At 67.1% G+C, this 109,680-nt stretch carries 88 protein-coding genes and 1 tRNA gene; 34 read left to right on the forward strand and 55 right to left on the reverse strand.

Features of this window, described 5'->3' with window-relative positions; all coding sequences use genetic code 11:
- Positions 1–28 precede the first annotated feature (28 nt).
- From FSZ13_RS04425 to FSZ13_RS04435, 3 genes are all read right to left on the reverse strand, one after another.
- Positions 29–430: an MAPEG family protein gene (locus FSZ13_RS04425; protein WP_145478183.1), complete on the reverse strand. Its 402-nt coding sequence runs from the start codon at positions 428–430 to the stop codon at positions 29–31.
- A gap of 21 nt (positions 431–451) precedes the next feature.
- Positions 452–982, reverse strand: a complete 531-nt coding sequence (locus tag FSZ13_RS04430) for a DUF4019 domain-containing protein (RefSeq protein ID WP_145478184.1) — start codon at positions 980–982, stop codon at positions 452–454.
- A 61-nt stretch (positions 983–1,043) separates the two neighbouring features.
- Entirely contained in the window at positions 1,044–2,144 is a 1,101-nt protein-coding gene (locus FSZ13_RS04435; protein ID WP_145478543.1) for a hypothetical protein, read from the reverse strand.
- 210 nt (positions 2,145–2,354) lie between these two features.
- On the opposite strand from FSZ13_RS04435, the gene FSZ13_RS04440 reads away from it, so the two are divergent.
- From FSZ13_RS04440 to FSZ13_RS04450, 3 genes are read left to right on the forward strand one after another with little or no spacing between them, the layout of a single operon-like run.
- Positions 2,355–3,812: a DNA-3-methyladenine glycosylase 2 gene (locus tag FSZ13_RS04440; protein ID WP_145478185.1), complete on the forward strand. Its 1,458-nt coding sequence runs from the start codon at positions 2,355–2,357 to the stop codon at positions 3,810–3,812.
- A 4-nt stretch (positions 3,813–3,816) separates the two neighbouring features.
- Entirely contained in the window at positions 3,817–4,308 is a 492-nt protein-coding gene (locus FSZ13_RS04445) for a methylated-DNA--[protein]-cysteine S-methyltransferase (RefSeq protein WP_145478186.1), read from the forward strand.
- Positions 4,309–4,360: 52 nt separating this feature from the next.
- Positions 4,361–5,620 carry an ectonucleotide pyrophosphatase/phosphodiesterase gene (locus FSZ13_RS04450; protein ID WP_145478187.1) on the forward strand — a complete coding sequence of 420 codons (1,260 nt, stop codon included), beginning with the start codon at positions 4,361–4,363 and terminating at the stop codon, positions 5,618–5,620.
- Positions 5,621–5,730: 110 nt separating this feature from the next.
- Here the strand turns inward: FSZ13_RS04450 and FSZ13_RS04455 are convergent, their stop codons facing one another.
- Positions 5,731–5,913: a 30S ribosomal protein THX gene (locus FSZ13_RS04455; protein WP_145478188.1), complete on the reverse strand. Its 183-nt coding sequence runs from the start codon at positions 5,911–5,913 to the stop codon at positions 5,731–5,733.
- 108 nt (positions 5,914–6,021) lie between these two features.
- Positions 6,022–6,435 carry a MerC domain-containing protein gene (locus FSZ13_RS04460; RefSeq protein ID WP_145478189.1) on the reverse strand — a complete coding sequence of 138 codons (414 nt, stop codon included), beginning with the start codon at positions 6,433–6,435 and terminating at the stop codon, positions 6,022–6,024.
- 160 nt (positions 6,436–6,595) lie between these two features.
- On the opposite strand from FSZ13_RS04460, the gene FSZ13_RS04465 reads away from it, so the two are divergent.
- From FSZ13_RS04465 to FSZ13_RS04480, 4 genes are all read left to right on the forward strand, one after another.
- On the forward strand, positions 6,596–8,794 hold the full coding sequence (locus FSZ13_RS04465) for a TonB-dependent receptor (protein WP_428999967.1): 2,199 nt from the start codon (positions 6,596–6,598) through the stop codon (positions 8,792–8,794).
- Between the two features lie 157 nt (positions 8,795–8,951).
- Entirely contained in the window at positions 8,952–9,518 is a 567-nt protein-coding gene (locus FSZ13_RS04470) for a TetR/AcrR family transcriptional regulator (RefSeq protein ID WP_145478191.1), read from the forward strand.
- Positions 9,515–11,194 carry an MFS transporter gene (locus FSZ13_RS04475; protein WP_145478544.1) on the forward strand — a complete coding sequence of 560 codons (1,680 nt, stop codon included), beginning with the start codon at positions 9,515–9,517 and terminating at the stop codon, positions 11,192–11,194. Before FSZ13_RS04470 ends, FSZ13_RS04475 begins: the two co-directional genes overlap by 4 nt.
- 8 nt (positions 11,195–11,202) lie before the next feature.
- Positions 11,203–12,366, forward strand: a complete 1,164-nt coding sequence (locus tag FSZ13_RS04480) for an HlyD family secretion protein (RefSeq protein WP_145478192.1) — start codon at positions 11,203–11,205, stop codon at positions 12,364–12,366.
- A 208-nt stretch (positions 12,367–12,574) separates the two neighbouring features.
- On the opposite strand, the gene FSZ13_RS04485 is transcribed toward FSZ13_RS04480, so the two are convergent.
- The 6 genes from FSZ13_RS04485 to creB all read right to left on the reverse strand — a co-directional run bounded on the left by FSZ13_RS04485 (position 12,575) and on the right by creB (position 23,795).
- The gene (locus tag FSZ13_RS04485) at positions 12,575–13,060 is read right to left on the reverse strand and encodes a Fur family transcriptional regulator (RefSeq protein ID WP_145478193.1); all 486 of its coding nucleotides are present in this window, start codon (positions 13,058–13,060) and stop codon (positions 12,575–12,577) included.
- A gap of 14 nt (positions 13,061–13,074) precedes the next feature.
- Positions 13,075–14,478, reverse strand: a complete 1,404-nt coding sequence (gltX, locus tag FSZ13_RS04490) for a glutamate--tRNA ligase (protein ID WP_145478194.1) — start codon at positions 14,476–14,478, stop codon at positions 13,075–13,077.
- Between the two features lie 68 nt (positions 14,479–14,546).
- Positions 14,547–20,117: a dermonecrotic toxin domain-containing protein gene (locus FSZ13_RS04495; protein ID WP_145478195.1), complete on the reverse strand. Its 5,571-nt coding sequence runs from the start codon at positions 20,115–20,117 to the stop codon at positions 14,547–14,549.
- A gap of 140 nt (positions 20,118–20,257) precedes the next feature.
- Positions 20,258–21,577: a cell envelope integrity protein CreD gene (creD, locus tag FSZ13_RS04500; protein WP_145478196.1), complete on the reverse strand. Its 1,320-nt coding sequence runs from the start codon at positions 21,575–21,577 to the stop codon at positions 20,258–20,260.
- A gap of 90 nt (positions 21,578–21,667) precedes the next feature.
- Complete coding sequence (gene creC / locus FSZ13_RS04505; RefSeq protein ID WP_145478197.1) at positions 21,668–23,098, reverse strand: two-component system sensor histidine kinase CreC; 1,431 nt, start codon at positions 23,096–23,098, stop codon at positions 21,668–21,670.
- Between the two features lies 1 nt (position 23,099).
- Positions 23,100–23,795, reverse strand: a complete 696-nt coding sequence (creB, locus tag FSZ13_RS04510) for a two-component system response regulator CreB (RefSeq protein ID WP_145478198.1) — start codon at positions 23,793–23,795, stop codon at positions 23,100–23,102.
- A 45-nt stretch (positions 23,796–23,840) separates the two neighbouring features.
- Between creB and FSZ13_RS04515 the strand changes: the two genes are divergently transcribed.
- The 3 genes from FSZ13_RS04515 to mfd all read left to right on the forward strand — a co-directional run bounded on the left by FSZ13_RS04515 (position 23,841) and on the right by mfd (position 28,825).
- Positions 23,841–24,698, forward strand: coding sequence for a 23S rRNA (adenine(2030)-N(6))-methyltransferase RlmJ (locus FSZ13_RS04515; RefSeq protein ID WP_145478199.1), 858 nt, complete (start codon positions 23,841–23,843; stop codon positions 24,696–24,698).
- A gap of 75 nt (positions 24,699–24,773) precedes the next feature.
- Entirely contained in the window at positions 24,774–25,319 is a 546-nt protein-coding gene (locus tag FSZ13_RS04520) for a GNAT family N-acetyltransferase (RefSeq protein ID WP_145478200.1), read from the forward strand.
- Positions 25,320–25,357: 38 nt separating this feature from the next.
- The gene (gene mfd / locus FSZ13_RS04525; protein ID WP_145478201.1) at positions 25,358–28,825 is read left to right on the forward strand and encodes a transcription-repair coupling factor; all 3,468 of its coding nucleotides are present in this window, start codon (positions 25,358–25,360) and stop codon (positions 28,823–28,825) included.
- A 163-nt stretch (positions 28,826–28,988) separates the two neighbouring features.
- Here mfd and FSZ13_RS04530 read toward each other — a convergent pair whose 3' ends face one another.
- The 3 genes from FSZ13_RS04530 to FSZ13_RS04540 all read right to left on the reverse strand — a co-directional run bounded on the left by FSZ13_RS04530 (position 28,989) and on the right by FSZ13_RS04540 (position 33,207).
- Positions 28,989–31,091, reverse strand: a complete 2,103-nt coding sequence (locus tag FSZ13_RS04530) for a M13 family metallopeptidase (protein WP_145478202.1) — start codon at positions 31,089–31,091, stop codon at positions 28,989–28,991.
- Positions 31,092–31,410: 319 nt separating this feature from the next.
- Entirely contained in the window at positions 31,411–32,160 is a 750-nt protein-coding gene (gene gpmA / locus FSZ13_RS04535) for a 2,3-diphosphoglycerate-dependent phosphoglycerate mutase (RefSeq protein ID WP_145478203.1), read from the reverse strand.
- A gap of 78 nt (positions 32,161–32,238) precedes the next feature.
- Entirely contained in the window at positions 32,239–33,207 is a 969-nt protein-coding gene (locus FSZ13_RS04540) for a cation diffusion facilitator family transporter (RefSeq protein ID WP_145478204.1), read from the reverse strand.
- 186 nt (positions 33,208–33,393) lie between these two features.
- Between FSZ13_RS04540 and FSZ13_RS04545 the strand changes: the two genes are divergently transcribed.
- From FSZ13_RS04545 to FSZ13_RS04565, 5 genes are all read left to right on the forward strand, one after another.
- Entirely contained in the window at positions 33,394–33,738 is a 345-nt protein-coding gene (locus tag FSZ13_RS04545) for a hypothetical protein (RefSeq protein WP_222116590.1), read from the forward strand.
- Positions 33,735–35,312, forward strand: coding sequence for a PepSY-associated TM helix domain-containing protein (locus FSZ13_RS04550; protein ID WP_145478205.1), 1,578 nt, complete (start codon positions 33,735–33,737; stop codon positions 35,310–35,312). The genes FSZ13_RS04545 and FSZ13_RS04550 overlap by 4 nt, the downstream gene beginning before the upstream one ends.
- A complete protein-coding gene (locus tag FSZ13_RS04555) occupies positions 35,309–35,620 on the forward strand; it encodes a DUF3325 domain-containing protein (protein ID WP_145478206.1) in 312 nt (103 codons plus the stop codon). Before FSZ13_RS04550 ends, FSZ13_RS04555 begins: the two co-directional genes overlap by 4 nt.
- Before the next feature lie 23 nt (positions 35,621–35,643).
- On the forward strand, positions 35,644–37,878 hold the full coding sequence (locus FSZ13_RS04560; protein ID WP_145478207.1) for a TonB-dependent siderophore receptor: 2,235 nt from the start codon (positions 35,644–35,646) through the stop codon (positions 37,876–37,878).
- An 88-nt stretch (positions 37,879–37,966) separates the two neighbouring features.
- A complete protein-coding gene (locus FSZ13_RS04565; protein ID WP_145478208.1) occupies positions 37,967–39,094 on the forward strand; it encodes a metallophosphoesterase in 1,128 nt (375 codons plus the stop codon).
- A gap of 32 nt (positions 39,095–39,126) precedes the next feature.
- Here the strand turns inward: FSZ13_RS04565 and FSZ13_RS04570 are convergent, their stop codons facing one another.
- On the reverse strand, positions 39,127–40,248 hold the full coding sequence (locus tag FSZ13_RS04570; RefSeq protein ID WP_145478209.1) for a fatty acid desaturase family protein: 1,122 nt from the start codon (positions 40,246–40,248) through the stop codon (positions 39,127–39,129).
- 2 nt (positions 40,249–40,250) lie between these two features.
- Positions 40,251–41,324: a ferredoxin reductase gene (locus FSZ13_RS04575; protein WP_145478210.1), complete on the reverse strand. Its 1,074-nt coding sequence runs from the start codon at positions 41,322–41,324 to the stop codon at positions 40,251–40,253.
- A gap of 93 nt (positions 41,325–41,417) precedes the next feature.
- On the opposite strand from FSZ13_RS04575, the gene fabR reads away from it, so the two are divergent.
- Positions 41,418–42,083, forward strand: a complete 666-nt coding sequence (gene fabR / locus FSZ13_RS04580) for an HTH-type transcriptional repressor FabR (RefSeq protein ID WP_145478211.1) — start codon at positions 41,418–41,420, stop codon at positions 42,081–42,083.
- A gap of 32 nt (positions 42,084–42,115) precedes the next feature.
- On the opposite strand, the gene FSZ13_RS04585 is transcribed toward fabR, so the two are convergent.
- From FSZ13_RS04585 to FSZ13_RS04610, 6 genes are all read right to left on the reverse strand, one after another.
- Positions 42,116–43,963 (reverse strand): metallophosphoesterase family protein, encoded by a 1,848-nt coding sequence (locus FSZ13_RS04585; protein WP_186308835.1) that lies wholly within the window; start codon positions 43,961–43,963, stop codon positions 42,116–42,118.
- Between the two features lie 192 nt (positions 43,964–44,155).
- Positions 44,156–44,515, reverse strand: a complete 360-nt coding sequence (locus FSZ13_RS04590) for a glycine zipper 2TM domain-containing protein (protein WP_145478213.1) — start codon at positions 44,513–44,515, stop codon at positions 44,156–44,158.
- A 134-nt stretch (positions 44,516–44,649) separates the two neighbouring features.
- On the reverse strand, positions 44,650–45,618 hold the full coding sequence (locus FSZ13_RS04595) for a DUF1684 domain-containing protein (protein WP_145478214.1): 969 nt from the start codon (positions 45,616–45,618) through the stop codon (positions 44,650–44,652).
- A gap of 5 nt (positions 45,619–45,623) precedes the next feature.
- A complete protein-coding gene (locus FSZ13_RS04600) occupies positions 45,624–48,665 on the reverse strand; it encodes a TonB-dependent receptor domain-containing protein (RefSeq protein WP_145478215.1) in 3,042 nt (1,013 codons plus the stop codon).
- Entirely contained in the window at positions 48,646–49,821 is a 1,176-nt protein-coding gene (locus FSZ13_RS04605) for an OsmC family protein (RefSeq protein WP_145478216.1), read from the reverse strand. The genes FSZ13_RS04600 and FSZ13_RS04605 overlap by 20 nt, the downstream gene beginning before the upstream one ends.
- 80 nt (positions 49,822–49,901) lie before the next feature.
- On the reverse strand, positions 49,902–50,438 hold the full coding sequence (locus FSZ13_RS04610) for a hypothetical protein (RefSeq protein ID WP_145478217.1): 537 nt from the start codon (positions 50,436–50,438) through the stop codon (positions 49,902–49,904).
- Positions 50,439–50,784: 346 nt separating this feature from the next.
- On the opposite strand from FSZ13_RS04610, the gene FSZ13_RS04615 reads away from it, so the two are divergent.
- The 5 genes from FSZ13_RS04615 (at position 50,785) to katG (ending at position 59,598) form a co-directional block, all read left to right on the forward strand.
- A complete protein-coding gene (locus tag FSZ13_RS04615) occupies positions 50,785–51,189 on the forward strand; it encodes a barstar family protein (RefSeq protein ID WP_145478218.1) in 405 nt (134 codons plus the stop codon).
- Positions 51,190–52,041: 852 nt separating this feature from the next.
- Entirely contained in the window at positions 52,042–53,505 is a 1,464-nt protein-coding gene (locus FSZ13_RS04620) for a DUF1254 domain-containing protein (RefSeq protein ID WP_145478219.1), read from the forward strand.
- A gap of 354 nt (positions 53,506–53,859) precedes the next feature.
- Positions 53,860–56,415 carry a DNA mismatch repair protein MutS gene (mutS, locus tag FSZ13_RS04625; protein ID WP_145478546.1) on the forward strand — a complete coding sequence of 852 codons (2,556 nt, stop codon included), beginning with the start codon at positions 53,860–53,862 and terminating at the stop codon, positions 56,413–56,415.
- A 158-nt stretch (positions 56,416–56,573) separates the two neighbouring features.
- Positions 56,574–57,185, forward strand: coding sequence for a DUF937 domain-containing protein (locus tag FSZ13_RS04630; RefSeq protein ID WP_222116601.1), 612 nt, complete (start codon positions 56,574–56,576; stop codon positions 57,183–57,185).
- Positions 57,186–57,360: 175 nt separating this feature from the next.
- Positions 57,361–59,598, forward strand: coding sequence for a catalase/peroxidase HPI (katG, locus tag FSZ13_RS04635; protein ID WP_145478220.1), 2,238 nt, complete (start codon positions 57,361–57,363; stop codon positions 59,596–59,598).
- A 172-nt stretch (positions 59,599–59,770) separates the two neighbouring features.
- Here the strand turns inward: katG and FSZ13_RS04640 are convergent, their stop codons facing one another.
- Together FSZ13_RS04640 and FSZ13_RS04645 are read right to left on the reverse strand one after the other, a co-directional pair.
- Positions 59,771–60,181, reverse strand: coding sequence for an RNA-binding S4 domain-containing protein (locus tag FSZ13_RS04640; RefSeq protein ID WP_145478221.1), 411 nt, complete (start codon positions 60,179–60,181; stop codon positions 59,771–59,773).
- Positions 60,182–60,190: 9 nt separating this feature from the next.
- Positions 60,191–60,511: a hypothetical protein gene (locus FSZ13_RS04645; RefSeq protein WP_260844082.1), complete on the reverse strand. Its 321-nt coding sequence runs from the start codon at positions 60,509–60,511 to the stop codon at positions 60,191–60,193.
- Positions 60,512–60,575: 64 nt separating this feature from the next.
- Here FSZ13_RS04645 and FSZ13_RS04650 point away from each other — a divergent pair, with 64 nt between their 5' ends.
- Positions 60,576–62,042, forward strand: coding sequence for an MATE family efflux transporter (locus FSZ13_RS04650; protein WP_145478222.1), 1,467 nt, complete (start codon positions 60,576–60,578; stop codon positions 62,040–62,042).
- 230 nt (positions 62,043–62,272) lie between these two features.
- On the opposite strand, the gene rplS is transcribed toward FSZ13_RS04650, so the two are convergent.
- The 7 genes from rplS to ffh all read right to left on the reverse strand — a co-directional run bounded on the left by rplS (position 62,273) and on the right by ffh (position 68,079).
- Positions 62,273–62,680, reverse strand: a complete 408-nt coding sequence (gene rplS, locus FSZ13_RS04655) for a 50S ribosomal protein L19 (RefSeq protein ID WP_145478223.1) — start codon at positions 62,678–62,680, stop codon at positions 62,273–62,275.
- A gap of 278 nt (positions 62,681–62,958) precedes the next feature.
- Positions 62,959–63,702, reverse strand: a complete 744-nt coding sequence (trmD, locus tag FSZ13_RS04660; RefSeq protein WP_145478224.1) for a tRNA (guanosine(37)-N1)-methyltransferase TrmD — start codon at positions 63,700–63,702, stop codon at positions 62,959–62,961.
- A gap of 3 nt (positions 63,703–63,705) precedes the next feature.
- Positions 63,706–64,218: a ribosome maturation factor RimM gene (rimM, locus tag FSZ13_RS04665; protein WP_145478225.1), complete on the reverse strand. Its 513-nt coding sequence runs from the start codon at positions 64,216–64,218 to the stop codon at positions 63,706–63,708.
- A 42-nt stretch (positions 64,219–64,260) separates the two neighbouring features.
- The gene (gene rpsP / locus FSZ13_RS04670) at positions 64,261–64,521 is read right to left on the reverse strand and encodes a 30S ribosomal protein S16 (RefSeq protein WP_145478226.1); all 261 of its coding nucleotides are present in this window, start codon (positions 64,519–64,521) and stop codon (positions 64,261–64,263) included.
- Positions 64,522–64,737: 216 nt separating this feature from the next.
- Complete coding sequence (locus FSZ13_RS04675; RefSeq protein WP_145478227.1) at positions 64,738–65,523, reverse strand: aminotransferase class IV family protein; 786 nt, start codon at positions 65,521–65,523, stop codon at positions 64,738–64,740.
- The gene (locus tag FSZ13_RS04680; protein WP_145478228.1) at positions 65,520–66,596 is read right to left on the reverse strand and encodes an NAD(P)H-dependent flavin oxidoreductase; all 1,077 of its coding nucleotides are present in this window, start codon (positions 66,594–66,596) and stop codon (positions 65,520–65,522) included. The genes FSZ13_RS04675 and FSZ13_RS04680 overlap by 4 nt, the downstream gene beginning before the upstream one ends.
- 103 nt (positions 66,597–66,699) lie before the next feature.
- Complete coding sequence (ffh, locus tag FSZ13_RS04685) at positions 66,700–68,079, reverse strand: signal recognition particle protein (protein WP_145478229.1); 1,380 nt, start codon at positions 68,077–68,079, stop codon at positions 66,700–66,702.
- 121 nt (positions 68,080–68,200) lie between these two features.
- Between ffh and FSZ13_RS04690 the strand changes: the two genes are divergently transcribed.
- The gene (locus tag FSZ13_RS04690) at positions 68,201–68,995 is read left to right on the forward strand and encodes a cytochrome C assembly family protein (protein ID WP_145478230.1); all 795 of its coding nucleotides are present in this window, start codon (positions 68,201–68,203) and stop codon (positions 68,993–68,995) included.
- Positions 68,996–69,025: 30 nt separating this feature from the next.
- On the opposite strand, the gene FSZ13_RS04695 is transcribed toward FSZ13_RS04690, so the two are convergent.
- The 3 genes from FSZ13_RS04695 to radA form a co-directional block, all read right to left on the reverse strand.
- Complete coding sequence (locus FSZ13_RS04695) at positions 69,026–71,332, reverse strand: hypothetical protein (protein WP_145478231.1); 2,307 nt, start codon at positions 71,330–71,332, stop codon at positions 69,026–69,028.
- 41 nt (positions 71,333–71,373) lie between these two features.
- Positions 71,374–73,230: an ATP-binding protein gene (locus FSZ13_RS04700; protein WP_145478232.1), complete on the reverse strand. Its 1,857-nt coding sequence runs from the start codon at positions 73,228–73,230 to the stop codon at positions 71,374–71,376.
- An 87-nt stretch (positions 73,231–73,317) separates the two neighbouring features.
- A complete protein-coding gene (radA, locus tag FSZ13_RS04705; protein ID WP_145478233.1) occupies positions 73,318–74,694 on the reverse strand; it encodes a DNA repair protein RadA in 1,377 nt (458 codons plus the stop codon).
- A 165-nt stretch (positions 74,695–74,859) separates the two neighbouring features.
- Here radA and FSZ13_RS04710 point away from each other — a divergent pair, with 165 nt between their 5' ends.
- Complete coding sequence (locus FSZ13_RS04710) at positions 74,860–76,917, forward strand: putative bifunctional diguanylate cyclase/phosphodiesterase (RefSeq protein WP_145478234.1); 2,058 nt, start codon at positions 74,860–74,862, stop codon at positions 76,915–76,917.
- A gap of 328 nt (positions 76,918–77,245) precedes the next feature.
- Here the strand turns inward: FSZ13_RS04710 and cyoD are convergent, their stop codons facing one another.
- Genes cyoD through cyoA form a run of 4 tightly spaced genes read right to left on the reverse strand, consistent with a single transcriptional unit; the run spans position 77,246 to position 81,280 of the window.
- Entirely contained in the window at positions 77,246–77,593 is a 348-nt protein-coding gene (gene cyoD, locus FSZ13_RS04715; RefSeq protein ID WP_068850260.1) for a cytochrome o ubiquinol oxidase subunit IV, read from the reverse strand.
- Entirely contained in the window at positions 77,593–78,234 is a 642-nt protein-coding gene (cyoC, locus tag FSZ13_RS04720; RefSeq protein WP_068850257.1) for a cytochrome o ubiquinol oxidase subunit III, read from the reverse strand. Before cyoC ends, cyoD begins: the two co-directional genes overlap by 1 nt.
- Positions 78,231–80,234, reverse strand: coding sequence for a cytochrome o ubiquinol oxidase subunit I (gene cyoB / locus FSZ13_RS04725; RefSeq protein ID WP_145478235.1), 2,004 nt, complete (start codon positions 80,232–80,234; stop codon positions 78,231–78,233). The genes cyoC and cyoB overlap by 4 nt, the downstream gene beginning before the upstream one ends.
- A gap of 2 nt (positions 80,235–80,236) precedes the next feature.
- A complete protein-coding gene (gene cyoA / locus FSZ13_RS04730; protein ID WP_145478236.1) occupies positions 80,237–81,280 on the reverse strand; it encodes a ubiquinol oxidase subunit II in 1,044 nt (347 codons plus the stop codon).
- 735 nt (positions 81,281–82,015) lie between these two features.
- On the opposite strand from cyoA, the gene FSZ13_RS04735 reads away from it, so the two are divergent.
- Positions 82,016–82,336, forward strand: a complete 321-nt coding sequence (locus FSZ13_RS04735; protein ID WP_145478237.1) for a SymE family type I addiction module toxin — start codon at positions 82,016–82,018, stop codon at positions 82,334–82,336.
- Between the two features lie 4 nt (positions 82,337–82,340).
- Here the strand turns inward: FSZ13_RS04735 and FSZ13_RS04740 are convergent, their stop codons facing one another.
- A complete protein-coding gene (locus tag FSZ13_RS04740; protein WP_145478238.1) occupies positions 82,341–83,345 on the reverse strand; it encodes a 2-hydroxyacid dehydrogenase in 1,005 nt (334 codons plus the stop codon).
- 287 nt (positions 83,346–83,632) lie between these two features.
- Positions 83,633–84,844, reverse strand: coding sequence for an MFS transporter (locus FSZ13_RS04745; protein ID WP_313955401.1), 1,212 nt, complete (start codon positions 84,842–84,844; stop codon positions 83,633–83,635).
- 186 nt (positions 84,845–85,030) lie between these two features.
- On the opposite strand from FSZ13_RS04745, the gene FSZ13_RS04750 reads away from it, so the two are divergent.
- From FSZ13_RS04750 to FSZ13_RS04765, 4 genes are all read left to right on the forward strand, one after another.
- Positions 85,031–85,636, forward strand: a complete 606-nt coding sequence (locus FSZ13_RS04750; RefSeq protein ID WP_145478239.1) for a TetR/AcrR family transcriptional regulator — start codon at positions 85,031–85,033, stop codon at positions 85,634–85,636.
- A 391-nt stretch (positions 85,637–86,027) separates the two neighbouring features.
- Entirely contained in the window at positions 86,028–86,792 is a 765-nt protein-coding gene (locus FSZ13_RS04755) for an EAL domain-containing protein (protein WP_145478240.1), read from the forward strand.
- A 139-nt stretch (positions 86,793–86,931) separates the two neighbouring features.
- Positions 86,932–87,738: an alpha/beta fold hydrolase gene (locus FSZ13_RS04760; protein ID WP_145478241.1), complete on the forward strand. Its 807-nt coding sequence runs from the start codon at positions 86,932–86,934 to the stop codon at positions 87,736–87,738.
- Positions 87,735–88,949, forward strand: coding sequence for a GGDEF domain-containing protein (locus FSZ13_RS04765; protein WP_222116591.1), 1,215 nt, complete (start codon positions 87,735–87,737; stop codon positions 88,947–88,949). The genes FSZ13_RS04760 and FSZ13_RS04765 overlap by 4 nt, the downstream gene beginning before the upstream one ends.
- Positions 88,950–89,131: 182 nt before the next feature.
- On the opposite strand, the gene FSZ13_RS04770 is transcribed toward FSZ13_RS04765, so the two are convergent.
- The 5 genes from FSZ13_RS04770 to FSZ13_RS04790 form a co-directional block, all read right to left on the reverse strand.
- Complete coding sequence (locus FSZ13_RS04770; RefSeq protein WP_145478242.1) at positions 89,132–89,458, reverse strand: hypothetical protein; 327 nt, start codon at positions 89,456–89,458, stop codon at positions 89,132–89,134.
- Positions 89,455–89,673 (reverse strand): hypothetical protein, encoded by a 219-nt coding sequence (locus FSZ13_RS04775; RefSeq protein ID WP_145478243.1) that lies wholly within the window; start codon positions 89,671–89,673, stop codon positions 89,455–89,457. The genes FSZ13_RS04770 and FSZ13_RS04775 overlap by 4 nt, the downstream gene beginning before the upstream one ends.
- Positions 89,674–89,853: 180 nt before the next feature.
- Entirely contained in the window at positions 89,854–90,366 is a 513-nt protein-coding gene (locus FSZ13_RS04780) for a hypothetical protein (RefSeq protein WP_145478244.1), read from the reverse strand.
- Positions 90,367–90,661: 295 nt separating this feature from the next.
- Positions 90,662–91,054, reverse strand: coding sequence for a hypothetical protein (locus tag FSZ13_RS04785; protein ID WP_145478245.1), 393 nt, complete (start codon positions 91,052–91,054; stop codon positions 90,662–90,664).
- Positions 91,055–91,534: 480 nt separating this feature from the next.
- A tRNA-Thr gene (locus tag FSZ13_RS04790) sits at positions 91,535–91,610 on the reverse strand.
- 145 nt (positions 91,611–91,755) lie between these two features.
- Between FSZ13_RS04790 and treA the strand changes: the two genes are divergently transcribed.
- Positions 91,756–93,372 carry an alpha,alpha-trehalase TreA gene (gene treA / locus FSZ13_RS04795; protein WP_145478550.1) on the forward strand — a complete coding sequence of 539 codons (1,617 nt, stop codon included), beginning with the start codon at positions 91,756–91,758 and terminating at the stop codon, positions 93,370–93,372.
- Positions 93,373–93,561: 189 nt separating this feature from the next.
- On the opposite strand, the gene FSZ13_RS04800 is transcribed toward treA, so the two are convergent.
- From FSZ13_RS04800 to murJ, 7 genes are all read right to left on the reverse strand, one after another.
- A complete protein-coding gene (locus FSZ13_RS04800; RefSeq protein ID WP_145478246.1) occupies positions 93,562–94,248 on the reverse strand; it encodes a lysoplasmalogenase in 687 nt (228 codons plus the stop codon).
- Positions 94,245–96,128 (reverse strand): M61 family metallopeptidase, encoded by a 1,884-nt coding sequence (locus FSZ13_RS04805; protein ID WP_145478247.1) that lies wholly within the window; start codon positions 96,126–96,128, stop codon positions 94,245–94,247. Before FSZ13_RS04805 ends, FSZ13_RS04800 begins: the two co-directional genes overlap by 4 nt.
- A 249-nt stretch (positions 96,129–96,377) precedes the next feature.
- Positions 96,378–97,328, reverse strand: coding sequence for a 4-hydroxy-3-methylbut-2-enyl diphosphate reductase (gene ispH / locus FSZ13_RS04810; RefSeq protein WP_145478248.1), 951 nt, complete (start codon positions 97,326–97,328; stop codon positions 96,378–96,380).
- 33 nt (positions 97,329–97,361) lie between these two features.
- On the reverse strand, positions 97,362–97,880 hold the full coding sequence (gene lspA, locus FSZ13_RS04815) for a signal peptidase II (protein ID WP_145478249.1): 519 nt from the start codon (positions 97,878–97,880) through the stop codon (positions 97,362–97,364).
- The gene (gene ileS / locus FSZ13_RS04820; RefSeq protein WP_145478250.1) at positions 97,880–100,711 is read right to left on the reverse strand and encodes an isoleucine--tRNA ligase; all 2,832 of its coding nucleotides are present in this window, start codon (positions 100,709–100,711) and stop codon (positions 97,880–97,882) included. Before ileS ends, lspA begins: the two co-directional genes overlap by 1 nt.
- Positions 100,708–101,655 carry a bifunctional riboflavin kinase/FAD synthetase gene (locus FSZ13_RS04825; RefSeq protein ID WP_145478251.1) on the reverse strand — a complete coding sequence of 316 codons (948 nt, stop codon included), beginning with the start codon at positions 101,653–101,655 and terminating at the stop codon, positions 100,708–100,710. Before FSZ13_RS04825 ends, ileS begins: the two co-directional genes overlap by 4 nt.
- 125 nt (positions 101,656–101,780) lie before the next feature.
- Positions 101,781–103,385 (reverse strand): murein biosynthesis integral membrane protein MurJ, encoded by a 1,605-nt coding sequence (gene murJ, locus FSZ13_RS04830; RefSeq protein ID WP_145478551.1) that lies wholly within the window; start codon positions 103,383–103,385, stop codon positions 101,781–101,783.
- A gap of 116 nt (positions 103,386–103,501) precedes the next feature.
- Here murJ and rpsT point away from each other — a divergent pair, with 116 nt between their 5' ends.
- A complete protein-coding gene (rpsT, locus tag FSZ13_RS04835; RefSeq protein WP_017354922.1) occupies positions 103,502–103,771 on the forward strand; it encodes a 30S ribosomal protein S20 in 270 nt (89 codons plus the stop codon).
- A gap of 130 nt (positions 103,772–103,901) precedes the next feature.
- Here the strand turns inward: rpsT and cgtA are convergent, their stop codons facing one another.
- From cgtA to rplU, 3 genes are all read right to left on the reverse strand, one after another.
- Positions 103,902–104,951, reverse strand: coding sequence for an Obg family GTPase CgtA (gene cgtA / locus FSZ13_RS04840; protein ID WP_145478252.1), 1,050 nt, complete (start codon positions 104,949–104,951; stop codon positions 103,902–103,904).
- Positions 104,952–105,094: 143 nt separating this feature from the next.
- Complete coding sequence (rpmA, locus tag FSZ13_RS04845; protein WP_070209175.1) at positions 105,095–105,355, reverse strand: 50S ribosomal protein L27; 261 nt, start codon at positions 105,353–105,355, stop codon at positions 105,095–105,097.
- 15 nt (positions 105,356–105,370) lie between these two features.
- On the reverse strand, positions 105,371–105,688 hold the full coding sequence (rplU, locus tag FSZ13_RS04850) for a 50S ribosomal protein L21 (RefSeq protein ID WP_145478253.1): 318 nt from the start codon (positions 105,686–105,688) through the stop codon (positions 105,371–105,373).
- A gap of 259 nt (positions 105,689–105,947) precedes the next feature.
- On the opposite strand from rplU, the gene uvrA reads away from it, so the two are divergent.
- The 3 genes from uvrA to FSZ13_RS18355 all read left to right on the forward strand — a co-directional run.
- Positions 105,948–108,953 (forward strand): excinuclease ABC subunit UvrA, encoded by a 3,006-nt coding sequence (gene uvrA, locus FSZ13_RS04855; RefSeq protein WP_145478254.1) that lies wholly within the window; start codon positions 105,948–105,950, stop codon positions 108,951–108,953.
- Positions 108,953–109,360: an acyl-CoA thioesterase gene (locus tag FSZ13_RS04860; protein WP_145478255.1), complete on the forward strand. Its 408-nt coding sequence runs from the start codon at positions 108,953–108,955 to the stop codon at positions 109,358–109,360. The genes uvrA and FSZ13_RS04860 overlap by 1 nt, the downstream gene beginning before the upstream one ends.
- Positions 109,361–109,476: 116 nt before the next feature.
- On the forward strand, positions 109,477–109,680 hold a 204-nt coding region (locus FSZ13_RS18355; protein ID WP_222116592.1), incomplete at its 3' end, for a hypothetical protein.

Below are 109,680 nucleotides of genomic sequence, written 5' to 3' on the forward strand. Positions count from 1 at the left end.
GATCTGGATCAGACGCGTCGGCAGCGGTTCACGCCAGCCCGTGCAGCAGGCGCCACAGCAGCAGCACGATGCCCACCATCGACACCACCCATACCAGGCTGCGGACGTAGGGAATGCCGGCGGCATACAACGGCACGTAGACCACGCGTGCCCAGAAGTACAGCTGCACCGCCAGCGCCGTGCTGCCGTCCTGGCGCTGGGTCAGCACCACCGCCAGCACGGCGGCGGCGAAGAACGGAAACGTTTCAAGGAAGTTGGCCTGTGCGCGCTGCAGGCGCGCAGCGAGCGGTCCCGGCGGCGGCGGCGTGCCATCGCGCGCCGATGCATTCCAGGCCGTCCCGCGCTCGCGGGTGACCGCGGCGGCGGCGAGCATCACCTGGACCAAGCCCAGCACGATCGCCCAGCCCAGCATCTTGATTTCGATACCCATGTGCTGCTCCTTCTTGTTGGGTCAGGGCGCGGCGGCGCGCACGCTGTAGCCGGCCAGGCGCCAGACCCTGTCTTCGTCCAGGCGGAACGAGACCAGCTCGCGCACCGGTTGCGCGCTGTTGGCGAAACGGGTGGGGAAGCTGACGTTGATGTACAGGCCTTCGGGAACCGTGGCACCGGGGGCGTATTTGACCCGGGTGACCACCGGCTGGCCGCGCGACTGCAGCGCACCGAGGCGTTTGCGGTCGGCGTCGAGCTGGGCGACGAAGGCCTGCTCGGTCACCGAGCGGCGGGCAATGGCCGATGCACCCTTCCAGGCTTCCGCCGCACGCTGGGTGTCGACCAGCTGCGCGACCTTCAGGCCAGCGGCAGCCATTTCGGCGTCCTGCTTCTGCACCTGCGCCTGCTGCTGCGGGGTCAGCGCGGGTCGTGCCGGTGCGGCCGGTGCGCTGGGGACCGGACGTGCCGGTGCCGGTGCAGGCGTGGCCGGCGGCGGAGTCTGGGCCAGGGCAACGGCGGGGAGCAACAGCGACAGCAGCAGCGGAACGCGCATCGGGACACCGTTAGCGGCAGAGGACTGCAGGCCAGTGTACGGGAACCCCGTGAGCGGTCCGTCAGTTGCGTTCGGCCGCCTCCGGCGGCGGCTGGTCGGCGTCGCTGGCGGTGCGCTCGGCGACCGCGTCGCGGGGTTTGTCGCTCGGCGGCAGCAGGATCGACACATCGATCTCCGACAACGGGCTTTCATCCGGGCAGGTCGCGTCCGGGAAGCCGAACCGCTGCTTGAGGGTCTGCCCGCAGCGGGTGATCGCCTCCAGCTCGCTGCCCTCGCGCTTGCACTCCTGGTCGAACGCGACCAGGAATGCGTCCTTGCGCCGCACGAAATCATCGCCGCACTTGCGCATCTGCTTGATCCGCTCCAGGTCGTCCTGCACCGCGTTGGTGCCGTCCAGCCCGAACTGGCGCAGCTCGTCGCTGCTGAGCAGGCGCAGGCTGCGGTTGGGCACGGTCATCATCAGGTCGGCCACGCCCACCGCCACCCCGTTGCGCTGCAGGTAGTCCTTGACGTTGGCATACACCTCGTGGAGCTCGCGGTTGAGCTCGGCACGCGAGGTGGCCTTGGAGCTGATCCGCATCATGCGGTGGATGCCGACCTTGCCCGACACCAGGCGGTTGTCGCCGGCCGCGAGCACGAACACGCAGGCGCTGTGGCAGACCGAGCCTTCGCGCACCCAGATGGTCCAATTCGTCTCGCCGATGCGGTCCCCGGCCACGATTGCTGCTTCCACCTGGCCGCCGCTGGAATCCAGGTCGAGGATGCGCCGCGATACCTGCTGGGCGTCGGCCACCAGGGCGACCCGGGCCACCAGTTCGGCGAAGCCGGGATTGATCTTGCCCGAGTAGCGCACGCGCAGCAGGCCGCGTTCAACGCACGGCCCGATCGCCGCTTCCAGGTGCGCGCGGTCGAGCCCTTCCAGCGGCACGCCGTCACCGGCAGCGTCGGCGTACTCGGTGTCGCAGCTGATCCAGGCCTTGCCGTTGTCCAGCGCCACCTCGGGCCAGCCCTGGTCGCCCCGCCGCGGCGGCGGCGGCGGCGCGGGCGGCGCATCGGCGGCGTTGATCGACACCATGTGGTCGCCGTCGGCTGTCTGTGCCCGCACCGCCTTGTCCGCCGCAGTGACGTTGCCGGGATTTTCCAGTTGGCTGCAGGCCACCATGGCCAGGCACGACAGCAACAACCCGCAGGACTTGAGCAGCTTGGACACCCGGCTTCCAGACAGAGGCGCGCCGAAAACGGCACATGAAGGCACAGTCTAGTGCGCGCGGCCGCCGGCGCGACAACCTGTCCTGAACCGCGCGGGCGGCGGCCTGCATAGCTGTCCGAAAATGGCGAGCCTGCCCCCGGCCAGGCGCATAGACTGGGCCCCATGGACACCGCCCTGCCCCTGGACTACGCCGCCTGCGAAAGCGCCCGCCTGGCCCGCGATGCGCGCTTCGACGGGGTGTTCTTCACCGCCGTGCGCAGCACCGGCATCTACTGCCGGCCGGTGTGCCCGGCGCCCGCGCCGAAGCCGTCCAACGTGGACTACTACCCCACCGCGGCCGCGGCCGCGGCCGCCGGCTTCCGCCCCTGCCTGCGCTGCCGCCCGGAGCTGGCCCCGGACGCGCAGGACGCGCTCAGCAACGAGACCCTGCAGCGCGCCCTGGCGTTGATCAACGATGGCTACCTGCAGGACGCGGCGGTCGGCACGCTGGCCGCGCGGCTGGGACTGAGCGCGCGCCAGTTGCAGCGCCTGTTCGTGGCCCGGCTGGGCGCCGCGCCGGCGCAGATCCACGCGACCCGCCGCCTGCTGCTGGCCAAGCAGCTGCTGACCGAAACCGCGCTGCCGGTGACCGACGTGGCGATGGCGGCCGGTTACAACAGCCTGCGCCGTTTCAACGCGGCGTTCGTGGACGGCTGCGGCATGCCGCCCACCGCGATCCGCCGCCAGCGTGGCGCGCTCGCCGAAGGCGCGCTGACCCTGCGCCTGGGCTACCGGCCGCCACTGGACTTCCCGGCGATGCTGGCGTTCCTGCGCCGTCGCTGCATTCCGGGCATCGAACAGATCGACGCCAGCAGCTACCAGCGCGTCATCGGCCCGGCCGATCGCCCATCGCTGATCCGGGTCAGCGCCGATCCGAAACGACCGGAGCTGCTGCTGCAGCTGGGCCAGGTCGATCCACGCGCGATTCCCGGGATCGTGCGCAACGTGCGACGCATCTTCGATCTCGACGCCGACCTGCGCATCGTGCACGCCACGCTCGCGCAGGACCCGGTGCTGGCACGCGGCATCGCCGCGCGACCGGGACTGCGCGTGCCCGGTGGCTGGGACGGCTTCGAGGTCGCGGTGCGCGCGGTGCTGGGCCAGCAGGTCAGCGTGGCCGCAGCGATCACCCTGGCCCGGCGCGTGGTAGACCGCTTCGGCACGTCGCTGGCAGGCATGCCCGAGGGCCTGGACCGGCAGTTCCCGAGCCCGGCGCAGCTGGCCGAGGCGCCGCTCGAAGGGATCGGATTGCCGCGCACGCGCGCGTCGACGGTGCGTGCGGTGGCCACGGCGGTGGCCGAAGGCCGGCTGGATTTCGCCGCCGGCCAGCGCCTGGACCATTTCATCGAACGCTGCGTGGCGCTGCCCGGGATCGGGCCGTGGACCGCACACTACATCGCGCTGCGCGCGCTTGCGCTGCCCGATGCCTTCCCCGCCGGCGACCTGGTGCTGCAGCAGGTGCTGGGCGGCGACACGCGGCTGGGCGAACGCGCCACCGAGGCCCGTTCGCAGGCCTGGCGGCCCTGGCGTGCCTACGCCGTGCTGCACCTGTGGCACCTGGCCACGTCCGCTTCGGAGTAACCGCATGAACCTGCTCTACGACACCTTCGACAGCCCCATCGGCGCACTGACCGTAGCCGGCGACAGCCAGGGCATCCACCACATCCTGTTCGAGAACAACCGCTACGACGCCAAGGGTCGCGACCGCTGGCAGCGCGACGCCGCTGCGCTGCGCGAGGCGCGCACGCAGCTGCTGCAGTTCCTGGCCGGCGAACGCAATGGGTTCGACCTGCCGTTGGCACCGCATGGCACGACGTTCCAGTTGCGGGTCTGGAAGGCGCTTGCCGACATTCCGTTCGGCGAGACCTGGAGCTACGTGCAGCTGGCGCGCCACATCGGCCACCCCACCGCGAGCCGCGCGGTAGGCGCGGCCAACGGGCGCAATCCGCTGCCGATCGTACTGCCCTGCCACCGGGTGATCGGCAGCGGCGGTGCGCTGACCGGTTTCGGCGGCGGGCTGGAAACCAAGGCGGCGCTGCTGGCACTGGAAGCGCGCACGCAGCCGTTGTTCGCCTGACCGTGCCATTGGTTGTCTTCGCTGCGTCACTGCGGCGAACTATCATGGACGGATGATTTCCGTCCGCCTTTCGCTGGCGCTTGCCGCCGCCCTCGCGTTGACCAGCTGTGCCAGCGCCCCGTCCACGCCGCCCGCCGTGGCCGCAGCACCGACCGCCCCCGCTGCGGCACGCACGCCGAAACTGCTGCTGGTGTCGATCGATGGCCTGCGCGCGGACATGCTCGACCGCGGCATCACGCCGAACCTGTCGCGCATCGCGCACGACGGCGTGCGTGCGCGCTGGATGACGCCGTCGTATCCGTCGCTCACCTTCCCCAACCACTACACGCTGGTCACCGGGCTTCGCCCGAACCATCACGGCATCATCCACAACAGCATGCAGGAAGAGCGCCTGGGCCGTTTCCAGGTCAACCTGCCCGAGGCCGTGACGGACTCGCGCTGGTGGGGCGGCGAGCCGATCTGGGTCGGCGCCGAGAAGGCAGGGGTGCGCAGCGCGACGTGGTCGTGGCCGGGCAGCGAGGCGGCCATCCAGGGCGTGCGCCCGAGCCAGTGGCGGGTGTACGACCCGAGCGTGCCGCTGTCGGCGCGGGTGGAGCAGGTGCTGGCCTGGGTGGCGCAGACCGATGCCGATGCACCGCGCCTGGTCACGCTGTACATGGAGCAGGTCGACAAGGCCGGGCACCACGACGGACCGGATTCGCCCGAGTACGCGGCGGCGATCGTGGCGGTGGACACGGCGATCGGGCAGCTGCTGGACGGGCTGGCCGCACGGGGTCTGGAGGAAGGCACGAATGTGATCGTGGTGTCCGATCACGGCATGGCCAGCGTGCCGGACGGCCAGTCCATCGCGGTGGAAGACATGATCGACCCGGCCATCGCCACCAACGTCTCGCAGGGCCAGTCGATCGGTTTCGCACCGCTGCCGGGCAAGCAGCGCGAGGCGGAAAAGATCCTGCTGGGTGCGCATGCGAACTACGACTGCTGGACGCGGCAGACGTTGCCGGCGCGCTGGGAATACGGCTCCAATCCGCGCATTCCGCCGATCATCTGCCAGATGCACGAAGGCTGGAACGCGCTGTATCGCTCGCGCCTGGCCAAGCGCGAGCCTGGCGACCGCGGCTCGCACGGTTACGACAACGCCCTGCCCTCGATGCGCGCGATCTTCATCGCGCGCGGCCCGTCGTTCAAACAGGGCGCCACGTTGCCGGGCTTCGACAATGTCGACGTCTACCCGTTGATGACCCGCCTGCTCGACATCCCCACCGCGCCGAACGACGGAAACCCGGAAACGCTGCTTCCTGCCCTGAGGTGAAGCAGCCACGCAGGGCGTGGCTCTACGGGATGCGATGCGGTTCGACGAAGCCAGGCGCAAAAAAAACGCGGCGCAAGCGCCGCGTTTTTTCGTCGGACCGGGCTGAGCGATCAGCTGGCCTTGGCGACGGCCTTCTTGGCCACTGCCTTCTTCGCCGGGGCCTTGGCCACGGTCTTCTTGGCGACCGGCGCAGCTGCGCCCACGGCCACCTTGCTCACCGCGTGCGAACGCGAATTGCCGTAGCTGGCGTTGTAGCGCTTGCCCTTGGCGGTCTTGCGGTCACCCTTACCCATGTCGTCAACTCCTTAGTCTGAAATCTGATTACCCCGTGCTGGCACGGGTTCGGCGGGCCCGTCCTTGCAGACGCCCCCGCGCACGATCGGAAAGCCTACCACAGCGCCTCAGTGCGCACAGCTCGCATCATGGACGTGGCCATGGTTCAGCCGCAGGTTGACCAGATGGGCAACGCCCACCAGCACACCGCCCAGCGTCATCACCACCGCATGCGGGACCGGCGCATGGTGCAGTGGCGCGTACAGCAGCCCCGCCCACAGCGCGCTCAGGCCCGGGATCAGGAACCCCAGCGCGCGCAGCGCACCGTGGCGGCGGTAGCCCCACACCAGGCTGAACAGACCCAGCAGGGTCACGAAGCTGACCAACGCCAGCTCCACCCCGTCGCCCAGCCACACCGACAGGCCCAGCGACGGCGCCGCCGCCAGCAGTATCGGCAACACAGCGCAGTGCACCGCACACAGCAGCGAACCGGTGGCGCCGAAGCGATCAAGCAGATGTCGAAGACGGGGGAACAGGGGCATGACTTCCAGCAGGGTCGGCGAAACGATATGGAATAATATAACATCAATCCCGACGCGCACTCCCTCCCCCCTGCCACACCCCGGCAATACCCACTCCCAAGGGATTGGCGCGCCCCACCATTGATACATTGTAACAATACGACCGACGGATCCCCTGCCCATGCGCTCTTCCCGCACCCTACAGCCGCACGCCCTGTCCCTGGCGCTCGCGGCCGCCCTGCTCCCGTCGCTGGCGTTCGCCGCCGACGACGCCGCCTCGCGTGACCGCCACCTGACCGAACTTTCCGAGGTCAAGGTCACCGCCACCCCGCTGCAGGGCGATGCCGAATCGCTGGCGCGCCCGGTCGACGTGCTTGCGGGCGAACGCTTGGACGAACAGAAGGCCGGCACCCTCGGCGACACCGTGGCCAAACTGCCCGGCGTGCAGAGCACCTTCTTCGGCCCCGGCGTCGGCCGCCCGATCATCCGTGGCCAGGAAGGCCCGCGCGTGGCCGTGCTCTCCAATGGCATGGGCAACATGGATGCCTCCACGGTGAGCGCCGACCATGCCACCAGCATCGAACCGTTCCTGGCCGACCAGATCGAAGTACTCAAGGGTCCGGCCACGCTGCTGTTCGGCAGCGGCGCCATCGGCGGCGCGGTGAATGTCGTCGACGGCCGCATCGCCCGCGACCTGCCCGACCGCCCGCTCAGCGGCCGCGCCGAACTGCGCGGCAACTCGGTCAATGACGAACGCAGCGGCATGTTCCGCCTCGACGGCGTCAACGGTAACTGGGTGCTGCACGTGGATGGCCTGGTGCGCAATGGCGATGACTACCGTATTCCCGGCTACGCCGTGATCGACGGCCTCGAAGACCACAGCGGCCACGACCACGAAGAAGGCGACACCGACGAACCGCGCCGCGGCACCCTGGACAACAGCTCCATCCGCACCCGTGCCGGCGGCGTCGGCGCCACCTGGCTCGGCGAGGGCGGCTATTTCGGTGCCTCGGCCAGCACCTACCGCACCAACTACGGCATCCCCAACGGCGCGCACGTGCATGCCGACGACGACCATGACCACGATCACGATCACGACCATGGCGACGAGGAAGAAGAAGGCGAAGAGCATGACGTGCGCATCGACATGGTGCAGAACCGCTTCGAAGCCAAGGGTGGCATCTACAACCCGGTCTCGTTCCTGAAGAACATCAACCTGCGCACCGCCTACACCGATTACGAGCACGTGGAGCTGGAAGGCGGCACGCCGTCCACCCGCTTCACCAACCGCGGCATCGAAGGCCGCCTGGAAGCGGTGCAGCAGCAGATCGGCGGCTGGGACGGCGCCTTCGGCCTGCAGTTCGGCAACAGCGATTTCGGTGCGCGCGGCGAAGAAGCCTTCGTGCCCGACACCAACACCCGCAACCTTGGCCTGTTCGTGCTGCAGGAAAAGCAGTTCGGTCCGTTCAAGCTCGAACTCGGCGGCCGCCACGACCAGGTCAAGCTCGACCCGACCGGCGAGTACCGCGCGCGCACCTTCGACGCCACCAACCTGTCCGCCGCCGGCATCTGGAAGCTCAACGACGCGGTCGACCTGCGCTTCGGCGTGGACGGCTCCGAGCGCGCGCCGACCAACGAAGAGCTGTATGCCGCCGGCGCGCACATCGCCACCCGTTCGCTGGAAATCGGCGACGCCAACCTGAAGACCGAACGCGGCCAGCGCGTGGAACTGGGCATCCACACCCACAGCGACCGCCTCGACTTCTCCGCGTCCATCTACCAGACCAGGTTCAAGGACTTCATCTACCTGGCCGACACCGGCGTGGTGGAAAGCCTGCCGGTTCGCCTCTGGACCCAGCAGGACGCCACCTTCAAGGGCGCCGAGGCCGAAGCCCTGGTGCACCTGTTCGAAGGCAACAGCGGCGACTGGGACCTGCGCGTGTTCGGCGACTACGTGAAGGCCGAACTGGACGGCAGCGGCAGCGGCAGCCGCAGCGTCGACATCGCCGTGCCGCATGGCGACCACGACCACAACTACACCGTGGACCTGGCCAACAGCGGGTACCTGCCGCGTATCTCCCCGGCACGCGTGGGCGCCGACCTGCGCTGGTCGCGCGATGGCTGGCGGGCCTCGGTGGGTGCGGTGCGTTACAGCAGCCAGAAGGACACCGCGCAGAACGAAGACCCCAGCGCCGGCTACACCCTGGTCGACGCGCACTTCGCCTACCGCTGGGACCGCAGCGACAGCAACAGCTACGAAGTCTTCCTGGACGGCAACAACCTGACCAACCGCGAGGCGCGTGCGCACACCTCGCTGCTGCGCGACTACTCGCCCTTGCCCGGCCGTGGCGTCGCGTTCGGCATCCGCGCGTATTTCTGATCCCCACTGGGGTGCAGGGTTTGATCTTCGGGGGCCGCAAGGCCCCCGTTTTTTTGCCGGGGCGCTGGCTTCACGCTTCGTTGACCAAGCACAGCGGCCTCATACCGGCATCGCCTGCCCGGCTTCCATTCCGGACATTCCTGTCCGAAACTAGCGCATGCAAAGTCAACGTGCCGATGCGGCTGCCCGCCGCGCCCTGATCCTGGATGCCGCGGACGCGGTGTTCGGGCAGCATGGCGTTACCGCGCCGCTGGACCTGGTGGTGGAAAAGGCCCAGGTCGGCCGCGCCACGCTGTACCGCAACTTCCCCGACCGCACCGCACTGATCGAAGCCCTGCTGGACCGTGCCGTGGCGCGGATTGCGCGCCAGCTCGAAAGCCTTGGCGATCGCGACGATGCCCTGTTCGAAGTGCTGCAGGGCATCGCCACGCGCATCGTGACGTCGCCGGCGCTGGCCGACTACTGGCGCGCGGTGGATGCCGACGACCCCAGCATCAAGGCCGCGCGGCAGACCGTGCAGGGGCTGCTCAAGGCGCCGATCCAGCGCGCCATCGACGCAGGGTTGTGCCGGCCGGACCTGCAGCCGGCCGACATCTCGCTCATGTCCAGCATGCTCGGCGCTGCCCTGCGCGGCAAGACCCGCGAAGAGCGTGCCCGCCTGGCCACGCGCGGCCTGCAACTGCTGCGCGCCGGACTGCAGGGACCCACCGACGGGGCCGGCTGATGGCCGACTACCTCAAGCCCGTTCCGGACTGGGAAGAGCACGAAAAGCCGACCCTGCCCGGTTCGGCCTCGATGCCCTGGCATCCGCCGCATCGCCGCGTTGCCTACGCCCTGGTGGCCCTGCTGGTCGGCATCACCGGCGGCCTCGGCAATGCGCTGGTCAGCGCCAACCTGCCCTACCTGCAGGGGCAGCTCGGGCTGACCCCGGCGCAGGGCAGCTGGCTGGTGGCGGCGTATGCGATGGTCAACGTCACCGCCAACCTGCTCGCCTTCAAGTTCCGCCAGCAGTACGGCATCCGCCTGTTCGCCGAAATCGGCCTGGGCCTGTACGCCGCGCTGGCGCTGCTGCACCTGGTGGTCGGCAGTTTCGAAACCACGGTCATGCTGCGGGCCGCCAGCGGCTTTGCCGGCGCCGCCTGCAGCACGCTGGGCACCCTGTACATGCTGCAGTCGCTGCCGCGCCGCTTTACCGGCAACCTGCTGGTGATCGGGGTGGGCATCTCGCAGATGGCCGTTCCGATCGCGTGGCTGGTCTCGGCGGGGCTGGTGGACACCGGCCAGTGGCACAACCTGTACCTGTTCGAGGCAGGGCTGGCGCTGTGCGCGTTCGCCGCGGTGGTGCTGCTGAAACTTCCGCCCGGCGTGCAGATCAAGGCCTTCGAGCCGATGGACTTCCTGACCTTCGCGCTGCTGGCGCCGGCGGTCGGGCTGCTGGTGGTGGTGCTGGCGCAGGGCTACGTGCGCTGGTGGTTGGACACCCCGTGGCTGGGCTGGGCGCTGGTAGCCTCGATCACCCTGGCCACCACCGGGTTCCTGATCGAGCACTACCGGCGCAACCCGTTGCTGCAGACCCGCTGGCTGACCAGCCTGCCGGTGCTGCATTTCATCGTCGGTGCGTTCCTGATCCGCTTCCTCACCACCGAACAGTCCTATGGGGTGGTCGGGCTGATGCGCCAGCTCGGCATGGGGCCGGACCAGATGCGCCCGTTGTTCGCGGTAATCCTGGCCGGGGTGATCTGCGGCATCGCGGCCAGCTCCCTTACCTTCGGCCCGAAGCGGATCATCCCGCAGCTGCTGATGGCGATCCTGCTGCTGGGCAGTGCGGCCCTGCTCGACCAGAGCCGCACCAGCCAGGACCGCCCGCACGACTTCTTCGTCAGCCAGTTCCTGGCCTCGATGGGCGCCGGCATGTTCATGGGTCCGCTGATCATGCTCGGCATCACCCAGGCGCTGAAGCAGGGCGTGGACCACATGATCACCTTCCTGGTCACCCTGTCGATCACCCAGACCCTGGGCGGGTTGGCCGGCTCGGCGGTACTGGGCACGTACCAGCTGCACCGCGAGCAGGTCTATTCCAGCGCGCTGGTCAGCCAGCTCGACCCGGCCGATGGCGTGGTCGCGCAGCGCATGAAACTGCAGCAGCAGCTCTACGCACCGCTGTTGACCGACCCGGTGCAGCGCAGCGCGCAGGGCGCCGCGCAGCTGGCGCAGATCACCCGCCGCGAAGCCAACGTGCGCGGTTTCAATGACGTGTTCTCGCTCAGCGGCCGGGTCGCGCTCGGCTTCCTGTGCTGGCTGCTGCTGTTGTCGGTGCGGACCGCCGTGCTCAAGCAATGGCGCAAGCGCCACCCGCCTGCCCCCTCCCCCATCACGCCCGCGGGCGTCGACCCTCGATGAGTCCCGATATGCCCACTCCACCGCCGCGTGACGACGCGCCCGAGAACGTCAATCCCGCGCCGCCCACCGATGCCGCGCCGGCAGCTACCGGTGCTGCGGCCGCCCCGGCTGCGCCCAGCGCGCCGAAGTACCTCAAGCCCAGCGCGCGCAGCGTGGTGGTGATGATCGTGCTGGCGCTGCTGGGCATCGCGCTGATCCTGCGCGCGTGGTCGCTGTGGCCGTTCAACACCACGTGGGTCAGCACCGACAACGCGTACGTGCGTGGCCAGATCACCGTGCTGGCGCCGCAGGTGAACGGCTACGTGACCGAGGTGCTGGTCAAGGACTTCCAGCACGTCAAACAGGGCGAGCCGCTGCTGCGCATCGACGACCGCATCTACAAGGAAAAAGTAGCGCAGGCGCAGGCGAACCTGGACAGCGCGGTAGCCGCACTGGCCAACTCCGACCAGGCGCAGGCGCAGAACCGCGCGCAGATCGGCGCGGCCCGGGCGGCGCTGTCGGCAGGCCAATCGGAGCTGGCGCGGTCGCGCAACGAGCTCAAGCGCTATGAAGAACTGGCCGACCAGCAGCTGGTGGCGCTCAACGACCGCGACAAGTTCCGCACCAGCGCGCAGGCCGCGCAGTCATCGGTGCAGCAGTCGCAGGCGCAGATCCGCATCGCCGAGGAAACCCTGACCTCCACCCAGGTGGCGCGCAAGGGCCTGGAAGCAGGCGTGGAAACGGCGAAAGCGCAGCTGGAGCTGGCACGGATCGACCTGGCCAACACGGTCATCCATGCCCCGCGCGACGGGCAGGTCAGTGAAGCGTCGGTGCGGCTGGGCCAATACGTCACCGCCGGCTCACAGCTGCTGTTCCTGGTGCCGGACGCGCTATGGGTAGTGGCCAATTTCAAGGAAGGCCAGACCTGGAAGATGCGCATCGGCCAGGAGGCCAGCTTCTCGGTGGACGCCTTCGACGGCGAGCGCTTGAGCGGGCGGGTCGAGCAGATCGCCCCGGCCACCGGCTCGGAGTTCAGCGTGCTGCGTCCTGACAATGCCAGCGGCAACTTTACCAAGGTGGTCCAGCGGCTGCCGGTGCGAATCGCAATCGACCCGGACCAGGAACTGGCGCCGCGCCTGCGCCCCGGCATGTCCGTGGTGGTGCGGGTAAACACTGCCCCGAAGGACCGGTAGGGTCGGTTCCCAAACGACCGCCGACCCGGTTGATCGGCACTTGGACGCATGACCCCGGCCGGAGCCGCGCCTTCGTTGCAGGTCATGCGTTACCGGACCCTGCACCTTTATCGGCGGTCGTTTGGGAACCGACCCTACCGTCAGCGCAGCATCTTCATCATTACCCGCGCGACCGGCGCCGTATTGCCGATCAACCCCGGCAGCTGCATCACCCCGCGCAGCGGGCGCAGAGTCCGTGCACTTCCAGCGTCTGCGCCTGCGGCTGGAAGCCCAGCTCCTTGGCGCGCTTTTCCAGCTGGCTGACGATGTCGCGGTCTTCCAGCTCCACCGCGCTGTGGCAGCTGTTGCAGATCAGGAACGGCACGGAGTGCTGCGCACTGCTGGGATGGTGGCAGGCCACGAAGGCATTCACCGATTCCAGCTTGTGCACAAAACCATTGGCCATCAGGAAATCCAGCGCGCGGTACACCGTGGGCGGGGCATCGGCGCCCACGCCCTTCCCGTTGCGCACCCATTCCAGCAGCTCGTAGGCCTTCACCGGCTTGCCGGCCTCGGCGATCAGGCGCAGCACGTTGGCGCGGATCGGCGTCAGCCGCAGTCCGCGCTCCGTGCACACGCGCTCCACCACCTTCACGAAGTCCGAAGCGTCGTGAACGTGATGGTGTGGAGCGGTACAAGCGGTCTTGGCGGACATGCGGTCTCCTGTGGTCAGGCCGTCGGTACTTTAGTAAGTGCGACGTCGATGCGTTTCAAGGCCTCTTCACGCCCAGCCAGAAACACGGTCTGGGAAATGTCCGGGCTGACCTGGGTGCCGGTGATGGCCACGCGCAGCGGCTGGGCGACCTTGCCCATGCCGATCTCCAGCGCGGTGGCCACGTCATGCAGGGCGACCGACACGCTTTCAGCAGTCCACTCGCTGGCCGCCGCCAGCAGCTCCCGGGCCTTGCCCAGCGCCAGTTCCGCGCCCGGCTTGAAGTGCTTGGCCACCGCCGCCTCGTCGTATTCGACCAGCGGCTGGTACCAGACCACCGCCTTCTCGGCCATTTCCTTCAGGGTCTGCACGCGGTCGCGCAGTGCCACCACCACGTCGGCCGGCGCCGGGCCGGCGCCCAGGTCCAGGCCCAGCTTGTTCAGCTGGTAGACCAGGTGCGGGGCGATGTCGGCCGGGCTTCCGGTCTTCAGGAAGTGCTGGTTGACCCAGCCCAGCTTGGCCATGTCCAGGCGCGACGCCTTGGAATTGCAGTTGGTCACGTCGAACAGGTCGATCAGCTCCTGGCGGCTGAACAGCTCCTGGTCGCCATGCGACCAGCCCAGCCGGGCCAGGTAGCTCAGCAGCGCGTCGGGCAGGTAGCCGGCGTCCTTGTACTGCATCACGTCGGCCGCACCGGTGCGCTTGGACAGCTTGGCGCCCTGCTCGTCCAGGATCATCGGCATATGGCCGAACTTCGGCACCGGCGCGCCGATGCCTTCGTACAGATTGATCTGGCGCGGGGTGTTGTTGATGTGGTCGTCGCCGCGGATGACATCGGAAATGCGCATGTCCCAGTCGTCCACCACCACCGCGAAGTTGTAGGTGGGGAAGCCGTCCGGGCGGAAGATCACCATGTCATCCAGCTCGCTGTTGGCGATCTCGATGCGGCCCTTGATCAGGTCGTCGAACACGACCGTGCCTTCCAGCGGATTCTTGAAGCGGATCACCCGGTTCGGATCGTCGCGGTAGGGCAGGTTCAGCTCGCGCGCGGCGCCGTTGTAGCGGGGCTTTTCCTGCTTCGCCATGGCCGCCTCACGCATCGCATCGAGCTCCTCGCGGGTCTCGTAGGCGTAATAGGCCTTGCCGTCGGCGATCAGCTGCTCGGCCACTTCCTTGTACCGGGCCACGCGCTGGGTCTGGTAGATCGGGCCTTCGTCGTAGTTCAGGCCCAGCCACTCCATCGCCTCCAGGATCGCGTCGATGGCGCCCTGGGTGCTGCGTTCACGGTCGGTATCCTCGATGCGCAGCACGAATTCCCCGCCACGGTGGCGCGCCTCCAGCCAGCAGTACAGCGCCGTGCGGGCGCCACCGATGTGCAGATAGCCGGTGGGACTGGGGGCGAAACGGGTGCGGCAGGTCATGGGGGGCTCGGGAGAACGGGAATCGGGACGATTTTACCTGCCCCGGCCGGCATTGGGGGCCGGGGCGTTCACGTTCCTCCACCCGCCGACCGGACGTGCTCGTACAGCGCGGTCCAGCCGCGCGCGGCGGCCTGTTCCTGCATCCGTTCCGGGTGGATCTGGCGCAGGTGGAACTGCATCCGCTGGCTGCCCGGGGTCGGGATCGCGCCGTACATTTCAGCCAGCGTCTCGGCGTTGGCGTCGCCCAGGGTCCGCGACGACAGCCGGCTGAAATAGCGCGACCCGAACAGGTTGTTCACCCACTGGTTGAAGCGCGAGAGCTTCTTGAACACCATCAGCCCGAAGTTGGGATCGTAGAGCAGGTATTCGCGCCGCCCGTTGTCCAGCACATTCACGCCGCAGGCCATGCTGTGCTGCGTGCCGCTGAACACGAAATGGCTGCTGCGCGCGGTGTTGGCAAGGAAATTGGCCAGTGCATCGACGTGGATCAACGATGCCGCCGACATCGAGCCAGGCTGCAGGGCCGCGCCCTGCGCGTCGCGGATGAGGGAGCGCACTGCAGCGGCAGCGGGGCTGTCAGGCTCCCGGATCGCCTGGCGCAGGTGCTCCAGTACATGGATTTCTTCACCCTGCCCCATCGCCGTGGCCACGATCCGCGACAACCCGGTGCACATGCCCGCTGCGGATAGACCGGTCCCTTCCGCAAGCAGGCCCTGGGAGGCCTGGAGGAACTGGCCACCGGCGATGTACACCGAGTCGTGCACCACCTCGTTGACCACCGTGTAGCGCTCGGCACGCAGGGTACTGTCCAGCCGCTCGATGATCACCGACAGTGCGCCCTGCTGCACCGGGTCGAGGTGGCCGGACACGAACAGCTCCTTCATCTGCTCCAGTGAGGCGCTGTCGCGCGCCTGCTCCGGCGTCATCACCCGCTCCCAGTGATTCACGCCCCACTGGAAATCCTGTGAGCTGCTGTCCACCGAATGGGAGTGGGTGCGTTCGACCAGGGAATTCAGGGAACCGCGATAGCTGCGTTCAACCGACTGGCTGCGCCGGCTGGATCGGCTGATCGGTGCGCCGCCGCGCAGCCCGACGTCGCTGTGGGGTTCCCACGCACCGTCGGCATTCAGTCGTACCGGTTGGTGGTAGAAGCTGCCCGGCTGCGGATTCTGCAGCCGCCAGGTGCCATGGGCCCGGTCGAAGGCCACCTCATATGAGTTCCCGCCCTGGTGGATGTATCGCTCGCCCAGGTAGTCGTGCACGCCATTGTCCGCGGCGCGCGATCCGGACAGCGCCACCGGCCGGGCGTAACGCTCGGCCAGGTGCGCCAGCGGATCATCCACCTGCTCCCATGCTGCCGTCTGTATCTCCGGTTGCAGTCGTGAACCATCGCGCGCGGCCACCGCCGCCAGTCGCGCGGTGCCCAGCGGAGCTGACAAGGCAAGGCCGACTGCACCGCCGACCGCCGTGCCGGCGCCAGCACGGCGTTGCTCAGGCGTATCGCCGTCGACCATCTGTTCCACACCTCCCCCCAGCTGCAGGGCCGACAGTACCGCCACAACCGGCAGCGTTTCGGGCACCAGCAGGGCGACCAGGCCCATCGCCTGCTCGCAGCGCTCCAGCCGCGGCATCCAGCGGCCCCGGAACGCTTCCCACTCCGAAGTCATCAGGGTCTGCGCATCGCGACGCGCGCGTTGCCGCAGCCGCGCCAGCAGGGCCTGCGACACCTCGCCGCTGATCGGCACCACCGCGCCACCGTGTCCGAAAATCGCCTGGGTGCCGGCACCCAGCGCGGTATGCACGCCGTTGGACATCCAGCCATCCTGCAGGTCCGCCAGGTCGAACGCGGTCTCCAGCCATTGCCGCCCGGCGTCGGTGCCCGCCGCGCGTTCGATCCAGCCCATCATGTCGGCCCCGCTGGCGAACTCATGGAAGCGGTTGCGGTCGTTGGGGAAGTACAGCAATACCTCCGGCCCCACCTCGTCGGCGACGTGCAGTACGGTCGAGGCGATGCCATGCACCTGCAGCCAGCCGGTGCGTACACCGGCACTCGCAGCCGGCTGGTAGGACGGATCCTGCGACTCGGCCGCGGTCATTGTGCCGAACACACCAAGGGCCAGCTGCATGCCGCGCGCGGACAGCGATCCGTCGGCATGCTGTTGCGCGCAGCCGTACAGGTAACCGCCGCGCAAGGTGGTGAGTACGGCCGGTGCATGCTGCTGCCAGAACCGGTCCAGCGCACGCAGGTAGTCGCCCTGCACATCCAGTTCGCGCGCCATCGACAACAGCTGTGATGCGTCCAGCCCCACCACCTCGCTATTCTCGTCGAACACCGCGCTGTCGCTGCTGGTGTACAGGCCCAGCAGGCGCCCGGGGGTATCGTCAAAGCCCGCCGCGCGGGTCATCGCACAGTCGGCGAAGCTGGCCGCCGCCTGCTTCTGCGCCCGGTTGTGGACCCACCCGCTGCGCGTCTGGTCGCTTGGGTACCCGTCCGTGAAGGACACGATGTAACAACAGCTGCTGTCGAACGCGGTGCGGTAACGGCGCATGATTTCGTCATCCAGTCGCTGTTGGACGAACGGTACCAGCAGGGGGTAGGCGTGCTCGACCAGGCTGCGGCCGGCGCTCAGCGCGTGCAGCCAGCGCGCACCGTCCATGCCGGCATTGCGCAGCGCGCCCGGCGTGCCCGGAGGAAAGCGCGCCGTCCAGTGCGCCGCGCTGCGCGCGTTCAGACCGTCCATGTCCAGCGCCGCCAGCTCGCCTGCCGCGGCGAGCACCGACACGGGCACCGGCAGGTACGGCAGGGCCAGCGCCGAATCGAGCGCATTGAAGGCCTCGCGGATTTGCCATGGCGATGACAGGCCGGCGGCGCGCAGCTGCGCATGCCGCAGCTCCAGCGCCTGCATGAACAAGGCCCAGCGGAAGTCGCCGTCGATCCCATAGGCCTTCACCACCGGCAGCGCGCCCTGTTGCCAGCGGGCGTGCCCGTTGACCGCCACGCGCACCGGCAACTGGTGACGCACCTCGTCGGCAAGCTGCTGCAGCGCGGCGTCGCTGCTGTTGAACGCCTCGATCAACGGAATCCGGGTGGTGCTGATCACCAGCGTGATCGGCGCCTGCGGCGACGCCGCCGCTTGCGCGGTGACCAACAGCACCCCGTGCAGCGGAACCGCATGGCCCCGGTCGTTGGCGGCCAGCGCGTGCACGTCGATCTGCCAGCCCGGCAGGGCCAGCGCGCGGCCGTTGGCCGCTTCGGCAAGATCGAAACGGGCCGGGAAGTCGGTCAGCACCTTGACCGCTGCGGCCGCTTCGTCACCGAGCTGGCCCGCTGCGTTCAACAGCACCGCCGTGCCCGCAAGACGCCGGCCGATGCCCGATACGAACCCTTCCGAACCCGGCGTCGGTCGACCATGCCAGGCCTGTTCAAGGCACGTGTCGTAGCGGCGACGGAAAGCGCCCAGGTAATCTCGTCCCTGCACTTTCCTGAATTCATCGAGGGTCAGCTCGCGGCACTCCTGCACCGGGAAGTAGGTTCCCGGTACGCAGCGGTAGTAGAGCCCGGCGTGACCCGTGTCGGCGTCGACCGGCAGCAGTGCCGCGCCCACCAGGGTGTGGGTCCTGACCAGCCCGCTGCGTACCCGCCGGTCGGGCGGGAGCAGCCGGTGCTGGTTGCGGAACAACGCGCCGGGCGGGCGCAGCTGGCCGGCTTCCCAGGCGCGCCACTGCTGGCTGACCTGGAAGGTATTGAGGTAGATCGTGGTGGGGTCGATAACCTGGCCGGTAACGTTGAGCAGCTCGGCTGCGACCTGCCGCGCGAGGTCGGTGTCGAGGTTCGGCAGCGCGGCGGCGGACAGGGTCAGCGCCCGCTCCGAGGCCACCACGTGGCGCCAGGCCGCGGTCAGGCGCTGGTGCTGCTCGCTGGCGTTGCGCCCCATCGACTGCACCCAGGTCAGCATGCGCGACCGCGTTACCGCCAGGTCCACGCCCGCCGGCGGCGCGAGCGCGGCTGCGCCCGGCGGCGGCGCCTGCTGCGCCACGTCGACCAGCAGGCGGGTGGCCGCGTCGAGCCGGTCGCGCTCGGTGGCATCCAGGCCTTCGCCGCCACCGCGTGGCATCGGGAGGGGGCGAAGCGCGCGGCGCACACGCACACTGCCCTCGGCGGGCGGAAGTCCGTCCAACGCGTCGATGACCTCGCGTGCGACCTCGTTGGACTCCAGCAGGGTGGCCACGGTGCCGCGCAACGACGTCGCATCGCCCCCTGCGTTGTGGTGCACGCGTTGCCAGAGCACGTCCCAGATTGATCCCTCGCCGTCGCGGTCGATCACGGCGTCCAGGAGCCGCACTACGTGCCGCGTCCGCTCGTGCACCCGCGCCGGGTCCGGTTCCGGCTCGGGCGCCCGGCACGGTTGCGCATCCCCCGTGGGCGCAATGACCTGCGTGTCGCCGGATGCCCAGCGCCAGCCCAGCGTCGCCACGCCCAGCCCGCCGCCGACGAGACCTGCGGCCATCGCAAGCATGCTGCGGCCGCCCTGCCGTGATGCGCCCGACGCCACCGCTGGCGGGGCATCGGCCATGGTCACGGTGTGCGCTTCACGTGGTGTCGGCAACGCAGTGCCCGCCTGCGCCCAACGCAGCGCCTTCAGTCCAGGCGCGAGCCCGGCAACGAACAGCACCGCATCGCCCAGTGCGCGGCGCAGGCTGGGGCGCGCCGTGGTGGCCATGGCTGTACGGTCGGCCACCGACAACAGCCACCGGCCCAGCCGGTCCCCGTGGCCGCCCTGGGTGGCCAGCAAGGGGTCTGGCGGACCGCCGGCCAGCTGGTCCAGCGTCGCCAGTATCCGGGCGCGCTGGCCATCGCCGATCAACGGCACGCCCACGTCATCGACGCCGTCGAACAGCGCCGGCAGCGCGCTGCGTGCATCGATGCAGGCGCCATTGAGCGCGGCGGCGGCAGCGGCCTGTGCCACCGCACGGTCGACCTGCGCCGGGAGCAGCGTCGGCATCCAGTCGCGCAGCTGCTGGCGCACCACGTCACGCTGACGCGATGGCGACAGGCTGCACATACGTTGCGCCACCTCGCGGGCGTCGGCCATGCCGAGGGAGCGCTCGGCATCAAGTGCCGCATTCCACTCGCGTCGGGGCTGGTCCAGCGGGCGGTAAAGGGCGTCGCGCATCGCCTGCAGCAGCGTATTGCGGCGAGCAACCGCGTCGGTGAGCAGTGCGCGCAACGGAGCGCACTGCACTTCCCAGTCCACCCGTGGCAGGGTCAGCAATGCCATCAGGCTGCTGCCCCAGGCGGCACGCTGCGCGGCGGGCAGCCCGGCGGGCAGCAACCGGTCCAGCGCATCGTCCACCAACCCCTGCGCCATCGGCGCGGCCAGCGCGGTGCGATGGAAGTGCGGCTGCAGGGTCAGGAAGAAATGGGCGTCCAGCGGCCCCTGTCGCAGGGCAGCGGCGAGCGCGTCCAGCTCGGCGCGCGGTATGCCGTCCAGCCACAGCCTGCGCGTCGGTGCGCACGGCGGCGTGTTGCGGATCGAGACCGGGGTGGCGGCAGGCCGACGGCGCGACGATGGCGGGGACGACGGACAGGCCGGTGCGCTGCCAGCACGGCCCACCGGGGACAACGTAAGGTTCGCCATGGTCGTGTGGTGAGGTGACGAGGGCTGGAACCTAGCGCGATCCAGCGCGGTTACCAGCCCTGTCCTTGTCCCAGCAGCGCCTGGGGGTCCCACACGAAGCCGGAAGCGTCGTGCGGGATGGCGAAATACGTCAGCGCCGCCTACTTGAGGCTCGCCCCAAGTTCGTACCAGTCGATCCGGCGGGTGACCCACATCGCCGTCGCCAGCACCGCGAACAACAGCAGCGAGCCCATCAGCAGCGCGTTGTTCTCCGACACCAGCAATCCGTACAGCGCGCCGTAGAGGACGGTCAGCATGCCGGCAAAGCCCAGGCCGCGCAGCCAGCTGCGCAGCACGCCGGACAGGTACACCGCCTGCAGTCCGATACAGGCCACGGCCGACACCACGTAGGCCACCCAGAACGGAATGTGCTCGGACAGGCTCAACAGCAGCAGGAAGAAGATCGCCAGCGCCAGGCCGACCATCAGGTACTGCAGCGGGTGGATGCGCAGGCGCTTGATCAGCTCGAACAGGATGAAGCCGACGAAGGTGAGCACGATGAAGAGGATGCCGTACTTGCTGGCGCGGTCGGCCTGGGTGTAGATGTCCACCGGATTGACCAGCTCCACGCTGACCGTTTCCGCTTCCACGTCAGCGCTGCCGCGCAGCTGGCGCTGCGCCTCCGACGCCAGCGACGACACCGCCCACTGTGCCTCGAAGCCGTTCTCGCCCACCTGGCGCTCATTGGGCAGGAAGCTGCCGCCGAACAGCGGGTGCGGCCACGGCGAGCGGATCGCGATGCGGCTGTCGTCGCCCACCGGCACCACCGCCAGCGACCGCGTGCCATCCAGCACCAGCGACAGCTCCACCCTGCTGGCCGCCAGCAGGCCACCGGCGGTGTCGGCGAAGCCCTGCAGCGGCACGTGCAGGCCCTTGCCGATGCCGCTGACCTCGCCGACGCCCGGCTGCAGGGTCAGTGCGTGGCCATCCACCTTGAGCTCCGGCGAGCCGACCAGGCCGCGGACGTCGGCGATGCCCACCGCCAGGTACGGCGTGCCGTACACCCGACCGGCCTTGACCGGATAGTCGTCATCGCTGAACTCGGCGCTGACCTTTGCCTTCCAGGTGTACACCGGCACCCGGAACAGGCCGATCCGGCGCTCGTCCGGCACCATGCCGCCATCGACCACCAGCTTGGACGGCATCTGCAGCCAATGACTCTGCTCGACCTGGGTTTCCACCTTCTTGGTCCCGGCCGCGTCGACGACTTCCACCTGGCGGGTTTCCGTCCAGGGCACGACCCGGATCGGGCCGGTGAGGGTCTGCGCGCCGGCACGGCCCTGCGCCACGCGCAGGTAGGCCTCGTCGCGATATGACTCGCGTTCGCTGATCACGCCGCGGATCATCATCAGCGGAATCAGCAGCAACAGGATCAGTCCGCCCACGATGGCGAACCGCAACAGCATCTGAAGGGATTTCATCACCCGTCCTCGGTTGGGAAGGGTGCCAGCATCCCGGGTGCCGGTGGGCGGACGATGTGCCGTGTTTGAAGCGAATGTGAAGTGGCGGGGTCACCCAAGCGTCAGCGTTGCGACTGCGCCGCCGCCCTCGCGATTGGCCAGCTCCGCCCGGCCGCCATGCAGCCGCGCCACTTCCTGCACGAATGACAAGCCCAGCCCCGAACTGCGTTGACCGGTGGCCGGGCGCGCCAGCGAATAGAAGCGCTCGAAGGCCCGCTCCAGCGCATAGTCCGGCACCCCGCTGCCGCGGTCGGCCACGCGCAGGACCACGCTGTCGCCCTCGCGCACGGCGCCCAGCGCAATGCGGCTGCCGGCAGCGGAAAACGCCAGCGCGTTCTCCAGCAGGTTGTTCAGCGCCTGGCGCAGTAGATAGGGGTCGCCCTGCACCTCCAAGGCCGCGTCGGATTCGACGTCCACCGCGACCCCGGCCGCCTGCGCACGCATCGCCACCGCATCGGCGGCCGCGTGCAGCAACGGCGTCACCGCCACGCGCTCGCGCTTCTGCAGCCAGCCATGTTGCTCCACTTCAGCCAACGCCAGCAGTTTGTCGATGGTTTCGGTCAGGCGCTGCGCCTGGCCCTGGATGCTGCGCGCGAAGTGCACGCGGTCGGCCTCCGGAAGCGGCTCCTGCAGCAGCTCGGACGCGCCACGGATCGCCGCCAGCGGACTCTTCATTTCATGGGTCAGCGACTGTACGTACTGCTCCACGTAGGCCTTGCCTTCCAGCTTGCGACGCATGGTTTCCAGCGCCCGCCCCAGGTCGCCGATCTCATCGCGGCGCGCCTTGGGCGGCGGTACCGGCTCGCCGGCACTGACCGCCTGGGCATAGCGGTTGAGCCGATTGACCCCATGCATCAACCAGCCGGTCATCAACAATCCGACCAGCGCCGACAACCCGATCAGCCACGCCCCGCGCTGCAGGATGGCGCGCTGGCTGGCGGCGATGAACGGGTCGATGCTGCGGTTGGGCTGGGCCAGGCTGAGCACGCCGATCAGACGGGTGGGATCGGCCGGGTCATGGATCGGCGCGGCCACGTGCATCACCGAATGCACCTCGTCGCCGGGCGTTTCCGGGCTGGAGCGCGCGCCGTACTCGCCGCGCAGGGTGCGGTAGACATCGTTCCAGCGCGAGTTGTCGCGGCCGATGTCGCGGCCGGTGGAGTCGTACACCACGATCCCGCGCGCGTCGGTGATGGTCACGCGATAGTCCAGGCTGCGCTTGGGGAAGCGCCACACCATCGCCTTGGGATCGCGGCGCTGCGCGCGGGCCAGGTTGGCGACGAACGCGCCGTTGCGGATGTGGCCGGCCTTCAGGTCGGCAGCGGCCATTTCCGCCAACACGTTGGCTGCATCGACCAGGGTCGCCTCCATGGCCTGGCGGACCCCGGGTTTCACTTCGTTGACGAACACGCGCATCACGAAGAACGCGGCGATGCCCACGATCAGGAAGAAGCCCAGGAACAGTTTCAGGCCCAGCCGCACCCTACACCTCCAGCGCGTAACCCACGCCGCGATGTGTGCGGATCGGGTCGGTGTCGGCGCCCGCCGCGCGCAGCTTGGCGCGCAGGGTCTTCACGTGGGTATCGATGGTGCGGTCGGCGCTGTCGGCCGCGCTGTCCCAGCCCCGGTCCATCAACTGCGCACGGCTCAGGATCGCGCCGGGCCGCTGCAACAATGCCGCCAGCAGCGCATATTCGTAGCGGGTCAGCTCCAGCGCCTGGCCGTCGAAGCGGATGCGGCGTCCTTCGCGGTCGATGGAGAAGCGCCCGTGCGCCTGCCAGCCTGCGGTTCCGTCCTCCACCGCCGGGCCGCTGCGGCGCAGGCGGGCCCGCACCCGAGCCACCAGCTCGCGCGGCGAGAACGGCTTGGCCATGTAGTCGTCGGCACCCAGCTCCAGGCCCAGGACCCGGTCGAACTCGTCATTGCGCGCGGTGAGGAAGATCACCGGCACCTGGCTGAAGGTGCGCAGGGTGCGGCACACGTCGAAGCCGCTCATGTCCGGCAGGCCGACGTCCAGCACCACCACGTCCACCGGTGCCTGGCGCAGCTGCTGCAGCGCCTGCGCGCCCAGCAGGCAGTGCTGGGCGCCGTAGCCCTCGCTGCGCAGCGCGTAGAGCACGGTGTCGGCGATGGCGGTTTCGTCTTCGACGACCAGGACGGTGTGCAGGGGGCGGTTCATGCGCGCAGCATAGCCGCTGGGGCCGCCGCCCCGTACACTGCGCCGATGAATTACCACCACGCCTTCCATGCCGGCAACCACGCCGATGTGCTCAAGCACATCGTCCAGCTTGCCCTGCTCGACAGCTTCAAGCGCAAGGACAGCCCGTTCTTCGTGCTGGACACCCATGGCGGCGCCGGCCGCTACCTGCTGGCCAGCGAAGAAAGCCGCAAGACCCTGGAAGCCGAAGACGGCGTGATGCGGCTGATGGCCCAGCCGACCCTGCCCGCCGTGGTGGAGCGCTACCTCAAGGCGGTGCAGGCCGACAACCCGGTCGGGGCGATGATCAGCTACCCCGGCTCGCCACTACTCAGCGCCCAAGCCATGCGCGAGCAGGACCGCATGGCGGTATGCGAGCTGCAGGACGCCGAGGCGGCGGCGCTGAAGGCGCTGTTCGCCCACGACACCCGGGTGGCGGTGCTGCACGCCGACGGCTACGCGCAGAACAAGGCGCTGCTGCCGCCCAAGGCCAACGGGGTGAAGATCGGTCGCGGCCTGGTCCTGATCGACCCTCCCTACGAAGGCCAGGATGCCGAGTACCAGCGCATCCTCGCCTCGGTCAGCGAGATCCTGGGCCGCTGGCCGCAGGCCAGCTTCGCGATCTGGTTCCCGATCAAGCAGCGCCGCACCATCCTGCACTTCCTGCGCAAGGCCTGCGCCCTGCCGGTGAAGTCGGTGCTTACAGTAGAACTACTGGTGCGGCCGGACGACTCTCCCCTCAGGCTGAACGGCAGCGGCATGCTGTTGCTCAATCCGCCGTGGCAATTCGACCAGGTGCTGGCTCCGGCCATGCCGGCACTGAAGCAGCACCTGGGCGAAGCCGGTGCCTCTACCCGCCTGCAGTGGCTCAAGCAGGCAGAATGACGGGCGTGAGCGTTCCGTTCACGGAACGCGACCCCGGGGATGCGAGAATCTGAAGACCACCAAGGAACCACCGGTATGGCTACCCGTAACCGCATGCCGCCCTGGCACGAAATCTTCAAGGCTCCCAGCGGCCATGAACTGCTGATCCGCCCGATCCGCCCCGAAGACGGCGAACCGCTGAAGGGCGCCTTCAGCCTGTTCGGGCCGGAAGAAATCCGCGATCGCATGCTGCACTCGGTCAGCGAACTGTCCGACGAGTCGGTGCAGCGCCTGACCCACCCCAACCTCAAGCTCGAGATCACCCTGGTCGCGGCCGAATCGCTGCCGGCCGGTGAAGCGGTCGTGGGCGCACTGGCCCGCGCGTCGATCGTGCCCGGCACCCGCGAGGCGGAATACGCCATCCTGATCAGTCGCTTCCTGATCGGCCAGGGCCTGGGCCGGCAGTTGATGCGCAAGCTGGTGAAGTGGGCGCGCGGCAAGTACCTCGATCGGCTCTACGGCGACGTGCTGGAAGAGAACGAGCCGATGAAGCAGCTGGCCGCATCGCTCGGCTTCAAGCAGGTGCCCCACCCGAAGGAAACCCCGGGCCTGGTGCGGATGGTGCTGGAGCTTGAGAACTAGGCAGCCATCACATGGCCGTCTGCTAAAATCGGCGGCTCATGTCACGCACTTCCTATCCCGCTCCGCCGCTGCCCCGTTCGGGCCAGCTCCGCGCCTGGTGGCGCGCTCCCGCATCGCCAACGGCACTGGCGTGGTACATCGCCCGTGCCGCTGATGTGCATGACGGGCCGCTGCTGGTCATCGCGCGCGACAACCATGGCGCCAACCAGATCGAGTCCGACCTGCGCACCCTGCTGGGCAGCGCGTCGGACCTGCCGGTGGTGGCCTTCCCGGATTGGGAAACGCTGCCCTACGACGCTTTCAGTCCGCACCCGGACATCATTTCGCAGCGCCTGGCCGCACTGCACCAGCTGCCCACGCTGCGCCGTGGCATCGTGGTGGTGCCGGTGCAGACCGTGCTGCAGCAGCTGGCCCCGCTCAAGTACATCATCGGCGGCAGTTTCGACCTGAAGGTCGGCCAGCGCCTGGACCTGGACGCTGAAAAGCGCCGGCTGGAAGCGGCGGCGTACCGCAACGTGCCGCAGGTGATGGACCCGGGCGATTTCGCCGTCCGCGGCGGCCTGCTCGATGTATTCCCGATGGGCGCCGACGCGCCGCTGCGGATCGAGCTGCTCGACGAAGACATCGATTCGATCCGCGCCTTCGACCCCGAAAGCCAGCGCTCGCTGGACAAGGTCGACGCCGTGCGCATGCTGCCCGGCCGCGAAGTGCCGCTGGACGAACTGAGCGTGTCGCGCGTGCTGGCCACCCTGCGCGAACGCTTCGACGTGGATACCCGGCGCAGCGCGCTGTACCAGGATCTCAAGTCCGGCCTCGCACCGGCGGGCGTGGAGTACTACCTGCCGCTGTTCTTCGACCAGACCGCAACCCTGTTCGACTACCTGCAGCCGAATGCGCTGCCGGTGATCGCCAACGGCGTGGGCGAAGCGGCGGCCTCGTTCTGGGCGCAGACCCAGAACCGCTACGAACAACGCCGGCACGACGTGGAGCGCCCGCTGCTGGCGCCCACCGAGCTGTATCTGAGCCCCGAGGCGCTCAACGCGCGCCTGAACACCCTGCCGCGCGTCGAAGTGTGGGGCGCCGACCACGCGCGCATCGACGAGGCCACGCCGCTCGGCGACCAGCCGCTGCCGCCGTTGCCGGTGGCCGCACGCGACGCGCCCGCCGGCGAAGCGCTGAAATCGTTCATCGGCCACTACCCCGGTCGCGTGCTGATCGCCGCCGACTCGCCGGGTCGCCGCGAAGCGCTGCTGGAAGTGCTGCAGGCGGCTGAGCTGAAGCCGCCGGTGGTGAGCGACCTGCCCACCTTCCTGGCCGACGACGCGCCGCGCTTTGCGATCACCGTGGCACCGCTGGAAGACGGCTTCGCGCTGGACACGCCCGCGCTGGCGGTACTGACCGAGCGCCAGCTGTTCCCCGAGCGTGCCGGTACCACCCGGCGCAGCCGACGGGTCGGGCGCGAGCCCGAAGCGATCATCCGTGACCTGGGTGAATTGACCGAAGGCGCACCCATCGTCCATGAAGACCATGGCGTGGGCCGTTACCGCGGGCTGATCGTGCTCGACGCCGGCGGCATGCCGGGCGAGTTCCTGGAAATCGAATACGCCAAGGGCGACCGGCTGTACGTGCCGGTGGCCCAGCTGCACCTGATCAGCCGCTATTCCGGTGCCTCGCCGGAAACCGCCCCGCTGCATTCGCTGGGCGGCGAGCAGTGGAGCAAGGCCAAACGCAAGGCCGCTGAAAAGGTCCGCGACGTGGCCGCCGAGCTGCTGGAAATCCAGGCCCGCCGACGCGCGCGCGCCGGCCTCGCGCTGCACGTGGACCGCGCGATGTACGAGCCGTTCGCGGCCGGCTTCCCGTTCGAGGAAACCCCGGACCAGATCGCCGCGATCGAAGCGACCCTGCGCGACCTGGCCAGCAGCCAGCCGATGGACCGCGTGGTCTGCGGCGACGTCGGCTTCGGCAAGACCGAAGTGGCGGTGCGCGCCGCGTTTGCCGCGGCCAGTGCCGGCAAGCAGGTGGCGGTGCTGGTACCGACCACTCTGCTGGCCGAACAGCACTACCGCAATTTCCGCGACCGCTTCGCCGACTGGCCGCTGCGGGTGGAAGTGCTGTCGCGCTTCAAGAGCACCAAAGAGATCAAGGCCGAGCTGGAGAAGGTCGCCGCCGGCACCATCGACGTGATCATCGGCACCCACCGCCTGCTGCAGCCGGACGTGAAGTTCAAGGACCTGGGCCTGGTGGTGGTGGACGAGGAGCAGCGTTTCGGCGTGCGCCAGAAGGAAGCGCTGAAGGCCATGCGCGCCAACGTGCACCTGCTGACCCTGACCGCCACCCCGATCCCGCGTACGCTCAACATGGCGATGGCGGGGCTGCGCGACCTGTCGATCATCGCCACCCCGCCGCCGAACCGGCTGGCGGTACAGACCTTCATCACCGCCTGGGACAACGCGCTGCTGCGCGAGGCGTTCCAGCGCGAACTGGCGCGCGGTGGCCAGCTGTATTTCCTGCACAACGACGTGGAAAGCATCGGCCGCATGCAGCGCGACCTGGCCGAGCTGGTGCCGGAGGCGCGCATCGGCATCGCCCATGGACAGATGCCCGAGCGCGAGCTGGAGCGGGTGATGCTGGACTTCCAGAAGCAGCGCTACAACGTGCTGCTGTCGACCACGATCATCGAATCGGGCATCGACATCCCCAACGCCAACACCATCATCATCAACCGCGCCGACCGCTTCGGCCTAGCCCAGCTGCACCAGCTGCGCGGCCGCGTCGGTCGTTCGCACCACCGCGCATACGCCTATCTGGTGGTGCCGGACAGGCGCGCGATGACGCCGGATGCGGAGAAGCGCCTGGAAGCGATCGCCTCCATGGACGAGCTCGGCGCCGGGTTCACCCTGGCCACCCACGACCTGGAAATCCGCGGTGCCGGCGAACTGCTGGGCGAGGACCAGAGCGGGCAGATGGCCGAGGTGGGCTTCAGCCTGTACACCGAACTGCTGGAACGTGCGGTGCGCAGCATCCGGCTGGGCAAGCTGCCCGACCTGGATGCCGGCGAAGAAATTCGCGGTGCCGAGGTGGAGCTGCATGTACCGGCGTTGATCCCGGACGACTACCTGCCCGACGTGCACACCCGCCTGACCCTGTACAAGCGCATCAGCAGCGCGCGCGACAGTGCCGAGCTGCGTGAGCTGCAGGTGGAGATGATCGACCGCTTCGGGCTGCTGCCGGATGCGGCCAAGCATCTGTTCGCGGTGGCCGAGCTGAAGCTGCAGTGCAATGCGCTGGGCATCCGCAAGCTGGAGCTGGGCGAGAGTGGTGGCCGCATCGTGTTCGAGGCGCAGCCGCGCATCGACCCGATGGCGGTGATCCAGATGATCCAGAAGCAGCCCAAGCTGTACATGATGGACGGCCCGGACAAGCTGCGCATCAAGGTGCCGCTGCCATTGCCCGAAGACCGCTTCAACGCGGCCAAGGCGTTGTTGACCACCTTGGCGCCGGGCTGACCGCCCCCGCGAAGGTAGAGCCGAAGGTAGAGCCGACTGTTAGTCGGCCACGCGGACCGGACCCGAGCGCGGACAGCAGCGGACTAACAGTCCGCTCTACCGTCCGCTCTACCTCGGACGCCGCTTGTACAAAAAAGGGCCCGGCATTGCCGGGCCCCTTCGATTACCAGATCACCACGCGCTTGTCGTCGGCGCGCACCATCGCGTCGCCCGGCTTGCACTCGAATGCCTGCGCGAACGCCGGCATGTTCGACGGCGCGCCGTTGGCACGGAAGTTCGCCGGTGCATGCGGGTCGGTGTTCAGGCGCACGCGCAGCTCGCCATCGGTGAAGTTGCGGCGCCACACCGTGGCCCAGTTCATGAAGAAGCGCTGGTCCTGGCTGTGGCCGTCGATGGCCACGTTGGCCTTCGGGTTTTCCTTCAACGCCATCTGCAGCGCGTCGTATGCCACGGTCAGGCCGCCGAGGTCACCGATGTTCTCGCCCAGGGTCAGCTTGCCCTTCACGTTGACGCCCGGCAGCGATTCGTAGCCGTCGAACTGCGCCACCAGCTGGTCGGTGCGGCCGGTGAAGGCCTTGCGGTCGGCGTCGGTCCACCAGTTGTCGAAGTTGCCGTTGGCGGCGAACTGGCTGCCCGAATCGTCGTAGCCGTGCATCATTTCGTGGCCGATGACCGCACCGATGCCGCCATAGTTCAGCGCCGGATCGGCCTTGGCGTCGAAGAACGGCGCCTGCAGGATCGCCGCCGGGAACACGATCTCGTTCTTGGTCGCGTTGTAGTAGGCGTTGACGGTCTGCGGGGTCATGCCCCACTCGGTCTTGTCGACCGGCTTGCCGATCTTGTTGAGCATGTAGCGGTAATTGAACGCGCGCGCGGCCTGCATGTTGCCCAGGTAGCTGTCGGCATTGGTTTCAAAGCCCGACCAGTCGCGCCACTTGTCCGGGTAGCCGATCTTCGGGGTGAAGCTGGCCCACTTCTCCAGTGCCTTCTTGCGGGTGTCTTCGCCCATCCATTCCAGCTTCTCCAGGCGCGCCTTCAGCGCCACCGAGAGATTCTCCACCAGGTGCTGCATCTGCTCCTTGGACTCGGCCGGGAACACCGCATCCACGTACAGCTGGCCGAGGCCTTCGCCGATCGAGGTGTTCACCGATTCCAGCACGCGCTTCCAGCGCGGCTGCATTTCCTTCTGCCCACGCAGCGTGGTGCCGTAGAAGTCGAAGTTGGCCTTTTCGAAGGCGCTGCTCAGGTACGGCGCAGCGTCATCGACGGTGTGGAAGCGCAGGTAGGCCTGCCAGGTGGAGGCCGGCACGTCGACCAGCATCTTGTCTACTTCGCTGAAGAAACCCGGCTGGGCCAGCGAGAACTTCTGCGCGGCCGGCACCTTCAGGGTGTCGAACAGCGCGGTCCAGCTGAAGTTCGGGGTCAGCTTGTCCGCTTCAGCGGCGCTGAGCGGGTTGTAGCGCTTGGCCGGGTCGCGCAGTTCGATGCGCGACAGCGAAGCCTTGGCCAGGCGGGTTTCGAAGTCCATCACGGCCTGGGCCTGGGTCTTGGCCTGGGCGGCATCGACGCCGGACAGGGTCAGCGCCTGCGCGATGTAGGCCACGTAGGCGTCGCGGATCTTGGCCTGCGATGCGTCGAAGTAGTAGCCCTTCTCCGGCAGGCCGAGGCCGCCCTGGCCGACGTAGGCGATGACGTTGCCCGAATCCTTGTAGTCGGCATTGGCGAACAGCGAGAACAGCACGCCCTGGCCCTGCGCCTGGCTGTCGCGCAGGTACTGGGTGATGGCGGCGGTGTCATTGAGCGCGGCGATCTTGTCCAGCTGCGGCTGCAGCGGGGCGATACCGGCCGCTTCGATCTTCGCTTCGTCCGAACCGGTCTTCCAGATGTCGCCGATCTTGGCTTCCACCGAGCCGGCCTTGGCCTGGCTGGCGGCCGCCTGCTGGACCAGTGCGTGCTGCACTTCCAGCGAGCGCTCGCGCAGGATCTCGAAGCTGCCCCAGGTGGTCTGGTCGTTCGGCACCGGGTTGGCCTTCAGCCACTTGCTGTTGACGAAGCCGTTGAGGTCGGTACACGCGGCGACGGCGGGATCCAGGTCAGCGCTGTTGAGCGAGATCAGCGGGGTCTTGATCTGCGACAGGTCGAACGCCGGCTTGGCGGCGTCGGCCTCGGCGGTGGCCGCCGCGGGGGTCTCGGTCTTGTTGCAGGCCGCCAGCGACATGGCGATGGCAACGGTCAGGCCCAGCGGGGCCAGCTTGGAAAACGTCATTCGACTCTCCGGCTACAGGGATGCATTGCCCGGATGGTGGGCAATCCACGAGCGTAGCGCGGTAGGAACGGTGACGGACCGGCCAAAGGTCACAGGCGTCGGCCAGGTGTACGTTGGACACGCGTGTCGTGTCCCTGCGCGGCATGCGGTGCGTCCCCACGCGGCACGGCAAGCCGGCCACGCGGGCGTTTCCCCGCGCGCTACGGTGCGGGTAGGGTCGGTTCCCGAACGACCGCCGTGGAAGGTTCCACGTCCGGTAACGCCTGACCCCCAAACGCAGCAAACGTACCGGCCAAAGGCCGGCACACCCGCGTTCGCCTCAGCGCGCCTTGCCCTGGTTCGCCACCGCTTCGGCGGCCTTGCGTGCCGCTTCCGGGTCGCCCAGGTAACGGAACGACTGCACGGTGAGGTCGTCGTTGAGCTCGAACAGCAGCGGAATGCCGGTCGGGATGTTGAGCTCCAGGATGGCTTCCTGCGAGACGTTGTTGAGGTACTTGTACAGCGCGCGCAGCGAGTTGCCGTGGGCGGTGACCAGCACGGTCTTGCCGTCCTTCAGCTGCGGGGCGATGGCATCGAACCAGTACGGCAGCACGCGCTCCAGCGTGGTCGCCAGCGATTCGGTGCCCGGCAGCGCGTTGCGGTCCAGGCCGGCATAACGGCGGTCGTGGATCGGGTGGCCCGGATCTTCGCGGTCCATCGCCGGCGGCGGAATGTCGTAGGAGCGGCGCCAGATCTTGACCTGGTCTTCGCCATGCTTCGCAGCGGTTTCAGCCTTGTCCAGGCCCTGCAGTCCACCGTAGTGGCGCTCGTTCAGGCGCCAGCTCTTGCTCACCGGCAGCCAGTCCTGGTCCAGCTCGGCCAGGGCCCCCTGGAGGGTGTGGATGGCGCGCTTGAGCACCGAGGTGTGCGCCACGTCGAACTGCAGCCCTTCCTCGCGCATCAGGCGGCCGGCGGCAGCGGCTTCGCGGCGGCCCTGCTCGGTCAGCTCCACGTCCACCCAACCGGTGAAGCGGTTGTCCAGGTTCCACTGGCTCTGGCCGTGGCGCAACAGTACGAGTTTCCGGGTCACTGCGGTTTCTCCGAGGGATGGCAAGGCAGGCTGCCATTGTAGCGGCAACCCCGTCGACCCTGCCCTGCCCCGGTCGGTTCAGGGATGCGGATGACCGTGGTGGCCCTGCGCATCATGGCCGTGCTCATGATGGGCGTGGCCCTGCGCAGCGGGCGTGCCGTCCCCGCAGTCATCGCCGCAGTGATCTGCCTCGATCTGCAGGGTCACATGGTCGATGCCGAATTCCTCGTGCAGCGCAGAACCCAGCCGGCGCCGCAGGGCATCCGCATCCACGCCCTCGTCGACCACCACGTGCGCGGTCAATGCCGGCGTGCTGGAGGCCAGCGCCCACACGTGCAGGTCGTGCACGTCCCGCACGCCCTCGTGCGCACACAGCCGCGCGCGCACCGCATCCACCTGGATGCCCTTGGGCACGCCTTCCAGCAGCACGTTGATCGCCTCGCGCATCAGCACCCAGGTGCGCGGCAGCACCCACAGCCCGATCAAGACCGCCAGGATCGGATCGATCAGTTTCCAGCCGGTCCAGCGGATCAGCAGCGCGCCGACGATCACCGCCACCGAACCCAGCATGTCCGCCCACACTTCCAGGTAGGCGCCTTTGACATTCAGGCTTTCACCGCTGCCGGCACGCAGCAGGCGCATCGAGACCAGGTTGATCAGCAGGCCGAAGGCCGCGATGACCAGCATGCCGGTGGACGCGATCTCCTGCGGCTGGCGGAACCGTGCCACCGCTTCCCACAGGATGTAGCCGGCCACCACGAACAGCAGGCCGCCGTTGACCATCGCGCCGAGCGCTTCCAGCCGCGCATAGCCGTACGTGCGGTGCGCATCGGGCGGGCGCCGGCTCAGGCGCACCGCCACCAGCGCGATCATCAGCGCCAGTGTGTCGGTGGCCATGTGCGCCGCGTCGGACAACAGCGCCAGGCTGTTGGTCCAGAACGCGCCCACCACCTCCACGAGGAGGAAGGTCGTGGTCAGGCCCAGCGCCCACCACAACGGTTTCTCGTGGCGGATCTCGCTGGGCAGGTGATCGTGGTCGTGGCCCATTCAACGGCTCCTGTGCAATGCGACACAGCCTACTGCGCGGCGTGCCGGGGAGACTATTACGTTGTTTATAACGTTGCACAGCACACGTGCGCCCCACCGCGCATCCCTCTAACGAGGGATTCGACACGCCGGCCCAGGTCAAATAATATTGATTCTCAATTACTTCACGCCCGCGTCGACGTCCCGATGCCCTCTTCGCCACCGCACTCCCCGACCGCGCCCACCGGGCGCCCTGCCCGCCGCGCGGCCCCCCGCGACCGTGGCAACGGCGTGCTGTGGGCACGCGGCGGACTCGCCCTGCTGGGCGGGTACGCAGTGGCCGCCAGCTGGGCGGCGGCCCTGGCGCGCCTGCTGCCGGGCAGCCTGGCGGACGCGGCGCTGGCCGCGACCATGGCGTCGTTCGTGATCTACACCCTGGCCGCGATCTGGTCCTACGCCGCGCGCAGCAGCGCACGCGCCGCCGTCGGCCTGGCCGTGGCGGCCACTCCGGCCGTGCTGCTGAGCCTGCTGCTGGGCGGGAGCGCGGCATGAGCCAGGGCTTCCGGCAGTCGCAGGCGGTACTGCACACCTGGTCCGGGCTGGTGGTCGGCTGGGTGCTGTACCTGATCTTCATCGCCGGTACCGCCAGCTACTGGCGGGTGGAACTGACCCGCTGGATGCAGCCGGAACTGGGCCTGCCGGCGAGCGCCGAGGTCGCGCTCGACCAGGCCCAGGCGTTCCTGGCCCGGACCGCGCCGGATGCCAGCCGCTGGTCGATCGAACTGCCCGGCAGCCGCGGCAACGCCACGTCGGTGCGCTGGCAGCCCAAGGACGCGCCGGAGCCGAAGCGCGGGCAGCCCAATCCATGGCAGGCCACCCTCGACGCCAGCGGCCAACCGGTGCAGGCGCGCGAAACGCGCGGCGGCGACTTCTTCTACCGCCTGCACTTCGACCTGCACTACGTGCCGGTGATCTGGGCGCGCTGGTTCGTGTGCTTCTGCACGATGTTCATGCTGGTGGCCATCGTCAGTGGCGTGATCACCCACAAGAAGATCTTCGCCGACTTCTTCACCCTGCGTCGTGGCAAGGGCCAGCGCAGCTGGCTGGACGGGCACAACGCGCTTGCGGTGCTGTCGCTGCCGTTCCACCTGATGATCACCTACACCGGTCTGATCACCCTGATGACCGTGTACATGCCGTGGGCGGTGAACGCCAACTACGGCGGGCGCGATGCCTTCTTCGCCGAGCTGTTCCCGCGCGAGGCCAAGGTCGAACCCAGCGGCCAGGCGGTGACGCCGCCGGCGCTGGCCGCGCTGCTGCCGGTGGCGGCGGCGCAGTGGGGCAACGGCCATGCCGCCTCGGTAGTGGTCGACCACCCCGGCGATGCCGCCATGCGCATCACCCTGCGTCGCGACAGCGGCGACCGCATTGCCGACAGCGGCGAACCGCTGCGCTTCGATGCGCAGGGCATGCTGCTGGGCGAGCCGCCGCTGCGATCGGCCACGGTGTACACCCGCGACGGCATGATCGGCATGCATGCCGGCCGCTTCGCGCCGGTGGTGATGCGTTGGCTGTTCTTCCTGTCCGGTGTCGCCGGCACCCTGATGGTGGCCAGCGGGCTGGTGCTGTGGACGGTGAAGCGCCGCGAGCAGCTGCCCGATCCATTGCAGCCGCCACGCGCCTTCCGCTTCGTTGAGCGCATGAACATCGCCTTCGTGGCCGGCCTGCCGGTGGCGATGCTGGCGTTCCTGTGGGGCAACCGATTGCTGCCGGAGGCACTGGCGCAGCGTTCCAAGGCGGAAATCAGCGTGTTCTTCGCGGCCTGGGCGCTGTGCGTGGTGCATGCCACGCTGCGCCAGCCGCGCCGCGCCTGGGTGGAGCAGCTGGCTACGGCTGCGGTACTGGCGCTGCTGCTGCCGGTCTTCAACATGCTGGCCTGGCACGGTGGGCTGTTCGCCGCGTTGGGCGCAGGCGACATGGCCAAGGGCGGTATCGACCTGGGCCTGCTGCTGATCGGCGCCGCACTGCTGTGGGTGGCGCGCCGGGTGCACCGGTACGTGCCCGCACAGCGCCGCGTGCGTGCGCCGCGCGGTGTCGCCGTGGTGACCACCGGGAGCGGCGCATGACCCTGCTCGCCCTGCTGCTGGCGCTGACCGGCTTCGCATGCCTGGCATTGGGCATGGACCGCCACCACCGCGATACGTTCGGCGCCCTGCCCGGCCCGCGCCAGAAGCGGCGCTTCAGGGCACTGGGATGGCTGGGTATCGCCGGCGCCGTGGCCTGCAGCCTGGCCGCGTGGGGCATCGCCTACGGCGTGGTGGCGGCCTTTGGCGTGCTGGCGGTCGGTGCGGCCGTTCCCCTGCTCTGGCTCAGCTACCGGACCGCGCCCAACGCGCGCCCATCGCCCCGCGCGCCGCGATCCCCCGATTCCTGATTCCCGCTCCTACCGAGGCCTGCATGTCCCGCTTTTCCCCCACTGGCGCCCCGCGCCGGAACCCCCTTGCGCTGTGCCTGGCGCTGGCCGCACTGCCGGCGCTGGCATCGGCCCAGGCCGTGACCACGCCCGACGGCGAAACGCCCAGGACCACCGAACTGGACAAGGTGCTGGTCACCCAGCGCACCGAGGGCTACCAGGTCTACGGCACCAACACCGCGACCAAGCTGCCGCTGACCCTGCGCGAAACCCCGCAGTCGCTGACCGTGTTCACCCGCCAGCGCATCGAGGACTTCAACCTCATCACCATCGCCGAAGTGCTGCAGCAGACGCCGGGCGTGACCGTGCAGTCCTACGACAGCAACCGCACCCTGTTCACCGCACGCGGCTTTGCGATCAACAACTTCATGTTCGACGGCGTACCGACCAACTACACCACCGGCGCGGGCGGCAACTCGATCCTGAGCGACACCTCGATCTACGAGCGCATCGAAATCGTGCGCGGCGCCAGTGGCCTGGTGACCGGCTCGGGCAATCCGTCGGCAACGGTCAACATGGTGCGCAAGCGCCCGACCGATACCTTCCAGGCCAGCACCAGCCTCAGTGCCGGCTCTTGGGATTACCGCCGCGCCGAAGTCGACGTGGGTGGCCCGTTGAGCGCCGGCGGCCGGGTCCGCGGCCGCTTCGTCGGCGCCTACACCGACAAGGAAAGCTGGGTGCGCTTCCAGCACGACACCTCGCCCAGCCTGTATGGCGTGATCGAAGCCGACCTGACCGACAGCACCCGCCTGCGCGGCGGCATCGACTACCTGGAGACCGAATCCGATGGCGGTGCCTGGAGCGCTTCCCCGCTGTACTTCCGCGACGGCAGCCGGGCGACGATGCCGCGCTCCTACAGCGCGGCGGCGCGCTGGAACGAATGGAACCGCGAGAGCACCAATTACTTCCTTACCCTGGAGCAGCAGTTCGGTGCGGGCTGGAGCGGTCGCCTGGCCTACAACCGCCGCAGCACCGACACCGACAGCCTGCTGCTGGCCGGTTCCAATACCGGCAACTGGGCCGACCCGGTCACCGGCCTGGGGCTGCGCATCGCCGATACCTACTCGGTCTCCGAAACCCGCGAAGATGCGTTCGACCTGTACGCCTCCGGCCCGTTCCAGCTGTTCGGCCGTTCGCATGAGCTGGTGGCCGGCATCAATCACTACGACCGCGACCTCGATACGATCCGCGCCGGCATCACCGCACGCCCGTACAACGTGGCCGCCTTCCCCAGCATCTTCAGCTGGGACGGCATCATCGGCAAACCGACCACGGTCAATTACGGCATCCCCTCCAGCACGGTCAACACCACTGAAACCGGCTACTACGCGGCGGTGCGCCTGAACCCGATGGATGACCTGAAGGTGATCGCGGGCGCGCGGTATTCCGACTACCGGACCACCACTGACAACTTCGACGTCAACGGCAACTTCACCAGCCGAAGCGCGCGCACCACCGCGCATGAGCCCACCCCCTACCTGGGGGTGATCTACGATCTCAACGCGAACGTCTCGGCATTCGCCAGCTATTCGGACGTGTTCCAGGCCACCGCGCTGCGCGACATCAACAACCAACTGCTCGACCCGGTGACCGGCGACAACTACGAATACGGGTTCAAGGGCGAGTTCTTCGGCGGCCGCCTGTACGGCGCGCTCAACGGCTTCTACATGAAGCAGGACAACGTGGCCACGCGCGACCCGGCCGGCGCCGACATCCTGCTGCCCGATGGCAGCGTGCCCTACATCGCCAGCAAGGGCGTTGAAACCAATGGCGCCGAGTTCGAGCTGTCCGGCTCGATCACCGACAACTGGAGCATGACCGGCGGCTACACCTATGCCTTCAGCACCAATCCGGACGGCAGCCGCTTCGCCAGCACCAGCCCGATGCACCTGGCCCGGTTCAACACCACTTACCGGCATGGCAACTGGATGGTGGGCGGCGGCTTCACCGTGCAGAGCGCGATCTACCAGCTGCAGCCGATTCCCACCGGTCGCTACACGGCGGCCGGCGCACCGATCACCGCCAACGGCCAGATGCGCCAGGGCGGTTACATGCTGTTCGACCTGATGGGCCGCTACCGGATCAACGACCACCTGAGCGTTGGCGTGACGGTGACCAACCTGTTCGACAAGGTGTATTACCGCAACGTCGGCTTCTTCAATTCGGGCTACTGGGGCGAGCCGCGGCGGGTGTTGTTCAACCTGCGCGCCGGTTTCTGACCGGCTCCCCCCACACCCATCGGGCATACCCGCCGGAGCGCCCGGCGGGTAGCATCTGGCAGGCGTGTCCCGTCCTGCTGGAGTTACGATGCTGCTTCCTGCCCGTTCCGCTGCCGTCCGCCTGATCCTGGCAGGGCTGGTCCTGCTTCCCCTTGTTGCCACTGCCCGCGAGGTACCGGCGCCGGCCGAACATGTGGAGGCCGATGGCCCCTACGTGTTCCTTACCCGCAACGGCCACCAGGCACAGTGGGTCTGCAACGACCACGTGGTGCAGCGCGACCTGCCCGCGCGCGGCGCCAGTACCGTGGTGCTGCCCGAATGCGGCTACCCGCACCCGGTGACCGTACTGCCGCCGCGCACGGCGCCGGTGGCGCGCCTGCCGGCCACCCCGCGCATCGTCGCGCTGTCGGACATCCACGGCCAGTACGGCCTGCTGGTGAAGCTGCTGCGCGCCCATCACGTGATCGACAACCAGGACCGCTGGGCGCTGGGCACTGCCAGCCTGGTGGTGGCCGGCGACGTGTTCGATCGTGGCCCGCAGGTCACCGAAGCGTTCTGGCTGCTGTACGGCCTGCAGCAGCAGGCGGCTGCCGCCGGCGGCGCGGTGCATTTCGTGCTCGGCAACCATGAAACCATGGTGCTGTACGACGACCTGCGCTACGTCAACCCGAAGTACCTCAAGAGCGCGCAGCTGCTTGGGCGCAGCTATCCGGCGCTGTATGGCGCCGATTCGGTGATCGGCCAATGGCTGCGCACCCGCCCGGTGCTGCTGCAGATCGGCGACACCCTGTTCCTGCATGGCGGCATCGCGCCGGAGAACCTGGACCTGGTGCGCGGGCTGGAGGCGACCAATGCGCTCTACCAGGCCTCGGTGGGCCTGCCCAAGGACGAGGTCAAGGCCGCGCCGGATACCGCGCGCCTGTTCGACGGCAAGACCAGCCCGATCTGGTACCGCGGCTATTTCGACGGGCGGATGGACACCGCGCAGGTCGACACCCTGCTGAAGCAGCTGGACCTCACGCGCATCGTGGTGGGCCACACCTCGATGCCGCACGTGAGCAGCTTCCATGGCGGGCGCGTCATCGCCATCGACAGCAGCATCAAGAACGGGGAGAACGGCGAGCTGCTGTTCATCGAGAACGGCGCGGTGAGCCGCGGGCTGCTGGATGGCTCGCGGGTGCCGTTGGCCGAGGGCGTCGCCGGCGAAAGCGACTGAACAACGGACGGGCAGCCACGCAGGGCGTGGCTCTACGCGTCCTGCGTGGCGGCCACCAGCGGACGGACGCGGGCCGGGCGGCTCGGGAAGGCGTGGCGCAGGATGCGCCACATCACCTGGCCGAACTGCTTCGGCAGCGAACCGGTGTTGTAGTGCTGGCCGTAGCGGGCGCAGATCTCCTTCACGTCCACGGCGATGGCCGCGTAGCGGTTGGCCGGCACGTCCGGGAAGAAATGGTGTTCGATCTGGTGGCTGAGGTTGCCGGTCATCAGGTTCATCACCTTGCCGCCGGCGATGTTCGACGAACCGCGCAGCTGGCGCAGGTACCAGTGGCCACGGCTTTCATCGCGCACGCATTCCTTCGGGAAGGTTTCCGCATCGGCAGTGAAATGCCCGCAGAAGATAACCACGTAGGTCCACACGTTGCGGATCACGTTGGCCACCACGTTGCCCAGCAGCACCGGCAGGAAGAACGGGCCGGCCAGCGCGGGGAACAGCAGGTAGTCCTTGAACATCTGCCTGCCCATCTTGCGGCCGACCGGGCGCGCCTGTGCCAGCAGCTGGCGGAAGGTGATCTTGCCGGCAAACCAGCGACCCAGGCGCAGGTCCTGTATCGCGATGCCCCACTCGAACAGCAGCGCGAACACCACCGCCACCACCGGCTGGGTCAGGTAGAACGGGCGCCAGCGCTGCTCCGGGAAGATCCGCAGCAGGCCGTAGCCGATATCGTCATCGAGGCCGCGCACGTTGGTATAGGTGTGATGGCGGAAGTTGTGGGTCTTGCGCCAGTTGTCGGCGGTACCAACGATGTCCCATTCGTAGCTGCTGCCCTGCAGCTGCGGATCGCCCATCCAGTCGTACTGGCCATGGATGACGTTGTGCGCCAGCTCCATGTTTTCCAGGATCTTGGACAGCGCCAGCAGCACCACGCCGGCAATCCACGCCGGGATCAGCACGCTGTGGACGAATGCACCCAGGAAAAGCAGCGCGCGGCCGGCCACGCCGGTCCAGCGCACGCCGGCCACCACGCGGCGGATGTAGCGCGCATCGGCCGCGCCCAGCGTGGCCAGGTGGCGCGCACGCAGCGCATCGAGCTCGGTACCGAACGCATCCAGTTCGGTGGCGGACAACACGCGGTTATGCACGGCAGGCATGCTCAGAGCTCCAGGATCAGGTCGGTGCTGGCGCTGTTCACGCACAGCTTCACTTGCGTGGCCGGTTCGGCCGCGTATTCGCCGGTCAGGGTGTGGCGGGTCACGCCACTGGCCTTGCCACAGACGCAGGTATTGCAGATGCCCATGCGGCAGCCACTGGCCGGGCGCAGCCCTTCGGCCTCCAGCGCCTGCAGCAGCGAGGTGCCGCGCGGCAGTTCCAGGGTGCGGCCGCTGCGGCGCAGCTCCACGCGCACGCTGCCGGTTTCTGCATCGGGCAGCACCGGCGGGGTGAAGGCTTCGGACTGCAGTTCAGCCACCTGGCCCTGCAGCCGCGCGCGGGCGGCGTCGACGAAACCGCCGGGGCCGCAGGCCATGACCTGCGCGCCGGATAGGTCGCCCAGCGCGCTGAAGTCATAGTCGCCCACCCGCGCGGCCGGCGCGGCGGGATCGCGGGTCAACGCCAGGTGCACGCGGAAACCGGGATGGCGGGCGGCAACATCTGCCAGTTCGTCGGCGAAGCACACCGCCTCGCGCTGCCGCGCCCAGTACACAAGGTCGAGCTGCACCGGCATGCCGGCGCTCTCCATCTGCCGCACCAGCGCGCGCATCGGGGTGATGCCGCTGCCGGCAGCCAGCAGCAGCACCCGCCCGGCAGGCACCGCCGGCAGGGTCATCCCGCCGAACGCCTGGCCCAGTTCGAACACGTCGCCCACCTGCGCATGCTGCGCCAGATGCTGGCTGACCCTGCCGCCGGCCACGGTCTTGACCGTGATCGCCAGGCAACCGTCATCCAGCACCGTCGGGCTGTAGCTGCGCGACAGGCGACGGCCATCGACCTCCACGCCGAGGTTGACGTGCTGGCCCGGCGCGACGCCACGGAAGTGCCGGTTGGGACGCAGCACCAGAGTGACCGCGTCGGCGCTGGCGGCATGCCGGGACACCAGGCGCGCCCGCGCGCGGCGCAGGGTCCACAGCGGATGCACCCTGCCCGCCCAGAAATCGAAAAGCTCCTCCGACACCCACTGGCGGGGCGAAAGGGAGGAACGGCGGGCGGCAGTACGAGGGAGTGCGCTCATGCCGCCACTATACGGGCGAGCATACAGCTGTGTATACACTTGTATATCGCCCGGACCGGCTATGATTCAGGGACTTGACTGTCTGGCCCCTGGATGACCCCGCCCGATTCGCACCTGACCGTCCCCGATGACGCCCTGCCGGCCCGCAAAGCCTCGATTTCGCGCGAGGACCTGCTGGCCGCCGCCCTGACCCTGATCGGCCCGCACCGCAGCGTGTCGACCCTGAGTCTGCGCGAGGTCGCCCGCGAAGCCGGCATCGCCCCGAATTCGTTCTACCGCCAGTTCCGCGACATGGACGAGCTGACCGTGGCCCTGATCGACCTGGCCGGTCGTTCGCTGCGCACCATCATCGGCGAGTCACGCCAGCGCGCCGCCTCGTCGGACCGCAGCGTGATCCGGCTGTCGGTGGAAACCTTCTTCGAGCAGCTGCGCGCCGACGACCGCCTGCTGCACGTGCTGCTGCGCGAAGGCAGCGCCGGCTCGGATGCGTTCAAGCAGGCGGTCGAGCGCGAGCTGAACTACTTCGAAGAAGAGCTCTGCGTCGACCTGGTCCGGTTGGCCCACGCGGACAATGGCGCGTTGTTGCATGAGCCGCACCTGGTGGCCAAGGCGATCACCCGCCTGGTGTTCGCCATGGGCGGCACCGCGCTGGACCAGCCGCCGGAACGCGACCCGGAAATGATCGAACAGACCGCGCAGATGCTGCGCATGATCATCACCGGGGCACGCACCATCGCAGGCTATCCGCCGACCCGGTGAGCCCGGTCCGGCGCGGGTGGTGACTGACCCCGTCATGGCGATGTGTCTTCCTGTGCCGCGGCATGCGGCGCAGCGTCGCGCGGGATGGACCTGATCGACAGACTCGACACTTCGCCATCCACCGGCCCCTCGTTCACCATCGTGTAAACGGAATCCCTGTAGTCGTAATCGAACGAGCGCACGCCGATGATCGGGTAGTCCTTGTGCACCCGGAAGCACGTGTTGGCGCCCTGCAGGTAATAGTCGGCGTACAGGCAGATTTCCTGGCCTGCCCGTGCATTGAGCCAGATCGCCGCGCGTGCCTGGTCATTTCCACATTGCTTGCCGGACAGCCACAGATTCACGTCCCTGTTCGGCTCGACCGGAATCGAACACATCAGGTCGGTCTGGCCGGCATCCCGATAGAGATTGAGCGTGCCTGGCCCGAACACCTGGTCGCCCAGCATCGAGAAGCTGGATATCTTGCCGTCCAGCGTGTGTCCGCCGTTGTAGCGCTGCAGCGCCCACTTCCCGTTCGGGTCCGTGTAGGAGCGCTCGAACGAGCCGACCGTCACCGGCGTCAGGATGTCATCCAGGACATTGATGAAGGCGTAGCCCTGGTTCTTCTGGTGATGCCAGTTCCCGAACAGGCGGATCTGCGTGCCCCGCTTCGCTTTCAGGATGCGCAGCGAACGGACCTCATCGTTGATGCAACCGTAGGATCCGGGGGCATTGAACGCCGGGTAGGGAATGGGCAGATGGCACAGGGTCTCCTGCGTGGCGTTGTTGCCTTCGTACATGATCAGGCGCGCGTCCCCGAAGTCCGGGTAAGGGAGGGTCGGCGACAGGGCAAGCGGGTAGTCGCCCACTTTGGTTTTGCTGCTGTGCTTCCGGCCCCGCTCCACCTTGTACACGGTGTAACGCTTGAGGTCGGGCCGGAATTCGACAATCAGGTAGGTCATGTTGAGCAGCGCGCCACTCTGGAACACCGGCACGGTTCCGAAGCTGCCCTCGGTGGAACTGGCCTTGCCCAGTTGCGTGTGGTGGTGCCCTGCGAACACGGCCTGCACGCCGTAATCCTGGATCAGGCGTTTGAACCGAGCCGAGGTTCCGCCAGGCCATTGGTCGCGACGATGCATGCTGAGGAAGACATAGCGGTTCCGCTTGCGCGCATCGTGCAGCACCCCTTCCAGCCATCGCACCGAACTGATCGCATAGAAGCTGGTCTTGTGGAGAATGCCGGTGGAAAAGCGCACGTTATACGTCGGCGAGTCATTGAGCTGCACGAAGGTGGCATTCGGACCGACATCGATGGAATACCCAAAGCTGCCGTAGTGTTCGGGCTCGTTGAAGTGATGATCCCAGAAGCGCGGCTGCAGTTCATAGGTCCAACCCAGCACGTCGCACACGCTGTCGCGTGCACATCCGTTGTTGGCGCAATCGTTGATGTTGTTGGCGTAGTCGTGGTTGCCCAGTCCCGGAAAGAAAAGCGGCGCACCCTTGGTCGGACCCAGCCTGCGGAAGAGCTCCTGCGTGGGCCTGCGCTCGCTGCCGTGCCCAAAGTCCGTCAGGTCGCCGTTGATCAGGACTGGAACCGCGCCATCCACCGACTGCCTGAACGACGAAATGTCATCCATGACTGTTGCCAGCCTCGACTTGGAGGCCCCCAGGCTGATGGATTCATTTCCCGAGTCATCGATCGTCCGCGGCAACTGAGGGTCGGAGGCGGCAACGAACCACGTCAACTGTGGAACATTCCACCCTGGAGCTGCGTAGTTCTTGTAGCTTTCAGTGGTTGTTTCGCTGCAGCCCGGGATGTGTCGTGGCGTGATTTCACCAGCGGAAACGGCCGTGCATGCCAGCAAGGCGGCACAACTCAATACAAGGCGCAGGGTATGCACGGGCAGCTCCCGATGGGGCAACGGCGAATCCACCGCCGCCCTGATCAACTCCCCCGATTTGATCCCCCGATGCCCCGGGATGCTGTTACTGCACCGGTTAGCTGGATGTGAAACCAGTGGCGGTACTGACGGAGATGAAAAAGGGCCGACATCACGTCGGCCCTTCCGTCTGTTCCCTGCCGTCAACCGGCTTTAACGGCGATAACACTGACGCTCGACCACGCGGTCGCCGGTCTTGTTCTGATGATTGCCCTGGATCTGGCGACCGGCCGCGCCGCCGGCGACGGCACCCGCTACCGTGGCGAGTTTCTTGCCGTTGCCGCCGCCCACCTGGTTGCCGAGCAACCCACCGACAACCGCGCCCGTGGCGGTGCCGGCAATGCGGTTCGGGTCGCGGCTGTTGCGCTGCACTTCGACGTTCTTGCAGACCACCTTGGTGCCGTCGTTGAAGCGACGCCCTTCATCCTTCGGCCCGTAGGTCTGGGCGCTGGCGCTGAACACCGATGCCATCAGGGCGGCTGCACACAGCACGTTCCGGGTAGAGAGATTCATGGTGGTTTCCTCGCTTCATGACGTGGCGCCAGTGTCAGCGCAACGTAGGGAACCCCCCGTGAAAAACCGTCGACGCGGCGTCAATGCCGGACCTCCCGTTCAGCCTGCGGCAATGCCCGCCCAACCTTCCAAGGTCAGTGCTTGGCCACCGCATACTTCTTCTCACCGGCCAGCACCGCCAGCCGCGTGCGGTGTCCCCCGGTATCCAGCTGTGCGAGCCGGTTCTCCGGTGGCGGCAAGGGGCAGGTAGCGAAGTCGGTGTAAGCACAGGGCGGGTTGTAGGCACGATTGAAGTCCAGCACGACCGTGCCGTCCGCGGCGACCGGTTCGGTGTGCAGGTAGCGCCCTACCCCGTAGGTGAGCTGGCCGGTACTCTGGTCCTGGAACATCAGGTTCAAGCCTTTCGCGGGGTCGCCCAGCGCCTCCAGCTGCCACTGGCGACCCTCCTTCTCGAACACCACGTAGCCCGGATTGGGGTTCTCGGCGATCTCGCCCAACACGTTCACGATCGGCAGCGTCTTGCCTGCAGGGTGTGGAACGAACTTCGCCTGCACGCGCCAGTCTTCATTGGCCGGGAAGAAATCCAGGCCCGCGAAGTCGCGGCGCGCCGGTGCGTCGGCGTGTCGCACCCGCAAGGCCAGCCGCTCACCGCGCTTGATCGCGGTGATCTGGCCCTTGCCCTGGTCGTAGGACAGCCTGGTGCCGCCGCCCGCCCCTTCCGTGTCCAACCGCACTTCATGCAGCAGCGGCTTGCCATCCACCGTGATCGGCACGCCTTCGGCGGGCTGGAAGTACAGGCCATCGGCGCGCTGCTCCACCTGGCCCAACCGGTCCGGTGCGATGGACAGGTGGATGGCATTGCCTTCGCCGCCGCCCACGCTGCGCCGTCCGGCTTCGATCCAATGCAGTCCGATCAGGCTGGTCCAGCCATCGGGCCTGCCCAGGTCTGCCGCCCGCTCCCGAACCCACTCGGCATGCTCGGTTGCGAACGCCGCTGCCGTGGGCGCGACGGCGGCGGAATCGACCGCGCGCCCGTCCTGCGAACTGCAGGCCGCTGCGAGCAGGCTCGCCGTCATCAAGCAGACAAGGGTGCGTGTCTTCATATCGATCACCATTCTTTGGACAGGCCGAGGTAGAGGTAACGTCCGTAGGTTTCGTGCAGCGCACTCAGGTAGTTTCCGGTGGCACTCAGTGGCGGCTCCTCATCGAACAGGTTGCGCGCGCCCACCTCCACCGCCGTGCCACTGAGCCGCCCGTGGTTGAAGGCCTTCCGCACCGACAGCGTCCAGCGCTGGGTGGACCCGACCACGTACGGTCGGCGATCGGCATAGGCGCCGGCAGTGACGCTGCCGATGTAGTCGTCGCGCAGGCGCACCGTCCAGTCCTGCAGGTTCCAGATGAGGGTGGCACTGCCGCGCCACTCCGGCTTGGCGCCGTTGAGGCCCACCTCGTTCGCCGCCCCGAGGCCGGGCGCGATGATGTTCAGCAGCCCACTGTCGATCGCCGCCGCCACCTGGCGGATCTCGGCCGGTTTCTGCTGGGTGTATTCCCGCAGCTGGCTGGCACTGACCAGGAAGGCGAGATTCCCCCACGCCGTGTCCGGCGAGCGCCAGCTGAGGTTGTAGTCCACGCCCGACGCGGTCAGCGGGCTGCGGTTCTGGTATCGGTTGTAGATGTGGGTCACCACGCCAGCGGGCGCGATCCCCGAGCCTTCGAACTGCGCGACGTCCTCCGCGGTCACCGCGGCGCGCACCACGTTCGGGTTGCTGCTGCCTTCCACGACGCGCAGGTACGCGTCATACAGCAGCTCTTCGCCCAGGGTGTTGATCGGGTTCTCGACCTCCACCCGCCACGCATCCACGCTGAGGCTGATCGCGCCCAGCCGCTCCGGCAGGAACTGCGGCTCGAACACCGCACCCCACGACGACTGCCGGGTGGTTTCCGGCTCCACGTCCTTTCCGTACGAGGTCACCGCGCTGACCGACGGCTTGACCGACGAGCCACTGCTGAACGCATTCAAGCAGGCGCTGTAATCGGGCTGCGCCCCCTTGACGATCAGCGCGTGGCAGCGGATGGCATCGTTGTTGAAGCCGAACCCATAGGTCGGCGGTGAGTTCACCAGTTCCAGGCCCGGCGCACGGAACCCGCCGCTCACCGAGCCGCGCAGCAGCACGCTGTCATTGACCTTCCAGGCCGCGGCGAGCTTCGGCTTGGCCACCCTGCCGGCGTCGCTGTAATCCTCCCAGCGGCCGGCAAGCTGGATATCCAGCGACTGCACCAGCGGTATGTCCTGCGCGGGCGAGACCAGCGGCACCGCGAACTCGATCAGTGCCGACTTTACGTTGCGGCTGCCACGCACGTCCGGGCGCGGGCTGTGGGTGAAGAAGTTGCTGGCCGCCACGGTCCCGGTGTACCAGTCCGTGTAGGGACGGCTGCCATCGATGTTCTCGTCGCGGTCATCGGCGCGGCTTTCATAGCGGTACTCCACGCCCGCGGCCATGCCAATGTCACCGGCGTACCAGCTGAACAGGTCGGGGCGGTTGACCTTGAAGTCCCACAGCGCCAGCTCGGCGGTACCTTCGCGGGTGGCCTCGCCAATGAATGTGGACGTGTCGTAGGGCGTGGCGTCGCCTACCCGGATGCTGGCCGGGTCACCGCCACTGAACGGATTGTAGGCGCCGGCGTCGGTGCGGTTCACCGCCGCGATGAAGGCATCGGTCAGACCGCCCTGCTGCGTGTCCGTGCTGCGCGCACGCGAGTACAGCAGCGCGCTTTCCCAGTTCCAGCCGCCCACGGTCCAGCCACGCACGCCCAGCAGCACCCGCGACTGGTCGTTGTCCACTTTTACTTTGCGGATGCCCGAGTCCGCGAACTGGTAGTTGAGCAGCCGGATCGCCTCCGCACCGCGCAGCGATGCCGGCACCCAGTACGCATCCGGGCGGATATGCAGCAGGAACCCATCCCCACCGAAGCCCGACTCGCTGCTCACCCAGGACTCGGAGCTGGCACGGTAGTAGGCCAGTTCACCGAACAGCTCCACGCTGTCGGTGAGATCGAAACGACCGCTGGCGAACACATTTCCCTTGCGGATCGCCGGCGACGTGGTGATGCCCGGTTCGGCTGCCGAATCATAGTGGTAGCGCGTCGGCACCGTGCCGCTGCTCAACGCGCCGGTAGCCGGATTGACGTACCAGCTGCCGGTGCGTCGCCCGCCGGCATAGGTTTCGAAATGTCCCCACGGGGTGCGCGTGCTGAAGCCGGAGGTACCGTTCGGATCCGGCACGCTGGTACCGTCGCCCACCGCACGGCGGCCGTCGGTAGCGGTGAACCAGGCATCGGAATTTAGCTGTGAGGTGCGCCTGGAGAACCCGTAGAGCACGGACACATTGCCGCGGCCCTGGGCGAAGTCGCTGCCGAAGTAGCCGTCCAGGGAAACGTCTTCGCGGTGGCCGTCGGTCACCTTGCCGTAGTTGAGCTTGATGCCGCCCCCGTTTTCCAGGTTGCTCGGCATCACCAGGTCGACCACCCCGGCGACAGCGTCGGACCCATAGATGGACGCCGCGCCATCCAGCAACAGGTTGACCCGCTCCAGCCCGAACACCGGGATCGCATTGGCGTTGTAGGTGGTCTCATCGCCACTGTTGCTGATCGGGTGCTGCACCGTGCGGCGGCCGTTGACCAGCAGCAGGGTGTATTTAGCGCCCAGGTTGCGCAGGTTGATCGAGCCGACGTCACCGCGCGCCACGTTGGAATTACGCCCGGCGTTGGTGGTGCCCTTCTCGGTGACGGCGACATCGCCGAACTGCGGCAGGCTGCGGAACAGCTCGTTGCCGTTGGTCGCGCCGGTGGCATCGATCTGCTCGCGGTCCACCGCGACCACCGGCAGCGCCGCCTGCGCGCCGCCGCCGGCGATCTGCGAGCCGAGCACCGACACCCGGTCCAGCGTGCGCGCATTGGACGTTTGCGTCCGCGAGGCGGCGTCGTCGGCCTCCTCGGCGGCCTCTACGGCTTCCGCGCCCTCTGCGCTTTCCGCCGCCGCCCCGGCCGGGGCGAGCAGCGTGCACAGGGCGAGCGCCAGGTGACTGCGCCGCCAACCGTTGGCATGGCGCGCGGGGCGCACCGGCTGGCGCTTACTGCGCTGCGTCTGCATACGCCCCTCGCACGATGCTGCCTTCCAGCTTCTGCTCGTCCTTGACCAGGTTGTACAGCGGGCAGGTCGCTTCCACCGACTGGCGCAGTGCGTCGATGTCCTGCTCCGACGCGGGCGATTCGATCCGCACCTTGTAGCGAATGCCGCTGTAGCGCGCCGGCGAGTTGACGTTGCTGCCGAAGCGCGGGCTCACCTGGCCGTCGACGGTCAGCTCCAGCGCATCCAGCAGCACGTTCCGCGACGCCGCCTGGACTTCGAAGATATGGGTCAGGCAGGTACCGGTCACGCCAAGCAGGTGTTCCTCCACCGTGGGCGCCAGACCGTATCCGAGCAGCCCGGGTGCGCTGTCGTGCAGCTGCTGGTGGTAGCCGTCCTTGCCCAGGAATATGCGGCGCAGGCCGGTGTGCGGTTCGACGTGGGCGCGGGCCACCAGCGTCTCCGGCTCGGCCGGGCGGGCCTTGCCAGCGGCCGGTTTCACCTGGCGGGCGAGCACTGCCGGGCGTTTTTCCTCGGTGATGAAGTCGCGCAGGCCCGGCGGCTGCTTCGGGTCGCGTTGGGCAGCACTGTGGTGATACTCCACCTCGGCATGGCTGACCTGTTGCGGCCGGGTGACCAGGTCGATCGCCGAGGAGTTCTCATGCACGGCGCGCTTGAGGGTCTGCAGCTGTGCGTCGGTAGCCGGTGAATCGATATAGGCCACGTAGGACAGGTTGTTGGGGTAGGCCAGGGTGTCGCTCTTGCGCTCGGGAATACTGGTGAACACCACGTCCAGCCCATCCAGCGGCACGTTCTGCACCGCCGCCTGCACGATGTATTCGTCGGCCACGGCGCTGGCCAGCGTGCCTACGAGCGAATCCCAGGAGCCCGCACCGAGGTTGTAGCCGGCGTAGTTGCGGCCGCTGTCGCTTATGTACTGGAACTCCCCCGTCGGCCCGATGCGCAGGCGTCGCACGCCCGAGCGGCTTTCGGCGGTGACCTTCGCATGGATTGGCGTGGCCGCAGCCGGCTGCGCAGACTGCGCCTGGATCGCGGCGCGCTTGTCTGCCAGGTAGGTCCGCAGTGGCGAGTCCGTGCCCTCCGCCGGGAGGGCGACCGGAGAGGCCAGCAGGAGGAAGGCAGACAGCACGGTGGCGCCGACAAGCTTGGACGACGGCATGGATCGGACGATGGACATTGGCGAGCGGCCTCGGGGGGATCGTGAACAGAAGCCCACTCTTCCACGTCGCCGCGCCGCGTTTAAATAACGGTTGGCAATTCCGATATGCAGGGGCTGTCCGGCGTTGCAAGGCGAAGTCTGTCGGCATGCACCGCATTGAAACGACAGATGGCGCCGACGTGCGCCCTCGCATCCGGCGACATCCAACCAAGCAATTCCACAAGGGCACGATGCCGGGCGTGCAGGTCTTGATACTGCGATATGGGGTGATGGTGGAAGACTCTGAACTCGGCGATGACACGATGCGCGTGCCGTTCAATCCCTCGTTGCAGCAGTTCGGTCTTGGCGGCGTCCACCATCCGCTGATGCCCCTCACCAAGCCTACCCCCCTCATACCAGAAGGCCGAGTTGAAGTGCATGGAGAACGCGTCATGGATGCGACTACGAAGGACGATTTCAACCATGTGCAGTACCGGGTAGAACGCCTCACACAACACCATGTTGACGCCGTGCCTGGCCACCGCCCCCACGACGTCTTCAGCACCCTCGTTACCTCTGTCGCAGGTGGCCTCTTCCTGCTTCTGCAGCCCGTAGGCAAGCAGCCGGGACCGAGACACCGCACCAGCCACCCCCGCAGCGGTTTGACATCAATAAGCGCCGCCCATCCGGGACTGTTGAACAGGGTGCTACCTTTCTCTATAGTGGCGGCACATACCCCGGGCCGGCTCCTCTCCTCACACGCTGTACGTGAGTGAAGGGTTCCGGGGTTTTTCTTTGCCCGTTCTTCGAGTCTACGGGTCGAATGACGCCCGAGGGCGCAGCATGCGCAGTCCTGCGACTTCGCTCACAGGTTCGGTTTCGATAAGGTGGAGCCACGCCATCCGACATGGCTGGATGCGTCACGGTAGCCACCATCCGGCGCTGCTAATGTTTCGCTATCGAGGCGGAGGACTGCAGTACGGCATGGCAAACGCTGATGCACTCATCCTGAGAATGAACGGCAGCGCGGTGCACGACATCGCGAGCTTTTACGACGAGATCAACCGCGTTTTCATGAGCGGTGAGGATTGGCAGTTGGCTCACAGCCTGGATGCGTTGGATGACATGTTGTACGGCGGCTACGGCGTGCTGGCGGGGCACGCCGTAGCCACTCTGATCTGGCATGACATCGAGCACGCCCGGAATGCGCTGGGCGTGGCGGCCACCCGTGCATGGCTGCAGGCCAAGCTGGATGGGAGCGGCACCTTCAATGCGCGCGCCATTACCGATCAACTGCAGGCGCTCGACGCCGGCGACGGCCAGACCTACTTCCAGATCGTCATGGAGATCTTCGCGGCGCATCCGAGTATTACCCTGGAACGTCGCTGAGCCCGCTGGGCCGATAGGCCGGGACCGGTAGGGTCGGTTCCCAAACGACCGCACGCGCAGCACCAACGCCCGGTGACGCATGACCACGACCGGAGCCACCCCTCCGTTCAAGGTCATGCGTTACCGGGCGTGGACGCGCCATCGGCGGTCGTCTTGCGACCGACCCTACCGGTGAGTCCAGTGCCTGCAGCAGGCGGAAGCGCCGGTCCCGAGGTCCACCTCCGGCGGCCGTCTGTACCGCCCATCCCTACAATGTGACGTCCGCCCACCCCATGCCCCCCGCCAGCGATGTGCCCCGCTTGACCCAGATGCCCGCTGAACCCGACCCGCCGCACAGAGCTGCAAGCTTCTTGCCTGAGGCCGGCCGCCCCACATAGCCTGGCAAGTAGCTGATCCCCACGAGGCAGTAGCGCAAGGGCTGGTAGGGTCGGTTCCCAAACGACCGCACGTGCACCACCAACGCCAGGTGACGCATGGACCACAACCGAAGCCACTTCTCCGCTCAACATCAATGCGCATCCCGGAGCTTCATGCGCTCGGACTACGCGCCAAGCAGTTTGCGCGGCCCATGACTTGGGGGTCGTGCTCCGATTTCAGTAGAAATACTGGGCCAGAGACAGTGGATACGCTCTTGTCCCATGTCCGGCGGGAAAGCCACAGTGGCGTCAGACGCTGCAGCGCGGTGGACGCGTTTACGGTCCGAGTCCCGCTGCCACTGAAGGCAGTTCGTCCCTCTACAGCCCGTTGAGACACAGACGCCTTGATTTCCGTACGGCATATATCCGGCAAACAACATCACCGAGGAGAAGCCGCATGCACGACCATCGAACTCCGTCCGCTCCAGGGATCGGAATGCTCCTTGCCCTTGCCGGCTGCATGACGCTCAGCGCGTGTAGCGATCAAGCATCGTCAGACAAAGAGAAGGTTGCTCCGGCCAAGGCGGATCAATCGGCTCCTCCCGCGCAAGCGTCGACAGACGCATCAGCGCTACAGGAAGCCAAGGCGACCGCCAGGGATGCTTACGTCTACGGCGTCCCGATGGTGGACACCTACAAGACCGTCTACGCATTCAACGTCGACACCTCCAATCCTCAATACAAGGGCCCATTCAATTCCATCCTGAACATCGCCCGGGTGTTCACCCCGGACGACACCGCATTCGTTACGCCCAATTCGGACACCCCTTATTCCTTTGCCATGCTGGATCTGCGGGCGGAACCGGTCGTCATCACGGTGCCAAAGATGGAGAAGGACCGCTACTTCGTCTTCCAGCTGATGGATCTTTATACCTTCAATTTTGATTACATCGGAAGCCGCACGACCGGCAACGACGGTGGCACCTTCCTTATCGCCGGGCCGGGTTGGAAGGGAGAGGCACCCAAGGGCATCACCAAGGTGATCCGGTCCGAGACCGACCTGGTCAGCGTGGTCGGGAGAACACAGCTGTTCAACGCCGCCGACCTGGCGAACGTGAAGAAGATACAGGCCGGCTATAAAGTGCAGCCCTTGTCGGCGTTCGCAGGAACGCAGGCTCCGCCACCGGCGCCCGCCATCGCGTGGATCAAGCCAACCCCGCCGGCGGAGGACAGGACTTCGCTGGAGTTCTTCAACCAGCTGGCCTTCCTTCTGCAGTTCGCGCAACCGCCACATCCGAGTGAGACTGCCCTGCGTGCACGCCTTGCCCAGTTGGGCATCGAGCCCGGCAAGCCCTTCGATGCCAACCGCCTGCCGCCCCCGATGCAGGACGCGCTCGAGGAGGGCATGGCCGAGGGGCAAAAGCTGATCGATGACAAGCGTGCGTCCTTGGGGGGAAAAACCGATGCCTTGTTCGGCAACCGGGATTTCCTGAAGAACGACTACGTCGCCCGCGCCACCGGCACCCAGGTGGGCATCGGCGCGAACTCCCGCGAAGAGGCGATGTATCCGATCCTGGACAAGGACTCCCATGGGCAACCCTTGGACGGCAGCAAAGGCGCATACACACTGCGATTCGCCAAGGATCAATTGCCGCCCGTGGATGCGTTCTGGTCAGTCACGATGTATGGCTTGCCGCAGCAGTTGCTGGTCAAGAACCCGATTGACCGCTATCTCATCAACTCGCCGATGTTGCCCGGATTGAAGAAAGACGCGGATGGCGGATTGACGATCTACATCCAGTCCGATTCCCCTGGAAAAGAGAGGCAGGCCAATTGGCTGCCGGCACCCGATGGACCGTTCGTCATGTTCATGCGCTACTACCGTCCCAAGCCGGAATTGCTGGATGGGCGCTGGACGACCCCCGCCGTGGTCAAGACGGAAGGCGGGGCTGGGCAATAGGGCGCACAGCCCTCAAGTGTGGGCCGCGGGAATGACAAGCATGTGGTTCGATACGGGGTGCTGGGCGTCGATCAATGCAACCCTCCCGGGGGCCTGGTAGGGTCGGTTCCCAAACGACCGCACGTGCAGCACCAACGCCCGGTGACGGATGGACCACGACCGGAGCCACCTCTCCGTTCAAGGTCATGCGCTACCGGGCGTGGACGCGCCATCGGCGGTCGTCTTGCGACCGACCCTACCGGTCAATCCGGTGCCTGCGGCAGCCCTCCCCTACAATGTGACGTCCGGCCACCCCATGGCCCCGCCACCGATGGACCCCGCGTGACCCAGAAGCCCGCCGAACACACCCCGTTGATGAAGCAGTTCTTTGCAGCCAAGTCCGACTACCCGGACCTGCTGCTGTTCTTCCGCATGGGCGACTTCTACGAGCTGTTCTACGACGACGCGCGCAAGGCGGCGCGGTTGCTGGACATCACCCTGACCCAGCGCGGCAGCTCCGGCGGCGCGCCGATCCCGATGGCCGGGGTGCCGGTGCATGCCTACGAAGGCTACTTGGCGCGGCTGGTGGCGCTGGGCGAGTCGGTGGCGATCTGCGAACAGATCGGCGACCCGGCGCTGGCCAAGGGCCTGGTCGAGCGCAAGGTGGTGCGCATCGTCACCCCCGGCACCGTCACCGACGAGGCGCTGCTGGACGAGCGCCGCGACACCCTGCTGATGGCACTGTCGCGCGGCAAGAATGGCTACGGGCTGGCCTGGGCCGACCTGGCCGGCGGCCGCTTCCTGGTCAACGAGGTCGATACCGACGACGCGCTGGAAGCCGAACTGGCCCGCCTGGAACCTGCCGAACTGCTGGTGCCGGACGAAGAGAACTGGCCGGACTTCCTGAAGCAGCGCAGCGGCATCCGCCGCCGTGCGCCGTGGCTGTTCGACGCCGACAGCGGCCGCCGCCAGCTGCTGGCGTTCTTCAAGCTGCACGACCTCACCGGTTTTGGCATCGACGACAAGCCGCGCGCCACCGCGGCGGCCGGCGCACTGCTGGGGTACGTGGAAGAAACCCAGAAACAGCGCCTGCCGCACCTGACCGCCATTGCCACGGAAAACGCCAGCGAAGCGATTGCGATGAACGCGGCCACGCGCCGCCACCTGGAGCTGGACACGCGCGTGGATGGCGACACCCGCAACACGCTGCTGGGTGTGCTCGACACCACGGTCACGCCCATGGGCGGGCGCCTGCTGCGGCGCTGGCTGCACCGCCCGCTGCGCCTGCGCGAGGTGCTGGTGCAGCGCCATGATGCAGTGGCCACGCTGATCGACCGCGGTGCAGACGGCGATGTGCGCGAGGCCTTCCGTGCGCTGGGCGACCTCGAACGCATCCTCACCCGCGTGGCGCTGCGCTCGGCGCGCCCACGCGATTTCTCCACCCTGCGCGACGGCCTGGGCCTGTTGCCGGAGGTGCGCGCGGTGCTGGCGCCGCTGGATTCGCCACGGCTGGTGGCATTACGCGACGCGCTGGGTTCGCATGACGAATGCGCGCACCTGCTGGCCTCGGCCATCGCCCCTGCCCCGCCGATGAAGCTCAGCGATGGCGGTGTCATCGCCGAAGGCTACGACGCCGAGCTGGACGAGCTGCGCCGCCTGTCCACCCACGCCGACCAGTTCCTGATCGACCTGGAGCAGCGCGAACGGGCCAGCAGCGGCATCGCGACGTTGAAGGTCGGCTACAACCGCGTGCACGGCTATTACATCGAAATCAGCAAGGGCCAGAGCGACAAGGCGCCGGTGCACTACACCCGCCGCCAGACCCTGACCAATGCCGAGCGCTACATCACCGAAGAACTGAAGTCGTTCGAAGACAAGGTGCTGTCGGCGCGCGAACGGTCGCTGTCGCGCGAGAAGCTGCTGTACGAACAGCTGCTGGACACGCTGGGCAGCGAACTGGAACCGCTCAAGCAGTGCGCCGCCGCGCTGAGCGAGCTGGACGTGCTCGCCGGTTTCGCCGAACGCGCGCAGGCGCTGGACTGGGCGCGCCCGGAACTGGACACCGGCGCGTGCCTGCGCATCGAGCGCGGCCGCCACCCGGTGGTGGAAGCGGTGCGCGAGCAGCCGTTCGAACCCAACGACCTGGACCTGCATCCGGACCGGCGCATGCTGGTGATCACCGGTCCGAACATGGGCGGTAAATCCACCTACATGCGCCAGAACGCGTTGATCGTGCTGCTGGCCCACATCGGCAGCTTCGTGCCGGCCAGTCGGGCGGTGATCGGGCCGATCGACCGCATCCTGACCCGCATCGGCGCCGGCGACGACCTCGCGCGCGGGCAGTCCACCTTCATGGTGGAAATGAGCGAAACAAGCTACATCCTGCACCACGCCACCGCGCAGTCGCTGGTGCTGATGGACGAGATTGGCCGCGGCACCTCCACTTACGACGGCCTGGCGCTGGCCGATGCGGTGGCGCGCCACCTCGCTTACGAGAACCGCTGCTACACCTTGTTCGCCACGCACTACTTCGAACTGACCGCACTCGCCGACGAGCAGCACCAGGGCGGCCCCAGCGGCATCGCCAACGTGCACCTGGACGCGGTGGAACATGGCGATGCGCTGGTGTTCATGCATGCGGTGAAGGACGGCCCGGCCAACCGCAGCTTCGGCCTGCAGGTGGCGGCGCTGGCCGGCCTGCCGCGTGCCACCGTGGCCCAGGCGCGGCGCAGGTTGGCCGAACTGGAGCAGCGGGGCGGCGAGACCGTGGCCGCGACCATGGCCCCGCAGGCGCTGGACGCGCCGCAGCAGTTCGGGCTGTTCACCGCGCCCTCGACCAAGGCGCAGGAGGCGCTGGCCGCGCTGGATCCGGATGAGCTGACCCCGAAGCAGGCGCTGGAGGCGTTGTACCGGTTGAAGGCGCTGGTTTGAGGCGTCACGACCAACGGTCGTGACCTACCAGTCAGGCGTCACGACCAACGGTCGTGACCTACCGCCTTCACGCGGGCGGCGCCCGCGTGAAGGCTTCGCATTTTCTTCGTGCAGGCGGCGTTATGCTCCGGCGGCCCCATCCCGGGGCAAAGGAGTCGATCGTGAATACGAACTCGCTCACCGAAACGTTGTTGTCCCAGCTACAGGGTCCCGGCGTACAGCAGGTGTCCCGGCAGCTCGGGCTGGACCAGGACCAGGCGTCGCAGGCGGTCACCGCAGCCCTGCCCCTGTTGATGGGCGCACTGGGCAGGAATGCCAGCCAACCCCAAGGCGCCCAGTCGCTGCTCAATGCGCTTCAGAAGGACCACCTGGCCGGCGGCGGCGGCGGCGGCGGAGGCTTCGACCTCGGCAGCATCCTCGGCGCGGTGTTGGGCGGTGGCGGCGGCAGTGCCACCAACGGTGCCGGCATCCTCGGCCATGTGTTTGGCGGCCAGACCCCGCAGGCCGCGCAGGCGTTGGGCCAGCAGACCGGCCTCGACAGCGGTCGCTCCGGCCAGCTGCTGGCCATCCTGGCCCCGATCGTAATGTCGTTCCTGGCCCAACGGTTCGCCCAGCAGGGCAATGCCGGCCAACTCAGCCAGGCCCTCGGACAGGAAGCACCGCCTGCCGGCAGTGGCGGCTTCACCGGTCTGCTCGGCGGCATGCTCGATCAGAACGGCGATGGAAAGACCGATGTGACGGACCTGATTGGCTTCCTCGGCAAGCGCTGAGCGTGGCCGCGCGCGCCGGGCCAGCCCGCCCGGCAGTTTTGATAGCCCCTCCCTATCACTTTGGTTGAATCATTCACTTTTACCAATCACTCCACCCTGCTTAACGTAAAGGCGCTCCCTCTGCGTCTCCCCCGCGAGGCCATTCCCTCATTCGCCAGTCCACAGGTAACAGCCCATGAAAAGCGAAGCGAAGTGCCCGTTCAACCACGCCCTCGTCGGCGATGCCACCACCAATCGCGACTGGTGGCCGAACCAGCTCCGTGTTGACCTGCTCAACCAGCATTCGTCCCGTTCGCACCCGCTGGATGCGGACTTCGACTACGCCAAGGCCTTCGCCGGGCTCGACTACGCCGCACTCAAGGCCGACCTGACCGCGCTGATGACCGACTCGCAGGACTGGTGGCCGGCCGACTTCGGCCATTACGGCGGCCTGTTCGTGCGCATGGCCTGGCATAGCGCCGGCACTTACCGTATCGGCGACGGGCGCGGCGGCGGCGGTCGTGGCCAGCAGCGTTTCGCCCCGCTCAACAGCTGGCCGGACAACGTCAGCCTGGACAAGGCGCGCCGCCTGTTGTGGCCGATCAAGCAGAAGTACGGCCAGGCCATTTCCTGGTCCGACCTGCTGATCCTCACCGGCAACGTCGCGCTGGAGTCGATGGGCTTCAAGACGCTCGGCTTCGCCGGCGGGCGCCCGGATACCTGGGAACCGGACCAGGACGTGTACTGGGGCCGAGAGACCACCTGGCTGGGTGGCGACGTGCGCTATGCGCATGGCTCCGAAGGCGTGGTCGAAGACCATGGCGTGCTGGTGTCCGATGACGACGCCGACGGCGACATCCACTCGCGCAATCTGGAAAACCCGCTCGCCGCCGTGCAGATGGGCCTGATCTACGTGAACCCCGAAGGCCCGGACGGCAATCCGGACCCGCTCAAGGCCGCCATCGACATCCGCGACACCTTCGGCCGCATGGCCATGGACGACGAAGAGACCGTGGCGCTGATCGCCGGCGGCCACAGCTTCGGCAAGACCCATGGTGCCGGCCCGGCCGACAACGTGGACGTGGAACCGGAAGCCGCAGGGCTGGAGCACCAGGGCCTGGGCTGGGCCAACAGCTTCCGCAGTGGCAAGGGCGGCGACACCATCACCAGCGGCCTGGAAGTCACCTGGACGCGCACCCCGGCGCAGTGGAGCCACGACTTCTTCGAGATCCTGTTCGGCAACGAATGGGAACTGACCAAGAGCCCGGCCGGTGCGCACCAGTGGGTGGCCAAGGACGCCGAGGCGGTCATTCCGGACGCGCACGACCCGTCAAAGAAGCACCGCCCCACCATGCTCACCACCGATCTGTCGCTGCGCATGGACCCTGCCTACGAGAAGATCTCGCGGCGCTTCCTGGAGAACCCGCAGCTGTTTGCCGATGCGTTCGCGCGCGCCTGGTTCAAGCTGACCCATCGCGACATGGGCCCGCGCGCGCGCTACCTCGGTCCGGAAGTGCCGGCGGAAACGTTCATCTGGCAGGACCCGGTGCCGGACGCGCCGACGACCGTGATCAGCGCGCAGGACATCAGCACGCTCAAGCAGCAGATCGCCGCTTCCGGGCTGAGCGTGGCGGAGCTGGTCTCCACCGCATGGGCCTCGGCGTCCACCTTCCGCGGCTCGGACAAGCGCGGCGGTGCCAATGGCGCGCGCATCCGCCTGGCCCCGCAGAAGAACTGGGCAGTGAACCAGCCGCAGCAGCTGGCCAGGGTGCTGGCCGCGCTGGAAAACATCCAGGCCGGCTTCAAGGGTGACGGCGGCTCGCAGGTGTCGCTGGCGGACCTGATCGTGCTGGCAGGCAACGTCGGCGTGGAGCAGGCGGCCAAGGCCGGCGGGCACGAGGTCAGCGTGCCGTTTACGCCGGGCCGCACCGATGCCAGCCAGGACCAGACAGATGTGGAATCGTTCGCGGTGCTGGAGCCGTACGCCGATGGCTTCCGCAACTACGTGAAGGGCCGTTACAGCGTGCCCGCCGAAGCGCTGCTGATCGACAAGGCGCAGCTGCTGACGCTCACCGGCCCCGAACTGACCGCGCTGGTCGGCGGCCTGCGTGTGCTCGGCGCCAACGTGGACGGCAACACGCAGGGCGTGCTGACCGATCGACCGGGCACGCTGAGCAACGACTTCTTCGTCAACCTGCTGGACATGCGCACGCAGTGGAAGGCCAGCGGCGATGGTTATGAAGGCGTGGACCGCAACGGCAGCGGCAAGCGCTGGACCGGCAGCCGTGCCGACCTGGTGTTCGGCTCGAACTCGGTGCTGCGTGCGATTGCCGAGGTGTATGCGAGTGCGGATGGCGAGAAGAAGTTCGTCAATGACTTCGTCGCTGCCTGGGCACGGGTGATGGAGCTGGACCGGTACGATCTGCACCGGTGAGGCCGGTTCTGCGGGCGCACGACCAACGGTCGTGCGCTACCCGGGAGTTGTTGCGGTGGCGCCGGCCGTTGGCCTGCATTGGGACCGCCTGGGCCGGCCAGCGGCCGGCGCTACCGTGTTGCTTCGCGCGTCGGCATCACGTTTCGTCACCGTGTTTCGTCGCGCCCACGCGTCACATGGCGTCGAGATCGCCCAAGGCCTTGATCAGCCGGCGCGCGCGCTTGTCGGGGCGATGCTCCGGCGGCAGGTAGCCGTTCTTCATGGCCGCGCGCTGCGCACGCTGCTCCGCCCTTCGCGCGCGCGAGGCTTCGCTTTCCTCGTACAGCTGCTGCGCCACCGGCGCCGGGCCGCGCAGGTCGCTCAGGCCACGCACCTGTACGTCATACACCTCATCGCCGCGGCTGATCTGCAGCTGCTCGCCCACGCGCACCGCGCGCGAGGATTTCGGCCGCTGCCCGGCCACGTCGACCTTGCCGGTTTCCACCGCCTGCTTGGCCAAGCTGCGGGTCTTGTAGAAGCGTGCGGCCCACAGCCACACGTCCAGCCGCACGGAGGCGGCGACCAACGGTTGTGCTTCTGTCATGCGGGTGGTTCAGCTCCCCGGCTCGGCCGGTCGTCGATTCAACGGTTGCGGTGCCGACGGGTTGCCACGGCAACCGGTGCCACCGATCAGCACGGGCACGCCCGCATCCAGATCGCGGCGCTGGCTGCCGACCTGGCATTCGGGTCGGTCCATGGGCCGTACCTGCGCGTCGCGCAGGCGGTCATCCGTACTCGAACATGCGGGCAGCGCGGCGGCAATCAAGACCGCCAATACGACGGGGATGAACCGGTCAGCCGGGCGGGTCGCGCGCCGGCGCGCGACCGGAACGTCCGGCGCGGCGGTCGTGCAGTGGGACGCGGAGTGGCGCATCGCAATATCCCGTTGATGGGCGTGGTGCTAGTGTGCCGCTGTCCACGCCTGATCTCCATAGCACATGGCCAAAGCGCCGCTTGACCTCACCACCGGCCCGATCGGGCGCAATCTGTTCCTGTTCGCCCTGCCGATCCTGGCCGGCAATATCGCCCAGTCGCTGAACGGATCGGTGAATGCGATATGGGTGGGGCGTTTCCTCGGCGAGGCGGCGCTGACCGCGACCGCGAACGCCAACAACATCATGTTTTTCCTGATCGGGTCGGTGTTCGGCATCGGCATGGCCGCCACCATCCTGATCGGCCAGGCGATGGGGGCACGCGACATCCCGCAGGCGCGGCGGGTGATGGGCACCAGTGCCACCTTCTTCATCGGGCTGTCGGTGGTGATCGCGGTCGCCGGCTGGTGGCTGTCGCACCCGCTGCTGGCGGCGATGGGCACCCCCGCCGCGTCGCTGCCACTGGCCGAGGCCTACCTGAAGGTGATCTTCCTGGCGATGCCGACGCTGTACGCCTTTGCCTTCCTCAGCTCGGCGCTGCGCGGCGTGGGCGATTCGCGCACGCCGTTCCGGTTCCTGCTGCTGTCGGTGGTGCTGGACATCGGTTTCAATCCGCTGCTGATCTTCGGCATCGGGCCGTTCCCGCAGCTGGGCATCGCCGGCGCGGCGTGGGCCACGCTGATCGCACAGACGCTGTCGCTGGTCGGCCTGCTCTGGTACATGCGCAACAAGCGCCATGTGCTGTGGCTGGGGCGCAAGGACATGCACCTGTTCAAGGTGGACCTGGTGATCCTGCGCGCGCTGGTGGTCAAGGGCGTGCCGATGGGGCTGCAGATGGTGCTGATTTCGCTGTCGATGATCATGATGATGACCATGGTCAACAGCTACGGTACCGATACCGCAGCGGCCTATGGCGCGTCGCTGCAGTTGTGGACCTACGTGCAGATGCCGGCGATGGCGATCGGTGCGGCCTGCTCGTCGATGGCGGCGCAGAACGTGGGCGCAGGCAACTGGTCGCGCGTGCGCGGGACCGCGCGCAGCGGCGTGCTGTACAACTTCCTGCTCACCGGCGTGCTGATCCTGCCGTTGATCCTGCTCGACCGCTACACGCTGGCGCTGTTCCTGCCCAGCGGCAGCGCGGCGCTGGACGTGGCGCGCCACCTCAACCACATCGCGGTGTGGTCGTTCCTGTTCTTCGGCGTGAACTTCGTGATCTCCGGCGTAGTGCGCTCGACCGGCGCGGTGATTCCGCCGCTGCTGATCCTGGCCGCGTCATTGTGGGGAATCCGGGTGCCGTTCGCCGAGCTGCTGCAGGACCGCTGGGGCGCCGATGCGGTGTGGTGGAGTTTCCCGGTCAGCTCGTTCTGCGCGATGCTGATGTCACTGGCGTATTACCGCTGGGGCGGCTGGCGCAAGGCGCGCATGTTGCCTGCCCATCGCCAGGAAGTAGCGGCGCCCGCCGAAATTCCGGCATCGCCGCCGTCGCCGGTCGCCGATCCCGCACCGCCGATTGCCGGGGTCGAACGCGGTTAGATGGCGTGGACACGCATGGCGTGTCCCTACGCGACCATCCAGCGCACGATGCACCACCCCGTAGCGACACGCCATGCGTGTCCCAGGCAGCCCCAAACGCAGACGCACGACGCCCCACCTTTTAGCGACACGCCATGCGTGTCCCAAGGGGCCTGAAACGCAAACGGCCACCCGAAGGTGGCCGTCTGGTTGGGTAGGTACCGACCGTTGGTCGGTACCCCACGCCGGAATTACTGGGCAGCCTTGGCGGCCAGGCGCGCGGCCTTGGCCTGCGCTGCAGCAGCCAGATCTTCCTTGATGCGGGCAGCCTTGCCTTCCAGGCCGCGCAGGTAGTACAGCTTGCCGGCGCGGACCTTACCACGACGCTTCACTTCGACCGAGTCGATGATGGCGCTGTGGGTCTGGAAGACGCGCTCGACGCCGTAGCCGTGCGAGATCTTGCGGACGGTGAAAGCCGAGTTCAGGCCGGCGTTCTTGGTGCCGATGACGACGCCTTCGTAAGCCTGCACGCGCTCACGGTTGCCTTCCTTCACCTTCACGTTGACGACGATGGTGTCACCCTGGCTGAACTGCGGCAGCTCACGGGTAATCTGGGCGGATTCGAAATCCGAAAGAATGGTCTTGTTCAGCTTGCTCATGGGTGCACCGATAGTAGTTCGGGTGGTCGTGTCGTTCGACAACGTGGGCTCATGCAGTCACCGGACTGTGCTGCACGTTTTTTGTAGGGATTCCTACCATCGGGCCGGTGAGGGCCTGATGGGAATCCGCGATTCTAACCAGTTTCTGGCTCTGTTACCAGTCCGGTAGCGCCGGCCGTTGGCCGGCCCACGGACCGCCTTGGCCGACCAACGGTCGGCGCTACCGGGTGGGAGCGCGTGCGCCGGTCAGCGGTCGGCGATGCAGACCCCATCAGGCGTCAAGGGAGGTCGGCCTTGGCCTGCTCCAGCAGGATCCGGTCGGCCTTGGACAGGCTGGCTTCGTCCAGCAGGTCCGGGCGACGCAGCGCGGTGCGCAGCAGCGACTGCTGCCGGCGCCAGCGGGCGATGGCGGCGTGGTTGCCGGAACGCAGCACGTCGGGGACATCGCCCCACTCATGGTGCGCCGGCTGGCTGAAATGCGGGCAGTCCAGCAGCCCCTGCGGGCCTTCGAAACTGTCCTGCGCAGCCGATTCGGCGTCGTTGAGGGCGCCTTCCTGCAGCCGGGTCACCGCGTCCACGATCACCGCCGCGCCCAGCTCACCGCCGGACAGCACGTAATCACCGATCGAGATCTCCTCGGTCACCTCGGCGGCCAGGAAGCGTTCGTCCACGCCTTCGTAGCGCCCGCACAGCAGGATCATCCGCGGCAGCGCGGCCAGTTCCCGGACCTTGGCCTGGGTCAGCGGCCGCCCCTGCGGGCTGAGGTAGATCACCGGGGCCGGGGTCGGATCCGCAGCCTTCGCTGCAGCCAGGCAGGCGCGCAGCGGCTCGATCAGCATCACCATGCCGGGGCCGCCGCCGAACGGACGGTCGTCCACCCGGCGATAGTTGCCCTCGGCGTAGTCACGCGGGTTCCAGCCATGCAGGTCGAGCAGGCCGCGCTCGGCCGCACGGCCGACCACGCCCAGCGCGGCCGACTGCGCCATGAACTCCGAAAACAGGGTGATGACGTCGATACGCATCGATCAGAACTCCGGATCCCAATCGACAATGACGCGATTGGCCTCGAAATCCACCGACACTACGAAGTCAGGCTGCACGAATGGAATCATCCGCTCGCGATCGCCCTGCACCACCAGCACATCGTTGGCGCCGGTCGAGAACAGGTGCGAGACCCGGCCCAGTTCGACGCCCTCGACGGTGCTCACCTGCAACCCCTCCAGATCGACCCAGTAATACTCGTCGGCCTTCGGCGGCGGCAGCGCGCTGCGTGCTACATAGACTTCGGTCCCGTACATCGCTTCGACCACGTCGCGGTCGGTGACATCGGGAAACACCGCCACCAGGTGCTTGCCGGACTGACGTCCGCGCGCGCCCTTGAGGGTGCTCTCCTGGCCGGCGGGTGTCCGCAGGATCCAGGGCTGATAGTTGAAGATGGCGGTACGCGGCTCGGTCCAGGACTCGAGCTTGATCTCGCCTCGCACACCAAAAGCGCCGACAATCCTGCCCAGCAGGATGCGGCGCTCGGTATCTTTCATCTGCGTATGCCGACGGGCCGCGCCAGGCGCGGCCCTTCAGGATCAGGCCGCGACGGCCTGGGCCTTGGTCGCTTCCTTGTACAGGTTGCGGACCTTGTCGGTCATCTGGGCGCCGTTGGCAACCCATGCGTCGACCTTGGCCAGGTCCAGCACGATGCGCGATTCGGCACCCTGTGCGACCGGGTTGTAGAAGCCAACGCGCTCGATGTTGCGGCCGTCGCGCGCGCTGCGCGAGTCGGTCACGATGATGTGGTAGAACGGACGCTTCTTGGCGCCGCCGCGGGTCAGTCGGATCTTGACCATGGTGATACTTCCTCTATTGCCCAGTCGCCAGGATGGCGCGGTAAGCCGGCGATTATAGCGGCGGGGTGCGGGCATTCCAAGCCCAGCGGGGCATTTGAAGCTGAATGGGGCCTGCCCGCCGCGTTGCGGCGTCGCACGACCAACGGTCGTGCGCTACCGGTGACCGACCAGCAGGGGTGGTCTCCGCGGTAGGGCACGACCGTTGGTCGTGCCGCCTCACGCCAGCGGTTCCCATGGCTGCCCGGCAATCGTGGTGATGGCCCGCTGTACCAATGCCTCTGACCCGGTGAATCGGTGCCCATCAATACTGGTTATCGGCCACACCCCTGCCGCATTGCAGGCAACGGCCGCGTCGAACCCGGCCAGGTCGTCCAACCGCACCCGCGCCAGCTGCGGTTCCCCGCCCCACCCGGCCTGCAGCAGCCGTTCCTGCGTTCCGCGCAGCGCCGGGGCCTGCGGCCACACCAGCTCACCGCCGCGCCCGAACGCGATATTCCATGTGGTGCCTTCGCTGATCGCACCCTGCGCATCCACGAACAGCGCGTCGTCGTACCCGGCCTGCAGCGCCTGCCGACGGTGCTCGAACAAGGCGAACGTGCCCACATGCTTCAGATGGGGCAGCTCGCGCTGGTACACCACGCTGCGCACGCGCCGCGCCGTTGCCGGCAGCGTCACCGGCGCCGACACCGCCACCAGCACATCCACCGGTACGGCCTGCAGCGGCTGGCGGAAATCGAATGCCTGCGAAAACACCGTCACCCGCACCGAGGCATCGACCCTGCCCTCGGCCTGCAGCGCGTGCGCGATCCACGCCTGCACCTGGCTTCCGTCCAGCACCGTGCCGAACAGCGTCTGGGTACCCGCGCGCAGGCGCCGCAGGTGCAGGTCCAGCCCCTGCACCGCCCCGCCGCGCACCTGCATCGAGGTGAAGTGCCCGTAATTGACCAGCGCCGCCGACAGTTCGTCGGCGCCGGCACGGTGGCCGTTGCAGTACACGCTCATCCCAGCAGCCCGCGCGCGTCGGCCCACATCGCCTGCAGCACCTCGGCCGCCGGGCGCTCGGGCGCCAGCCACGCCGCCTGCCCTGCCCATGCCTGCATCGCCTCGATGCGATGTTCGCGGTTGGCCTGTGCGCGCATCGGCGCGGTCAGGCCACGCTGCACCGGGTACGGGCGCGGTGGCGGCGCGCTCGGGTCGGCGGCGGCGCGCACATAGGCGGTGGCAATGCCGCGGCCGAGTCGACCGCTGAACGCGCGGGTGGGCCAGGTATCTTCCGGTTCGGCCACTGCCAGTGCCTGCGACCACGCCGGATCGATCGCGCATTCGGGCGTGCGCAGGAACGCAGTGCCGACCTGCACCGCGCTGGCACCCAGCATCAGCGCAGCGGCCACCCCGCGGCCATCGGCAATGCCACCTGCGGCAATCACCGGCACCTGCAGGCGGTCGGCCAGGCGCGGTACCAGCGCGAACAGCCCCACCAGCTGGCGCTCGGCCGCTGCCGGATCGAACGCGCCGCGATGGCCACCGGCCTCGAAGCCCTGCGCCACTACCGCGTCCGCCCCGGCCGCTTCGGCCGCCAGCGCTTCGGCCAGGGTGGTGGCGCAGGCGAACCAGGCGATGCCGGCGTCCTTCAGGCGCTGCACCTGGGCGGCGGTGAAGACGCCCATGATGGTGGAGGCGACCGCGGGTTTCGCGGCGATGAGTGCATCGAACTGCGCGTCGAAATCGGCCGGGCCGGCGTCGGCTGCTTCGGCCGGAACTTCAGGGCCCCATTGCGCGAGGAAGGTACGGGTGGCTGCTTCGGCGCCGGCGTCACGCAGCGGCGGTGCGTCCGGAATCCACACATTGACCTGCGCCGGGCCGCTGGACTGCGCGCGGAACGCATCCATCCACGCCACGATATCCTGCGGCTGCGACAGCACCGCGCCCATCGCGCCCATGCTGCCGGCGTTGGCCAGCACAGCCGAAAGCGGCACCGGGCAGGCGCCGGCCATGGGGGCAAGCAGGATCGGGGACTGCAATGAAAAACGCCGACAGAAGCTGTCGGCGCGTTCGAGGATTCGCGGGTCGGTCATGCGGGGCGCACCTTGGGGGTCGACGGGGTACAGGATACCCCCGGCGTTCCGGGGACACGCATGGCGTGTCGCTACGCGGGCGGACCGATGACCGGCGCCTTGATCAGCGGAACGGCAGGCCACCGCGGCCGCCCATGGCGCCCATCATGCCCTTCATGCTGCGCATCATGCCCTTCATGCCGCCACCGGCCATCTTGCTCATCATCTTTTCCATCTGCTGATACTGCTTCATCAGCTTGTTGACGTCGGCCGGGGTCAGGCCGGAGCCGCGGGCGATGCGGGCACGGCGCGAGCCGTTGAGCAGGCCCGGATTGCGGCGTTCCTTCTTGGTCATCGAGTTGATGATGGCGATCATGCGCGGCACTTCCTTGCCCTGGCTGACCTGCTGCTTGAGGTGCTCGGGAATCTGGCCCAGGCCCGGCAGCTTGTCCATCAGGCCGCCGATGCCGCCCATGTTCTGCATCTGCTCCAGCTGGTCACGCATGTCGTTCAGGTCGAACTTCTTGCCCTTGGCGACCTTCTCGGCCAGCTTCTGCGCCTTGTCCTTGTCGACCTGCTGCTCGACCTGTTCCACAAGCGACAGCACGTCGCCCATGTCCAGGATGCGGCTGGCGATACGGTCCGGGTGGAACACGTCCAGGCCGTCGGGCTTTTCGCTGACACCGACGAACTTGATCGGCTTGCCGGTGATGTAGCGCACGCTCAGCGCGGCACCGCCACGGGCATCGCCGTCGGTCTTGGTCAGCACCACGCCGGTCAGCGGCAGCGCTTCACCGAAGGCCTTGGCGGTATTGGCCGCGTCCTGGCCGGTCATCGCATCGACCACGAACAGCGTCTCGGCCGGATTGACCGCCGCATGCAGGGCCTTGATCTCGGCCATCATGGCTTCGTCGATGGCCAGGCGGCCGGCGGTATCGACCAGCAGCACGTCCACGAACGACTTGCGCGCGTCATCGATCGCCGCGCGCACGATGGCTTCCGGCTTCTGGTCGGCGCTGGACGGGAAGAACAGCACGCCGACCTGGTCGGCCAGGGTCTTCAGCTGCTCGATCGCGGCCGGACGGTACACGTCGGCCGACACCACCATCACCTTCTTCTTGCGCTTTTCCTTCAGGTGCTTGGCCAGCTTGCCCACCGTGGTGGTCTTGCCCGCACCCTGCAGGCCGGCCATCAGGATGATCGCCGGCGCCGGCACGTTGAGGTTCAGGTCCGAGGCGGCCGAGCCCATCACCGCGGTCAGCTCGTCGCGGACGATCTTGATCAGCGCCTGGCCCGGGGTCAGCGACTTGAGCACTTCCTGGCCGACCGCGCGCACCTTGATGCGCTCGACCAGCGCCTGCACGACCGGCAGGGCGACGTCGGCTTCCAGCAGCGCGATGCGGACTTCGCGGGTGGCCTCGCGGATGTTTTCCTCGGTGAGGCGACCGCGGCCACGCAGCCGCTCGATGGTGCCGGAGAGGCGCTGGGTCAGGGACTCGAACATGGAGGCAACCTGTTCAGTAACGAAAGACAAAGAGACCAACAGTATAGCGGGGTCCACGTTGCCGGGCAGAGCCCGGCAACGCGGGCATCGCTACCGGCCCGCGGTATGCGAAACTGGAACGATGACAATCGTTCTCATCGCCACCCTGCTTTACCTGGTCGCCACCGCCCTGCTGGTGCGGGCGGTGGTGCGCGATGACGCCGCCCGCTCGCCGGGCTGGCTGTGGCCGGCGGTGCCGGCGATGGTCCTGCATGGCAGCTATCACGCACTGGTGGCCCTGCGCACCAGTGGCGGGCCGGACATGCATTTCTTCGCCGCGTTGTCGCTGGTGGGGCTGGGCATGGCCTGGCTGACCTCGCTGGTGGCCGCGCGCGGGCGCATGGCGGCGCTGGGCGTGCTGGTGTTCCCGATGGCCGCCGCGGTGCTGGGCGTGTACCACGGCTACGGCCATGCGCCGAGCCGGCCGCTGGGCTGGCAGCTGGCCACCCATGCCTGGATGGCGCTGCTGGCCTACGCCACGCTGAGCGTGGCCGCGCTGCTGGCGATCATGCTGTGGCTGCAGGAACGCGCCCTGCGCCGCCGCGACTTCCGCCCGTGGCTGCGCGCCCTGCCGCCGCTGGCGGACCTGGAAGCCCTGCTGTTCAGGGTGATCGCGGTGGGCTTCGCGCTGCTCACGCTGACCCTGGTCACCGGCGTGCTGTTCGTGGACGACCTGCTCGCGCAGAAGCTGGTGCACAAGACCGTGCTGAGCGTGCTGTCGTGGATCGTGTTTGGCACGCTGCTGATCGGTCGCCGCTGGTATGGCTGGCGCGGCGCCAAGGCGGTGCACTGGACGCTCACCGCCATGGCGCTGCTGCTGCTGGCATTCTTCGGCAGCCAGTTCGTGATCGAACTGGTGTTCGGGCGCGCGCGCTGATCACGTCCCGCGGCGCGCCCGCTGCGCCGCTTACAGGCCGTACCGTGCGATCACATCGAGGTGCCGCTGCTCGTCCTGGTCGCAGGCTTCGGCCAGGCGCAGCCAGCACATCCGATGCGGCCAGCCAGCGGTGGCCTCGAGCAGGAACCGGTGCAGCGCCAGCGGGGGCGCCTCCTGTGGCTGCGCTATCGTGAACAGCACCCCCGGCAGCGTCTCGCCGTCGGCCTGGGTGTCGGCAAGCTGGTAGTCGTCCGCGCTGTGGGTCCACAGCTTCCAGCCGCGGTCCTTGACCGCATCGGAGAATGCCGCCCAGGCTTCCTCGCCCGGATGCACGCCGTCCACCAGCCAGCTCGCCGCATGCCCGCCGCTTTCCAGCAGGTGGACCTCGGCATAGGTAGGCATGAAGCGACTGCGTTCCTCTTCATCCTCCGGTGCCGGATGCACCAGTTCGGCGTCGAACACCACCCAGTCGTCCACACGCTGGCGCCGGTTGGCTGGCGCGTTCTCGACGATGCGCGCGGTGACCGGGCCGGTCCGGCGCGCGTAGTACTCGATCGGGTCGCCACCGTCCATGCAGCGGATGATCACCCAGCCGAAGTTCTCTTCGACGGGGCCTTCGGTGCTGTCCAGTTCCATGCCGACTGCGGCGGCCGACGTCCGCACGGCCGCCCACTCGCGAGCCGCGCTGGCTGCCGTCATATGGTCCCAGTGTGCGCTGCGCGGTTCCTCCAGGACCTCGGTGAGATGGCGGTACTGCGCGGCGGCATCCGGGAAGCGCTGCATGGCCATCAGGGCCATCGCCAGCAGATTGCGCGCGCCGTGCGAACCGGGCGACAGCGCCAGCAGCGCCGAGCAGGCCTCCTCCAGCGCGGCCCAGTCGGACTGCTTCTGCGCGATCTGTGCCTGGCACCACAGCGCGAACACCGGCACCTGCGCCTGGTAGTGCTGCACCAGCCGTTCCAGCTCGCCCAGGTCGCCACGCTGCACCAGCAGCCGCATCAACGAATAGGCCGGGGAGGCATCTTCATGCGGGTGACGCTGCACGAACGCCCACAGCAGGGACAGCGCCTCCTCGTCGGCACCGCAGGCCGCAAGCGCCGACGCCGCCACGTCCAGCAGGGCCGCATCATCGGGTCGCGCCGCCACGGCCTGCAGCAACCACTGCGCTTCGCGCTCGGGGTCGCGCCCTTCGTTCTTCGCCCCCTCCCCGACCAGCCAGTCCAACAGGGCCTCGGCGGGCACGGGCAGGGCGGCCACAGCGGGGGCGGCCTCGATGCGCGCGGCCATCGCCGCCACGGCATCGCGGGCGCCCAGGTCCTGGCGCAGGCTGTCCAGGTGTTGGCGGGCCAGCGCCAGGTGGCGTTGCGCGGTCCACACCGCACCACGCTGCAGGGCCATGTCCACGCACAACCCCGCGATTTCGATCACGAAACGGTGCGCGCCCACCTGGGCGTAGTGGGCCAGCGTCGCGCTCATCCGGCGCCCCAGGTCCCAGCCGTTGCGTTCGGGCGCGCTGCGCACCAGCAACGCCGCCGTGTGCGCCCACATGCGCCGGTAATTCGGCGACACCTGGTTCCACGGCACCAGGGCTTCCAACGCCTCTTCATCCCGCCCCAGCTGCGCCAGTGCCCATGCACGCGACAGCCGACGCGGCACCGTGCAGTTGGCCGGCTCATAGTCGCCCTCGGCCTCCACCTCGGCCTGGCGCGCGTCGATCAAGGCCAGGGCCTCGGCGGCACGGCCGCTGGCCAGCAGGATCTTGATCCGCATTTCCGGGAAGCTGTCGTAGACCTTGCCACCATGCGCCAGCACGGTACCGGCCTGCACGTCCAGGTAGTCCAATGCGCCCTGGGGATTTCCATCATCCAGCAGCGCGTCGGCCTTCTCGCAGCTCAGGCACTGGAAGCAGGACCAGCTCGGGTCGATCCGCCCCAGGGTTTCCTCGCACACCTCGATGCGTTCGGGCACCCAGCCCGGGCCATCGATATTGCCGTAACACGCCGCCAGGTCCTGGGTCACGCACACCGACTGTGGGCACTCCACCGTGTCGGCGCGGTGCGCGCGCTCGAACAACGCCACCGCATCGCCCAGCGCGGACTCGCCCTCCAGTCGGTTGCCGACCCGGTTGCGCATCTCCCAGTGACCCACGAACACGTCCAGCCAGGGATTGCCCAGCGTCTTGCCGAGCGCACGCGCTTCGGGCAACAGCGCATCCACGCGATCGATGCGCAGCTCGCAGACCTCGTCGGTCAGCCGGGTGAGCAGCTGCGCGCTCTGCGCCTGCCCTGCCTCACCCAGATCGTCCTGCAGTTTTTCCACCCAGTTCCAGATATCCATGCGGTCGTGCCGTCCTGTAATGCGTAAAGAAAATCGAAATGTCAGCGCGGCTGCAGCATCTGCTGCAGGGCCTCGGCGATGTCGCCGAACGCGCGGTTGAGATCACTGCTGGCCGCGCCGCCGTCCTGCGCTCGTCCCTGCGCGCTGACGATCACCTTCAGCGAGCGCAGCAGCCGCGCGGCGGCCTCGGCCTGTGGATTGCCGGCGCGCATGGCCGCCAGCAGCGCCTGCACGGCCGGGTTGTCCAGGTTGAGATACAGGCGCGAGGGTGCACGTGCGACGATACGGGCAGTGAACTGCCGCGCCAGGCGCAGCGCGGCCATTGAAACGCGCTTGTCGTTCTCGTCGTCTTCGAGGCGGCGCTTCAGCTCGGCCTCGCGATCGGGCACCACCACCACCGGCAGTTCAGCCGGGCTGAAGTGCGCCGGCAGCAGCTGCTCGCCATCGCCCAGGTGGGTCTGCAGCCACGCCAGTTCGGCCTCGGGCAGCGTGTCAGTCTGGAACAGCGCGCGATTGCCCTGCTCGGTGCCCAGCTCCACCAGGCGCATGCCCTTGGCCTGGGTCCAGCGCCGCAGGAACGGCACCACGGCATAGCGGTTGCCATGCGCCACCGGCACGCCCATCGCGCGGAACAGCATTTCCTCGAAGCCGCCACCACTGTCCAGGATCACGTGCACCGCGCCACGCGACGGCAGTTCGCTGGCGCGGATGTCACCCTGCGAGCTGGGCACGCGCACGTGCTCGAGCAGCAGCTGGAAGAGCCGGTCATCACAGAGCGAAGCGCCCAGCAGAGCCTCGTTGTGCCGGGCCAGGATGCGCCGCCAGGCTTCGGGCTGCTGCCGGGCGATCTCGACCAGTCCATCGATGAGCGCCTCGCCCAACGCATGCTGCACCGCGCTGTAGATGTCGTCGCGCTGCAGGTCCTCGCGGCTGGCGGTGGGGGTCAGCCGGCTGGATTCGATCACCCCGCCAATGAAACCGGCCCACGGCGGCAGCAGGTCGCGCGCGTCGTCGTCGAGCAGCATCCCGCGCACGAACACCGACAGGTTGCGGTTGTCACTGGTGCCGTAGGTCGCGCCGTCCTGCACCCACAGCAGCCCCACCGCGTCGCTTCCGCCTTCGGCGCGCAGCGGCATGCAGGCAATCGGTTCGAAGCTGCGCTCGAAGTGCGCGGCAAATTCCAGCGCACGGCGCTGCGCCTGCAGCGGATGCAGCGCTACTCCGGCCTGCGGGCGCCACGGCGGCGGCTCGGGATTGATCGCACGCGCGTCATGGCCGATATGGATGGGTTCGCCCAGCAGCGCGCAGTAGCGGCCCAGGATGTCGCGCAGGGTCTGCTCCTGGGCCAGGTGCGTGTAGCTGCCATGCAGTTCCAGCACCACCTCGGTACCCACCGCACGCGGAGGCATTGGCGATACCGTGTACTGCTCGGCATTGCTGGACACATAGCAATGGCCCAACCCGGGTTGCTGGTAGGAGGTGGTGCGCACGGTGACCCGGCGCGCCAGCACGAATGCGGACAGGAAGCCCAGCCCGAACATGCCGATCAGCCCCTCGTCATCCTCGCCCGCCTGGCGCAGGCCACGGGTATAGCCCACGCCGACGGTGGCCAGGTAGTCGTGGATTTCCTGCTGGGTCAGGCCCGCGCCGGTATCGACGATGCGCACAATGCCGTTGACGGGATCGCCATGCACCTCGATCCGCCCGGCCTCCTGCCAGTCCGCCTGTTCCAGCCGCCGACGCACCAGCGAATCGTGCGCGTTCTGCACCAGTTCCCGCAGCGCCACCACCGGGGTGGAATACAGGTGTTTGCCAAGGACCGTCATCAATCCGTTGAGGTCGACACCGGCGCGACGGATCTCGCTGGCGCCCTGCGTGTCCAGGGGAGTCGCTTGCATGTAATCGTTTTCTCTGGCGGGAACGGAAAACTAGCACAGCCCGGCCACGGTTTGCCTGCGCGGCCGCGTGCGCCGGAAATGCCCGATTCAGATCGCGTCGATGGCTTCGGACAACCGCTCCACGGCGATGACTTCCATGCCTTTCACGCTGCCGGTCTTCGGCGCGTTCGCCTTCGGCACGATGGCGCGCTTGAAACCATGCGTGGCCGCCTCGCGCAGGCGGTCCTCGCCGTTCGGCACCGGGCGGATCTCGCCGGAAAGGCCGACTTCGCCGAACGCGATGGTCTTTTCCGCCAGCGGCCGGTCCTGCAGTGAGGACAGCACCGCCAGCAGCACCGGCAGGTCCACCGCCGTCTCCTGCACGCGAATGCCGCCCACCACGTTCACGAACACGTCCTGGTCGCCCACCAGCACGCCGCCGTGCCGGTGCAGTACCGCCAGCAGCATCGCCAGGCGGTTCTGCTCCAGTCCCACCGCCACCCGGCGCGGGTTCGACAACGGCGAGGCATCCACCAGCGCCTGCACTTCCACCAGCAGCGGACGGGTGCCTTCGCGGGTGACCATCACGCAGCTGCCCGGCTGACGGGTGCTGCCGCCGGACAGGAAGATCGCCGAAGGATTGGAGACTTCCTTCAGCCCCTTCTCGCCCATCGCGAACACGCCCAGCTCGTTCACCGCACCGAAGCGGTTCTTGAACGCACGCAGCAGGCGGAAGCGGCTGCCGCTCTCGCCTTCGAAATACAGCACCGCGTCCACCATGTGTTCCAGCACCCGCGGGCCGGCAATGCCGCCCTCCTTGGTGACGTGGCCGACCAGGAACACGGCGGTGCCGGTCTCCTTGGCGAAGCGCACCAGCCGCGCCGCGCTCTCGCGCACCTGGCTCACCGAGCCCGGTGCGGCGGTGAGCGATTCGGTCCACAGGGTCTGCACCGAATCGGCCACGATCAGCTTCGGCTTCGCCGCACTGGCGTGCTGCAGGATCGCCTCCACCTGGGTTTCGGCCAGCGCATTGACGTTGTCCAGCGGCAGGTCCAGCCGCACCGCGCGCCCGGCCACCTGCGACAGCGACTCCTCACCGGTGATGTAGAGCACCGGTAGCGTCGCCGCCATCTTCGCCACCGCCTGCAGCAGCAGGGTCGACTTGCCGATGCCCGGGTCGCCACCCACCAGCACCACCGCGCCTTCCACCAGCCCGCCGCCCAGCACGCGGTCGAACTCGCCGATGCCGGTGCTGACCCGCAGGTGCTCGGTCTGCTGCACGTCCTTGAGCGCCATGATCTTCGGCGCGTCGACCTTGCCCGCCCAGCCCGAACGGCGCGCGGCCGGCGACTTGGCCGCCGTGGCGCTTTCCAGCGTGATCTCGCTCAGCACGTTCCAGGCGCCGCACTCGGTGCACTGGCCCTGCCACTTGCTGTATTCCGCGCCGCATTCGCTGCACACGTAGGCGGTAAGCCGCTTGGCCATGTCAAATCCAATTCATTTGCTGTCGGGCAGGATAGCCGAGCCGCGTCGCAGCAACCGAGACGTGCGCCAAACGGCAACCAGGACGCCGCTCAAGCAATGCCCGGCGCGGCCGATACCGTGGCGGGCCCCCACGCCTCCCCCTCTTCCGTACTTCCAGGCTTCTCCATGACCGGCACCTACAGCCAGAGTCTCGTCGTTTTCTCGCTGCTGGTTGCCATCCTCGCCTCCTACACGGCGCTGGACATGGCGGGCCGGCTCGCCAGCACCGAAGGTCGCGTGGCCCGCTGGTGGCTGGCCGGTGGCGCCGCCGCCATGGGCCTGGGCATCTGGTCCATGCACTTCGTGGCCATGCTGGCCTTCCACCTGCCGATCCCGGTCGGGTATGACCTGGCCATCACCCTGTACTCGCTGGCAGCGTCGGTGGGCGCTTCCGCCTACGCGCTGTGGCTGGTTTCACACGCCGAGCTGCCGTGGTCGCGCCTGATCGCCGGCGCGGTGCTGATGGGGCTGGGTATCGCCTGCATGCACTACCTGGGCATGGCCGCCATGCGCATGCAGCCGGGCATCGTCTACGACCCGCTGTGGTTCGCCGCCTCGCTGCTGATCGCCATCGTCGCGGCCGGCGCCGCGCTGTGGATCGCCTTCCGGCTGCGCACCGAACAGCGCCGCCCTGCCCTGCTACGCGGGCTGGCGTCGCTGGTGATGGGCCTGGCCATTGTCGGCATGCACTACACCGGCATGGCCGCCGCCACCTTCCCCGAGGGCAGCATCTGCGGTGCCGCCAATACGGGCGGCCTGGACACCAAGTGGCTGGCGGTGCTGGTGATCGTCACCACCCTGGGCACGCTGGGCATCGCGTTGATCGCCTCGCTGTTCGACCGGCAGATGCGCACCCGCACCGGCCTGCTCGCCGAGTCGCTTGCGCAGGCCAACGAGAAGCTGCTGCAGGCCGCCCTGCACGACCCGCTGACCCAGCTGCCGAACCGCATGCTGCTGCAGGACCGGATCGAGCAGACCATCGAGAAGGCCAAGCGGCGTAATTTCAGCTTCGCGGTCATGTTCTGCGACCTGGACGGCTTCAAGGCGATCAACGACGCCTACGGCCACCAGCTGGGCGACAAGCTGCTGATCCAGGTCAGCGAACGCGTGCGCCGGCTGCTGCGCGGGCACGACACCTTCGCGCGGTTGGGCGGCGACGAGTTCGTCATCGTGTTCCAGCTCGACGTACCCGAGGACGCGGCGGTGATCGCCGAGCGCATCATCGCGACGGTGGCCGAACCGTTCGAGATCGACGGCCTGGACCTGCAGGTGACCGCCAGCCTGGGCATCGCCCTGTACCCGGCCGACGCCGGGACCGAACGCGAGCTGATGGCCCACGCCGACGCCGCCATGTACCACACCAAGGAATCGGGTCGGAACGGCTATACCTTCTTCACCGAAGCCATGCACGTCAGCGCCAACCGCCAGCTCAAGCTGCTGCAGGAACTGCGCCGTGCGATACAGCGCGAAGAGCTGGTGCTGCATTACCAGCCCAAGTTCCGGGCCGACGGCGGTGGCGTCATCGGCGCCGAAGCGCTGGTGCGCTGGCAGCACCCGGGACTGGGGCTGCTGGGCCCGGACACCTTCATTCCCATCGCCGAACGCAGCGGGCTGATCCTGCCGCTGGGCGACTGGGTACTGGACAAGGCCTGCGCGCAGCTGCGGCAATGGCACGACGCCGGGCACGTCGAGTGGTCGATGGCGGTGAACCTGTCGCCGCTGCAGTTCGCCTCCACCACGCTGCTGGATACGGTCACGCGCACGCTGGAGAAGCACAAGCTGGCGCCGCACCACCTGACCCTGGAAGTGACCGAAACCACTGCCATGCAGGACGTGGAAGCCAGCCTGCAGATCCTGCACGGGCTGACCGCGATGGGGGTGAAGATCTCCATCGACGATTTCGGCACGGGGTATTCCAGCCTGCTGTACCTCAAGCGCATGCCGGCCACCGAGCTGAAGATCGACCGCGCCTTCGTGCGCGACCTGGAAGAGAACGCGGAAGACGCGGCGATCGTGTCCTCGATCGTGGCGCTGGGGCGTTCGCTTCAGCTGCAGATCGTGGCCGAGGGCGTGGAGACCGCCGGCCAGCGCGCGTATCTCAACGAGCTGGGCTGCGACCTGCTGCAGGGCTACCACCTGGGCAAGCCGGTGGATGCCGAAGCGTTCCTGCGCAACGCCGCGTAGGTCCAGCGCCGCGGCGCACCCCTGTGCGTTCGACCCACCCGGTAGGGTCGGTTCCCAAACGACCGCCGTGGACCTTTCCGCGTTCGGTAACGCATGACCTTCAAACGCAGACGTGCCTTCGTTTCAGGTCAGGCGTTACCGGGCGTTGCACCGTCCACGGCGGTCGTTTGGGAACCGACCCTACCGGGGCGGCATCGCCATCGGTTCCGCCGGAGTGCCCCGCCCGCGCCAGCGAAATACCGGGCAGCGTTGCGCGTGGACTGGATCACCACAAACAAAAAGGCCGCCCTTCCGGGCGGCCTTTCTGCGTGCATCGCACCCCGAAGGGTCAATGCATCATGTGCACGTTCATGTTGTGCATCACCCACAGCGTGCCGGCGACGATGATGCCGATGACCACCACGGTGAAGGCCGCCGCGCTGACGTTCCAGCGCTGTTCCGACGAACGGTTCAGGTGCAGGAAGAACACCAGGTGCACGAAGATCTGCAGGATTGCCGCCACCACGATGATCACACCGGTGGTGAACACCGGCAGGCCACCCTTCATCACCGCCCAGAACGGGATGATGGTGAGGACGGCGGCCAGCAGGAAACCGACCAGGTACGACTTGACGCTGCCGTGGCTTTCACCAGCGGCGCCATGGCCGTGGTCGTGTGCGTGAGTGTCATGTGCCATTACAGCGCTCCCTTCAGGTAGACGACGGAGAACACGCCGATCCAGATCAGGTCCAGGAAGTGCCAGAACAGGCTCAGGCACGCCATGCGGGTCTTGTTGGTCGGGGTCAGGCCGTTCTGCTTGATCTGGATGAACATGATCAGCAGCCACAGCAGGCCGGCGCTCACGTGCAGGCCGTGGGTGCCCACCAGCGCGAAGAACGCCGACAGGAACGCACTGTGGTCCGGACCGAAGCCCTCATGGATGAGGTGGTTGAACTCCCACACTTCCATGACCATGAAGCCGAAGCCCAGCAGCCAGGTCAGGCCCAGCCACAGGTACATCTGGCCGACCTTGTGCTTGTGCAGCGCGATCATGCCCAGGCCGAAGGTCAGCGAGGACACCAGCAGCAGCGTGGTTTCCCACGCCACGAAGGTCAGGTCGAACAGGTCCTTCGGACCCGGGCCACCGTTGGTGCCGCCGGCCAGCACGATGTAGGTCGCGAACAGGCTGGCGAAGATGAGGCAGTCGCTCATCAGGTACACCCAGAAACCGAAGACGGTGTTCTCGCCGGTGTCGTGGTGTTCGTGGTCGTCATGGCCATGGGCCGCCGCGTGTGCGGCGTGCCCGTGGTTCACGTTGTTGGCGATAGTGCTGCTCATGCCTGCAACTCCGATTTCACCAGACCCTGCGCCTGCAGGTGACGGCGGTGCTCATTTTCAATGCGCTCCACTTCGGCAGCCGGCACGTAGTAATCCACGTCCTTGTCGAAGGTGCGCCAGATGAAGGTGCCGATCATGCCGACCAGGCCGACGATGGCCAGCCACCAGATGTGCCAGATCATCGCGAAGCCGAATACCAGGCTGAAGGCACCAATCACCACGCCCGTGCCGGTGTTGCGCGGCATGTGGATGTCGGTGTACTTGGCCGGGCGTTCCCACGCCTCACCACGCTGCTTGCGCTCCCAGAAGTCGTCCAGTTCGGTGACCTTGGGCAGCGAACCGAAGTTGTAGAACGACGGCGGCGAAGAGGTTTCCCACTCCAGCGTGCGCGCATCCCACGGGTCGCCGGTCAGGTCGGCGGTCTTCTTGCGGTCGCGGATCGACACGGCCACCTGGATGATCTGGCACAGGATGCCGGCGCCGATGATGAACGCACCGACCATCGCAATGACCAGCAGCGGCTGGTATTCCGGGTTCGGGTAGCTCTGCATGCGGCGGGTCATGCCCATGAAGCCCAGGATGTACAGCGGCATGAACGCCACGTAGAAGCCGATGAACCAGCACCAGAACGCGGCCTTGCCCCAGGTTTCGTTGAGGCGGAAGCCGAACATCTTCGGCCACCAGTAGGTAATGCCGGCGAACATGCCGAACACCACGCCGCCGATGATGACGTTATGGAAGTGGGCGATCAGGAACAGGCTGTTGTGCAGCACGAAGTCGATGGCCGGAATGGCCAGCATCACGCCGGTCATGCCGCCGATGGTGAAGGTGACCATGAAGCCGATCGTCCACAGCACCGGGCTGGTGAACTGCACGCGGCCGCGGAACATGGTGAACAGCCAGTTGAAGATCTTCACGCCGGTGGGAATGGAGATGATCATCGTCGTGATGCCGAAGAAGGCATTGACGTTGGCACCCGAACCCATGGTGAAGAAGTGGTGCAGCCACACGATGAACGACAGCACGCCGATGCACGCGGTGGCGTACACCATGCCCTTGTAGCCGAACAGCGCCTTACGCGAGAACGTGGCGATCACTTCGGAGAACACGCCGAAGGCCGGCAGCACCAGGATATAGACTTCCGGGTGACCCCAGATCCAGATCAGGTTGATGTACAGCATGGCGTTGCCGCCACCGTCATTGGTGAAGAAGTGCGTGCCCAGGTAACGGTCCAGGGTCAGCAGCACCAGGGTGACGGTCAGCACCGGGAAGGCGGCGATGATCAGCACGTTGGTGACCAGCGCGGTCCAGGTGAACACCGGCATGTGCATCAGCTTCATGCCCGGGGTACGCATCTTCAGGATGGTGATGAAGAAGTTGATACCGCTCAGTGTCGTGCCCAGGCCTGCTACCTGCAGGCCCCAGATGTAGTAGTCGACACCTACCCCTGGACTGAACTCCTTGCCCGACAACGGCGGGAAGGCCAGCCAGCCGGTCTGCGCGAATTCACCCACGCCCAGCGAGATCATCACCAGGCCCGCGCCCGCCACGAACAGCCAGAAGCTGAGCGAGTTGACGAACGGGAAGGCCACGTCGCGCGCGCCGATCTGCAGCGGCACCACGACGTTCATCAGGCCGGTGATCAGCGGCATCGCCACGAAGAAGATCATGATCACGCCGTGGGCGGTGAAGATCTGGTCGTAGTGGTGCGGCGGCAGGAAGCCTTCGGCGCCGTTGGCGGCGATGGCCTGCTGGGTGCGCATCATGATGGCGTCGGCGAAGCCGCGCAGCAGCATGACGAAGGCGACGATGAGGTACATCGCGCCGATCTTCTTGTGGTCGACCGAGGTGAACCACTCTTTCCAGAGATAGCCCCACAGCTTGAACTTGGTGATCAGGGCCAGCACGAGCAGGCCACCGATCCCCGCGCCGATCAGCGTGGAGATGATGATCGGGTCGTGCGGGATGTCAGCGAATGTCAGTTTACCCAACGGATTCATGCTTATTCTCCCGAGCCTGCGTGGCCGGTGTGACCGGCGGCGGCGTGCTCGTCTGCAGTGTGTCCGGCATGTTCGGCCGGCATGTCATGGGCACCGGCCGGCATCTCGTGGCCTTCGTGGCTTTCGCCAGCGGCGCCGTGCGACATCGCCTTGTGGTCCATGGCCTTGTGGTCCATGCCGTAGTGCTGGTTGTCGCCCATGTGGCGGGCAACGACCCAGTCGAACAGGCCGGTTTCGGTGGTACCGAAGTAGGTCACCGGGTGCCAGTCGTGGTTCTTGTCATCCACCAGCGCGGCAAACGCGGCCTGGTCCATCGGGGTGCTCTGCGCACGCACCTTGGCCAGCCACGCCTGGTACTCCTCGGGGGTCACCGAGTTGGCGTCGAAATGCATCTTGCTGAAGCCCGCGCCGCTGTAGTGCGAGGACATGCCCGGGAAGGTGCCGGTCTCGTTGGCGATCAGGTGGAGCTTGGTCTCCATCCCGGTCATCGAGTAGATCATGCTGCCCAGGTGCGGGATGAAGAAGGCATTCATCACCGAATCGGACGTGATCTTGAAGTTCAGCGGCGTGTTCACCGGGAAGGTGATTTCGTTGACCGTCGCGATGTTCTCTTCCGGGTAGATGAACAACCACTTCCAGTCCAGCGAAATGGCTTCGATCACCACCGGCTTGGTCTCGGACTCCAGCGGACGGTACGGGTCCAGCGAGTGCGAGGAGCGCCAGGTCAGCACGGCCAGCACCAGCACGATCATGCACGGGATCGACCAGACGACCACTTCGATCGCGGTGGAATGCGACCACTTCGGCTCGTAACGGGCCTTGGTGTTGCTGGCACGGTACTTCCAGGCGAAGGTGAGGGTCATGATGATGACCGGCACGACGACCAGCAGCATCAGCACGGTGGCCGTGATCAGAAGGGTCTTCTGGTCATGGCCGACCTGGCCCTTCGGGGCCAGAATGGCCGAACTGCAGCCCGTCATGAACACGGACAACGCCAACAGCAGGCCCGGGCGCAGCCAGCGCCCAAGGGATTTCAACGGAATCATCGGTCGATCCAATTGCGTAGGGAATGCCTTCTCACGCCCATCCCCACCGGCCAAAGCCGGCTGCGCCAGCCCAGGGGGGGACGGCGCAGAGGACAAACATGTCAGCCCTCTAATTTTATGCCGTCACGCACCATTTAAGAAAGGCATTGACAATGATCTGGCGCAGGAAAGGCCCGGAAACAGCTGCGACACGTTGTCGCACACCGGGCAGATCGCCGAATTCGGCACAGTCAGCCAGTCATGTATAGACAAGAACCCGTAGCGCCGGGCTCTGCCCGGCCAGCGCGGTGCCCGGGTCCATGCGAACGGCAGCCGGGCAGAGCCCGGCTCTACGTCGCGGGTTCCGGATGATCGGTCCGATTGCGACCTGCTGGATTATCGCCCAGCGCGCGGTGTGACGTCTGCGGACCGACGAAATATGTGCCCGCGCTCACATCTATATGCGCCATCCGGCGCGCTGCACGCGCCATACCCGACAAGCGGTAGGCCTCGCCTATCGAAACGCAAATTCCAACAGAAACAATCACCTTGCCTCGATCCGGCCACCTCCTCCAAGGTCGCCCACGGAGCGCAAAACTCCGCAAGTCGAAACTAGTGGATACCCCATGTCGGGAGGGCGGCTAATACAAGACCCTTCACGGGGGAATACGCCCGCCGTCTGACTTGCACGGTTTTGACCTCCCGACGCCCTCGCCCTTACCGGCGAGGGCCATTTCCCCTCAAGGAGGCAAGCGCATGACCCACAATCCAGCCGAGGCGCCAGAAGAGGACACCCCTCCCCGCCTGCCCCGCTACACGCCGCACTACCACCACAACATCCGCGCCATGCCGCAGATCAGCGAACTCAACCGGGACAAGTTCGGCCCCTTCCCCATGATCACGCTCAGCGGCGCCTGGCTGCGAACCTTCGGCTTCACCGTGGGCCTGCAGGTGCGGATCGAGGCCACGCCCGACCAGATCATCCTCAGGCCGCTCTGGACCGGCGACCCCGCCACCGTCGCCAAGGAAGAGCCCAAGAAGCCCGTCGTGCGATACGCCGAAGTGGTGGATCGCTAGCCGGTCAGCCCGCCATCACCCGGTTGCGGCACTCCACCCCGCTGGCGACGTCGGCCAAATTGCGCAGGGTGATGCTGCAGATCTCCTGCAGCGCCTCCACGGTAAAGAATCCCTGGTGACCGGTCACCAGTACATTCGGGAAGGTCATCAGGCGCTGGAACAGGTCATCGTCGATGATCTCCCCGGACAGGTCCTGGAAGAACAGCGCGCTTTCCTGTTCGTAGACGTCGATGGCCAGATGCCCCAGATGGCGCGACTTGAGCGCGCGCACCACGGCATCGGTGTTGACCAGTCCACCGCGCGAGGTATTCACCAGCATCGCGCCCGGCTTCATCAATGCCAGCGATTCCTCGTTGATCAGGTGATGGGTTTCAGGCGTAAGCGGGCAATGCAGGGACACGATGTCCGAGCGGGCCAGCAGTTCCTCCAGCGCCACGTGCTCGCCCACCGCCGAGAATCCAGGCGACGGGTAGGGATCGTTGCCCAGCACCGTGCAGCCCATTCCCTTGAAAATACGCGCCGTCGCCAGCCCGATCTTGCCGGTGCCCACGATGCCCACGGTCTTGCCGTGCAGGGTTCGGCCCAGCAGCCCATCCAACATGAAGTTGCCCTCGCGCACCCGGTTGTAGGCGCGGTGGGTGTGCCGGTTGAGGGTCATGATCAGCGCCAGCGCATGCTCGGCCACCGCCTCCGGCGAGTAAGCCGGCACCCGTGCCACCAGCAGTCCCAGTTCCGCGGCAGCCACCAGATCCACGTTGTTGAACCCCGCGCAGCGCAGCAGGATGGCCCGCACCCCCAGCCCATGCAGGGCCCGCAGCACGGGCGCGTCCAGACGGTCATTGACGAATACGCAGACCGCGTCGAAACCCTGGGCCAGGCCGGCGGTCGTGGCGTCCAGCGCCGCATCGAAATAGACCAGCTCGAACCCCTGCCCGGCGTGGTCGCGCGCATTCGCTTCATCAAGGAAATGGCGGTCGTACGGGCGGGCACTGAAAACGGCGGTTTTCATGGGGGTAACCTTGGGCAAGCGTGATGCCCAGTAGACCAGAACCCCGCCCAGGATAGGAACGCCCATGCAACCCCTTTGGCGCAAGCGCCTGCTGACGGCCGCCACCACCGTGCTGGTCCTGCAGGTTGCCTGCAATCCAGACCTGCTGCCGCTGGTTCCCATCATGGATACGATGGGTCTGGATGTCGTGGTGATGCTGCTCGTCGCACAGGTCGCCGCCGCGCGGCCGGGGCTGCGCGGCGGTGTCGCTGGGCTGCAACAATCACCGATCAAGGCCTGGCGGTCGATCAATGCCCGGCTACAACCGAGCGCTTGCCGGCGGCAAATCCATGCGCCCGCGCACGCCATGCAATGCAGAATCCGATCGCCAGCAGCGCGGCCATGGCGGCGGGAAAGGTCTGTGCGCCCCATTGCTCCAGCAGCACGCCGCCCAGCATGCCCCCGCCAGCGATGACGCTGTTCCAGGCCACGACATTGAGTGACAGCGCCACATCCGCGCCCTCCCCTGCGCTGTCGGCCAACGCGGTCTGCAGCAGCGTCGCTGCGCCGCCGAAGGTCAGTCCCCAGACCGCCACGCAGGCATAGACCACCGGTTGCAGCCCCTGCAGCAGCGCCAGCACGACGCAGATCAGGAAGAACGTCGCCAGTGAAACCAGGACGGTACTGCGCAGGTGACGCTCTACCAGCCGGCCCGTCATGCCGATACCTGCCAGCGCGGCGACGCCGAAGATCAGCAACAGCACGTCCACGCGGTTCCCCAGGCCGGCGTGGGCGGCAAACGGCGCCACGTAGGTGTACACGATGTTGTGCGCCAGCATCCAGGCCATCACAGTGGCAAGCACGGGCCGCACCCCGGGAGTGCCGAGCACCTTGCGCAGTGACACACGCTTCGCGGCCGACTGACCCGGGTAATCCGGGACTTTCACCAGCACCCACACGATAAGGATGATGGTGAACGCGGACATCGCGGCAAACGCCGTCCGCCAGCCCAGCAGGCCGCCCATCCAGGTTCCCAGCGGAACGCCCAGCGAGAGAGCGATGGGCGTACCCACCATGGCAATGGCCATGGCCCTTCCCTGCTGCTCGGGCTGAACCATGCGCCGGGCGTACCCCGCCAGCAGGCTCCATGCCAGGCCCGCCGCCGCGCCGGCAAAAAATCGCGCCACCAGGGTAAGGCTGTAATCGCTGGAAAGCGCGGTAATCGAGTTGAACACCAGGAATCCGACGATGGTGAGCAGCAGTACGTTGCGCCGGCGCCACTTCTGCGTCGCGATGGTCAGCGGTATCGCAGCCAGCACCGATCCCAGCGCGTAGGCGGTGACGGTTTGGCCCGCCATCGCGGAGGTGATGTCGAGACCGGCGGACATGAGCGGCAGCAGCCCTGCCGGCAGGGTTTCGGTCACGATGCAGATGAAACCGGTCATCGCCAGCGCCAGCAGCGCGGCGATGGGAAGTGGCGCAGGAGGTTCGTCGTGGGGGGATGTGGTGGAAGAGCTCACACAGGTTCCTTCATCGGGGGCTAGCCGGGTCACATCAATACCTATCGGTACATATGTGAGCCAAAAAAAACAGGCGCCACTGTCAATGCCTGCGTTATGTATCGTTCGGTATATATAGTCCTGGGATGGTCGCGTTGTCAACACTTTCTGTATCGACTAGTATTTATGTCAACACCGGAGCACGCCATGGCACAGATGGGCAGACCCCGCAGCTTCGACCGCGATACTGCCGTCGAGGAGGCGCTTCACCTGTTCTGGGAACAGGGCTATGAATCCACCTCGTTGACCCAGCTGAAGGCTGCAATCGGGGGCGGCATCACTGCGCCCAGCTTCTATGCGGCGTTCGGGTCGAAGGAAGCGCTGTTCAAGGAATGCATGGAGCGCTACCTGGCCACCTTCGCGAAAGTGACCCACTGCCTGTGGGACGCCTCGTTGGCTCCCCGGGAGGCGGTGGAGCTCGCGTTGCGCCGCTCGGCGAAGATGCAGTGCGAGCGCGGCCACCCCAAGGGCTGCATGGTCGCGCTGGGAGTGATGAGCGCGCCATCGCCGGAGCTTTCGGCCCTGACCGCGCCGCTTACCCGCTCACGCGCCCATACGCGTGCCGGCATCCGGGCCTGCGTGGACCGCGCCATTGCCAGCGGCGATCTCAAGCCGGGAACCGACGCGGCTTCGCTGGCGTTCGTGTTCGACAGCTTCCTGCTGGGCCTAACCACGCTGGCCCGCGATGGCTTGGGCTTCAAGGCCATGGATGCCGCCATCCAGCGGTTGATGGTGGTTTGGGACGCTCACTGAGTCACCCGCGGCGCCCCTGGCGGCACATCACCCGTCTCAACCTGTGACTCTGGCCGACACTACGATCTGCGCCATGAGCACAGTTCACGACCACAGCACCCCCAACGAACCATCGAACCACCGCGCCGAGCGCCCTGAGATGTTTGGACACCTGTTCATGGGGCCGGACCAGCGCTCACCACTCGAGCAACGGGAGGCCCAACGCAGGGAGCATGCGCGGCGCACCGGGAAAGGACGTGCCAACTGGTGGAAGCGCGAACAAGCACCCGGCAGCTGACCCTGACCCTGCCACAGTGGGTTGCCGGCGGGACGCCAGCGGCGCGGCATCCACATGCGCCTGATGGGGCATCGGCTATGCTTTCTGCCTGACCTGACGACGGACCCCCACTGCATGCCCTCTCCCCCCACGCGTGCCGGATGTGCCTTGTGCCGCGATGCGGAGCCGCTGCAGTTCGACTTCAGCTACGCGTTCCAGCCCATTGTCGACATACAAGCGCACAAGGTGTTCGCGCACGAAGCACTGGTACGCGGTCCGGCGGGCGAACCTGCCGACACGGTGCTGTCGCGCGTGACCGCCGACAACCGCTATTCGTTCGATCAAGCGTGCCGTGAGAAGGCCATCCGTATTGCGGCCGGGTTGCAGCTGTCGTCCTGTCTTTCGATCAATTTCCTGCCCAATGCCATCTATCGGCCGGAGGTCTGCATTCGGTCCACCCTGCAGGCGGCCGAGCGGTATGGCTTTCCGGTAGAGCGGATCATTTTTGAAACCGTGGAGGGGGAGCGGGTCAGCGACGGCAAATGGCTGGCCGAGATCCTGAGCGAGTACAAACGCATCGGCTTCAAGACGGCCATCGATGATTTCGGCGCTGGCTTTGCCGGCCTCAACCTGCTGGCTGATTTCCACCCGGATATTGTCAAGCTGGATATGGCGTTGATCCGCGGCATCGACCATAGCCGGTCACGACGCGCCATCGTGGCTGGGGTGATCTCCATGTGCGACGAGCTGGATATCGAGGTGATCGCCGAAGGAATCGAAACCGCGGATGAGGCGCGATGCCTGTCCGATCTCGGCATCCGCCTGATGCAGGGCTACTGGTTCGGCCGCCCACGATTCGAGCAGGCCGCCGGCGAGGCCGACATTCCCTGGGGTGTCTGACGGCGCGGTTAGGCTTCGAACCGCGGCCCTGACGCCGAGGTTAACAGCGGTCGCCCCAAACCGCCGCGCGCGCAGATGTGTCATGGACCCGCATGCCAGCCTGGCCTAGTATCGGCAGCTGCCGAATGCCCATGACTGGATGTGCGTGAACAGCTTTGAAAGATTCAACGGCCGCCGTAGCGGCAAGGGCAGTCAGGTTGCCATCCTCGCCCACGGCTTCGGAACCGACCAGACCGCGTGGAGCGCCCTGCGCCCATGGTTCGAGGAGCGCTACGACGTAGTGTCGTTCGACCTCGCCGGCTGCGGACCCAACGGCGCGGACACCTACGACTTCGACCGGCATGGTTCGTTGTTCGGCTATGCCGACGACCTGCTGGAGATCATGGACGACCTGGCATTGCGCGACTGCGTGTACGTCGGCCACTCCATGAGCGGCATGATCGGTGCGGTTGCCGCCGTGGCTCGCCCGGAACTGTTCGACCGGCTGGTCACCGTGGGGGCTTCGCCGCGTTACCTGGATGACACCGGCTACACCGGCGGCTTCCAGGCAGCGGATCTGGAGAACCTGTTCGACAGCATGAGCGCCAATTACCAAGCCTGGGTGGCGGGGTTCGCGCCGATGGTAGTCGGCGTGGACAACGGGCAGGTGGTGGCCGACTTCTCGCGCACGCTGTTCCAGATGCGGCCGGACATCGCGCTCAATACCTCGCGCACGATCTTCAACTCCGATATGCGTTCGCTGGCCGCGCAGCTGACCCGCCCCGTGCATGTGATCCAGACCGCGGTCGACATGGCCGTGCCGGTGCAGGTGGGTCATTGGCTGGAAGCGGCCATCCCGACCGCCACGCTGGATGTCATCGATGCCGAGGGGCATCTTCCACACATGACCGCCCCCGATGAAGTCGTCCGCATCCTCGAGCGCCGCCTGGCGGCCAACGCGGCATGAGCACTGCCGACAGCGACGCCCTCGCCGGCCTGTGCCACTTCGCCCAGCTCGCTTCCGGTGCGGACCTGGTCATGGCGGTGGAGATCGAAGCGAATGGCTGGGCGGGCTGGGCCGCTTCGTTCCCGGCCATGCCGTTTTCCGGATTCAGCCTGGCCCGTAGCGGCATCTTGGAGCACGGCTGGTCGGGCGAAGCGGTGGCTGCCGCCGGATTCCGCCTGCCCACGGCCCTGCTGCATGGATTGAACGGTCCACCGGCTAGGCTGCTGTTCGTGCCCGCGCCGTCCCTTGGCGCACCGCTGAGCGGCCTGCTGGTGCTGTGGAAAGGCGAGCCGTCCGCCACGCAGTTGACCCCACAGGTTCCGCTGCTGGCCACGAGCGTGGCCCGGCTGCTGTCAGCCCGGCGCGAAAAGCTGCGCGAAGTGACGGTGCAGAACCAGTTCATCGATCTGGTCGAGAGCGTGCCCGCCGGGATCGTGCTGATGGAAGGCGACGGCGTCAGCGCGGTGATCAACGAGCGTGCGGCTGACCTTCTGGGCTGCCCGCCCGGTAACCACCGCGCACGCGACCTTGCCGAACCCATGCGTACCCTTCGGCAGCGGTGCGACAACCACGCCGAGCTTGAGCAGGCGTACGGCGCGCAGGTGGGCAATGTCAGTTTCGCTTCCACCTTGAACTGGGCGCTGGGCGAACGCACGATCGAGGTGGATACCCATCCCGTTCGCGGGAACGGCGAGTATGGCCGCATCTGGCTGTTCACCGACGTGACCGCCGAACTGCTGATGGCCGCCGAGCTGCGCCGCCTGGCCGCCTCCGACCCGTTGACCGGCATTCCCAACCGGCGCCACTTCGAAGAGCGTTCTGCGCAGATCATCGCCGCGCGCGAAGCCACCGGCCATTCGGTGGCGGTGCTGATGGTCGACGTCGACCATTTCAAGAGGATCAACGACAGCCACGGCCATCCTGCGGGCGATGAAGTGCTGAAGGTAGTAGCCAAGCGCTGCCGGGAAGCGCTGCGCGAGCGCGACCTCTTCGCGCGCTTTGGCGGGGAGGAGTTTGTCGCGTTGCTGGCGGCGCCTGCTGTCGAGGATGCGCCCGCGGTGGCCGAGCGGATGCGCCAGGCCGTGTCCGCCACGCCGATTGATGTTGGCGATGCGCATCAATGTGACGGTGAGCATCGGGGCAGCGCTGGGCGAAGCGCTGCCGGGGAGTGACCAACCGCTGCTGGCCGAATTGATCGCGCGCGCGGATGAGGCGCTTTACCGGGCCAAGGCGGGTGGGCGTAACCGGGTTAGCATGGCGGTGGAGTGAGGCCGCGGCAGGCGGGTAATCCGCACTGCCTCCGCTCCCGACAAAAGGCCCGGCCTAGGCCGGGGCTATTTTAAAACTTCTGCCACTAATGATCATAAAAGTTGGCTTGCAGACCGAACTCGGCCTCCAAATAACTCATCAAGCTCACAGCCTGCTCTCGTGTTCCGGCGACCATATCACTGAGCATGATGGCTAAGGGATATTGACCTTGCCCGGGGCTGATGATTCTCACATCCACTTTCAATAGCCCGCCGGATTCATGTCCACCTGGAATAACGCTGCCTGTCGGCGCACACATCAACGAAATCGTGTCGCCAATCATTGGTTCAACGGCAAAGTCCAAATCACCAACAACGTTACCAATTGCCTCGCCACCGGAAGTAGATACTGAAAAATCCACATTGATCTTCATAGCGGCCTACCCGGCAGGTACAGCCCTGCGGCGGCAGCCATCTCAGCACTCATGTCACATCCCAGCTTGTTTCCGAGAGAGATCATCGCGGCAATATTTTCGAGCCGGCCACGCAGATCGGCTGCGTGGGTGGCCCATCCAGACGCGCCGTACATACCACCCTTATCGACAATCATGGCATCCATCTTCGTTCTGGCGTAAGCGATTGCCTGCATTGTAGCTCGCTTCAAATCGCCTCAAGGATCCTCGGTGAGTCCTGAAGCACTCGTGCGTTCCCCGCGGCCGGGGGGATGCCGAGCAGAGCCTGGCACGACGTAGCTCACAATCGGATGGCCGCAGCCAAGGACGGTGGTTCCGGCACCTTCCGCAAGCAGATTCCAGAGCGCAGAAGACGCCTATGCTGCGCGGTCTCGACGCTGAAATTCACTCACGACCTGAGCAGCCATGCGACGCACGCAGGTGTCATCGATGTTGTGCCCCGCAATCATTGCATCGGCCATGCGGAGCTCCATCTCGCGCTCAGGAGTGTCCGCCTGTGGCCGGGCCGGATCGCGGAGAAGAGGGCCCACGGCCATCATCCAGTCGAGCTCGGCTGCCAATTCCGGGTTACGCCTGCGCTCCAAGCGATCTGCAGCGGTAGCCACGCCGGCAGCGCCCCATCCAAGCAGGAACCAGGCCACCAGCAGACCTCCGCCCGTCAACAAAACCTCACCGGTATCCGGGAAATCCCTGAAGGCGGAAACGGCTCCAGAAAGCAGCAGGAGCAAGCTGGCCAGCAGAGCAAACCGGCGGATAAGCAGGATGAACCGGATAAGCAACAGAGCGGCGTTCAGAAAATCACCAACAAGACCACAGTGCGGATTCGCGATGATAGCCGCTGTTCGAGGCTTGGAGAAATGCGAAAACAAGCAGAAATACTTCTATCAACGAGCAACATCGACAGAAACGTCTCTACGTAAACGCGGCTGCCGCCTCGGCACAAACAAGAAGCCCCGACCAAGGCCGGGGCTTTCTGCTGAACTGGTGCCGGAAATAGGAATCAAAAATGCATGTCAACCTTCTTTTAAAGGCTACTACAGCGCGCGACTTCGGTTGCGCACATCAGCCTTGTCCCGTCAGTGCTGCAGCGTTAGAGACGAGGAACCCCTAACTGCCCGAAAGGCGCTCCTATGTTTCCTTTTTGTTCGTGACCTGCGGTTGCAACTACCGTGCCTGTGCAGTGTCCACCAGTTGGCGCCCGAACGACGCCACCACGGCTACCCGCTCCGATTTTGGCCCGCCCATGAGATAGCACACCTGATCGTAGGACAGGCAAGACAGGAACTGCGTCGTTGTATTGCGCCAGATCGCACGGAATCGCTGCAGTGCTTGAACCAGCGAGGCGAGCAGGTAGATTGGGTAGATGATCGCTGCGAGGCCACCCAGGCCTCCTAAGAACGCACCGCCTGATTCATGTACGTTGGCGTGGTCGGCCATCCATGCCCCGCCCCAGATGATGGGCACAGCCAGTAGCAGGCGCCCGTAACGCATGAGGAACACGTTTAAGGCGGTGATTGCAAAGGTTGGTGCGAAGGCTTTCAGAAGCTGGTCGTTCATTTGGGGCGGGTGTCCAAGGTTTGCGAAGTGTGAGCGGTTTGGCGTTTGTAGACTGGGCGCTTGGGCAGCTTTGCAGGGGACGGAAAGGGCGAACTGCAAAGGGCGCGATGTGGACCCAGATCAGTCGTCTGACAAGTCACCTCGCCTACTGCATGTCCGCAACCTTGCGGCCATGAAGTAGCTCAAGCGTCATGTACATCGGCCTGCCGCCGTCGCGCTTGAGGAAAAGGCCGCTGGCCAAGTTATTTGGTTACGGGATGCTGGCGCGCTTCCTAGCCCTGCATCGCGCCCACCGCCTGCACGCAGGCGAACCCTGCGGCGAGCTCATCGCCCCTTGGACAGTTGGGATTGAGCACCTCAACCAAACCGTAACGACCCCTGCACGAATTCGCCCCCGGCACGGACGCCTTTTCCGATCAACAGGTTCCGAATGCATCCAACACAAAAAGCCCCGACCGAGGCCGGGGCTTTCTGCTGAACTGGTGCCGGAAATAGGAATCGAACCTACGACCTACGCATTACGAATGCGCCGCTCTACCAACTGAGCTATTCCGGCTGAGCAGGCAATTCTAAGGGGAGCGGGTCAGGCGGTCAATTGCGGGACCCCCTCCTCCCGGAAGGCCGGCCCTGCCTGGCATCCGGGGCACCGGGCGTTGACGCCCCCGGCCCTACAGTGGGCCCGTTGCCCTCTGGAGAGCCCCATGCGCCCCTGCACCCGTCTGGCCGGCCTGCTGCTTGCTTCCCTGCTGTGTACTTCCCCGGCGATCGCCGAGTCCCCCACTCCCGCGCCGCCGGACCAGCAATGGCAGCCGCTGTTCCAGCAGGTCCAGGGCGCGCACCTGTTCAAAGACCAGAAGACCTTCGCGGACGCCGTTCCCATGGCAGATCCCGGCACGATCCTTGCCGCGTGGGAGGCCGAAAAGGGGCATCCGGGCTACTCGCTGGACGCGTTCGTCGCCAAGCACTTCACGGCGCCCGTGGAAGGCGCGGCCTACGTGCCGCCCGCCGGGGAAACCCTGCGCGCGCATATCGAAGGGCTGTGGCCGGTGCTGACCCGGACCACCGACACCGTGGACCCGCGCGGTTCGCTGCTGCCGCTGCCCAAGCCGTATGTGGTGCCCGGCGGGCGTTTCCGCGAGGTGTACTACTGGGACAGCTACTTCACCCTGCTCGGCCTGGCGTCCAATGGCCGGTGGCAGCAGGTGCGCGACATGGTGGACAACTTCGCGTGGCAGCTGGACCAGTACGGGCATATTCCCAACGGCAACCGCAGCTATTACCTGAGCCGGTCGCAGCCGCCGTTCTTCAGTTTGATGGTGGATCTGCTGGCTACGCATGAGGGGGATGACGCGTATCGCCGGTATCTGCCGCAGCTGCGCACCGAGCATGCGTTCTGGATGCGTGGGGCGGAAGGTTTGGCGCCCGGTGCCGCCAGTGAGCGGGTGGTGCGGATGAACGATGGCAGCGTGCTCAACCGGTATTGGGATGCGCGGGCGGTGCCGCGGACCGAGTCGTGGACGGATGACCTGGCGACGGCGGCCACGGTGGCGGATCGCGCGCCTTCGCAGGTGTATCGCGATCTGCGGGCCGGGGCGGAATCGGGGTGGGATTTCAGTTCGCGGTGGCTGATGCATCCGGCGGAGCTGGGCAGCATCCACACCACGGAGATCGTGCCGGTGGATCTGAACAGTCTGCTGTTCCATCTGGAGACGACGATTGCGCGGGCGGGTCGCGCAGCGGGGGAGCGTTCGGTTGCGCGGGATTTCGCGCGGCAGGCGGAACAGCGCAAGCGGGCGATCAACGCGCTGCTGTGGGATGAGCGGCAGGGCTGGTATGCCGATCGTGATCTTGAACGTGGTGCGCCCCGCCCTGCCCTGACTGCCGCTGCGTTGTTCCCGTTGTGGCTGCAGGTGGCGAGCCCGGTGCAGGCGAAGCGGACCGCGCAGGCGGTGGAGGCGCAGCTGGTGCGCGAGGGCGGGTTGTTGACCACCACCGAGAACACCGGACAGCAGTGGGATGCGCCGAATGGGTGGGCGCCATTGCAGTGGGTGGCGGTGGATGGGTTGCAGCGTTACAAGCAGGATGCGTTGGCGCGGCAGATTGGCGTGCGGTTCCTGCGGACGGTGCAGACGGTGTATGACCGTGAGGGGAAGCTGGTGGAGAAGTATGTGGTGGACGGGTCGGCGGGTGGTGGTGGTGGTGGGGAGTACCCGTTGCAGGATGGGTTTGGGTGGAGCAATGGGGTGGCGTTGGCGTTGTTGGATCGGTTGTGTGATGAAGGGAAGCGGTGTGAGTCGGCGGGGGATGTTGGGGAGTGAGCAGGGGCAAGAGCGCGTGCCCAGCTGGGGTCATGCGTTAAAGAGGTCGCGGAGTTGGTCGGCGGTCGTTTGGGAACCGACCCTACCAGGGTCACGGCAGCACGGGTAAAGCCGCCACCACGGCCGCGTCATGCAGGCAGTGATGCCAGTCGTCCAACCCCGGTCATGCCAACAGGTGCGTGCGAGACGTTATCGGACCGAGCGGGCTATGCAGTATTGCGCTGCGTAGTAGGTGCTAAGTACGCACAGGGTTGCGGCTGGGAGGCCGCCGCCGAAGCGGTCCCAGGCTAGTACGGAGTCGCTGATGACGAACAGGATTGCGCCGATGGCGGCCCATCGCGCGCCTTGCAGTGCTGGTGCGGTGGTCGATGCATGCGACCACGCGCGGGCGAGTGCCAGTGTGGCCATCAGGGCGAGCACCGCTACGTAGACCACGACTGGAATACGCAGGTCGTTGGGTAGCAGCGGCCATAGGCCTGCGAGGTTGATGCCGGCGAACACAGCCAGCAGGGCGCCGGCCGCCCACAGCGCGCGCCCTGTCCTGAACCCGGCGCGGAACACGACGATGTAGCAGAGGTGGGCGAGGAGGAAGGCGATCAAGCCAGGTACGAAGGCGTCGAAGGGCAGCATCAGAAAGATGTCGCCCATGCAGGAGAACACCATGCCTAGCAGGATGGTACGGGCGTAGGTGCGGCTGGCGGAGGGTGTGTCGGTTGCCGGCCAGAGGCCGGCACTACGCAGGACCATGGCTGCTATCAGTAGCGTGGTCAGCGGCTTGGCTATCCAGTGCAGCCAGCGGCCGTCGCCGTCGAGCGACGCGCCGACGATGGCGGCTATCGCCGCCAGCAGGATCGGCACGTCGCGGCGCGGGTTCATCGCGCTTTCCAGAGCTCGGCCAGGCGGTCGGGCTTGCCGGCGATGCGCTGCAGCGTGGGGTACTGCAGGCCGCCGTGGTAGTCGAGCTTGATGGTGTCGATGCGGTCGAAGTTGCGCACCAGCAGGGTGAGCGGTGCCTTGTCGGTTTTGGCGGCGGCGACGGCGTCCTTCAGGTCCTCGCCTTTGAACACGCGGCCGTTGAGCGCCAGCACGCTCATGCCCGGGGCCAGGCCGGCGTTGAAGGCGGGGCTGTCCCACAGCACGTCGGTGACGGCGCCCGCTTCGGTAACCGCCAGACCCAGCGAGTACAGCAGGTTGGTGTTCTTGGCGCGGGTTTCCTGCGCCTTGAAGGCGTCGTTCGGGGTGTCGGTGTAGACCAGCTTCCAGCCGGCCGCTTCCAGGCCGCCGATGAGCGGGCCATGGCCGTCCAGGCGCTCGCGCAGGAAGCTGGCCCAGTCGAACGGGGCGATGCCGTTCAAGGTGCTGACGACGTCCTCGAAGGTATATGGGTTCACGTTCCAGTCGCCGTCGTGCATGCCGAAGAAGGCCTTGGCGAAGTCATCCAGGCTGCGCTTGTTGCCGGTCAGCGCACGCAGCTTGCCCTCCACCTCCAGCCACACCATCTGACCGCCGGAGTAGTAGTCCTCGCTCATCTGGTAGTTGCGGTACGCCAGCGCGCGGCGCTGGGCGATGGTGGGGTCGTTGGTGGTGTCCTGCAGGTTGCGCCAGGCCAGGCCGGGGCGACCGCGGTCGTAGGTGGCGGCGACGTTGGCCAGCATGTCGCGGGTCTGGTCGTTGCTCCACAGGCCCGAGCGCGCGGCCAGCACGTGGCCCCAGAACTGGGTCTGGCCTTCGTACAGCCACAGCAGGCTGTCGCCCATGGGCACGTTGAAGTTGGCGGTGGTCAGGTCGGCGCCACGACGGTACTTGCCGTTCCAGGAATGGTTGAACTCGTGCGGCAGCAGGTCGCGGCCCAGCCAGGTCTTGTCCCAGTCGGTGAAGTAGCCGGTGTCGCCGCTGTTTTCACTGGAGCGCTGGTGCTCCAGGCCGATGCCGCCGAGTTTGCTGGTGAGCGCGAGCAGGAATTCGTAGCGGTCGAAGTGGCGTGCGCCGTAGAGCTTGTAGATCTGCTGCACCAGGGCGCGGTGCGCCTGCAGCTGTTCGGGCTTGGCCACCAGCGACTTGGCGTCGTCGGCGAACACGTTCAGGCGCACGGGCACCTTGGCGCCGGGGTCGAGGTCGAACTGCTGGTAGTGGCGGCCGGCGAACAGCGGCGAGTCGACCAGGTGGTCGTAGCTGATCGGCTTGAACACCACGGTGTCGCCGTCGCGGCGTTCGGTGTCCAGCGCGGTGGCGTAGGACCAGCCCGGCGGCAGGGTGACGCTGGCCTGGGCCTGGATGTTGCGGGTGATCACGCCGGTCGGGTACAGCGAGTTGGCATTCCACTGCAGGTTGAGCATTTCCGGGGTCATCACCACGCGGCCCTGCCCTGCGCCCTGCGAGGAGAGGAAGTTGAAGTTGGCGACGACTTCACTGGCGCCCTGCGGCACGTCCACGGTGAAGGCGTAGACGTTGTACGGGTCGCGCGTCCACGCCAGCGGTTTGCCGTTGGCGGTGACCACCAGGCCGGCGAGTTTGTCGATGGGGCCGCTGGGGGAATGCGCGCCGGGCAGCCACTGCGGGTACAGCAGGGTCAGCGGGCCAGGCTTGGCGGGAACGGTGGCCTTGACCTTGAAGATGCGGCGGCCGATGTCGCGTGCGTCGACGTCGATGCGCAGCGTGCCCGGGAAGGCGACGTCCTGCGGCGGGGGTGTCTGCGCGTGCACGCCGGTGGTGGTGGCGGCGAGAAGCACGGAGAGGACGGCGGCACGCAGTTTCATCGAAGACGGTTCCGGCATACGAAAGGATCGATGCTAGACCTGCGGGGAGGTGCAGCCCCATGGCCAAAGGTCATGTCTTCGGTGCGAAACAGCGTACCGACCAACGGTCGGTACCTACCGGGCGATTTACGCCACGAACGGCAAAGCCACGCACCGGTCGGTAGGTGACGACCCTTGGTCGTCATCGCGGGTAGGTGACAACCTTGGCCGTCATCGCAGGTAGGTGACGACCGTTGGTCGTCACACCGATCAGGAAATGAGGCGCAGCCTCAATTCCTTCGGCAACGCGAACACCATCGACTCGGGCTCGCCTTCCAGCTCGCCCACGTTACCCGCGCCCAGTTCCTTCAGGCGCGCAATCACGCCGTCCACCAGTACCTGCGGTGCGGACGCACCCGCGGTGAGGCCGATGTGCTTCTTGCCCAGCACCCACGCCGGGTCGATCTCGTCGGCGCCGTCGATCAGGTAGCTTTCCACGCCATCACGGCGCGCCAGTTCGCTCAGGCGGTTGGAATTGGAGCTGTTCGGCGAGCCCACCACCAGCACCAGGTCGCAGCGCTTGGCCAGGTCGCGCACGGCATCCTGGCGGTTCTGGGTGGCGTAGCAGATGTCGTCGTTCTTCGGGCCCTGCATCGCCGGGAAACGCTCGCGCAGTGCGTCGATGATGCCGCGGGTGTCGTCCACCGACAGCGTGGTCTGGGTGGTGTAGGCGAAGTTCTCCGGCTGGTTCAGTACCAGCGTGGCGACCTGCTCGACATCTTCCACCAGGTAGATGCTGCCGCTTCCGGCTTCCTGCTTCCACTGGCCCATGGTGCCCTCCACTTCCGGGTGACCGGCGTGGCCGATCAGCACCACGTCGCGGCCGGCACGGCAGTGGCGCGCCACTTCGAAGTGGACCTTGGTCACCAGCGGGCAGGTGGCGTCGAACACCTTCAGGCCACGACGGTCGGCTTCCTGGCGCACGGCCTGGGAAACGCCGTGCGCGCTGAAGATCACCGTGTTGCCATCCGGCACTTCATCGAGTTCCTCGACGAAGATCGCGCCGCGCTGCTTGAGGTCGTCCACCACGAAGCGGTTGTGCACCACTTCATGGCGCACGTAGATGGGCGCGCCCAGCGTTTCGATCGCGCGCTTGACGATCTCGATCGCACGATCGACACCGGCACAGAATCCACGCGGGTTGGCGAGCAGCACATCCATCAGACAGGTCTCCCGGCAGCGGCCGGCGGTGGGTTACGGGTTGGCATTATCCGCCTTTTTGGCGGCCTTGCCGTCGAACAGGCCGAACACGGCGATGCCGATGGCACCGACCACGATCGCGGCGTCGGCGATGTTGAACGCGGGCCAATAGTGCTCACCCACGTACCACTGGATGAAATCGACCACGTGGCCGTGCACCTGGCGGTCGATCACGTTGCCGATCGCGCCGCCGATGACCAGCGCGTACGGCACCGCGCTGCGCCAGTGCGCGCGCGGGGTGCGCGAGAGCCAGAACGCCATCAGGCCGCTGATGCCCACCGCGAGCGCGGTGAAGAACCACAGCTGCCAGCCGCCGGCGTCGCTCAGGAAACTGAACGCAGCGCCGGTGTTGTAGGTGCGGTACCAGTTCCAGAAACCGTCGATGACCGGCACCGGCTGGAACTCGGGCAGGCTGGACAGCACCCAGGCCTTGCTCCACTGGTCGAGGATGATGATGGCGGCCGACAGCACCAGCCACACCAGCGCGCTCGGGCGCGGACGCGGGGCGGCCATCAGAACCACTTCCTGTCTTCGCCGGCGCCGTCGACGTTGCTTGCGCAACGACCGCACAGTTCCGGATGGGCGGCCACCGTGCCGATGTCTGCGCGGTAGTGCCAGCAGCGCACGCATTTCTGCTTGCTGGTCGGCTGGGCGCTGACGAACACCTCGTCGGTGGTCGCCGGGCGCACGCTCACGTCGCCACTGATGAACAGGAAGCGCAGCTCATCGGCCAGCGGCTGCCAGCGCACTGCGGTGTCTTCGCTGGCGGCCACGGTGATCTCCGCTTCCAGCGCGGCACCGATGGCGCCGTTGGCGCGCATCGGCTCCAGCACCTTGGCCACCTGCTCGCGCAGGGCCAGCAGCTGGTCGAAGTCGGCCGCGTTCAACGGGGCGTCGGCCGGCAGCGGGGCCAGGCCTTCGTACCAGGTGGCGAACAGCACGTTGTCCTTGCGCGCGCCCGGCAGGTAGCCCCACAGCTCGTCGGCGGTGAAGGTCAGGATCGGGGCCACCCAGCGGGTGAACGCTTCGGCGATGTGGTACATCGCGGTCTGCGCCGAACGGCGACCACGCGAGTCGGTCGGCATGGTGTACAGCCGGTCCTTGGTCACGTCCAGGTACAGCGAGCCCAGGTCGACGCTGCAGAAGTTCAGCAGAAGCTGCACGATCTCGGCCATGTTGTAGCCGGTGTAGGCAGCCTTGATCTTCTCCTGCACTTCCCAGGCGCGATGCACGATCCAGCGGTCCAGCGCGACCATGTCGGCCGGCGCCACCAGGTGCCGGGCCGGATCGAAACCGTCCAGGTTGCCGAGCAGGAAGCGCGCGGTGTTGCGCAGGCGGCGGTAGGCGTCAGCGTTGCGCTTGAGGATCTCCTGCGACAGCGACATTTCATTGCTGTAGTCCGCCGAGGCGATCCACAGGCGCAGGATGTCCGCGCCCAGGGTCTTCATGATGTCCTGCGGCTCGATGCCGTTGCCCAGCGACTTGGACATCTTGCGGCCGTTCTCGTCCACGGTGAAGCCGTGGGTGAGGCACTGCTTGTACGGGGCGTGCTTGTCGATGGCCACGCCGGTCAGCAGCGAGGACTGGAACCAGCCGCGATGCTGGTCCGAGCCTTCCAGGTACAGGTCGGCCGGCTTGCCGAAGCCACGCTCCAGCAGCACGCCTTCGTGGGTGACGCCCGAGTCGAACCAGACATCGAGGATGTCGGTGACTTTCTCGTAGTGCGCGGCGTCATCGCCGAGCAGTTCGGCGGCGTCCAGCGCATACCAGACATCGATGCCGCCCTGCTGCACGCGGTCGGCCACCTGCAGCATCAGCTCGACGGTGCGCGGATGCGGCTCGCCGGTTTCGCGGTGGGTGAACAGTGCGATCGGCACGCCCCAGGTGCGCTGGCGGCTGATGCACCAGTCCGGGCGTCCGTCGACCATGCTGCCGATGCGCGCCTTGCCCCAGCTCGGGAACCAGCCGACGTTGTCGATGGCGGCCATCGCGTCGTTGCGCAGGTTGGCCTTTTCCATCGAGATGAACCACTGCGGGGTGGCGCGGAACACGACCGGGGTCTTGTGCCGCCAGCAGTGCGGGTAGCTGTGCACGATCTCCACGAACGCCAGCAGTGCGCCGGAGTCGCGCAGCACGTCCACGATCAGCGGCTGCGCCTTCCACAGGTGCACGCCGGCCAGCACCACCTCGCCCGCCGGCGGGGTGGACGGCAGGTACACGCCACGGCCGTCGACCGGGTTGATCTGGGCGGCGGTGTAGGTGTCCATCAGCCCATACTGCTGGCTGACCACGAAGTCTTCCTGGCCGTGGCCGGGGGCGGTGTGCACCGCACCGGTACCGTCCTCATCGGACACATGCGCGCCGTTGAGCAGCGGGATGTCCCGCTGCGGGTAGAACGGGTGGGCCAGCAGCAGGTTTTCCAGCGCGGCACCGGCGGCATGGCCGTGGGCCAGCACTTCCTCCACGCCATAGCGGCGCAGCGCGCGCTCGGCGAGGCTGGCGGCGATCACCAGCCAGCGACGCTTGCCGTTGTGGGCCGGGCCTTCGACCAGCGCGTACTGGATGTCCGCGCCCAGCGACACCGCCAGCGACGCCGGCAGGGTCCACGGCGTGGTGGTCCAGATCGGCACGGCGACCTCGACATCGGCCGGCAGGGTCACGCCGAAGCGCGCGGCCAGCTGTGCGCTGTCGCGTGCGACGTAGGCCACGTCGATGGCCGGCGAGGTCTTGTCCTGGTACTCGATTTCCGCTTCGGCCAGCGCCGAGCCGCAGTCGAAGCACCAGTGCACCGGCTTGGCGCCGCGCACGATGTGGCCGTTGGCGAAGATCTTGGACAGCGCACGGATTTCATTGGCTTCGAAATCGAAGCTCAGGGTCTTGTACGGGTTGTCCCAGTCGCCGACCACGCCCAGGCGCTTGAAGTCGCGGCGCTGCAGCTCGATCTGCTCTTCGGCGTATTCGCGGCACTTCTGCCGGAACTCGACGGCATCCAGCTTGACGCCGACCTTGCCCCACTTCTTTTCGACCGCGATTTCGATCGGCAGGCCGTGGCAATCCCAGCCCGGCACGTAGGGCGCATCGAAGCCGGCCAGGTAGCGCGACTTGACGATGATGTCCTTGAGGATCTTGTTGACCGCATGGCCCAGGTGGATCTGGCCGTTGGCATACGGCGGGCCGTCGTGCAGCACGAACAGCGGGCGACCCTGCGCGTTTTCGCGCAGGCGGGCGTACAGGCCCTCGTCCTCCCAGCGCGACAGAATGCCCGGCTCGCGCTTGGGCAGGTCGCCGCGCATCGGGAATTCGGTGGCCGGCAGATGAAGGGTGGCTTTGTAGTCCTGGCTCACGCAGTGGCTCGCAATCTGTGTTCGGAAAGGATGTGACGGGCCTGATCGGCGTCACGGTGCATCTGGTCGGTCAGTGCCGCCAGGTCTTGGAACTTTTCTTCGTTGCGCAGCTTGGCCACGAACTCGACTTCGATGTGCCGACCGTACAGGTCGCCCTGGAAATCGAACAGGTGCGCTTCCAGCAGCGGCTCGACGCCGTCCACGGTGGGACGGGTGCCGAAGCTGGACACCGACGGCCACGGCTGGTCGAACACGCCGTGCACCCAGGTGGCGTAGATGCCAGCCAGCGCCGGCGTTTTCGGAAAGCGCAGGTTGGCGGTCGGGAAGCCCAGGGTGCGGCCGAGCTGGCGCCCGCGCACGACCCGCCCGCTGATCGCATAGGGGCGACCGAGCAGGTCGGCGGCGCGGGTGAAGTCGCCGTCGCGCAGCAGCTGGCGGATGCGGGTGGCGGAAATGCGTTCGCCGTGCAGGTCCACCGCTTCGATTTCGCCGGCGCTGAAGCCCAGCGGTCCGCCCATCGCCTGCAGCAGGGCCAGGTCGCCGCGACGCCGGTTGCCGAAGCAGAATTCCGGACCGATCCACACTTCGCGGGCGCCCAGGCGCTGGGCCAGCAGCTGTTCGACGAAGGCTTCGGCGGGCATGGCGGCCATGCGCGCGTCGAAGCGCAGCAGGCCGATGGCGTCCACGCCGAAGCCCTGCAGGATCGCCACCTTGTCGCGGGCCAGGGTCAGCCGCGGCGGCGGCTCGCCCTGGGCGAAGTACTCGCGCGGCAGCGGTTCGAAGGCGACCGCCACGGCCGGCACGCCGAGCGCGCGGGCACGCGCCACCGCATGCCGCACCAGCGCACGATGGCCCAGGTGCAGGCCGTCGAATGCGCCGATGCAGACCACGCTTCCGTGCGGGAACAGAGGCCCGCCTTCGATGGATCGGAACAAGGTGCTCATCTGATGGAGATCCGGCCCATTCGGGCCAATGTGTTGCAATGCATGACCCTCAAGTATAGCCGGGCGTTGAAGGGAAGCAGCCACGCAGGGCGTGGCTCTACAGGTGGTGGCGATGTGGTCGTAGATCAATGCTCGCGCAGGTGGCGCGGGCGGAAGCCCATGGCGACCAGGGCAATCAGGTAGGTCAGGCCGCCGCCGCCGACCAGCAGGGCCAGGTTGCCGATGCGGTGCCATTTGTCCATGTCGGTGAAGTCGGTCATCAGCTGCAGCAGGCCCAGCAGCACCGCCACCATCGCCGCGCAGGCCAGGCCCAGGCGGGTCACGTAGCCGGCCCAGCCGGGCTTGGGCTGGTAGACGTCGGTCTTGCCCAGCCAGTACCAGAGCAGGCCGAGATTCAGGTAGCTGGACAGCGCGCTGGCGATGCCCAGCGCCAGGTGCAGGCCCGGCTGCTTGCCCAGGGCCACCCACACGCCCTGCGCCTTCAGCGCCTCGGGCACCATCAGGTGGTAGAGCACGGCCAGCAGGATGAAGTTGAAGACCATGTTGGCCACCAGCGCGACCAGGCCCGCCCGCACCGGGGTGCGGGTGTCCTGGCGGGCGTAGAACGCCGGCAGCACCACCTTCAGCAGGGCGAAGGCCGGCAGCGCGAGGCTCAGGCCATACACCGACAGCGCGGTCATGCGGGTGTCGAACGCGGTGAACTGGCCGTGCTGGAACAGGGTGGCGATCAGCGGCTCGGCGCACAGCAGCAGGCCGAGCATGGCCGGCACGGCGATCAGCAGCGTGGTGCGCAGGCCCCAGTCCAGCGCGCTGGAGAAGCCGGCCTTGTCGGTACTCACATGATGGCGGGCCAACGCGGGCAGGATCACCGTACCCAGCGCCACCCCGAACACGCCCAGCGGCAGTTCCAGGAAACGGTCGGCCAGCGACAGCCACGACTGCGAGCCATCGGTCAGCTTGGCCGCGATCACCGTATCCAGCAGCAGGTTGATCTGCGCCACCGAGGAGCCGAACAGGGTCGGCACCATCAGGGTCAGCACCTTCCGCACGCCCGGATGGCGCCAGCCCCAGCGCGGCAGGGTCAACAGGTTGATGCCGTGCAGCGAGGGCAGCTGGAACAGCAGCTGCAGCACGCCGGCGGCAAGCACCGCCCAGCCCAGCGCCAGGATCTGCTTTTCCGGGGTGCCGCCCAGCCGGGGTGCCAGCCACAGCGCGCCGGCGATCATGCACAGGTTGAGGATGACCGGGGTCAGCGCCGGCATCGCAAAGCGCTGGAAACTGTTCAGGGCGCCACCGGCCAGCGCGGTCAGCGAAACGAACAGCAGGAACGGGAAGGTCAGCCGGAACAGGTCCACCAGCAGGCCGTGCTTGGCCGGGTCGGTCTCCACCCCGCTTGAGAACAGCGTGGCCAGCTGCGGCGCGAAAATCAGCGCCAGCGCGGTGACCAGCATCAGCACTGCGCCGAGCGTGCCGGCGACCCGCGACATCAACTCGCGCAGCTCCTCATGCGAACGGGTTTCCTTCACTTCCGTGAACACCGGCACGAAGGCGGTGGCGAAGGAGCCCTCCGCGAACAGGCGGCGCAGGAAGTTGGGCACCCGGAAGGCGACCCAGAAGGCATCGGTCACCGCATTGGTGCCGAAGGTGGTGGTCACGGCCAGGTCGCGGACCAGCCCCAGCACCCGCGAAATCATGGTCATGCTGCTGAAGGACAGCAACCCGCGCAACATCCTTGGTGAACTCACCCGTGTTTCCTCTTGACAATTGACTTGACGTACATTTTTCGAGCCATCATACTTTCCAGCTTGCTGTTCCCATTACACCGATTTTTCAGGAAACCACCACTGTGGCCAATATCAAGTCCGCCAAGAAGCGCGCCAAGCAGACCGTCGTGCGCAACGCGCGCAATACGGCTCAGCGTTCGATGCTGCGCACCGCTGTCAAGAAGGTGATCAAGGCTCTGGATGCCAACGATGCCGCCGGCGCCGAGGCAGCCTTTGCCGTCGCCCAGCCGATCCTCGACCGTTTCAGCTCGCGTGGTCTGATCCACAAGAACAAGGCCGCTCGCCACAAGAGCCGCCTGACCGCGCGCATCAAGGCCCTCAAGGCCGCCTGATACGGCACTGCGACGCCGCGCCACGCGCGGCGTGCAGGAAAAGAACCCGGCCCCGGCCGGGTTTTTTGTGTGCCCCGCCCCACAGAAAAACCCGGCCGAAGCCGGGTTTCCCTTTGAAGACCGGACAGCGTCAAAGCGCGTTGCGCGCATCCGCTTCGTCTTCTTTCTGGCGGTCGAAGAAGGCCATGATGTTGGTCATGATCGGCCAGGTGCCTTCACGGCCCAGCGCCGAGACCAGGTACCACGGCTGGGTCCAGCCCAGTTCGGCGATGATCTTATCGGCCGCGGCCTTGGCCTCGTCCTCGAACATCAGGTCGGCCTTGTTCAGGACCAGCCAGCGCGGCTTTTCCAGCAGTTCCGGGTCGTGCTTTTCCAGCTCGCGCTCGATCGCACGGACCTGCTCGATCGGCGAGATTTCCACGCCGCCTTCCATCGGGGAGATGTCCACCAGGTGCAGCAGCAGGCGGGTGCGCTGCAGGTGGCGCAGGAACTGCGCGCCCAGGCCGGCGCCATCCGCCGCACCCTCGATCAGGCCGGGAATGTCGGCGATCACGAAGCTGCGGTAGTTCTCAACGCGCACCACGCCCAGGTTGGGGTAGAGGGTGGTGAACGGGTAATCGGCCACCTTGGGGGTGGCAGCGGACACGGCGCGGATCAGGGTGCTCTTGCCGGCGTTGGGGAAGCCCAGCAGGCCGACATCGGCCAGCAGCTTCAGCTCCAGCTTGAGCAGGCGCTCTTCACCCTCTTCGCCCGGCAGCGACTGGCGCGGCGAGCGGTTGGTGGAGCTCTTGAAGTGCATGTTGCCCAGGCCGCCCTTGCCGCCCTTGGCCACCAGCAGGATGTCGTCGTGCTGGGTCAGGTCGCCGATCACTTCATCGGTGGCCACGTTCATCACCACGGTGCCGACCGGCACGGTGATGATCAGGTCTTCGCCGCCCTTGCCGTAGGCCTGGCGGCCCATGCCGTTCTCGCCGCGCTGCGCCTTGAAGATGCGCTCGTGGCGGAAGTCGACCAGGGTGTTGAGGTTTTCGTCGGCGCGGATGTACACGCTGCCGCCATTGCCGCCGTCGCCGCCGTCCGGGCCGCCCAGCGGAATGAACTTCTCGCGACGGAAACCGACGCAGCCGTTGCCGCCATTGCCGGCGGTAACCTGGATTTCTGCTTCGTCTACAAGTTTCATGATTCTGGTTGCCAACTGGAGGCGGTGGGCAGGGAAAGCGCCCGACCGCAGAGTCTAACGTGAAAAACAAAAGCCCCGCCGAAGCGGGGCTTTCGTCGGCGGCCCCACGCCGGGGCGGGGGCGGCGCCTGCGTATCGCGAAGATCAGGCTTCGGCGACGACGCTGACGGTACGACGCTTCTTCGGGCCCTTCACCGAGAACTCCACCTTGCCGTCGACCAGCGCGAACAGGGTGTGGTCACGGCCGAGGCCGACGCCGGCGCCCGGATGGAACTGGGTGCCGCGCTGACGCACGATGATGTTGCCGGCATCGATGGCCTGGCCACCGAAGATCTTGACGCCGAGGTACTTCGGGTTGGAGTCGCGACCGTTGCGCGATGAGCCTACGCCCTTCTTATGTGCCATGACTGCTTCTCCTTATTACTTCTTGCCACCGGCGATGCCGGTGATCTCGATTTCGGTGTAGTACTGACGGTGACCCTGGCGCTTCATGTGGTGCTTACGGCGACGGAACTTGATGATCCGGACCTTGTCGGCACGACCCTGGGACACGACCTTGGCGGTGACCGAGGCGCCGTTCAGCGCGTCGCCCAGCTTGATGCCATCGCTGTCGCCCAGCAGCAGGATTTCTTCGAACTTGATCTCGTTGCCGACTTCGACTTCGAGCTTTTCAACGCGGAGCGTTTCGCCCTGCGCCACGCGGTATTGCTTACCGCCGGTTACCAGTACTGCGTACATGACCAGACTTCCTCTGTAGTTATTGTGGTCTATGGACTGCCGCCATCGAGGGCGGACAGAAGCGGGATTTTAATGACTCCCCCCACCCCGGGTCAACCCACCCCCTGCCCTGACGCCGGACAGGCTGAACCCTGTTCAGGTTCAGGCCCCACAGGTCTCAATAGATGAGACGCAGGGCTGGCAATGTCGCTGATTGCCCCCAAATCCCAAGCTCGGTAGGCTGACCGATTGCCGGCCAGAGCCCCACAACGGATCCCCCATGGCGATGGATTTCATCCGCATCCGCGGCGCGCGGACGCACAACCTCAAGAACATCGATCTCGACCTCCCCCGCGACAAGCTCATTGTCATCACCGGCCTGTCCGGCTCGGGCAAGTCGTCGCTGGCGTTCGACACCATCTACGCCGAAGGCCAGCGTCGTTACGTGGAGTCGCTGTCGGCGTATGCCCGGCAGTTCCTGAGCGTGATGGAAAAGCCGGACCTGGATCATATCGAAGGCCTGTCGCCGGCGATCTCGATCGAGCAGAAGTCGACCTCGCACAACCCGCGTTCGACCGTCGGCACGATCACCGAGATCTACGACTACCTGCGCCTGCTGTACGCCCGCGTCGGCAGCCCGCGCTGCCCGGACCACGGCTACCCGCTGGAAGCGCAGACCGTGAGCCAGATGGTCGACCACGTGCTCACCCTGGACCCGGAGCAGCGCTACATGCTGCTGGCCCCGGTGATCCGCGAGCGCAAGGGCGAACACGCGCAGGTGTTCGACCAGCTGCGCGCGCAGGGCTTCGTGCGCGTGCGCGTGGACGGCGTGCTGCATGAGATCGATGCGGTGCCGCCGCTGGCGCTGCGCCAGAAGCACACCATCGAGGCGGTGATCGACCGCTTCCGCCCGCGCGAGGACATCAAGCAGCGCCTGGCCGAAAGCTTCGAAACCGCGCTGAAGCTGGGCGACGGCATGGTCTCGGTGCAGTCGCTGGACGTGGAAGGCGCCGAGCCGGTGCTGTTCTCGTCCAAGTACTCCTGCCCGGTGTGCGACTACTCGCTGCCGGAGCTGGAACCACGCCTGTTCTCGTTCAATTCGCCGGTGGGCGCCTGCCCGGGCTGCGATGGGCTGGGCATGGCCGAGTTCTTCGACCCCTCGCGCGTGGTGGTGCACCCGGAGCTGTCGCTCTCGGCCGGTGCCGTGCGCGGCTGGGACCGCCGCAACGCGTACTACTTCCAGCTGATCGCCTCGCTGGCCAAGCATTACAAGTTCGACGTGGACGCGCCGTGGCAGACCCTGTCCGAGAGCGTGCGCCAGGCGGTGCTGTACGGCAGCGGCGATGAAACCATCACCTTCACCTACTTCACCGAAGCCGGTGGCCGCACCCAGCGCAAGCACCGCTTCGAGGGCATCATTCCGAACCTGGAACGCCGCTACAAGGAAACCGAATCGGCGGCGGTGCGCGAGGAGCTGGCCAAGTACATCAGCGAACGCAACTGCCCCGAATGCCAGGGCCAGCGCCTGAACAAGGCCGCGCGCAACGTGTTCGTGGCCGACCGTGCGCTGCCGGAACTGGTGGTACTGCCGATCGACGAAGCGCTGAAGTTCTTCAGCGGCATGACCCTGCCCGGCTGGCGCGGCGAGATCGCCGGCAAGATCGTCAAGGAGATCGGCGAACGCCTGGGCTTCCTGGTCGACGTGGGCCTGGATTACCTCACCCTGGAGCGCAAGGCCGACACCCTGTCCGGTGGTGAAGCGCAGCGCATCCGCCTGGCCAGCCAGATCGGCGCCGGCCTGGTCGGGGTGATGTACGTGCTCGACGAGCCGTCCATCGGCCTGCACCAGCGCGACAACGAACGCCTGCTGGGCACCCTCACCCGCCTGCGCGACCTGGGCAACACGGTGATCGTGGTCGAGCATGACGAAGACGCGATCCGGCTGGCCGACTACGTGCTGGACATCGGTCCGGGCGCGGGCGTGCACGGCGGCGAGATCGTCGGCCAGGGCACCCTGCAGGACATCCTGGAGGCACCGCGCTCGCTCACCGGCCAGTACCTGTCGGGCAAGCGCGCGATCGAGATCCCGGCGCGCCGGCACAAGCCGAATCCGAAGATGACCCTGCACCTGCGCGGGGCCAGCGGCAACAACCTCAAGGGCGTGGACCTGGACATTCCGTCGGGCCTGCTCACCTGCATCACCGGCGTGTCCGGTTCGGGCAAGTCCACGCTGATCAACGACACCCTGTTCTCGCTGGCCGCCAACGAGATCAACGGCTCCTCGCATCCGATCGCACCGTACAAGTCGGTGGACGGGCTGGACCTGTTCGACAAGGTGGTGGACATCGACCAGTCGCCGATCGGCCGCACCCCGCGCTCGAACCCGGCCACCTATACCGGCCTGTTCACGCCGCTGCGCGAGCTGTACGCGCAGGTGCCCGAAGCACGTGCGCGCGGCTATTCGCCGGGGCGTTTCAGCTTCAACGTGCGCGGCGGCCGCTGCGAGGCGTGCCAGGGCGATGGCCTGATCAAGGTGGAAATGCACTTCCTGCCGGACGTGTACGTGCCCTGCGATGTGTGCCATGGCAAGCGCTACAACCGTGAAACGCTGGAGATCCTGTACAAGGGCTACAACATCAACGACGTGCTGCAGATGACCGTCGAAGATGCATTGAAGCTGTTCGAGCCGGTGCCGAGCATCGCGCGCAAGCTGGAAACGCTGGTCGACGTGGGCCTGAGCTACATCAAGCTGGGCCAGAGCGCGACCACGCTGTCCGGCGGTGAAGCGCAGCGCGTGAAGCTGTCCAAGGAACTGTCGCGCCGCGATACCGGGCGCACGCTGTATATCCTGGACGAGCCGACCACCGGCCTGCACTTCCACGACATCGAAGCGCTGCTCGGCGTGCTGCACAAGCTGCGCGACGAAGGCAATACGGTGGTGGTGATCGAACACAACCTGGACGTGATCAAGACCGCCGACTGGATCGTCGACCTGGGTCCGGAGGGCGGCCACCGCGGTGGCACCATCCTGGTGACCGGCACCCCGGAAGACGTGGCCGCGCACCCGGCGTCGTATACCGGCCAGTTCCTGGCCAAGATGCTGCCCTCGGTCAGCGCGCGCCCGGAAACACCGGCGGCGGTAGCCAACAAGCCCGACGCCCGTCCGCCGCGCAAGGCCAAGCCGGAGAAGCCGGCCAAGGTGGCCAAAAAGGCGGTGGCCGCCAAGCGTGCGGCAACCCCCAGCAAGACCAGCCCTGCCAAGACCACGAAGGCGAAGAAGAAGTAATGAGCGACGAACACAAGATCCTGGCCCGCGTACCAATCAGCGTGCGCTGGCGCGACATGGACAGCATGGGCCACGTCAACAACGCGAAGTACATTTCCTATCTGGAAGAGGCGCGCGTGCGCTGGATGCTGGGCGTGGAAGGCGTTTCCATGACCGACCGCATCGCCCCGGTGGTGGCCGCCACCAACGTCAACTACCGGTTGCCGATCGTGTGGCCGAACGACATCGTGGTGGAACTGTTCGTCGAGCGCCTCGGCAACAGCAGCGTGACCATCGGCCACCGCATCGTGGACCAGAAGAACGACAGCACGCTGTATTCGGACGGCAACGTAGTGGTGGTGTGGATGGATACCCAGACCGGCAAGAGCGCCCCGCTGCCGGACGCGATCCGCAACGCGTCCACTTGAATCAGACAGGCCGCCGATGAGGCGGCCTGTTTCGTTCAGCAGGCTTCTGCGTTTTTGGTCATACCCTACCGCTCGTGGACACTCCGCGTGCGGTCGTCTGGGGAGCGACCCTACCGGTGGGTCCGCGCCCGACACACATCACCGACGCGGCGGCATCGCACCCGACCCGGATCACCGACGCAGCGGGTCCGCGCCCGACCCGCATCACCGACGCGGCGGGCCCGCGCCCGACCCGCATCACCGACGCGGCGGGTCTGCGCCCGACCCGCATCACCGACGCGGCGGGTCCGCGCCCGACCCGCATCACCGACGCGGCGGGC

This window comes from Stenotrophomonas rhizophila, from assembly GCF_007667275.1.
GTDB classification, from domain to species: domain Bacteria; phylum Pseudomonadota; class Gammaproteobacteria; order Xanthomonadales; family Xanthomonadaceae; genus Stenotrophomonas; species Stenotrophomonas maltophilia_AE.

Coding starts and splice junctions, on each gene's coding strand:
- treA (WP_145478550.1), top strand. CDS start 91,756: ATGCGCCCCTGCACCCGTCTGGCCGGCCTGCTGCTTGCTTCCCTGCTG.
- rpmA (WP_070209175.1), bottom strand. CDS start 105,355: ATGGCACATAAGAAGGGCGTAGGCTCATCGCGCAACGGTCGCGACTCC.
- FSZ13_RS04515 (WP_145478199.1), top strand. CDS start 23,841: ATGAATTACCACCACGCCTTCCATGCCGGCAACCACGCCGATGTGCTC.
- FSZ13_RS04450 (WP_145478187.1), top strand. CDS start 4,361: ATGATTTCCGTCCGCCTTTCGCTGGCGCTTGCCGCCGCCCTCGCGTTG.
- cyoB (WP_145478235.1), bottom strand. CDS start 80,234: ATGAATCCGTTGGGTAAACTGACATTCGCTGACATCCCGCACGACCCG.
- FSZ13_RS04545 (WP_222116590.1), top strand. CDS start 33,394: ATGCCCTCTTCGCCACCGCACTCCCCGACCGCGCCCACCGGGCGCCCT.
- FSZ13_RS04470 (WP_145478191.1), top strand. CDS start 8,952: ATGCAAAGTCAACGTGCCGATGCGGCTGCCCGCCGCGCCCTGATCCTG.
- cyoD (WP_068850260.1), bottom strand. CDS start 77,593: ATGGCACATGACACTCACGCACACGACCACGGCCATGGCGCCGCTGGT.
- trmD (WP_145478224.1), bottom strand. CDS start 63,702: ATGCGTATCGACGTCATCACCCTGTTTTCGGAGTTCATGGCGCAGTCG.
- rplS (WP_145478223.1), bottom strand. CDS start 62,680: ATGAGCAAGCTGAACAAGACCATTCTTTCGGATTTCGAATCCGCCCAG.
- FSZ13_RS04465 (WP_428999967.1), top strand. CDS start 6,596: ATGCGCTCTTCCCGCACCCTACAGCCGCACGCCCTGTCCCTGGCGCTC.
- FSZ13_RS04620 (WP_145478219.1), top strand. CDS start 52,042: ATGCTCCTTGCCCTTGCCGGCTGCATGACGCTCAGCGCGTGTAGCGAT.
- FSZ13_RS04740 (WP_145478238.1), bottom strand. CDS start 83,345: ATGAAAACCGCCGTTTTCAGTGCCCGCCCGTACGACCGCCATTTCCTT.
- FSZ13_RS04570 (WP_145478209.1), bottom strand. CDS start 40,248: ATGCCTGCCGTGCATAACCGCGTGTTGTCCGCCACCGAACTGGATGCG.
- FSZ13_RS04690 (WP_145478230.1), top strand. CDS start 68,201: ATGACAATCGTTCTCATCGCCACCCTGCTTTACCTGGTCGCCACCGCC.
- rimM (WP_145478225.1), bottom strand. CDS start 64,218: ATGAAAGATACCGAGCGCCGCATCCTGCTGGGCAGGATTGTCGGCGCT.
- FSZ13_RS04760 (WP_145478241.1), top strand. CDS start 86,932: ATGTGCGTGAACAGCTTTGAAAGATTCAACGGCCGCCGTAGCGGCAAG.
- FSZ13_RS04445 (WP_145478186.1), top strand. CDS start 3,817: ATGAACCTGCTCTACGACACCTTCGACAGCCCCATCGGCGCACTGACC.
- mfd (WP_145478201.1), top strand. CDS start 25,358: ATGTCACGCACTTCCTATCCCGCTCCGCCGCTGCCCCGTTCGGGCCAG.
- fabR (WP_145478211.1), top strand. CDS start 41,418: ATGACCCCGCCCGATTCGCACCTGACCGTCCCCGATGACGCCCTGCCG.
- FSZ13_RS04640 (WP_145478221.1), bottom strand. CDS start 60,181: ATGACAGAAGCACAACCGTTGGTCGCCGCCTCCGTGCGGCTGGACGTG.
- rpsP (WP_145478226.1), bottom strand. CDS start 64,521: ATGGTCAAGATCCGACTGACCCGCGGCGGCGCCAAGAAGCGTCCGTTC.
- FSZ13_RS04825 (WP_145478251.1), bottom strand. CDS start 101,655: ATGAGCACCTTGTTCCGATCCATCGAAGGCGGGCCTCTGTTCCCGCAC.
- FSZ13_RS04785 (WP_145478245.1), bottom strand. CDS start 91,054: ATGAACGACCAGCTTCTGAAAGCCTTCGCACCAACCTTTGCAATCACC.
- FSZ13_RS04480 (WP_145478192.1), top strand. CDS start 11,203: ATGCCCACTCCACCGCCGCGTGACGACGCGCCCGAGAACGTCAATCCC.
- cyoC (WP_068850257.1), bottom strand. CDS start 78,234: ATGAGCAGCACTATCGCCAACAACGTGAACCACGGGCACGCCGCACAC.
- FSZ13_RS04560 (WP_145478207.1), top strand. CDS start 35,644: ATGTCCCGCTTTTCCCCCACTGGCGCCCCGCGCCGGAACCCCCTTGCG.
- FSZ13_RS04600 (WP_145478215.1), bottom strand. CDS start 48,665: ATGCAGACGCAGCGCAGTAAGCGCCAGCCGGTGCGCCCCGCGCGCCAT.
- FSZ13_RS04735 (WP_145478237.1), top strand. CDS start 82,016: ATGACCCACAATCCAGCCGAGGCGCCAGAAGAGGACACCCCTCCCCGC.
- ispH (WP_145478248.1), bottom strand. CDS start 97,328: ATGGATGTGCTGCTCGCCAACCCGCGTGGATTCTGTGCCGGTGTCGAT.
- uvrA (WP_145478254.1), top strand. CDS start 105,948: ATGGCGATGGATTTCATCCGCATCCGCGGCGCGCGGACGCACAACCTC.
- lspA (WP_145478249.1), bottom strand. CDS start 97,880: ATGGCCGCCCCGCGTCCGCGCCCGAGCGCGCTGGTGTGGCTGGTGCTG.
- FSZ13_RS04440 (WP_145478185.1), top strand. CDS start 2,355: ATGGACACCGCCCTGCCCCTGGACTACGCCGCCTGCGAAAGCGCCCGC.
- radA (WP_145478233.1), bottom strand. CDS start 74,694: ATGGCCAAGCGGCTTACCGCCTACGTGTGCAGCGAATGCGGCGCGGAA.
- creD (WP_145478196.1), bottom strand. CDS start 21,577: ATGAAATCCCTTCAGATGCTGTTGCGGTTCGCCATCGTGGGCGGACTG.
- FSZ13_RS04495 (WP_145478195.1), bottom strand. CDS start 20,117: ATGGCGAACCTTACGTTGTCCCCGGTGGGCCGTGCTGGCAGCGCACCG.
- FSZ13_RS04775 (WP_145478243.1), bottom strand. CDS start 89,673: ATGCAGGCAATCGCTTACGCCAGAACGAAGATGGATGCCATGATTGTC.
- FSZ13_RS04675 (WP_145478227.1), bottom strand. CDS start 65,523: ATGAGCGTGTACTGCAACGGCCACCGTGCCGGCGCCGACGAACTGTCG.
- FSZ13_RS04460 (WP_145478189.1), bottom strand. CDS start 6,435: ATGCCCCTGTTCCCCCGTCTTCGACATCTGCTTGATCGCTTCGGCGCC.
- ffh (WP_145478229.1), bottom strand. CDS start 68,079: ATGTTCGAGTCCCTGACCCAGCGCCTCTCCGGCACCATCGAGCGGCTG.
- FSZ13_RS04750 (WP_145478239.1), top strand. CDS start 85,031: ATGGCACAGATGGGCAGACCCCGCAGCTTCGACCGCGATACTGCCGTC.
- FSZ13_RS04605 (WP_145478216.1), bottom strand. CDS start 49,821: ATGCCGTCGTCCAAGCTTGTCGGCGCCACCGTGCTGTCTGCCTTCCTC.
- gltX (WP_145478194.1), bottom strand. CDS start 14,478: ATGACCTGCCGCACCCGTTTCGCCCCCAGTCCCACCGGCTATCTGCAC.
- rplU (WP_145478253.1), bottom strand. CDS start 105,688: ATGTACGCAGTACTGGTAACCGGCGGTAAGCAATACCGCGTGGCGCAG.
- FSZ13_RS04765 (WP_222116591.1), top strand. CDS start 87,735: ATGAGCACTGCCGACAGCGACGCCCTCGCCGGCCTGTGCCACTTCGCC.
- FSZ13_RS04800 (WP_145478246.1), bottom strand. CDS start 94,248: ATGAACCCGCGCCGCGACGTGCCGATCCTGCTGGCGGCGATAGCCGCC.
- FSZ13_RS04805 (WP_145478247.1), bottom strand. CDS start 96,128: ATGAAACTGCGTGCCGCCGTCCTCTCCGTGCTTCTCGCCGCCACCACC.
- FSZ13_RS04550 (WP_145478205.1), top strand. CDS start 33,735: ATGAGCCAGGGCTTCCGGCAGTCGCAGGCGGTACTGCACACCTGGTCC.
- FSZ13_RS04700 (WP_145478232.1), bottom strand. CDS start 73,230: ATGCAAGCGACTCCCCTGGACACGCAGGGCGCCAGCGAGATCCGTCGC.
- murJ (WP_145478551.1), bottom strand. CDS start 103,385: ATGTTGCGCGGGTTGCTGTCCTTCAGCAGCATGACCATGATTTCGCGG.
- FSZ13_RS04755 (WP_145478240.1), top strand. CDS start 86,028: ATGCCCTCTCCCCCCACGCGTGCCGGATGTGCCTTGTGCCGCGATGCG.
- FSZ13_RS04650 (WP_145478222.1), top strand. CDS start 60,576: ATGGCCAAAGCGCCGCTTGACCTCACCACCGGCCCGATCGGGCGCAAT.
- mutS (WP_145478546.1), top strand. CDS start 53,860: ATGAAGCAGTTCTTTGCAGCCAAGTCCGACTACCCGGACCTGCTGCTG.
- FSZ13_RS04645 (WP_260844082.1), bottom strand. CDS start 60,511: ATGCGCCACTCCGCGTCCCACTGCACGACCGCCGCGCCGGACGTTCCG.
- FSZ13_RS04425 (WP_145478183.1), bottom strand. CDS start 430: ATGGGTATCGAAATCAAGATGCTGGGCTGGGCGATCGTGCTGGGCTTG.
- FSZ13_RS04770 (WP_145478242.1), bottom strand. CDS start 89,458: ATGAAGATCAATGTGGATTTTTCAGTATCTACTTCCGGTGGCGAGGCA.
- FSZ13_RS04680 (WP_145478228.1), bottom strand. CDS start 66,596: ATGACCGACCCGCGAATCCTCGAACGCGCCGACAGCTTCTGTCGGCGT.
- FSZ13_RS04485 (WP_145478193.1), bottom strand. CDS start 13,060: ATGTCCGCCAAGACCGCTTGTACCGCTCCACACCATCACGTTCACGAC.
- FSZ13_RS04435 (WP_145478543.1), bottom strand. CDS start 2,144: ATGGTGGCCTGCAGCCAACTGGAAAATCCCGGCAACGTCACTGCGGCG.
- FSZ13_RS04860 (WP_145478255.1), top strand. CDS start 108,953: ATGAGCGACGAACACAAGATCCTGGCCCGCGTACCAATCAGCGTGCGC.
- FSZ13_RS04575 (WP_145478210.1), bottom strand. CDS start 41,324: ATGAGCGCACTCCCTCGTACTGCCGCCCGCCGTTCCTCCCTTTCGCCC.
- FSZ13_RS04590 (WP_145478213.1), bottom strand. CDS start 44,515: ATGAATCTCTCTACCCGGAACGTGCTGTGTGCAGCCGCCCTGATGGCA.
- FSZ13_RS04565 (WP_145478208.1), top strand. CDS start 37,967: ATGCTGCTTCCTGCCCGTTCCGCTGCCGTCCGCCTGATCCTGGCAGGG.
- FSZ13_RS04430 (WP_145478184.1), bottom strand. CDS start 982: ATGCGCGTTCCGCTGCTGCTGTCGCTGTTGCTCCCCGCCGTTGCCCTG.
- FSZ13_RS04520 (WP_145478200.1), top strand. CDS start 24,774: ATGGCTACCCGTAACCGCATGCCGCCCTGGCACGAAATCTTCAAGGCT.
- cgtA (WP_145478252.1), bottom strand. CDS start 104,951: ATGAAACTTGTAGACGAAGCAGAAATCCAGGTTACCGCCGGCAATGGC.
- FSZ13_RS04615 (WP_145478218.1), top strand. CDS start 50,785: ATGGCAAACGCTGATGCACTCATCCTGAGAATGAACGGCAGCGCGGTG.
- katG (WP_145478220.1), top strand. CDS start 57,361: ATGAAAAGCGAAGCGAAGTGCCCGTTCAACCACGCCCTCGTCGGCGAT.
- FSZ13_RS04710 (WP_145478234.1), top strand. CDS start 74,860: ATGACCGGCACCTACAGCCAGAGTCTCGTCGTTTTCTCGCTGCTGGTT.
- FSZ13_RS04530 (WP_145478202.1), bottom strand. CDS start 31,091: ATGACGTTTTCCAAGCTGGCCCCGCTGGGCCTGACCGTTGCCATCGCC.
- FSZ13_RS04595 (WP_145478214.1), bottom strand. CDS start 45,618: ATGAAGACACGCACCCTTGTCTGCTTGATGACGGCGAGCCTGCTCGCA.
- cyoA (WP_145478236.1), bottom strand. CDS start 81,280: ATGATTCCGTTGAAATCCCTTGGGCGCTGGCTGCGCCCGGGCCTGCTG.
- FSZ13_RS04455 (WP_145478188.1), bottom strand. CDS start 5,913: ATGGGTAAGGGTGACCGCAAGACCGCCAAGGGCAAGCGCTACAACGCC.
- FSZ13_RS04540 (WP_145478204.1), bottom strand. CDS start 33,207: ATGGGCCACGACCACGATCACCTGCCCAGCGAGATCCGCCACGAGAAA.
- FSZ13_RS04555 (WP_145478206.1), top strand. CDS start 35,309: ATGACCCTGCTCGCCCTGCTGCTGGCGCTGACCGGCTTCGCATGCCTG.
- FSZ13_RS04695 (WP_145478231.1), bottom strand. CDS start 71,332: ATGGATATCTGGAACTGGGTGGAAAAACTGCAGGACGATCTGGGTGAG.
- creB (WP_145478198.1), bottom strand. CDS start 23,795: ATGAACCGCCCCCTGCACACCGTCCTGGTCGTCGAAGACGAAACCGCC.